At 56.3% G+C, this 114693-nt stretch carries 107 protein-coding genes, 1 other RNA gene and 3 pseudogenes (1 of these 111 only partly in view); 54 read left to right on the top strand and 57 right to left on the bottom strand.

Features of this window, described 5'->3' with window-relative positions; all coding sequences use genetic code 11:
* The 3 genes from H4J77_RS00555 to H4J77_RS00545 all read left to right on the top strand — a co-directional run.
* Positions 1-449 carry the 3' portion of a cytochrome c1 gene (locus H4J77_RS00555; RefSeq protein ID WP_123890410.1) on the top strand. 340 nt of this gene lie to the left of the window's left edge, so only the last 449 of its 789 coding nucleotides appear in the window; its start codon lies beyond the left edge, outside the window; it ends in the stop codon at positions 447-449.
* 162 nt (positions 450-611) lie between these two features.
* Positions 612-1241 carry a glutathione S-transferase N-terminal domain-containing protein gene (locus H4J77_RS00550; RefSeq protein ID WP_123890412.1) on the top strand — a complete coding sequence of 210 codons (630 nt, stop codon included), beginning with the start codon at positions 612-614 and terminating at the stop codon, positions 1239-1241.
* 38 nt (positions 1242-1279) lie between these two features.
* A complete protein-coding gene (locus tag H4J77_RS00545; protein ID WP_123890469.1) occupies positions 1280-1681 on the top strand; it encodes a ClpXP protease specificity-enhancing factor in 402 nt (133 codons plus the stop codon).
* Positions 1682-1780: 99 nt separating this feature from the next.
* Here H4J77_RS00545 and H4J77_RS00540 read toward each other — a convergent pair whose 3' ends face one another.
* The 4 genes from H4J77_RS00540 to H4J77_RS00525 are packed head-to-tail and all read right to left on the bottom strand — an operon-like array spanning position 1781 to position 5143.
* A complete protein-coding gene (locus H4J77_RS00540) occupies positions 1781-2347 on the bottom strand; it encodes a BON domain-containing protein (RefSeq protein ID WP_123890414.1) in 567 nt (188 codons plus the stop codon).
* Entirely contained in the window at positions 2344-2937 is a 594-nt protein-coding gene (locus H4J77_RS00535; RefSeq protein ID WP_123890416.1) for a phosphoheptose isomerase, read from the bottom strand. Before H4J77_RS00535 ends, H4J77_RS00540 begins: the two co-directional genes overlap by 4 nt.
* 11 nt (positions 2938-2948) lie before the next feature.
* Positions 2949-3323: a YraN family protein gene (locus H4J77_RS00530; protein WP_123890418.1), complete on the bottom strand. Its 375-nt coding sequence runs from the start codon at positions 3321-3323 to the stop codon at positions 2949-2951.
* Complete coding sequence (locus H4J77_RS00525; RefSeq protein WP_182246567.1) at positions 3323-5143, bottom strand: penicillin-binding protein activator; 1821 nt, start codon at positions 5141-5143, stop codon at positions 3323-3325. The genes H4J77_RS00530 and H4J77_RS00525 overlap by 1 nt, the downstream gene beginning before the upstream one ends.
* 156 nt (positions 5144-5299) lie before the next feature.
* Here H4J77_RS00525 and rsmI point away from each other — a divergent pair, with 156 nt between their 5' ends.
* The 18 genes from rsmI (at position 5300) to lpxC (ending at position 24613) form a co-directional block, all read left to right on the top strand.
* On the top strand, positions 5300-6154 hold the full coding sequence (gene rsmI / locus H4J77_RS00520; protein WP_220469191.1) for a 16S rRNA (cytidine(1402)-2'-O)-methyltransferase: 855 nt from the start codon (positions 5300-5302) through the stop codon (positions 6152-6154).
* Positions 6155-6217: 63 nt separating this feature from the next.
* An RNA gene (gene rnpB / locus H4J77_RS00515) (RNase P RNA component class A) lies at positions 6218-6576 on the top strand.
* A gap of 301 nt (positions 6577-6877) precedes the next feature.
* Positions 6878-7333: a division/cell wall cluster transcriptional repressor MraZ gene (gene mraZ / locus H4J77_RS00510; protein WP_123890423.1), complete on the top strand. Its 456-nt coding sequence runs from the start codon at positions 6878-6880 to the stop codon at positions 7331-7333.
* Positions 7330-8268, top strand: coding sequence for a 16S rRNA (cytosine(1402)-N(4))-methyltransferase RsmH (gene rsmH, locus H4J77_RS00505; RefSeq protein ID WP_123890425.1), 939 nt, complete (start codon positions 7330-7332; stop codon positions 8266-8268). The genes mraZ and rsmH overlap by 4 nt, the downstream gene beginning before the upstream one ends.
* Before the next feature lie 17 nt (positions 8269-8285).
* Complete coding sequence (gene ftsL / locus H4J77_RS00500; RefSeq protein ID WP_123890470.1) at positions 8286-8576, top strand: cell division protein FtsL; 291 nt, start codon at positions 8286-8288, stop codon at positions 8574-8576.
* A complete protein-coding gene (locus H4J77_RS00495; protein WP_182246562.1) occupies positions 8573-10318 on the top strand; it encodes a penicillin-binding protein 2 in 1746 nt (581 codons plus the stop codon). Before ftsL ends, H4J77_RS00495 begins: the two co-directional genes overlap by 4 nt.
* On the top strand, positions 10315-11766 hold the full coding sequence (locus H4J77_RS00490) for a UDP-N-acetylmuramoyl-L-alanyl-D-glutamate--2,6-diaminopimelate ligase (protein WP_182246560.1): 1452 nt from the start codon (positions 10315-10317) through the stop codon (positions 11764-11766). Before H4J77_RS00495 ends, H4J77_RS00490 begins: the two co-directional genes overlap by 4 nt.
* Positions 11759-13147 (top strand): UDP-N-acetylmuramoyl-tripeptide--D-alanyl-D-alanine ligase, encoded by a 1389-nt coding sequence (gene murF, locus H4J77_RS00485; RefSeq protein ID WP_182246558.1) that lies wholly within the window; start codon positions 11759-11761, stop codon positions 13145-13147. The genes H4J77_RS00490 and murF overlap by 8 nt, the downstream gene beginning before the upstream one ends.
* Position 13148: 1 nt before the next feature.
* Complete coding sequence (gene mraY, locus H4J77_RS00480) at positions 13149-14231, top strand: phospho-N-acetylmuramoyl-pentapeptide-transferase (protein WP_123890430.1); 1083 nt, start codon at positions 13149-13151, stop codon at positions 14229-14231.
* Between the two features lie 20 nt (positions 14232-14251).
* Complete coding sequence (gene murD / locus H4J77_RS00475; RefSeq protein ID WP_182246557.1) at positions 14252-15601, top strand: UDP-N-acetylmuramoyl-L-alanine--D-glutamate ligase; 1350 nt, start codon at positions 14252-14254, stop codon at positions 15599-15601.
* Positions 15598-16773 carry a putative lipid II flippase FtsW gene (gene ftsW / locus H4J77_RS00470; protein WP_123890432.1) on the top strand — a complete coding sequence of 392 codons (1176 nt, stop codon included), beginning with the start codon at positions 15598-15600 and terminating at the stop codon, positions 16771-16773. Before murD ends, ftsW begins: the two co-directional genes overlap by 4 nt.
* A complete protein-coding gene (gene murG, locus H4J77_RS00465; RefSeq protein WP_182246556.1) occupies positions 16766-17839 on the top strand; it encodes an undecaprenyldiphospho-muramoylpentapeptide beta-N-acetylglucosaminyltransferase in 1074 nt (357 codons plus the stop codon). Before ftsW ends, murG begins: the two co-directional genes overlap by 8 nt.
* A 34-nt stretch (positions 17840-17873) precedes the next feature.
* Positions 17874-19280, top strand: a complete 1407-nt coding sequence (gene murC, locus H4J77_RS00460) for a UDP-N-acetylmuramate--L-alanine ligase (protein ID WP_220469202.1) — start codon at positions 17874-17876, stop codon at positions 19278-19280.
* Positions 19280-20197, top strand: coding sequence for a D-alanine--D-alanine ligase (locus tag H4J77_RS00455; RefSeq protein ID WP_123890471.1), 918 nt, complete (start codon positions 19280-19282; stop codon positions 20195-20197). The genes murC and H4J77_RS00455 overlap by 1 nt, the downstream gene beginning before the upstream one ends.
* A 12-nt stretch (positions 20198-20209) precedes the next feature.
* Positions 20210-21073, top strand: a complete 864-nt coding sequence (locus tag H4J77_RS00450; protein ID WP_259364647.1) for a cell division protein FtsQ/DivIB — start codon at positions 20210-20212, stop codon at positions 21071-21073.
* A gap of 10 nt (positions 21074-21083) precedes the next feature.
* Positions 21084-22319 (top strand): cell division protein FtsA, encoded by a 1236-nt coding sequence (gene ftsA / locus H4J77_RS00445; RefSeq protein WP_182246554.1) that lies wholly within the window; start codon positions 21084-21086, stop codon positions 22317-22319.
* A gap of 92 nt (positions 22320-22411) precedes the next feature.
* Positions 22412-23590: a cell division protein FtsZ gene (ftsZ, locus tag H4J77_RS00440; protein ID WP_123890436.1), complete on the top strand. Its 1179-nt coding sequence runs from the start codon at positions 22412-22414 to the stop codon at positions 23588-23590.
* 111 nt (positions 23591-23701) lie between these two features.
* The gene (gene lpxC, locus H4J77_RS00435) at positions 23702-24613 is read left to right on the top strand and encodes a UDP-3-O-acyl-N-acetylglucosamine deacetylase (protein WP_123890437.1); all 912 of its coding nucleotides are present in this window, start codon (positions 23702-23704) and stop codon (positions 24611-24613) included.
* Positions 24614-24773: 160 nt separating this feature from the next.
* On the opposite strand, the gene H4J77_RS00430 is transcribed toward lpxC, so the two are convergent.
* Positions 24774-25226 carry a DUF721 domain-containing protein gene (locus H4J77_RS00430; protein WP_182246552.1) on the bottom strand — a complete coding sequence of 151 codons (453 nt, stop codon included), beginning with the start codon at positions 25224-25226 and terminating at the stop codon, positions 24774-24776.
* A gap of 77 nt (positions 25227-25303) precedes the next feature.
* Between H4J77_RS00430 and H4J77_RS00425 the strand changes: the two genes are divergently transcribed.
* From H4J77_RS00425 to argJ, 3 genes are all read left to right on the top strand, one after another.
* Positions 25304-26236 (top strand): M23 family metallopeptidase, encoded by a 933-nt coding sequence (locus tag H4J77_RS00425; RefSeq protein ID WP_182246550.1) that lies wholly within the window; start codon positions 25304-25306, stop codon positions 26234-26236.
* Positions 26237-26410: 174 nt separating this feature from the next.
* Positions 26411-29152, top strand: a complete 2742-nt coding sequence (gene secA / locus H4J77_RS00420) for a preprotein translocase subunit SecA (protein ID WP_123890440.1) — start codon at positions 26411-26413, stop codon at positions 29150-29152.
* Between the two features lie 210 nt (positions 29153-29362).
* On the top strand, positions 29363-30580 hold the full coding sequence (argJ, locus tag H4J77_RS00415) for a bifunctional glutamate N-acetyltransferase/amino-acid acetyltransferase ArgJ (RefSeq protein WP_182246548.1): 1218 nt from the start codon (positions 29363-29365) through the stop codon (positions 30578-30580).
* A gap of 61 nt (positions 30581-30641) precedes the next feature.
* Here argJ and H4J77_RS00410 read toward each other — a convergent pair whose 3' ends face one another.
* A complete protein-coding gene (locus H4J77_RS00410; RefSeq protein ID WP_182246546.1) occupies positions 30642-31160 on the bottom strand; it encodes a GspH/FimT family pseudopilin in 519 nt (172 codons plus the stop codon).
* Between the two features lie 147 nt (positions 31161-31307).
* On the opposite strand from H4J77_RS00410, the gene H4J77_RS00405 reads away from it, so the two are divergent.
* The 6 genes from H4J77_RS00405 to H4J77_RS00380 are packed head-to-tail and all read left to right on the top strand — an operon-like array spanning position 31308 to position 37241.
* Positions 31308-31772 (top strand): GspH/FimT family pseudopilin, encoded by a 465-nt coding sequence (locus H4J77_RS00405; RefSeq protein ID WP_182246848.1) that lies wholly within the window; start codon positions 31308-31310, stop codon positions 31770-31772.
* Positions 31773-31783: 11 nt separating this feature from the next.
* Positions 31784-32275: a type IV pilus modification protein PilV gene (gene pilV, locus H4J77_RS00400; protein WP_220469190.1), complete on the top strand. Its 492-nt coding sequence runs from the start codon at positions 31784-31786 to the stop codon at positions 32273-32275.
* A complete protein-coding gene (locus H4J77_RS00395; protein WP_182246846.1) occupies positions 32272-33066 on the top strand; it encodes a PilW family protein in 795 nt (264 codons plus the stop codon). The genes pilV and H4J77_RS00395 overlap by 4 nt, the downstream gene beginning before the upstream one ends.
* A gap of 1 nt (position 33067) precedes the next feature.
* A complete protein-coding gene (locus tag H4J77_RS00390) occupies positions 33068-33589 on the top strand; it encodes a PilX N-terminal domain-containing pilus assembly protein (RefSeq protein WP_182246542.1) in 522 nt (173 codons plus the stop codon).
* Positions 33590-33605: 16 nt separating this feature from the next.
* Positions 33606-36839 (top strand): PilC/PilY family type IV pilus protein, encoded by a 3234-nt coding sequence (locus H4J77_RS00385; protein ID WP_182246540.1) that lies wholly within the window; start codon positions 33606-33608, stop codon positions 36837-36839.
* Between the two features lie 6 nt (positions 36840-36845).
* The gene (locus H4J77_RS00380; RefSeq protein WP_220469189.1) at positions 36846-37241 is read left to right on the top strand and encodes a type IV pilin protein; all 396 of its coding nucleotides are present in this window, start codon (positions 36846-36848) and stop codon (positions 37239-37241) included.
* A gap of 26 nt (positions 37242-37267) precedes the next feature.
* Here H4J77_RS00380 and trmA read toward each other — a convergent pair whose 3' ends face one another.
* Positions 37268-38353 (bottom strand): tRNA (uridine(54)-C5)-methyltransferase TrmA, encoded by a 1086-nt coding sequence (gene trmA, locus H4J77_RS00375; protein WP_182246538.1) that lies wholly within the window; start codon positions 38351-38353, stop codon positions 37268-37270.
* Entirely contained in the window at positions 38353-39645 is a 1293-nt protein-coding gene (locus H4J77_RS00370; protein ID WP_182246536.1) for an NCS2 family permease, read from the bottom strand. The genes trmA and H4J77_RS00370 overlap by 1 nt, the downstream gene beginning before the upstream one ends.
* 119 nt (positions 39646-39764) lie before the next feature.
* On the opposite strand from H4J77_RS00370, the gene H4J77_RS00365 reads away from it, so the two are divergent.
* Positions 39765-40382 (top strand): FKBP-type peptidyl-prolyl cis-trans isomerase, encoded by a 618-nt coding sequence (locus H4J77_RS00365; protein ID WP_182246534.1) that lies wholly within the window; start codon positions 39765-39767, stop codon positions 40380-40382.
* 103 nt (positions 40383-40485) lie between these two features.
* On the opposite strand, the gene H4J77_RS00360 is transcribed toward H4J77_RS00365, so the two are convergent.
* Positions 40486-41454 (bottom strand): polyprenyl synthetase family protein, encoded by a 969-nt coding sequence (locus H4J77_RS00360; RefSeq protein WP_182246532.1) that lies wholly within the window; start codon positions 41452-41454, stop codon positions 40486-40488.
* Between the two features lie 257 nt (positions 41455-41711).
* On the opposite strand from H4J77_RS00360, the gene rplU reads away from it, so the two are divergent.
* The 4 genes from rplU to proB all read left to right on the top strand — a co-directional run bounded on the left by rplU (position 41712) and on the right by proB (position 44818).
* Entirely contained in the window at positions 41712-42023 is a 312-nt protein-coding gene (gene rplU / locus H4J77_RS00355) for a 50S ribosomal protein L21 (RefSeq protein ID WP_123890476.1), read from the top strand.
* Between the two features lie 23 nt (positions 42024-42046).
* On the top strand, positions 42047-42304 hold the full coding sequence (gene rpmA, locus H4J77_RS00350; RefSeq protein ID WP_123890450.1) for a 50S ribosomal protein L27: 258 nt from the start codon (positions 42047-42049) through the stop codon (positions 42302-42304).
* 98 nt (positions 42305-42402) lie between these two features.
* Positions 42403-43614 (top strand): Obg family GTPase CgtA, encoded by a 1212-nt coding sequence (gene cgtA / locus H4J77_RS00345; protein WP_182246530.1) that lies wholly within the window; start codon positions 42403-42405, stop codon positions 43612-43614.
* A gap of 85 nt (positions 43615-43699) precedes the next feature.
* Positions 43700-44818 (top strand): glutamate 5-kinase, encoded by a 1119-nt coding sequence (gene proB / locus H4J77_RS00340; protein WP_182246527.1) that lies wholly within the window; start codon positions 43700-43702, stop codon positions 44816-44818.
* A 143-nt stretch (positions 44819-44961) separates the two neighbouring features.
* On the opposite strand, the gene rpsT is transcribed toward proB, so the two are convergent.
* On the bottom strand, positions 44962-45234 hold the full coding sequence (rpsT, locus tag H4J77_RS00335) for a 30S ribosomal protein S20 (RefSeq protein WP_182246842.1): 273 nt from the start codon (positions 45232-45234) through the stop codon (positions 44962-44964).
* Positions 45235-45508: 274 nt separating this feature from the next.
* On the opposite strand from rpsT, the gene murJ reads away from it, so the two are divergent.
* From murJ to ispH, 6 genes are all read left to right on the top strand, one after another.
* A complete protein-coding gene (murJ, locus tag H4J77_RS00330) occupies positions 45509-47080 on the top strand; it encodes a murein biosynthesis integral membrane protein MurJ (RefSeq protein ID WP_182246525.1) in 1572 nt (523 codons plus the stop codon).
* Positions 47081-47176: 96 nt separating this feature from the next.
* Positions 47177-48103, top strand: coding sequence for a bifunctional riboflavin kinase/FAD synthetase (ribF, locus tag H4J77_RS00325; RefSeq protein ID WP_182246523.1), 927 nt, complete (start codon positions 47177-47179; stop codon positions 48101-48103).
* A gap of 22 nt (positions 48104-48125) precedes the next feature.
* On the top strand, positions 48126-50951 hold the full coding sequence (ileS, locus tag H4J77_RS00320) for an isoleucine--tRNA ligase (RefSeq protein WP_182246521.1): 2826 nt from the start codon (positions 48126-48128) through the stop codon (positions 50949-50951).
* Positions 50944-51441 carry a signal peptidase II gene (gene lspA / locus H4J77_RS00315; protein WP_182246519.1) on the top strand — a complete coding sequence of 166 codons (498 nt, stop codon included), beginning with the start codon at positions 50944-50946 and terminating at the stop codon, positions 51439-51441. Before ileS ends, lspA begins: the two co-directional genes overlap by 8 nt.
* 92 nt (positions 51442-51533) lie before the next feature.
* Complete coding sequence (gene fkpB / locus H4J77_RS00310; RefSeq protein ID WP_182246517.1) at positions 51534-51971, top strand: FKBP-type peptidyl-prolyl cis-trans isomerase; 438 nt, start codon at positions 51534-51536, stop codon at positions 51969-51971.
* Between the two features lie 93 nt (positions 51972-52064).
* Entirely contained in the window at positions 52065-53012 is a 948-nt protein-coding gene (gene ispH / locus H4J77_RS00305) for a 4-hydroxy-3-methylbut-2-enyl diphosphate reductase (protein ID WP_182246515.1), read from the top strand.
* Positions 53013-53020: 8 nt separating this feature from the next.
* On the opposite strand, the gene H4J77_RS00300 is transcribed toward ispH, so the two are convergent.
* The 6 genes from H4J77_RS00300 to pilB form a co-directional block, all read right to left on the bottom strand.
* Positions 53021-53968: a Nudix family hydrolase gene (locus tag H4J77_RS00300; RefSeq protein ID WP_182246513.1), complete on the bottom strand. Its 948-nt coding sequence runs from the start codon at positions 53966-53968 to the stop codon at positions 53021-53023.
* Between the two features lie 31 nt (positions 53969-53999).
* Positions 54000-54188, bottom strand: coding sequence for a DNA gyrase inhibitor YacG (gene yacG, locus H4J77_RS00295; RefSeq protein WP_123890460.1), 189 nt, complete (start codon positions 54186-54188; stop codon positions 54000-54002).
* Positions 54185-54796, bottom strand: coding sequence for a dephospho-CoA kinase (gene coaE, locus H4J77_RS00290; protein ID WP_182246511.1), 612 nt, complete (start codon positions 54794-54796; stop codon positions 54185-54187). Before coaE ends, yacG begins: the two co-directional genes overlap by 4 nt.
* 78 nt (positions 54797-54874) lie before the next feature.
* The gene (locus tag H4J77_RS00285) at positions 54875-55747 is read right to left on the bottom strand and encodes an A24 family peptidase (RefSeq protein WP_182246509.1); all 873 of its coding nucleotides are present in this window, start codon (positions 55745-55747) and stop codon (positions 54875-54877) included.
* A gap of 3 nt (positions 55748-55750) precedes the next feature.
* Complete coding sequence (locus tag H4J77_RS00280) at positions 55751-57013, bottom strand: type II secretion system F family protein (protein WP_182246506.1); 1263 nt, start codon at positions 57011-57013, stop codon at positions 55751-55753.
* Positions 57014-57016: 3 nt separating this feature from the next.
* Entirely contained in the window at positions 57017-58717 is a 1701-nt protein-coding gene (pilB, locus tag H4J77_RS00275; protein WP_182246504.1) for a type IV-A pilus assembly ATPase PilB, read from the bottom strand.
* 279 nt (positions 58718-58996) lie between these two features.
* Here pilB and H4J77_RS00270 point away from each other — a divergent pair, with 279 nt between their 5' ends.
* Positions 58997-59416 (top strand): pilin, encoded by a 420-nt coding sequence (locus H4J77_RS00270; RefSeq protein ID WP_182246502.1) that lies wholly within the window; start codon positions 58997-58999, stop codon positions 59414-59416.
* A gap of 206 nt (positions 59417-59622) precedes the next feature.
* Positions 59623-59877: pseudogene (locus tag H4J77_RS00265) on the top strand (transposase); the annotation flags it as partial.
* Positions 59878-60078: 201 nt separating this feature from the next.
* Here H4J77_RS00265 and H4J77_RS00260 read toward each other — a convergent pair.
* The 19 genes from H4J77_RS00260 to H4J77_RS00170 form a co-directional block, all read right to left on the bottom strand.
* Entirely contained in the window at positions 60079-63060 is a 2982-nt protein-coding gene (locus H4J77_RS00260) for a TrlF family AAA-like ATPase (RefSeq protein ID WP_182246500.1), read from the bottom strand.
* A gap of 178 nt (positions 63061-63238) precedes the next feature.
* Complete coding sequence (locus tag H4J77_RS00255; protein WP_182246498.1) at positions 63239-65110, bottom strand: hypothetical protein; 1872 nt, start codon at positions 65108-65110, stop codon at positions 63239-63241.
* Positions 65107-65598: an ABC-three component system middle component 2 gene (locus tag H4J77_RS00250; protein ID WP_220469188.1), complete on the bottom strand. Its 492-nt coding sequence runs from the start codon at positions 65596-65598 to the stop codon at positions 65107-65109. Before H4J77_RS00250 ends, H4J77_RS00255 begins: the two co-directional genes overlap by 4 nt.
* An 11-nt stretch (positions 65599-65609) precedes the next feature.
* Positions 65610-66611, bottom strand: a complete 1002-nt coding sequence (locus H4J77_RS00245) for an ABC-three component system protein (RefSeq protein WP_220469187.1) — start codon at positions 66609-66611, stop codon at positions 65610-65612.
* A 146-nt stretch (positions 66612-66757) separates the two neighbouring features.
* The gene (locus H4J77_RS00240; RefSeq protein WP_182246496.1) at positions 66758-67000 is read right to left on the bottom strand and encodes a DUF2274 domain-containing protein; all 243 of its coding nucleotides are present in this window, start codon (positions 66998-67000) and stop codon (positions 66758-66760) included.
* A complete protein-coding gene (locus H4J77_RS00235) occupies positions 66997-68283 on the bottom strand; it encodes a TrbI/VirB10 family protein (protein WP_182246494.1) in 1287 nt (428 codons plus the stop codon). Before H4J77_RS00235 ends, H4J77_RS00240 begins: the two co-directional genes overlap by 4 nt.
* A 2-nt stretch (positions 68284-68285) precedes the next feature.
* Positions 68286-69278 (bottom strand): P-type conjugative transfer protein TrbG, encoded by a 993-nt coding sequence (trbG, locus tag H4J77_RS00230; RefSeq protein WP_182246492.1) that lies wholly within the window; start codon positions 69276-69278, stop codon positions 68286-68288.
* Entirely contained in the window at positions 69275-69979 is a 705-nt protein-coding gene (gene trbF / locus H4J77_RS00225; protein ID WP_182246490.1) for a conjugal transfer protein TrbF, read from the bottom strand. The genes trbG and trbF overlap by 4 nt, the downstream gene beginning before the upstream one ends.
* A gap of 18 nt (positions 69980-69997) precedes the next feature.
* On the bottom strand, positions 69998-71365 hold the full coding sequence (gene trbL, locus H4J77_RS00220) for a P-type conjugative transfer protein TrbL (protein WP_182246488.1): 1368 nt from the start codon (positions 71363-71365) through the stop codon (positions 69998-70000).
* Positions 71366-71377: 12 nt separating this feature from the next.
* A complete protein-coding gene (gene trbJ / locus H4J77_RS00215; protein WP_182246486.1) occupies positions 71378-72121 on the bottom strand; it encodes a P-type conjugative transfer protein TrbJ in 744 nt (247 codons plus the stop codon).
* 11 nt (positions 72122-72132) lie between these two features.
* Positions 72133-74580, bottom strand: a complete 2448-nt coding sequence (gene trbE, locus H4J77_RS00210; RefSeq protein WP_182246484.1) for a conjugal transfer protein TrbE — start codon at positions 74578-74580, stop codon at positions 72133-72135.
* 12 nt (positions 74581-74592) lie between these two features.
* Positions 74593-74877: a VirB3 family type IV secretion system protein gene (locus H4J77_RS00205; protein WP_182246482.1), complete on the bottom strand. Its 285-nt coding sequence runs from the start codon at positions 74875-74877 to the stop codon at positions 74593-74595.
* Positions 74874-75221 (bottom strand): TrbC/VirB2 family protein, encoded by a 348-nt coding sequence (locus H4J77_RS00200; RefSeq protein ID WP_182246480.1) that lies wholly within the window; start codon positions 75219-75221, stop codon positions 74874-74876. The genes H4J77_RS00205 and H4J77_RS00200 overlap by 4 nt, the downstream gene beginning before the upstream one ends.
* Positions 75222-75223: 2 nt before the next feature.
* Positions 75224-76252 carry a P-type conjugative transfer ATPase TrbB gene (trbB, locus tag H4J77_RS00195; RefSeq protein ID WP_182246477.1) on the bottom strand — a complete coding sequence of 343 codons (1029 nt, stop codon included), beginning with the start codon at positions 76250-76252 and terminating at the stop codon, positions 75224-75226.
* Positions 76249-76713 carry a ribbon-helix-helix protein, CopG family gene (locus tag H4J77_RS00190; RefSeq protein WP_182246475.1) on the bottom strand — a complete coding sequence of 155 codons (465 nt, stop codon included), beginning with the start codon at positions 76711-76713 and terminating at the stop codon, positions 76249-76251. Before H4J77_RS00190 ends, trbB begins: the two co-directional genes overlap by 4 nt.
* A complete protein-coding gene (locus H4J77_RS00185; protein ID WP_182246473.1) occupies positions 76710-78716 on the bottom strand; it encodes a conjugal transfer protein TraG in 2007 nt (668 codons plus the stop codon). Before H4J77_RS00185 ends, H4J77_RS00190 begins: the two co-directional genes overlap by 4 nt.
* Before the next feature lie 235 nt (positions 78717-78951).
* On the bottom strand, positions 78952-79230 hold the full coding sequence (locus tag H4J77_RS00180) for an EexN family lipoprotein (RefSeq protein WP_182246471.1): 279 nt from the start codon (positions 79228-79230) through the stop codon (positions 78952-78954).
* Positions 79227-80171: a LysR family transcriptional regulator gene (locus tag H4J77_RS00175; protein ID WP_182246469.1), complete on the bottom strand. Its 945-nt coding sequence runs from the start codon at positions 80169-80171 to the stop codon at positions 79227-79229. The genes H4J77_RS00180 and H4J77_RS00175 overlap by 4 nt, the downstream gene beginning before the upstream one ends.
* A gap of 16 nt (positions 80172-80187) precedes the next feature.
* Complete coding sequence (locus H4J77_RS00170) at positions 80188-81642, bottom strand: MFS transporter (protein ID WP_182246467.1); 1455 nt, start codon at positions 81640-81642, stop codon at positions 80188-80190.
* Positions 81643-81740: 98 nt separating this feature from the next.
* Here H4J77_RS00170 and H4J77_RS00165 point away from each other — a divergent pair, with 98 nt between their 5' ends.
* Entirely contained in the window at positions 81741-82535 is a 795-nt protein-coding gene (locus tag H4J77_RS00165; protein WP_182246465.1) for a helix-turn-helix transcriptional regulator, read from the top strand.
* On the opposite strand, the pseudogene H4J77_RS00160 reads toward H4J77_RS00165, so the two are convergent.
* The 3 genes and pseudogenes from H4J77_RS00160 to H4J77_RS00150 all read right to left on the bottom strand — a co-directional run.
* Positions 82532-82723: pseudogene (locus H4J77_RS00160) on the bottom strand (DUF3363 domain-containing protein); the annotation flags it as partial. The gene H4J77_RS00165 and the pseudogene H4J77_RS00160 sit on opposite strands and share 4 nt — an antisense overlap.
* Positions 82724-82742: 19 nt before the next feature.
* Complete coding sequence (locus tag H4J77_RS00155; protein ID WP_182246463.1) at positions 82743-83684, bottom strand: LysR family transcriptional regulator; 942 nt, start codon at positions 83682-83684, stop codon at positions 82743-82745.
* 6 nt (positions 83685-83690) lie between these two features.
* Positions 83691-84896, bottom strand: a complete 1206-nt coding sequence (locus H4J77_RS00150; protein ID WP_182246461.1) for an MFS transporter — start codon at positions 84894-84896, stop codon at positions 83691-83693.
* 153 nt (positions 84897-85049) lie between these two features.
* Between H4J77_RS00150 and H4J77_RS00145 the strand changes: the two genes are divergently transcribed.
* Entirely contained in the window at positions 85050-85937 is an 888-nt protein-coding gene (locus H4J77_RS00145) for a LysR substrate-binding domain-containing protein (protein WP_182246459.1), read from the top strand.
* Between the two features lie 222 nt (positions 85938-86159).
* Here H4J77_RS00145 and H4J77_RS00140 read toward each other — a convergent pair whose 3' ends face one another.
* Complete coding sequence (locus tag H4J77_RS00140) at positions 86160-87101, bottom strand: LysR family transcriptional regulator (RefSeq protein WP_182246457.1); 942 nt, start codon at positions 87099-87101, stop codon at positions 86160-86162.
* Between the two features lie 55 nt (positions 87102-87156).
* Entirely contained in the window at positions 87157-87915 is a 759-nt protein-coding gene (locus H4J77_RS00135; protein WP_182246455.1) for an SDR family oxidoreductase, read from the bottom strand.
* Between the two features lie 148 nt (positions 87916-88063).
* On the opposite strand from H4J77_RS00135, the gene H4J77_RS00130 reads away from it, so the two are divergent.
* Positions 88064-88957, top strand: coding sequence for a LysR family transcriptional regulator (locus H4J77_RS00130; protein WP_182246453.1), 894 nt, complete (start codon positions 88064-88066; stop codon positions 88955-88957).
* A 19-nt stretch (positions 88958-88976) separates the two neighbouring features.
* On the opposite strand, the gene H4J77_RS00125 is transcribed toward H4J77_RS00130, so the two are convergent.
* The 9 genes from H4J77_RS00125 to H4J77_RS00085 form a co-directional block, all read right to left on the bottom strand.
* On the bottom strand, positions 88977-90950 hold the full coding sequence (locus tag H4J77_RS00125) for a relaxase/mobilization nuclease and DUF3363 domain-containing protein (RefSeq protein WP_182246451.1): 1974 nt from the start codon (positions 90948-90950) through the stop codon (positions 88977-88979).
* A 412-nt stretch (positions 90951-91362) separates the two neighbouring features.
* On the bottom strand, positions 91363-91950 hold the full coding sequence (locus H4J77_RS00120) for a S26 family signal peptidase (protein WP_182246449.1): 588 nt from the start codon (positions 91948-91950) through the stop codon (positions 91363-91365).
* Entirely contained in the window at positions 91947-92480 is a 534-nt protein-coding gene (locus H4J77_RS00115; protein ID WP_182246447.1) for a DUF2840 domain-containing protein, read from the bottom strand. Before H4J77_RS00115 ends, H4J77_RS00120 begins: the two co-directional genes overlap by 4 nt.
* Positions 92477-92728 (bottom strand): hypothetical protein, encoded by a 252-nt coding sequence (locus H4J77_RS00110; RefSeq protein ID WP_008294922.1) that lies wholly within the window; start codon positions 92726-92728, stop codon positions 92477-92479. Before H4J77_RS00110 ends, H4J77_RS00115 begins: the two co-directional genes overlap by 4 nt.
* Complete coding sequence (gene parA, locus H4J77_RS00105; protein ID WP_182246445.1) at positions 92725-93363, bottom strand: ParA family partition ATPase; 639 nt, start codon at positions 93361-93363, stop codon at positions 92725-92727. The genes H4J77_RS00110 and parA overlap by 4 nt, the downstream gene beginning before the upstream one ends.
* 286 nt (positions 93364-93649) lie before the next feature.
* Complete coding sequence (locus H4J77_RS00100; RefSeq protein WP_182246443.1) at positions 93650-94519, bottom strand: replication initiator protein A; 870 nt, start codon at positions 94517-94519, stop codon at positions 93650-93652.
* A 14-nt stretch (positions 94520-94533) separates the two neighbouring features.
* Positions 94534-94818, bottom strand: a complete 285-nt coding sequence (locus H4J77_RS00095) for an AlpA family transcriptional regulator (protein ID WP_182246441.1) — start codon at positions 94816-94818, stop codon at positions 94534-94536.
* A gap of 83 nt (positions 94819-94901) precedes the next feature.
* Positions 94902-95699 carry a DUF2285 domain-containing protein gene (locus H4J77_RS00090; protein ID WP_182246439.1) on the bottom strand — a complete coding sequence of 266 codons (798 nt, stop codon included), beginning with the start codon at positions 95697-95699 and terminating at the stop codon, positions 94902-94904.
* A 322-nt stretch (positions 95700-96021) separates the two neighbouring features.
* Entirely contained in the window at positions 96022-96369 is a 348-nt protein-coding gene (locus H4J77_RS00085; protein WP_182246437.1) for a DUF2958 domain-containing protein, read from the bottom strand.
* A gap of 284 nt (positions 96370-96653) precedes the next feature.
* Between H4J77_RS00085 and H4J77_RS00080 the strand changes: the two genes are divergently transcribed.
* From H4J77_RS00080 to H4J77_RS00055, 6 genes are all read left to right on the top strand, one after another.
* Positions 96654-96944 carry a helix-turn-helix domain-containing protein gene (locus H4J77_RS00080; RefSeq protein WP_182246435.1) on the top strand — a complete coding sequence of 97 codons (291 nt, stop codon included), beginning with the start codon at positions 96654-96656 and terminating at the stop codon, positions 96942-96944.
* A complete protein-coding gene (locus H4J77_RS00075) occupies positions 96941-97903 on the top strand; it encodes a patatin-like phospholipase family protein (RefSeq protein WP_182246433.1) in 963 nt (320 codons plus the stop codon). Before H4J77_RS00080 ends, H4J77_RS00075 begins: the two co-directional genes overlap by 4 nt.
* Positions 97904-97915: 12 nt before the next feature.
* On the top strand, positions 97916-98809 hold the full coding sequence (locus H4J77_RS00070) for a nucleotidyltransferase (RefSeq protein ID WP_182246431.1): 894 nt from the start codon (positions 97916-97918) through the stop codon (positions 98807-98809).
* Between the two features lie 64 nt (positions 98810-98873).
* Complete coding sequence (locus H4J77_RS00065) at positions 98874-100619, top strand: hypothetical protein (RefSeq protein WP_182246429.1); 1746 nt, start codon at positions 98874-98876, stop codon at positions 100617-100619.
* Positions 100620-100694: 75 nt separating this feature from the next.
* The gene (locus tag H4J77_RS00060; protein ID WP_182246427.1) at positions 100695-103979 is read left to right on the top strand and encodes an AAA domain-containing protein; all 3285 of its coding nucleotides are present in this window, start codon (positions 100695-100697) and stop codon (positions 103977-103979) included.
* Positions 103980-104129: 150 nt separating this feature from the next.
* Entirely contained in the window at positions 104130-104939 is an 810-nt protein-coding gene (locus tag H4J77_RS00055; RefSeq protein WP_182246425.1) for a hypothetical protein, read from the top strand.
* 42 nt (positions 104940-104981) lie between these two features.
* Here H4J77_RS00055 and radC read toward each other — a convergent pair whose 3' ends face one another.
* From radC to H4J77_RS00025, 6 genes are all read right to left on the bottom strand, one after another.
* Positions 104982-105491, bottom strand: coding sequence for a DNA repair protein RadC (gene radC, locus H4J77_RS00050; RefSeq protein ID WP_182246423.1), 510 nt, complete (start codon positions 105489-105491; stop codon positions 104982-104984).
* 443 nt (positions 105492-105934) lie between these two features.
* Positions 105935-107218: a hypothetical protein gene (locus tag H4J77_RS00045; protein WP_182246421.1), complete on the bottom strand. Its 1284-nt coding sequence runs from the start codon at positions 107216-107218 to the stop codon at positions 105935-105937.
* A 14-nt stretch (positions 107219-107232) separates the two neighbouring features.
* Positions 107233-108051 (bottom strand): TIGR02391 family protein, encoded by an 819-nt coding sequence (locus H4J77_RS00040; RefSeq protein WP_182246419.1) that lies wholly within the window; start codon positions 108049-108051, stop codon positions 107233-107235.
* Between the two features lie 25 nt (positions 108052-108076).
* A complete protein-coding gene (locus tag H4J77_RS00035) occupies positions 108077-108382 on the bottom strand; it encodes a DNA-binding transcriptional regulator (RefSeq protein ID WP_182246418.1) in 306 nt (101 codons plus the stop codon).
* Positions 108363-108746, bottom strand: a complete 384-nt coding sequence (locus H4J77_RS00030) for a type II toxin-antitoxin system RelE/ParE family toxin (protein ID WP_182246417.1) — start codon at positions 108744-108746, stop codon at positions 108363-108365. The genes H4J77_RS00035 and H4J77_RS00030 overlap by 20 nt, the downstream gene beginning before the upstream one ends.
* A gap of 118 nt (positions 108747-108864) precedes the next feature.
* Positions 108865-110064: a site-specific integrase gene (locus tag H4J77_RS00025; protein ID WP_182246416.1), complete on the bottom strand. Its 1200-nt coding sequence runs from the start codon at positions 110062-110064 to the stop codon at positions 108865-108867.
* A 177-nt stretch (positions 110065-110241) separates the two neighbouring features.
* On the opposite strand from H4J77_RS00025, the pseudogene H4J77_RS00020 reads away from it, so the two are divergent.
* Positions 110242-111153, top strand: a pseudogene (locus H4J77_RS00020) (IS3 family transposase); the annotation flags it as partial.
* 301 nt (positions 111154-111454) lie between these two features.
* On the opposite strand, the gene H4J77_RS00015 reads toward H4J77_RS00020, so the two are convergent.
* Both H4J77_RS00015 and H4J77_RS00010 read right to left on the bottom strand, forming a co-directional pair.
* Complete coding sequence (locus H4J77_RS00015; protein ID WP_182246415.1) at positions 111455-112252, bottom strand: class II glutamine amidotransferase; 798 nt, start codon at positions 112250-112252, stop codon at positions 111455-111457.
* Between the two features lie 86 nt (positions 112253-112338).
* Entirely contained in the window at positions 112339-113445 is a 1107-nt protein-coding gene (locus tag H4J77_RS00010) for a DUF2855 family protein (RefSeq protein ID WP_182246414.1), read from the bottom strand.
* Positions 113446-113925: 480 nt separating this feature from the next.
* On the opposite strand from H4J77_RS00010, the gene H4J77_RS00005 reads away from it, so the two are divergent.
* Positions 113926-114609 carry a wax ester/triacylglycerol synthase domain-containing protein gene (locus H4J77_RS00005; protein ID WP_182246412.1) on the top strand — a complete coding sequence of 228 codons (684 nt, stop codon included), beginning with the start codon at positions 113926-113928 and terminating at the stop codon, positions 114607-114609.
* Positions 114610-114693: the final 84 nt, after the last annotated feature.

Raw genomic sequence — 114693 nt, 5'->3', positions numbered from 1 at the left:
TGGTTGCCCGTGTGCGCGGTGTCGACTGGCTTTACACCTACCTACGGACTTTCTATGAGGATTCCGCGCGTCCACTGGGGGTCAACAACACGACATTCCCCAACGTGGGCATGCCTAATGTGATGGCTGAGCTTCAAGGCCGTCAGGTTGTCGGATGTAAGGCGATGCCGGTTAAGAATCATGATGGTAAGGTAATGCGTGATACCCTTACCGGTGACATCATGAAGGAAGAGCAGTGTGATGTGCTGACAGTGGTTCCGGATACCGGCACCCAGAGCGAAGAAGAGTTTGATACCACGGTGCGTAACCTGGTTACTTTCCTTGCTTACTCGGCAGATCCGGTCAAGTTGGAGCGTCAGCGCATTGGTGTTTACGTTCTGCTTTATCTGGCCTTCCTGTTCGTGTTTGCCTACCTGTTGAAGCGTGAGTACTGGCGCGACGTTCATTGATTGTCGGTATTTGCTAACTATCGGTGCGCGCCCTTTGGGGCGCGCACTTGTTTCTAGGGTATAATAGTCTTTCGTTTGCGTGGGCAGAGGCCTGCGTTTTCTTGAGTTTCATGCTGCATTCAGTGTGCTTGCCGCAGTCCGCTAAAGGATGAGGGTTGATTTATGGGCGTTACCGCCAACAAGCGTTCCTCTATGGCTTTTTTCTCCGATCCACGTGACCACTACTGCCACCGTGTACGAATCGTGCTGGCAGAGAAGGGCGTCACTGTCGATGTGGTGGATGTTGAGCCTGATAATCACCCCCAAGAGCTGGCTGAAACCAACCCTTACAACAGTGTTCCTACGTTGCTTGATCGTGATTTGGTGCTTTATGAGCCCAATATCATGATGGAGTACCTGGACGAGCGTTTCCCGCATCCGCCGCTACTGCCGGTTTACCCGGTTGCGCGTGCCAATAGCCGCTTGCTGATGTATCGCGTGCAGCGGGACTGGTGTCGCCTGGTCGACATTATCGTCGATGCCAAGAGTGCACCTGCCGCTGTAACCAAGGCTCGTAAAGAGTTGCGTGAAAGCCTGACAGGCGTTGCTCCTGTGTTCGCCGAGATGCCGTTCTTTATGAGCGAAGAGTTTGGTTTGGTTGATTGCTGTATTGCTCCAATTCTCTGGCGTTTGCCGGAGTTGGGTGTTGAATTGCCGAAGCAGGCAAAGCCGCTTCAGGATTACATGGACCGCGTTTTCAAGCGCGAAGGGTTTATTGCGAGCCTGTCCGCTGCAGAGAAGGAAATGCAGTAACTCATTCTATGCAACCAAAGGAGTAAGGCATGACGGATATGAATTCCAGTCGCCCCTACCTGATTCGAGCGCTGTATGAATGGATTCTGGATAATAATTGCACGCCGTATCTGTTAGTAAATGCTGGTTTTCCCGGCACTGCGGTACCCGAAGGTTTTGTTGAAGATGGGCAGATAGTGCTGAATTTGTCGCCCAGTGCAGTGCGCGAGTTACATATGGATAACGAGCGTATCTGTTTTGATGGTCGCTTTGGTGGTGTTGCGCAGCAGGTGTGGATTCCTGCTGATGCAGTCATGGCGATCTATGCTCGTGAGAATGGTCAGGGCATGGTGTTTGAAGTTGAGCCGGTAACGCCGCCTCCAGGCGACGATGCAGGCCTTGATAGCAAGCCGCCAAGTAAGCCTGAAGGCGGTCGTCCGTCGCTTAAGGTCGTTAAGTAGAGTTCATTGTTTGAGTTATATTTAACGTCTTGTGAGCAAGAAAAAAGCGCCACTCCGGTATGGAAGTGGCGCTTTTTTTTGCTCTGAAACTATCGGCAATCAGTCGATATATTCAAAGAGCTTCACAATGCGCTGTACGCCGCCTATTTGCTGAGCTTGGGCTACGGCAAGCGAGGCTTCGTTTTGTGTTACCAGGCCCATCAGGTACACCACTCCGGCTACTGTTACGACCTTTATGCGGCTTCCGGGGATATTGCCAGCGGTCAGCATGCGTGTTTTCAGGTTGGTGGTAATCAGAGCGTCCTGGTTAAGCGCAAGTAAAGAGAGCGGGGGGGAGGCAGTCAGCTCGTTGTGTACGACTTTGACTTTCTGCGTGTTCTTGGCTGCCTCTCCGGCGACTGCAATGAGCTCCTGCCGAGGTAGTTGGCCCGCTAGCAAGACAACCGCGTTGTAGCTGGTTACGGAGATCCGACCCTGGCTCTCGATATCCGGGTGGGCCTTGTTGACGTTAACCGACACCTTGGTTTCGATAAGCTGATCATCAATGCTGCTACCCAGTGTGCGGGTGCCGCGATTGTCTTTGATCGGTGTGTCACGCGCCGCGGTCAGCACGCTGGTGCAGCCAGTCAAAGTGATTAGCAGGGCTACGGTAGCTAGTCTTATCATTCCTCGCTCCCAAACAGTTGTCGATCGATAAGGTCGCATAGGCAATGAATGGCGAGTAGATGCACTTCCTGAATGCGGGCAGTAGAGCGGGCTGGTACACGGATTTCAACGTCTTCTGGGAGAAGTAGAGACGCCATTGCGCCGCCGTCTCGTCCGGTCAGGGCGACAACCAGCATTTCGCGATCATGTGCGGCCTGGATGGCTTGCATCACATTGGCCGAATTGCCGCTGGTAGAGATGGCCAGTAGTATGTCGCCAGGCTGCCCCAAGGCTCTGATTTGCTTGGAAAATACTTCTTCGTAGCTGTAATCGTTGGCTATCGAAGTGATAGTGGATGCATCCGTTGTCAGCGCGATTGCTGGCAGGCTCGGACGCTCACGTTCAAAGCGATTTAGCAGTTCTGAAGAAAAGTGTTGAGCATCTCCTGCTGAGCCGCCGTTGCCGCAGGTCAGTATCTTGCCTTCATTGAGCAGCGCGTTAACCATTGCCTGGCTACCCTGCTCAATACTCGGCCCGAGTACATCCATGGCGCGTGTCTTGGTTTCAATGCTGTCAGTAAAGAGCTGTTTAATTCTGTGTTGCATATCCATAGGGGAACTCGCTAGCAAGTGAAAGCCTCTCGGATCCAGTTGTAGGCAGCTGGATCCGCGGGATTGCCTTCGGCGGCAATAACATCGAAGCGGCAGGGACGGTTGACCAATTTCGGGTGGTTCAGCAGGAAGTGCTGGGCAGCTAGTATGACGCGTTGCTGCTTTGTCTGGTTAACACTCTCTGCTGCGCCGCCCCAGCGGTTTTGCCGCCGGTAACGTACTTCGACAAATACTACTGTATCCCCGTCGCGCATGACCAGATCAAGCTCGCCTTGCTTGCATCGGTAATTGCGCGCGAGACATTTTAGACCCGCACGCCGCATGATTTGTTCAGCCAGGGCTTCGGCTTGATTGCCTGTGCGTTGCTTGGCTGTGAAGCGCAACATTAGAAGTCACGTTCAACGACCGCCGGTTGGAGCAGTCCGTCCTGGATTTGACCCCAGGCAAGATCGCGTTGAATACGACCGTCTTGAGTTAGTGATAGCAGCCCGGTAGCACCATCGATGCGGGTTTCTGGATATTGACGCATCTGCGGTAGGCGGTTGAATACCCGCTGAGCGTCTATGCCCATGGCGTAAATTCGCCCTAGTGGGCCCGCTGCTTGTGGCCAGTTGGAGGTGACGCTCTGATACAACGGGTCGTCGTGCTCAAGTAGCCACGGGGTTTCGGCGACTAGCAGTCCGTCCAGGTCAGTGTTCTGGCTGCCGCTTGGGTCAACCGTATATGAATGCGATGTTGCGTATACCGGCAGGCTGGCAGCGTACTGAAACGCAAGTGTTGGTTTGATTTGCCTGGCTTGCAGTGGTGTGGCGGCCAGGAATAGCGCGTCTAGATCCTGGCGCGGAGTGGGCAGGGCTTTGACGTAGCGCAGCAGTCGTTGAATGCTACTGGCTCGACGTTCGCTTTGGCGGATTTTCAGCAGCTCGCCCATCTGGTTGGCGACTGTGGCTGGTTGGTCAACAATTTCCTGACCAATTATCTCGCCACCCATTGCTTCCCACTGTTGTTTGAAAGCGTTATTAGCGCGCTGACTCCAGTCGTCATTGGTGGACAGAGTGGCCATCCGGCGAAAGCCGTCATCCCATGCGCGCGTAGCCGCGGAGCGAGCCTCGTCTTCCGGCGCCAGGCCGAATTGAAACAAATCGAGCCCCTCGGTGCTTGGTTGTTCACTGTAATTCAGTGACAGAACGGGGAGTGGCAGATTGGGCTGACTGGCCAGGTAGGCAACCTTGTCTTTTTCCAGTGGCCCAATGACCCATTGAACGCCCTCTGACTTGGCCTGGTTCAGGGCCTGTAGTGGGTCGGCATACTGGGTACTGTCATACAGGGTCACTTCGGGTTGTTCGATGCCTTGGGTTTGAGCCTGGAATTGGGCGGCAAGAAAGCCATCTTTTAATGCCTGTGCGACGCCGGCGAGCGGCCCGCTGAAGGGCAGTAACAGGCCAATATGCGTTGGCCTGTTGGCTTTTAGCTCCTGAATTTGAGCGATCGCTTTTGGCAGGTTCTGATTGGCTGGATGGTTGGCATAGGCTTCGCGCCAAGCCTGCAGGGCCTGAATCTGCATGCCAAGGTTGTTGTTCTGCCGATTGATCAAGGCCAGTTGAACCCAGCCGGCAAACTCCCCGGTCGCATCTTTGGCTGCCGCCTGCAGCTGCGTAGTGCGAGCACCGTTCAGGCTATCCCATATGGCTTGCTGGTTCTCTGTCTGTGCTTCAGCGGCTAGCAGGCTGTTAATAAAGACCCGCTCGCGGGCCCCCTCTACTGGCCTGTCGTTGGCATCGTAGATGTCGGCGCGCAGTTGCTGGATCCGCAACTGCTCTTCCAGTGGGCGGCTATCAATCTGCTGCAGTGAAGGGTGCTGGATAGCACGCAGCGCGCCGTTTTTGTCGCCGAGCGCCAATGCGCTTTGCGCCTGTAATTCGCTGAAGCGGATCTGCTGGTCGGTAGGTAGCTTGCTCTGCGGGATCTGCTCTAGTATGCGTTTGGTGCGCTCGGGATCATTGGTTTGCATGGCCGTCTGCGCAGCGTAAAGACGCATGAGTTCTGCCTGCGGACCAACCTCATTCTTGGCATCTTTCAGCAGTTGGTCGACAGAGGCTCGCGGTGTTCTGGGCAGGTCGTCCAGATTGGTGGGCTGGGTGGTACAGCCGACCACTAGCCAGGAAAAGGCAGCGGCGAGCGCGGTCAGGCGAAGAGTGCGGGGCATGCAGAGGTGTCCTTGCGCGGAGGGACGCAGCTAGAGCGCTTCCCTTGAGATAATCAATGCGTGCATTGTAACCAAGGGACCAGCCAATCTCCAGGCAATCGCAGCGGTGGTTGTCGCTCCTGTACAATGCATCACAGTTTATTATTAGGGGTATTTATGACAACCGTTACAGGTACGCTCTTTGTGGTTGCGACGCCAATCGGCAATCTACAGGACATTTCGCCTAGAGCGCTTGAGGTGCTGCGCTCGGTTGCCTTGATCGCCGCCGAGGATACCCGTCACAGTGCACGGCTGATGCAGCACTTTGGTATAGGTACACCCATGACGGCCTGTCACGACCATAATGAACGTGACAAGGGCGAGCGATTAGTGGCTCGATTGCTGGCTGGTGACGACCTGGCGCTGATCTCGGACGCGGGTACGCCGCTTATTTCTGATCCCGGTTACCACTTGGTAAGGCAAGCGCGAGAAGCGGGCGTACGGGTTTCTCCCCTCCCTGGCGCCTGTGCGCTGATTGCGGCCCTTAGTGCGGCAGGGTTGCCCTCCGACCGCTTCGCGTTCGAGGGTTTTTTGCCAGCCAAGTCACACGGGCGCCGCCAGCGCTTGCAGGCGCTCGCCGATGAGTCGCGCACCTGGATGGTATATGAAGCACCCCATCGGCTGCTGGAGTGCCTGGATGATATGTGTGAAATCCTCGGTGCCGAGCGTCGTGTTGTATTGGCCCGAGAGCTGACGAAAACCTTTGAGACGTTGCGCTCGGCACCGATCGCTGAGCTGGCTGACTGGGTTCGCGGTGATAGCGATCAGCAGCGGGGTGAGTGCGTGTTGGTGGTGGAGGGGGCGTCGGTGGCTGAGTCTGAGGAGGTTTCAGGCGAAACCTTGCGTGTGCTGGATGCGCTGTTGCAAGAGTTGCCGGTTAAGCAGGCGGCACGGCTGGCGGCGCAAATTACCGGTGAGCGCAAGAATCAGCTATACCAACTGGCTCTTGATCGCGGTACCAAGAACGCGTGATCAGGCCTGCGTGAAGTCGTTTCTCCTTGCTCTGTGGGTCGAAGGCGGCTAACCTTGCCGCCAAGAGTTGGCTGGACAGTCGCTGTGTTGGCACCGCAAGGCGTCGGCAGGGAGGAAAGTCCGGGCTCCATAGGGCAGAGTGCCAGGTAACGCCTGGGAGGCGTGAGCCTACGGAAAGTGCAGCAGAGAGCAAACCGCCTAAGCGCGTAAGCGCCGGTAAGGGTGAAAAGGTGCGGTAAGAGCGCACCGCGCAGCTGGTAACAGTCTGTGGCGTGGTAAACCCCACTCGGAGCAAGACCAAATAGGAATCCATTGGTGTGGCCCGCACTGGATTCGGGTAGGTTGCTTGAGGTTGTCAGTGATGGCAATCCCAGAGGAATGACTGTTCTCGACAGAACCCGGCTTATAGGCCAACTCTTATTTTTCTTCTTGTTGTGACTCCCCTCTCTTTTAGATCAAAAAGATCTTACTCTTCATAAACCACTTTAAGTTGCGAGTGGATCTGCTTGCTTTGAATCTGCTTTACCCCCTATCCCTTATGTTGTTTGCAGGTGAATTCCTTCCTTTTTGCGCTAAACCCCTGCTCTACAAGGCTTTTTCCCGCAATTGCGTGCTTGACGGTGTATCCGCGCATTTCTATAGTGTGCAAAAGTGGCATGAAGTGGATAAAAGTGGGAATTATTGGCGTAGAGCGTCAATTCACCAAAGGGGAAGGTAAACAGCGTGTTTCGTGGATCCAACGCCATCAATCTGGACGCCAAAGGGCGACTCGCGATGCCTGCGCGCTATCGCGACCGCTTGGTGGAGTCCTGTGGCGGTCAGTTGGTGGCGACTATTGCACTGGAAGAACGTTGTCTTTGGATTTATCCCTTGCAGGAGTGGGAGGCGGTTGAGGCGCAGCTGCGCTCTGCGCCGAACATGAATCCTGCGGTAAAGCGGCTCCAGCGCCTGCTGATTGGTAATGCTAATGATCTGGAGCTGGATAATAACGGCCGCTTTGTTATTCCGCCGCTGTTGCGCGAGCACGCCGGGCTAGACAAGAAAGTCATGCTGGTCGGGCAAATCAATAAATTTGAGCTCTGGAGTGAAGAGGCCTGGACGGCCACCACCAGTGCCTACTTGGACGAATCGCAGGACACCGGTGAATTACCGGTGGAACTGCATTCCTTGAGCCTATGAACGCGCAATCCAATTACCAGCATGTCAGCGTTCTGCTGAATGAAGCGCTGGAAGGGCTCGCCATTAAACCGGACGGGCTTTATATCGACGGTACTTTCGGGCGCGGCGGGCACAGTCGCGCGCTGCTATCGGGGCTGGCGCCGGGAGGGCGCCTGATCGCCTTCGATAAAGATCCGGAAGCCATCCGGGCAGGGAATGAACTAGCGGCCATAGACGGCCGCTTTGTCGTTGTGCAGCGCTCATTTGCCGATATGGCGCAAGAGCTCAAGGACAAGGGTTTGCACGGTAAGGTCGATGGCGTACTGCTGGATCTTGGGGTGTCGTCGCCGCAGTTGGATGACCCCGAACGCGGCTTTAGCTTCTTGCATGACGGCCCGTTGGATATGCGTATGAATCCGGGTATGGGCCAAAGCGCAGCGGATTGGGTCAACAGTGCCAGCGAAAGCGACATTGCCACTGTATTGAAAGAATACGGTGAAGAGCGTTTCTCCAAACGCATGGCTCGCGCCGTTGTTACGCGCCGTGAGCAGCAGGCTTTTACCCGCACAGGTGATCTCGCTGCGGTATTAAAGGAAGCCAATCCCGCGTGGGAGAAAGGCAAGCATCCTGCTACGCGCGCTTTCCAGGGTATCCGGATTTTTATCAATCGTGAGCTGGACGATTTGGCTGACGGTTTGCGCGCGGCTCTGGAGTGCCTTGCTCCGGGTGGCCGCTTGGTGGTGATCAGCTTTCATTCGCTGGAAGATCGTCTGGTTAAGCAGTTCATGCGCCGCGAGGCCAAGGGCGCACCGCTGCCGCGCGACCTGCCTATCCGTGATATCGATATTCCGGTGTCGGTCAATCTGGTTGGTAAGGCGATCAAGCCTACTGCTGCAGAAATTGCGGCAAACCCTCGTTCTCGCAGCGCTGTACTGCGTATCGCGGAGAAGCGCTAATGACCGCGCCAGAGCAAATGATCAAATCACAACGGCATCTGCCGGCGGGCAGCGGCTGGCTGCTGCTGGTGGGTGTGCTGGTGGTGATCACTGCTTTGGCGGTTTCTTATAGCGCTCACTGGAGCCGTTTGCTTCTGAACGAGATGGCAGCGGAAATAGAAGTACGAGAAAAGGCGCAAGCCGAATGGGGACGCCTGGTGCTTGAGCAAAGCACCTGGACGGCCTATAGCCGCATTGAGCGTATCGCGACCGAGCAACTGGGCATGCATGTGCCAGAGCCGAGCGACGTCATTTTGGTGCAGCCATGAAGAAATTCGGCTTCAAGCCCAATGGCAGTCTGTATCCCTGGCGTTTTCGTCTGGTGATCGCGCTGCTTGGCTTGTGCTGTGTGGCTGTGTCCTGGCGCATTGTCGAGCTGCACGTGCTGGATGAGGGTTTCCTCAAAAGCCAGGGTGACAAGCGCAGCGTGCGCCATGTGCCTATTCCTGCGCACCGCGGACAGATTACCGATCGCAATGGCGAGCCTTTGGCTGTCAGCACACCCGTTTTGACTATCTGGGCAAACCCTTCGCAGTTGATCGACCAGGAAGCGCATTGGCCGGACCTGGCCCGTGCTCTGGGTACAGACCTCTCCACCTTTAACGATCGACTCAAAGCCAACGCAGATAAAGAATTCATCTATTTGCGTCGCCGCATGACACCGCTGGATGGTGAAGCCGTCATGGCGTTGCAGGTGCATGGTGTGTACAGCATCGAAGAGTATCGCCGTTTTTATCCTGCGGGCGAGGTTGCAGCACATTTGGTTGGCTTTACCAATTTGGATGAAAAAGGCCAGGAAGGCTTGGAATTGGCCTATGACCAGTGGCTGCAAGGTGTACCCGGGAAGCGGCAAGTGCTGCAGGATCGTCGTGGCCGACTGATTAAGGATGTGCAGGTTGTTAGTAATGCCCGCCCTGGTAATGATCTGAAGCTGTCAATTGATCTGCGTTTGCAGTATCTGGCGCACCGTCAATTGCGCGAAGCACTGCAGGAATTTGATGCCAAAGCCGGTTCTATCGTGATGCTGGATGTGCGTACCGGCGAAGTGTTGGCGATGGTCAATCATCCAACCTACAACCCCAACAATCGCGCCAACCTGCAGCCCGGCATGATGCGAAATCGCGCACTGATCGATGTGTTCGAGCCTGGCTCGACCATGAAGCCGATCTCCATGACTGCCGCTCTGGCTACCGGCCGCTGGAAACCGAGCGACAAGGTTAACGTGTATCCCGGAACCCTGCGTATTGGGCGCTATACCATTCGTGATGTATCGCGAGCCCCTGGCGGCGTGCTGGACCTGAGCGGTATTTTGTTGAAGTCCAGTAATGTCGGCATGAGCAAGGTGGCACTTGATATTGGTGGTCAGCCTATTTATGACGCCATGCATAGTGTAGGGCTTGGCGAATATACCGGTCTTGGTTTTCCTGGCGAGCGGGTAGGTAAGCTGCCTAGCTATCGCGAGTGGCGTACGGTCGAAACCGCCGCACTCTCTTATGGCTATGGCTTGTCGGTAACAGCTGTGCAGTTGGCACAGGCCTATTCGATACTGGCCAATGATGGGCGCAAGGTGCCCATGTCATTACTGCGAGTAGATGAACAGCCCGCGTCCGAGCAGGTTCTGCCGGAGGGCGCAGTCAAGACTGTGCAGGGCATGCTGCAAAACGTGATTGAAGGTGATGGCGGCGTCTATCGTGCGCGGGTGCCCGGTTACCACGTGTCTGGCAAAAGTGGTACATCGCGCAAGGCGAGCACATCAAACAAGGGTTATCAGGACGACGCCTACCGTTCTGTTTTCGCAGGCTTTGGCCCAAGTACCAATCCGCGTATCGCCATCGCTGTGGTTGTTGATGAGCCCAGCAATGGCGGCTACTACGGCGGTCTGGTTGCCGCTCCGGTGTTTAGCGGCTTGATGTCCAACGCACTGCGATTGATGAATGTTGCTCCGGATAATCTCAGCGATACGCAGCAGGTTGAGTTGCCGCCTTTGCCAGAGGAGGGCGCGCGCGGATGAAACTGGCTCAGTTATTTCCGGCTCAAGTGACGCCTGATCTCGAGATCAGCGGCATGACGATGGATAGTCGTCGCGTTCGCCCTGGCGATCTGTTTCTTGCCGTTCCGGGATTACAGCAGGATGGTCGTGCTTATATCGATCAGGCCGTTGCGTCAGGAGCCGTCGCAGTTGCTTACGAGCCTGCCGAGTACGAGATAGCTCCTCTTTCAGTCTGCGCGATTGCAGTTCCCGAGTTGCAGCAAAAGCTATCCGAACTGGCCGGGCTTTTTTATCAGCAACCCAGTAAGCAATTGCAGGTGATCGGTATAACCGGCACCAATGGCAAAACCAGTGTTAGCCAAATGCTTGCTCAAGCCCTCGATATGGCTGCCAAGCCTTGCGGTGTGATTGGCACTCTGGGTAGCGGCATGCTTGGGCAACTTTCCGAACACGGCATGACGACGCCCGACGCTTTGCTGATGCAGGCTCAGTTGGCACGTTTGCACGCGCAAGGCGCCAGCCACGTGGCTGTCGAAGTGTCTTCCCATGCGCTGGATCAAGGGCGTGTTGCCGCAGTGGATTTCGCCGTTGCGGTCTTTACCAATCTAAGCCGCGATCACCTCGATTATCACGGTGATATGCAGGCGTACGGCGCCGCCAAGGCGCTGTTGTTCAAGCGTCCTCTGCAGGCTGCCGTAATCAATATTGACGACCGGTTTGGGCGTGAGTTGGCAGCGCAATGCAGCTCGCCGGTAATCAGCTATAGCCTGGAAGACGCCAGCGCCATCTTTTACTGCAGCGATGTCCAGTACGGCACTGATGGCGTAAGCGCCACGTTGCATGCTCAGGGGCAGCGTTTTCAGTTACGCAGTGCGTTGCTGGGCCGGTTTAATTTGAGCAACCTGCTCGCCGTAATTTCAAGCTTATACGCCTTGCGTATTGCGCTGCCGCAGGTGCTCGAGTTGGCTGCTCAGCTGCAGCCACCGGCGGGCCGGATGCAGCGTTTGGGCGGCGGCGAGATGCCTCTGGTGGTGGTCGATTATGCGCACACCCCGGACGCGCTCGACAAAGCGTTGGCTGCGTTGCATGAACATGCCAGCGGTCGGGTTATTTGCGTATTTGGTTGCGGCGGTGATCGCGATAAAGGCAAGCGCCCGCTGATGGCCAAGGTGGCTGAAGCGCGCGCTGATGAAATCGTGGTGACCAGCGACAACCCGCGTAGTGAGTCGGCACAACAGATTATTAAGCAAATTTGCCAGGGTATGGAACGCAGTGGCTCTGCCACCGTCATACCCAACCGTGCTGAGGCGATCCTTGCAACGATCACCAAGGCAGGCGTCGGCGATGTCATTCTGCTCGCCGGCAAAGGGCATGAAACTTACCAGGAGATTGAAGGCGTGCGTCATCCCTTCAGCGATATAGAACATGCGCGTCAGGCGCTTCTGCAATGGGAGGCGCAACATGCTTGAAGCAATTCGCCTTTCGGAACTATTGAAGCCGCTTGCGGCGACCATGAACGGTGTGGATACCCACTTTGACAGCGTCAGTATTGATGCTCGTGCGGTGCAGCCCGGAGGTTTGTTTGTCGCGTTGCCGGGTAGCCGCGTGAACGGTCATGACTACGTGGCTCAGGCACGCGAGCAGGGCGCTGCTGCTGCGATGGTTGAATACCTGGTTGATGATGAACTGCCTCAGCTGCTGGTCCACGATTGCCAGCTGGCGCTGGGTCAGCTCGCCGCGCTGGTGCGTGATGGCTTTAAGGGCAAGATCATCGCGATTACCGGATCCAGCGGCAAAACCACCGTCAAGGAAATGCTGGCAGCCATCCTGCGCCATGCCGGCAGTGTATTGGCCACTGAGGGTAACCTGAACAATGAACTGGGCGTGCCTCTGACGCTCTTGCGTTTACAGAAAACGAATCAGTATGCGGTTGTCGAAATGGGTGCTGCTGCTGCTGGTGATATTGCTTACACCATGGGGTTGGCAAAGCCGCATATCAGCGTGCTGACCAACGCCGAGATGGCACATGTGGGGCGCTTCGGCAGCCCGGAAGGTATCGCCAAGGCGAAAGGTGAAATCGTCAGTGAGTTACCTGATGGTGGCCAGGCCATCCTCAACCTGGACAGCCCCTGGTTTGAGCAGTGGTATCAGTTGCTGGGTAGCAAGCGCACTTGCTGTGCTTTCAGTCTGAAAAATCCGACGGCCCAACTGCGCGCTGAACAGATTGAAATCGATAGCAAGGGATGCCCTTCATTCAAGCTGCAATCGCCTGCCGGTGAAGTGCAGGTTTCATTGCAGCTGCGCGGTCAGCATAACGTCGCCAACGCGCTTGCCGCAGCGGGCGCTGCATTGGCGGCGGGTGTTTCGCTGGAATGCGTGAGCAATGGACTCGCCGACCTGGCGCCGGTCGCCGGTCGCGGCAACTGCTGTGCTGGTGTGGCTGGAGCACAAGTCATTGATGACAGCTACAACGCCAATCCTGCCTCAGTGAAGGCCGCTATTGATCTGCTGGCTGGCTTGCAGGGCACCCGGATTCTGGTGCTGGGCGATATGGGCGAGCTGGGCGACTGGGCTGAGTCCAGCCATGCCGAGGTAGGCGAGTACGCATTAGAGAAAGGACTGGATGGGCTCTATGCGGTTGGCCGGCTTTCTGCGTTGGCGGTCGAGGCTTTTGGTGAGCGCGGCGAGCTATTCGCCAGCAAGGATGAATTAGTCGAGTCGCTCAAAGGGCGACTGGATATCAGTACTCAGGTACTGGTCAAGGGCTCGCGCAGTGCGGGTATGGATGAAGTTGTTGCCGGTCTGACGGCCTCGGCTGACACGCAAAACAACGACAACAGGGTCAGCTGATATGTTGCTTCTACTAGCCGAATATCTACAGCAGTTCTACTCCGGCTTCTCGGTATTTCAGTACCTGACGCTGCGCGGGATTCTGGGTGTGCTCACGGCGCTGGCATTAGCGCTGTGTCTTGGCCCCTGGATGATCCGCACCCTGAGCTTTCGCCAAATCGGTCAGTCAGTGCGCAACGACGGGCCGCAATCGCATTTGTCCAAGGCAGGTACGCCGACCATGGGCGGTGCGCTGATCCTGGTCGCAATCGGTATCAGCACGCTGTTGTGGGCCGACCTGAGCAACCTCTATGTATGGGTTGTGTTGGGTGTGACACTGAGCTTTGGCGCTATCGGTTGGGTGGATGACTACCGCAAGGTGGTTGAGAAGAGTTCGCGTGGCCTGCCTTCACGCTGGAAGTATTTTTGGCAGTCGATATTCGGGATGGTTGCTGCAATTGTGCTCTACATGCACGCGCAAACGCCGGTCGAAACCACGCTGATCGTGCCGTTCTTTAAACAGGTAGAGTTTCAGTTGGGCGCGTTTTTCGTTGTCCTGACTTACTTTGTGATTGTGGGCTCCAGCAACGCGGTCAACCTGACTGACGGTCTTGATGGTCTGGCGATTATGCCAACAGTCATGGTTGGTGGCGCGCTGGGTATTTTTGCCTATCTGTCGGGTAATGCGAAGTTCGCCGAGTACCTGCTGATCCCCTATGTGCCGGGCGCAGGTGAGCTGATCATTTTCTGTGGTGCCTTGCTGGGCGCCGGTCTTGGCTTTCTCTGGTTTAACACCTATCCAGCTCAAGTCTTTATGGGCGACGTCGGCGCATTGGCGCTGGGCGCCGCGCTTGGTGTGATTGCTGTCATCGTGCGGCAGGAAATTGTGCTCTTCATCATGGGGGGCATCTTTGTGGTGGAAACCCTGTCGGTGATTGTGCAGGTCGCGTCGTTCAAGTTGACCGGGCGCCGCGTATTCCGCATGGCGCCGATTCACCACCATTTTGAATTGAAGGGCTGGCCTGAACCGCGCGTGATTGTGCGGTTCTGGATCATCACCGTGGTACTGGTGTTGATCGGTCTCGCTACCTTGAAACTGCGTTAATAGAAGCTGAGGAATAACGGGTGTCACTGATTACTACGGACAAAAAACGGATCATCGTCGGGCTCGGCAGTAGCGGGCTCTCGGTCGCCCGTTATTTGGCGGGCCGAGGCCTGTCATTTGCCGTGGTTGATACCCGCCAAAACCCACCGGGTCTGGACAAGCTGAAGCGATTTGCGCCCATGGCTGACCTGTATTTGGGTGAGCTTGATGAGCAGCTCCTGTGTGGCGCCAGCGAGCTGATTGTCAGCCCTGGTATTGCGTTGAGTACGCCTGCATTGCTGGCCGCCGCTAAAGCCGGTGTGTCTATCGTCGGCGATATCGAACTGTTTGCTCGCGAGGCCAAGGCGCCGATTGTGGCCATTACTGGTTCAAACGCGAAAAGTACCGTCACTACACTGGTTGGCGAGATGGCGGCTGCCGCGGGAATTGTGGTGGCGGTCGGCGGCAATCTGGGTACACCTGCGCTAGATCTCTTGGATGAGAATGCGGCGCTGTATGTGCTCGAACTCTCCAGCTTCCAGTTGGAAACCACAGACCGCTTGAATGCGCGGGTCGCCACGGTATTGAACGTGAGCGAAGATCATATGGATCGTTACAGCGGCCTTGCTGCTTATCATCTGGCCAAGCACCGCATATTCCGTGGCGCAGAGCAGGTTGTGGTGAATCGCGATGACGCCTTGTCGCGTCCCCTGGTCGCAGATGAGTTGCCTACGTTCACTTTTGGTCTGTCACGTCCTGACTTCAAAGGGTTTGGGCTGGTACAGCAAGACGGTGAAAGCTGGCTGGCCTTTGAGTTTGAGCCTTTGATGCCAACTCGCGAGCTGAAAATGCGTGGCGCCCATAATCAATCCAACGCGCTGGCGGCGCTGGCGCTTGGGCATGCTGCCGGCGTCCCGATGCAGCCCATGCTGGAGATGTTGCGCCGGTTTGCCGGTTTGCCACATCGCTGTCAGTGGGTAGGTGAGCACGCAGGGGTTAGCTTCTTTGATGACTCCAAGGCGACCAATGTGGGCGCAGCGCTGGCTGCCATCAACGGCTTGGGCGCAGACATTGACGGCAAGTTGGTGCTGATTGCCGGTGGTGATGGTAAAGGCGCCGACTTTAAACCTTTGAGCCAGCCGGTCGAGCGCTATTGCCGCGCTGCGGTACTTTTGGGGCGTGACGCAGACAAGGTTGCGGCGGCGTTGCCAAACAGTCTGGATGCTACGCAGGTCGATAGCATTGAAGCGGCAGTGCAGCTTGCAGCGGATAAAGCACAGCCCGGTGACATCGTGTTGTTGTCGCCTGCTTGCGCCAGCCTGGATATGTTCAAGAACTTTGAAGAGCGTGGCCGCTTGTTTGCCGACGCTGTCGGGAGGCTAGCGCTATGAACTGGCTTGCCACTGCCCGCGACGCTAGCGCACCGCTGATTGGTGAGCGTCGGTTTGACATGGACCTGCCGTTGTTGGTGGGGTCTCTGTGTTTGCTCGCGTTGGGGCTGGTCATGGTTACGTCCGCCTCGATGGAAGTAGCGGCCGGTCGTCTCGGCGACCCGCTTTATTACATGAACCGCCAGATCGTCTATCTGGTGATCGGTTTGCTGGCGATGGCGGCTACCCTGGCGGTGCCGGTGCGCCTTTGGGAGCAGTTCCGGTTCCCGCTGTTGTTCCTCGGCTTTGCCTTGCTGTTGGCGGTATTGATTCCCGGCATCGGCCGTGAAGTTAACGGTAGCTGGCGCTGGATTGCTGTTGGCCCCATTAACGTGCAGCCCTCAGAGCTGGCCAAGTTGTTTGCTGTGGTCTTTTTGTCCGGTTACCTGGTGCATCGTCAGGCAGAAGTCAAAGAGCAATGGTTCGGCTTTATCAAGCCCTTCATGGTGCTTGGCCCTATGGCCTGGTTGCTGATCATTGAGCCGGACTTTGGTGCCACCGTGGTATTGATGGGGGCGGCCACCGGCATGCTTTTCCTGGGCGGTGTAGGGCTGTTCCGCTTTCTGTTGTTGTTTGGTTCGCTTGGCGGTTTGGCGGGTCTTCTGGTCGCGTTCGAGCCCTACCGCTTGCAGCGCCTGACCGGCTTTCTCAACCCTTGGGATGACCCCTACGGTACTGGCTATCAGCTGACCCAGGCGTTGATCGCCTTCGGGCGAGGCGAATGGCTGGGGGTTGGCTTGGGTAATAGCATTCAGAAGCAGTTTTATCTGCCCGAAGCGCATACCGACTTCGTGTTTTCCGTGCTGGCTGAAGAGCTGGGCATGATTGGTGCGCTGGCCGCCTTCGCACTGCTGATTTTCGTTGCGGTACGCGCGCTGTATATCGGCTTGTGGGCCGAGCGCGCCGGCAGGATGTTTTCCGCCTATCTGGCTTACGGTCTGGCAATCATGTGGTGTGGTCAGGTGCTGATTAATGTGGGCGTTAACATCGGCCTGTTGCCAACCAAGGGGCTGACGTTGCCGTTTCTAAGCTACGGCGGTAGCTCGTTGGTGGTGTGCTGCGTGTCTTTGGGCCTATTGCTGCGCATTGACTGGGAGCGTCGTCAGGCGCTACGGGAGGCCGCAAATGGCTAAAAGAGTTCTGGTAATGGCTGGAGGCACCGGTGGGCACGTATTCCCCGCGCTGGCCTGTGCTCGCTTGCTGCGTGATCAAGGTTACGACGTGCACTGGCTGGGAACGCGCCGAGGTATCGAGGTCGATCTCGTGCCGCAGGCTGGCTTCCCGATTCATTACATCGATATTCAGGGGCTGCGCGGCAAGGGCAAGCTGGATCTGCTCAAGGCACCGTTCCGTATTCTTCGTGCGTTGGGCCAGTCGCTCAAGCTGTTGTCTGAGTTGCGTCCGGTGTTTGTTCTGGGCGCCGGTGGTTACGTGACCGGTCCGGGTGGCTTGGCCGCGTGGATGCGTCGTATTCCGGTCGTCATCCATGAGCAGAACGCAGTAGTGGGCACTGCCAACAGGCTTTTGTCGCGCGTTGCCAAGCGCTGCTGCGAAGGTTTCGCGGGTAGCTTTCCGGACGACAAGCGCCGTCGCAGCACGGGTAACCCCGTGCGCGAAGAGATCTTCCAGGTGCCGGCGCTTGCTTTCGATGGTCGGCGTCCGCTGCGGCTGCTGGTCCTGGGCGGGAGCCTTGGTGCTATGCCGCTGAACAGGCTTTTGCCAGAAGCGCTCAGCCTGATCCCGCAGGAGCAGCGTCCGCAGGTTGTTCATCAGTGTGGCAAGCAACATCTATTGACTGCGCGTGAAGGCTATCAACACGCCGGAGTGCGAGCTGATGTCGAGGCCTTTATTGCCGACATGAGCGGCGCCTATGAATGGGCTGATCTAGTGGTCTGCCGCGCGGGAGCACTGACGGTATGTGAGTTGGCCGCTGCGGGTCGTCCCTCGTTTTTGATCCCGCTGCCACACGCTATTGATGATCACCAGAGCGCTAATGCGCGCTACCTGGCTGAGCGGGGCGGCGCAGAGCTACTGCCCCAGGCCACGCTAACCGGTGCTCTGCTGGCAGAGAAATTGACGACTTATATGAATCAACCGGAGTTACTGCAAGAGATGGCATTACGCGCCCGCGAACAAGCAACACCCAATGCCACCACAGATGTGGTGCGTGCCTGCCTGGAGGTTGCTCGTGAACAGTAAAAAACGTAACAAGGCAACGTTCACCCTGCCGGAAATGCGCCGCATTCGCCGCATTCACTTTGTGGGTATCGGCGGCGTAGGTATGTGCGGGATCGCTGAGGTGTTATTGAATCTTGGCTATGAAGTGTCTGGCTCAGACCTCAAGCGCTCCGCAGTTACCCAGCGGTTGGAAGAATTCGGGGCGCGGATTGATATTGGGCATCGTGCGGAGAATGTGCAGTCGGCTGATGTACTGGTCGTCTCTAGCGCCATTAATCCGCAGAACCCGGAAGTCGCCGCTGCGATGGATCAGCGTATACCTGTGGTGCCGCGCGCAGAGATGCTGGCCGAGCTGATGCGCTATCGCCATGGTATTGCGGTCGCTGGTACCCACGGTAAGACCACAACAACCAGTTTGATTGCGTCGGTACTCGCTGCCGACGGTTTGAGCCCGACGTTTGTTATCGGCGGTCGGCTGACCGCCGCCGGCACCAACGCCCAGTTGGGGGAAAGTCGCTATCTGGTGGCTGAAGCAGACGAAAGTGATGCGTCCTTCCTGCATCTGCAGCCGATGGTGGCGATCGTCACCAATATCGATGCAGACCACATGGCCACCTACGAAGGCGACTTCAATCGCTTGAAGCGCACCTTCGTTGAATTTCTGCACAACCTGCCATTCTATGGGTTGGCTGTGCTGTGTATCGACGATCCGGTGGTGCGCGAGATTCTGCCGCAGGTCAATCGTCAGGTCATCACCTATGGTGAGTCAGAAGACGCAGATGTCCGCGCGGTCGATATTCACCAGCAAGGCATGCAAACCCACTTTACGGTACTGCGTGAAGGACATGAGCCGCTCAATGTCTCGGTCAACATGCCTGGTGTGCACAACGTGCTGAACTCGTTGGCAACCATTGCGGTTGCGACGGATGAGGGCGTTTCCGACCAAGCCATATTGGCCGGCTTGACTGGCTTTCAGGGCGTGGGTCGCCGCTTTCAGGTGTATGGCGATTACAGCTGGGCTGATGGCCAGATCATGCTGGTTGACGACTACGGACATCACCCGCGTGAAGTGGCTGCGGTGATCAAGGCCGTGCGCGCCGGTTGGCCGGAGCGTCGTTTGGTCATGCTCTATCAGCCGCACCGCTATAGCCGTACCCGCGACCTCTATGAAGATTTTGTGCAGGTGTTGGGTGAGACCAACGCCCTTCTGCTGATGGAAGTCTACCCGGCCGGTGAAGAACCCGTGCCTGGCGCAGACAGTAAGCACCTGTGCCGCAGCATTCGCCAGCGTGGTCAGTTGGACCCTATTTATGTGGAGCGCGATGCTGATGTCATGCCGCTCCTGGAAGCCGTACTGCAGCCGGGCGATATTCTGTTGACCCAGGGCGCAGGGGATATTGGCGGTCTTGCTCAGCAGTTGGCTGAGGCATTGGCAGCAAAAGACGCTGGAGGTAAGGCGTGATGGTAGATGTAGCAGCCTTTGGCCGTGTGGCCGTCCTGTTTGGTGGCAGTTCAGCTGAGCGCGCCGTCTCGTTGAAGTCCGGCGCAGCAGTGCTTGAAGCGCTGCTGGGTGCGGGGGTGAATGCCTATGGCATTGACGCCGACGAGCGTCTGGCAGAGCAGTTGATTGCCGAGCGCCCGGATCGTGTGTTCATCGCGTTGCATGGGCGTGGTGGTGAGGACGGCAGCCTGCAGGGCTTGTTGGAATCATTGCGTATTCCTTATACCGGTAGCGGTGTTATGGCGTCAGCAGTGGGCATGGACAAGCTGATTACCAAGCAAATCTGGCAAAGCCTGGGTCTCTCGACGCCGGCCTACGCCATGCTGGGTGCGATGGACGAGTGCGCGGGTATCGTCGACCAGCTGGGTGTGCCGCTGATCATCAAGCCGGTGCATGAAGGCTCGTCTATCGGCATGGCCAAGGCCGATAGCCTGGCGGATCTTCAGGATGCGTGGAAAGGTGCGCAGGCTTACGACGATCAGGCGCTTGTTGAGCAGTGGGTGCAGGGCGCGGAATTTACCGTCGCCATTCTGGATGGCAAGGCGCTACCGGCCATCCGTTTGCGTACGCCACACAATTTTTACGATTACGACGCCAAGTACCTGGCCAACGATACCCAGTATCTGTGTCCGTGTGAGCTGCCGGCAGAAAAAGAAGCTGAGCTCGCAGACTTGTGTCTTCGTGCTTTCAATGCCGTTGGCTGTCGTGGTTGGGGGCGGGTAGACGTGATGCAGGATGAGGCAGGACGTTTCTATCTGCTGGAAGTTAACACTGTGCCGGGTATGACCGATCACAGCCTGGTGCCGATGGCGGCGAAAGCCACGGGTATGTCGTTTACCGATTTGGTGCTGGCGATTCTTGCCAGCGCCCGCTGCTGAGGTAGTCAAGCAATGTTGGGGCAGATGATCCGCGATTCACGCACCGCACCTGCTGCACGACGCAAAGCGTCGAGCCGCGGCGCTGTGCGCGTGACGCCGCCTGCTCCGCGTCCGAGTGTACGCAGTCGCCTGGGTAAGCCGTCGTTCGACGGACTGGGACGCCGGCTGCAGTCACTGCTGTGGCCACTGTTGCTGGTCGCGCTGGGGATGGGGCTTTACGAGCTGGGTAGTCGCTTGATGCCGCTGGCAGATAGACCGGTATCGCTGATTACTGTCGACGGTGAGTTGCTTTACATCGATCGCGAAGCGGTGCAGCAGGTCATCCAGCCTTATTTGCATGAAAGCTTTCTGGGTATTGATCTGAACGGTCTGCATACCGATTTGCTGGCAATGCCCTGGGTTGCAGATGCATCGGTTAAACGGGTTTGGCCGGACAAGCTGGTGATAGACCTGGACGAGCAGTTGCCGATCGCCCGTTGGGGTGATGAGGCGTTATTGAACAATGAGGGTAAGGCGTTTACGCCAGACGATATCAGTCGTTTTGCACAGCTGCCGCAGCTTGATGGTCCTGAGCGCGCCAAACGCCGTGTGATGCGCCATTACCAGCAGTTCAGCAGCCTGCTGCGCCCGCAGGGCATGGTGGTCAGCAAGCTGGAGCTGCGTGATCGCGGTAGCTGGTTTCTGACTACCGAAGACGGCATTGAAGTTTTGCTCGGGCGCGACAACCTGGTGGACAAGATGCAGCGCTTCATGACGATTGAGCAAAGGTTGCTGCAGGACCGGCGAGAAATGATCGCGCGAGTAGATTTGCGTTACAGCAATGGTATGGCCGTGGCTTGGCGAGAGCCAGTTGAACCGGCCGAATCGGGGGAGTGACAGGAAGACTATGGCAAGCAAGCAGGGTAGCAGGATGATTGTAGGGCTGGATATCGGCACCTCCAAGGTCGTGGCACTGGTCGGCGAGATCGGTGCGGACGGCGAGCTGGAGATCGTGGGTATCGGCTCGCACCCCTCACGCGGCCTGAAAAAAGGCGTGGTGGTCAATATTGAGTCCACCGTGCAGTCGATTCAGCGGGCGATCGAAGAGGCCGAGCTGATGGCGGGTTGTCAGATTCACTCGGTTTTTGCGGGTATTGCCGGTAACCACATTCGCAGCCTGAACTCGAATGGCATCGTCGCGATTCGTGATCGTGAGGTGGTGCAGGCAGATATCGAACGGGTTCTCGATGCGGGTCAGGCAGTGGCTATTCCGGCTGACCAGAAGGTGCTGCATATCCTGCCGCAGGAGTATGTGATCGATAACCAGGAAGGTGTACGGGAGCCGCTCGGCATGTCTGGTGTGCGTTTGGAGGCCAAGGTGCATCTGGTGACCTGTGCGCTCAACGCTGTGCAGAACATCGAGAAGTGCATCCGTCGCTGTGGCCTGGAAGTAGAAGATGTGATTCTGGAGCAGCTGGCTTCCAGCTACGCCGTGCTGACTGAGGACGAGAAAGAGCTGGGCGTCTGTCTGGTTGATATTGGCGGCGGCACAACGGATATCGCCATCTTCACCGAAGGCGCGATCCGGCACACAGCGGTTATCCCGATCGCGGGCGACCAGGTCACCAACGATATCGCGATGGCGTTGCGCACCCCGACTCAGTACGCCGAAGAGATCAAGATCCGTTATGCCTGCGCACTGGCCAAGCTGGCGGGTCCAGAAGAAACCATTAAGGTGCCCAGTGTCGGTGATCGGCCGCCGCGCGACCTGTCTCGTCAGGCTCTGGCTGAAGTGGTAGAGCCGCGCTATGACGAGTTGTTCACGCTGATTCAGGCCGAGCTACGTCGTTCCGGATTTGAAGACATGATTCCGGCCGGCATCGTGATGACCGGCGGTACCGCCAAGATGGAAGGCGCGATCGAGTTGGCGGAAGAGATCTTCCATATGCCGGTTCGCCTTGGCATGCCGCAAGAATTCAAGGGGCTTACCGATGTGGTACGTAACCCAGTATACGCCACCGGTGTAGGCCTGCTGCATTACGGCATCAAACACCATGGCGAGCAGAGCAATAGCCCGAGCGACAGCGGCAATAAAGTGCCAGTTGTCGAACGGGTGAAGAAGTGGTTTCAAGGCAACTTTTAAGCACTTGCAGTTTAAGTAGTAGACCCGCCAAAGCGGGCTAAACGCAGTAAACGAAACGAAAACGAAACGAGTCTGTACTCAAGGAGAAGGTCATGTTTGAACTGATCGATAACGTTCCTCAGAACGCAGTAATCAAAGTTGTTGGTGTCGGTGGTGGCGGTGGTAATGCGCTGCAGCACATGGTCGTCAATAACGTCGAGGGTGTGGATTTCATCTGCGCCAATACCGATGCTCAAGCATTGAAAAATGTCAGCGCGCGCACAGTGCTCCAGCTGGGTTCGGCAGTGACCAAGGGCCTTGGCGCTGGCGCCAACCCGCTGATTGGTCGTGAAGCTGCGATCGAAGATCGCGAGCGCATTGCTGAAGTGCTGCAGGGCGCCGATATGGTGTTCATTACTGCTGGCATGGGTGGCGGTACCGGTACCGGTGCAGCGCCTGTCGTTGCAGAAGTGGCACGCGAAATGGGCATCCTCACAGTGGCTGTGGTAACCAAGCCGTTCCCGTTCGAGGGCCGTAAGCGCCTGCAGATCGCAGAAGAAGGTATTCGTGAGCTGAGTCAGCACGTTGACTCACTGATCACTATTCCTAACGAAAAGTTGCTCACCGTACTGGGTAAAGACGCCAGCCTACTGGCTGCATTCAGTAAGGCAAACGATGTATTGCTGGGCGCAGTACAAGGTATTGCTGACCTGATCATGCGTCCGGGTATGATCAACGTTGACTTCGCCGATGTGAAGACGGTTATGAGCGAAATGGGCATGGCGATGATGGGTACTGGTCACGCCAGTGGGCCAAATCGTGCTCGTGAAGCTGCTGAAGCCGCTATCCGCAGCCCGCTGCTGGAAGACGTTAATCTGATGGGCGCACGCGGTATCCTGGTTAACATCACTGCCGGTCCGGATCTGTCCTTGGGTGAGTTTTCCGAGGTGGGTAGCACCGTAGAAGAGTTCGCTTCTGAAAGCGCGACTGTTGTAGTTGGTACCGTTATTGATCCAGAGATGCGTGATGAGCTGCGTGTTACTGTGGTTGCTACTGGTCTGGGTGCCAAGGTGGAAAAGCCGGTCAAGGTAGTGGATAACACTGCTGCGCAGGCTCAAGCACCGTCTGCTCGCCAGGGTGAAGGCTCTGCACCAAACTACCGCGACCTGGATCGTCCTACGGTGATGCGTAATCAGCATCCTCAGGGCAGTGCAGCCGCGCGTTTGAGCCAGCCAGCTGAAGATCTGGATTATCTCGATATTCCAGCCTTCCTGCGGCGCCAGGCCGATTGATCTGATCAATCGGCGGCATAGGGCTTATTGGTATTCAACAAAGGCGTACTTTGCTATCATGCACGCCAATTTGTTGAAAATTATTCGCAACTAGAGCGGACCCAGTCAAGCATGATCAGACAACGCACACTGAAGAACATCATCCGGGCCACTGGTGTTGGTCTGCATTCGGGTGAGAAGGTATATCTCACGCTGAAACCTGCACCTGTGGATACGGGCATCGTGTTCTGCCGTACCGATCTCGACCCCGTGGTCGAGATCCCGGCGCGTGCCGAGTTCGTGGGTGAGACTACTATGTCCACGACCCTGATCAAGGACGGCGCCAAGGTTGATACAGTAGAGCATTTGCTGTCTGCCATGGCCGGTCTGGGTATTGATAACGCCTATGTCGAGCTGAGTGCTCCTGAAGTGCCGATTATGGACGGTAGTGCCGGTCCTTTTGTATTCCTTATCCAGTCCGCTGGTATTGAGGAGCAGGACGCCGCCAAGCAGTTTATTCGTATAAAACGCGAAGTAACTGTGGAAGAGGATGGCAAGACCGCAACCTTCGTGCCTTTCGAGGGGTTCAAGGTTTCATTTGGTATCGACTTTGACCATCCGGTTTTCCGTGGTCGCAGTCAGACCGCATGCGTGGACTTTTCCAGTACTTCTTTTGTAAAGGAAGTGAGTCGCGCCCGGACCTTCGGGTTTATGCGTGATATCGAGTATCTGCGCTCCCAGAATCTGGCGTTGGGCGGTAGTGTGGATAATGCAATCGTTGTTGATGAGTATCGAGTACTCAACGAGGACGGTCTGCGTTATGAAGATGAGTTTGTTAAGCACAAGATTCTGGATGCTATTGGCGATCTTTATCTGCTGGGCAAAAGCTTGGTGGGTGAGTTCAAGGGCTACAAATCAGGTCATGCGCTGAATAACAAGTTGCTTCGCACGCTGCTTGCAACCAAGGACGCCTGGGAAGTGGTGACCTTTGAAGATGCGGGTACGGCGCCTATTTCGTTTATGCGCCCGGCTGCTGCAGTCTAAGCGTCACTTAAAGCAGTCATCTGACAGCTTTCTCGTTTCGTTCTATATTTAACGGCCACCTCTGGTGGCCGTTTTCTTTTCTCTCGAATGTCTGCTTGGCGGCTCTTTTGCTCATTAAGGGGCAATCCTGATAGTGGCACTTTGTGCCATCGAGCTGTCTTCAGTTGCCGTTGTGATGGCTTGCCAGCTTCTGCAGTGCGGCACGTAAATTGGGGTCGGTTACCTGCTCTGCGGTCTCCTGCAGGTGTTCGGCAGCAACACTGGATCGACGCATTGTGCGAACTGGTGGTGCTTTTTTGATCAGTGGCGGTTGTACCTTGCAGTGTATTTTCGTTAAAGTTGCGAACTCATTGTAGGCTTGTAATGCGCGAACAAGACGCTTTTGCTGGTATCTGAGGCGTGTAGCCCAATGGCTACTGCTGACCACGAAGCGCAAAACGCCGTCTGCAAATGACGCCACTTTGCAGTGTTCCCTTGCTGCAGGCTCCAGTTGAGTCTCTACCAAAGATTGCAGGCGCTCGATAGATTTCGCCTGAGCGTAGAGTTTTTTCAGGGTGGTGTTGGTGCGCAGCAGATCAGTGGGTCGGCGTGCATCCAGCGGATAGAAAGCCATGCAGGTCTGAACCAGGTTGGAGTGATGTGGTGGTTATCCTATCAGAACCGCCATCATGATTGTTTGGGGTCTTTTATTTGAACATTATTATCCTCACTGGGCGCCATGGTGCGTCGCGAACGGTTACGTTAAGTGCCCCCTGGGTTGCTGCCGGTATCGCCGTGCTTACTGCTTTGCCCATTGCCGCCGCGCTTTTGACGTGGCAGCTGCTTGGTGGTAGCGGAGCTATTGATGAAGTGGCTGAAACAGACGCGCCGCAATGGCAGCAGGTACTCCAGGATTACGACATAGAGGATGTCGGGGAGGATGACGGGCAACAGGCACAAATGGAGCGTATGAGCCAACAGTTGGCGCGCCTGCAAATGCGCCTTACGCGGCTGGATGCACTGGGTGAGCGCCTGACCGAGTTAGCCGACTTTTCAGACGGCGAGTTTAACTTTGGCGATGATGTCGATCCGGGTATGGGTGGGCCTGAGCTGCAGTCCGACGATTTGAGCTATCACTCGCCTGATTTGCAAAACGTTATTGAGCAACTGGCCGAGCGGATTGATGATCGCACGCAGCAGCTACAGTTGCTGGAAGAACTGATGGTGAGTCGGCAGTCTGATGTTGACTCGGCACTTGATTTCAAGCCTGTACGCATTGGGCGTTTGTCGTCTGGATTTGGGCGTCGCACCGACCCGATTACCGGGCGTATTTCCACGCACAGCGGGTTGGACTTTGCCGCCCCTCGTGGCACCCCTATCTATGCTGTCGGTAGCGGCGTGGTCGTATTTTCCGGGCGCAGCGGCGCCTACGGTAATATGGTTGAGATCAATCATGGTGGTGGCTACAAGACCCGTTACGCCCATGCCTCCGAGCTAAAGGTCAGCAAGGGTGATCTGGTGCAGAAGGGGCAGGAGATTGCGGCGGTGGGTACCACAGGTCGCTCTACCGGCTCTCATTTGCACCTTGAAGTCTATCGTAACGGCATGGCAGTCAATCCTGCACGCTATGTCGCATTGAAATAATCCCTGTTGATCCCCATATCTAACGCAAGGGCGCTGCAACAGCGGTGCCCGGGCGTCCTTGCGTGCGCCCGGTTTATTGTCGGGCAATAATCAGAGTAGAATGCCTTTTTCTGTGCGACCTTCCGCGGCAACTGCCGGGTTCGCCGATCACCAATATGGATATCGAAGTCGACTATGTTTGCGCCTTTAATGAGAAAGCTGTTGGGAAGCAAGAACGATCGTGAGCTGAAGCGGATGGGTAAGGTCGTCAGTGCAATCAACGCACTGGAGGAAGAGCTTAACGCTCTCAGCGACGAGCAGCTCAAAGCGAAAACACCGGACCTGAAGCAGCGCGCGCTGGACGGTGAGCCACTTGAATCAATTTTGCCCGAAGCTTTTGCCCTGGTACGTGAAGCCAGTAAGCGCGTTATGGGTATGCGGCATTTCGATGTGCAGATGATTGGTGGTATGGCATTGTTTGAAGGCAAGATTGCCGAGATGAAGACCGGTGAGGGTAAAACCCTGGTCGCCACTCTGCCTGTCTATCTCAATGCGCTATCCGGTAAGGGCGTGCATGTGGTGACGGTGAACGATTACCTGGCCACCCGTGATGCCAATATGATGCGCCCGCTTTATGAATTCCTGGGGATGTCGGTTGGCGTCGTAGTGCCATTCCAAGACCCGGAAGAAAAGCGCAATGCGTATCGGTGCGATATTACCTACGGCACCAATAACGAGTTGGGCTTTGACTATCTTCGCGACAATATGGCGTTCCGCATGGAAGATAAATTCCAGCGGGAGCCAAATTTTGCGGTGGTGGATGAGGTTGACTCCATCCTGATTGACGAAGCGCGGACGCCGTTGATTATCTCCGGCCCGGCTGAAGATAGCTCACGCCTTTATACCTCCATTAATACGCTTATCCCTTTGCTCAAGCGTGGCTACCCCGCAGAAGAGGCCGAGGAAGAAGTCGATGGTCATTACAGCATTGATGAGAAAACCCGCCAGGTAGAGTTGAACGAGGCTGGTCACCAATACGTTGAAGAGTTGCTGGTCAAGGAAGGTCTGCTGGCAGAGGGTGATAGCCTTTACGCCGCACAGAACCTGAATCTGCTGCATCACGTGCACTCGGCCTTGCGCGCGCATACGTTGTTTCATCGCAATGTAGAGTACATCGTACAAAACAATCAGGTATTACTGGTCGACGAACATACTGGTCGTACCATGCCGGGCCGTCGCTTGTCAGAAGGCCTGCATCAGGCCATTGAGGCGAAGGAAGGGTTGAAGATTCAGGCTGAGAGCCAGACCCTCGCCTCCACGACTTTCCAGAACTACTTCCGTTTGTACCCGACGCTGTCAGGTATGACGGGCACGGCGGATACCGAGGCTTTTGAGTTTCGCCAGATCTATGGTCTGGACGTACTGGTTATCCCTACCAACAAACCCATGGTTCGCAAGGATCACAATGATCTGGTGTACCTCAGCATTGATGAAAAGTTTGCCGCTATCGTCGCAGACATCAAGCAGTGCATGGAAAGTGGGCGCCCAGCTCTGGTCGGTACAGCATCAATCGAGTCCTCAGAGGTGGTTGCCCAGTTACTGACTCGGGAGAAGATCCCGCACAAGGTTCTGAACGCCAAGTACCACGAGAAAGAAGCCGAGATTATCGCCCAGGCCGGTCGGCCAGGCGCGGTAACTATCGCAACCAACATGGCGGGTCGCGGCACCGATATTATTCTTGGCGGCAGCTGGGAAGCTGAGGTGGCAAGTCTGGAGAACCCGAGCGAGCAGCAGATAGCTCAGGTCAAGGATGAGTGGCAGCAGCGTCACCAGCAGGTGCTTGAGTCCGGTGGTTTGCACATTATTGCGTGCGAGCGTCACGAGTCGCGTCGTATCGATAATCAGCTGCGTGGTCGCGCTGGTCGTCAGGGCGACCCGGGTTCCAGTCGTTTTTACCTGTCGCTGGAAGACAGCCTGATGCGCATTTTTGCATCAGACCGGGTTAAGAACTTCATGAAGGCATTGGGTATGGAGAAAGGCGAGGCCATCGAGCATCGCATGGTGACCAATGCCATTGAAAAAGCGCAGCGCAAGGTTGAAGGTCGCAATTTCGATATTCGTAAGCAGCTGCTGGAATACGATGATGTGGCCAATGAGCAGCGTAAGGTCATTTACGGTCAGCGCAACACCATTCTTGCCAGTGAAACGGTATCGGAAACCATTCAGGCTATTCGTGAAGACGTGGTAGCCGATGTGGTCAGTCAGCATATGCCCAGCGGCAGCTTGCCCGAGCAATGGGACATCGCTGGACTGGAACAGCAGCTTGCTACTGAGCTGGGCCTGCACCTGCCGGTTCAGCAGTGGCTGGATGAGAATGAAATGCTGGCCGAAGAAGGTGTCAGTCAGCGCGTGTTGGAAGAGTTGGTGCTTGCTTACGAAGAGAAGGAGCTGCTGGCTGGCGCAGACGCTATGCGTTCTTTCGAGAAGCAGATGTTACTGCGTGTATTGGATGATCTGTGGAAAGAGCATTTGGCAACCATGGACCACCTGCGTCAGGGTATTCATCTGCGCGGTTATGCGCAGAAAAATCCCAAGCAGGAATACAAGCGCGAAGCATTCAATCTCTTCGAAGAGATGCTGGGTAACCTTAAGCGCGACACTGTGCGGGTTCTGAGTCACGTGCAGATCAAGCGTGAAGATCCCGCAGAGGAAGAAGCGCGGCTGCGACAGCAGGCCGAAGAGATGCAGAAGCGCATGCAATTCAAGCATGAAGAAGTTGCCGCTGTCGCCGATGCAGACAGTGCGGCTGATCAGTCTGCAGAGCCAGCTGCCGCGGGCACGCCTGTCACACGGCAAGGTCCCAAGGTGGGTCGCAATGAACCATGCCATTGTGGTTCTGGCAAAAAGTATAAGCATTGCCACGGGCAGATAAGCTGAGCCTTTGGCTCAGCAGCTCCAAGCGCTAAGCTCCAAGCTACGTCAAACAGTCTGACAGAGCACTTGACAGCTTTCGCCAAAACTTAAAACTATTTGCAGCTTGCAGCTTGCAGCTTGCAGCTTGCAGCTTGCAGCTTGCAGCTTGCAGCTTGCAGGGGGCGGCCATCCGCCTTGCAGCTCCCCTTTCTTTCTTTCTTTGGAGTTTCCGCTATGCCTGTCGGTCTTGGCCCATTGCCTGTTATGCACCCAGTCCCCGGCTTCCGTCTTGGTATTGCATCGGCAGGCATCAAGCGAGTTGGCCGCAAGGATGTCGTCATAATGGAGGCCGCCGAAGGCGCAAGCATTGCAGGCGTGTTCACCACTAACGCATTTTGCGCTGCCCCGGTTACGCTGACGCGCAAGCACCTGAGCCACTCTCCCCGCTATTTGCTGGTTAACACCGGCAACGCTAACGCGGGCAGTGGCAAGCCAGGCATGCAGGCCGCTATAAGCACCTGTGAGGCCCTAGCCAAACTGAGTGGTGTTGCCCTGGAGCAAGTGCTGCCGTTCAGCACGGGCGTTATCGGAGAAGTGCTGCCGGCTGCCAAAATTATCGATGTCATGCCGGCGGCTTTGTCTGACCTGTCTGAAAGTAATTGGGCTGTGGCGGCCGAAGGCATCATGACCACCGATACTCAGCCGAAGGGTAGTAGTCGTCAGATCACCTTGGCCGGTCAACTGGTGACTATTACCGGTATCTCAAAGGGAGCGGGCATGATCCGCCCCAATATGGCTACCATGCTGGGTTATGTCGCTACTGATGCCAAAGTGGCGCAGCCTGTGCTGCAGCAGATGGTAAAAAAGGCGGCAGATCTGTCGTTCAACCGTATCACCATTGACGGTGACACCAGCACCAATGACTCTTGCATGCTGATTGCTACCGGGCAGGCGAATATGCCTGAGATAAACACGGTTGAGAGTGCCGAATATCAGCAATTGAGCGAGGCGATCAATGCAGTGATGCTGGAGCTGGCTCAGGCAATAGTGCGTGACGGTGAGGGCGCTACCAAGTTCGTGACTATTCAGGTGAACGGTGGCGGTAACCGCGATGAGTGTCTGGATGTCGGTTATGCCGTGGCGCATTCGCCGTTGATCAAGACGGCTCTGTTTGCATCTGACCCAAATTGGGGTCGTATTTTGGCCGCTGTAGGCTATGCCGGGGTGCCGAGTCTGGATGTCGAGAAGATTGACGTCTATCTGGATGATGTCTGTATCACGCGCCAGGGCGGCCGTGCTGAAGACTACCGCGAAGAGCAGGGCGCCCGTGTGATGGCGCAGGCCGAAATTACTATCCGCATCGAGCTTGGTCGCGGTGAGTTCAGTGAGACCTTATGGACTACTGACTTGTCGCATGAGTACGTGCGAATCAATGCCGAATACAGAACCTGATGTATTTTGGCCTGGCGGCAGCTTGTCGCCAGGCTTTTGCTTGACCGCTGTGCTGTTAGTCTCAGGGTAAGCAGTAGCTTGCCGGGATTTCACTGGCATCCATCCTCAGGCGGCCAACGCGGTTAATAATGAGCCTTCTGCCATCGCCGCCTTGCTGTGCCGGACACAGGTAAAGGGTGCCAGCAAGGAAGCCTCCATGCAGCAGCTCAGACTCTCCCATCGCGTTGTAGCGTAAATACTTCGCTAACGCGCCACTGCCATGTATGTGGCTGACCCGAGCGGCAAAATCTTCTGCCAGCAACTCGTCTTCAGCATCGAATGCAGCATTACGATTGTGATCAATGAAAATGCGCCAGCCCTCGTTCCAATCTCCGTTCAGCGGTGCCATGGTCACTGCCTGGTTGCGTCGCAAAGCCTCTTCGCGGGTTTGTTGAATGCTGCGTGCCAGTTGTTCCTTGCCGACGTCCAGACGATGGCTATCTACCAGCTTGCCAAATGAAGGTAGCCCAATACTCAGGATTAAGGTGATTACTGCCAGTGCAGTAAGCATTTCAACTAGAGTAAAACCGTCACTTTTCATCGCTCTCTCCTTGAGCATAAGTCGCTTTACAGGGCCGGCAAGTTAAAACGCGCCTGTCATCCCCTCTATCTGACCGACTATCGGTGCAAGCAAGACCTTGCCGAATACAGTGCCTATATTGTACGAACTACTAGGAGGGTTGTTTTAATGCGAAGTGTGAAGGGGTTCACCATACTAGAGCTGATGATTACGCTGGTTGTTGCTGCCATAGTGTTAAGTCTCGCCGTGCCTTCCTTTCAGCGAACTATTGCGAATAATGCAGTTAGATCGACCACGAGCGATTTGGTTTCCGCCTTAAATGCTGCTAGGGCCGAATCCATGAGCTCCCGTTCATTGGTTACGGTTTTACCAGTGGGAGGAGACTGGGGTAACGGCTGGACTATCGTTCATCAGTCTTCTGTAAATAGTGATGACGCCTATCAGCTTGCCGATAAGGTGAGTATTCGTAGTGATATCGCCTCAGTGATATATAGGCCCGAGGGAGGGCTGACCGCCGCAGGAAGTAACATCACTATCTGCCACGAGGATGCAACTGTAGACGGACGGCGGATCACACTTTCTTTTCTTGGGCGCGCGACTGTTGAGCAAATCGCAGGAGGGTGTGGAGCATGAGAATAGTGTCGATGCGAAGTTCGCAAATTGGCATAGGCATGATAGAAGTGCTTATTGCAGTGCTTGTCCTGGCGGTTGGCGCTCTGGGGTTTGCCGGGGTACAGCTGGTGGCCATGCAGAAATCTGAGGATGCCAACTACCGGAGTGCAGCGATGTTGATCGCGCAGGATGCGGTAGAGCGAATTCAAGCGAACTCAGCCAAGATCGATGATTACAGGAGAAGCGGGGCTATTGCGACCCCCGCTAGTGCTCCCAGTCAGACGTGCGGGGCTGGCTGTGACGTGAGTGGGCTCGATCTCAGTCAGTTGGCATGGTCGGCGAGTCAAACGCTGCCAAATGGCCAAATCAAAATTGATGACTGTGACTTCAATGGCCTGACATGTGTCGTGCTGAACTGGGGAGAGCGTGATGGTGCGGCAAATAGTATTGACGCGTGTACCAGCATAGATGGCGTGAATTTGGCTGAAGATTCTAACTGCTTGGTAATGGAGTTTGTTCGATGAGGCAGTCACAGCAAGGCCTTACCCTGGTAGAGCTTATGATCGCGTTGCTGCTTGGTCTACTGCTGAGTCTTGCGGCCATACAGCTTTTGATCACTAATCAGCGGACTTTTTCGCTGCAGGATGCCGTGACAGGTGTGAATGAAGATGGGCAAACGGTGCTTCGATATATCGCAGCAGATATTCGGAATGCAGGTCGTGGCAGTCAGATTGAAGGTTTTGTCCAGCCTGTGGTGCAGGCTCTTTCTGTTGACGACGCCGAAGGTAATTCGGTCGCGTTTCAATCAACAGATGGAGGCGCTGGCGGTAATGATGTCTTGGTAGTGAGCTATCTGGCCCAGAGAGCTTGTCAGGGGGCTGACTTAACCGCAGGTGGTACTAATCCAGAAGGGGAAATCGTCGTTAATCGCTATTATGTAGTGGACGAGAGCTTATGGTGTTCAAGCTTGCGCAAGTCGGGAGCAGGAGGTTACGCCGCATTGGCACCCAATGCTGTAGAGCTGATTTCCGGGGTTGAGAGTTTCCAAGTGCTATATGGTGTTGATGGTAGTCTAGACAGTGAAATAGGCGCGACGAAGTTTGTATCTGCTGCTGGCTTGGTTGCTGATGATTCCGTTGTGTCTATTCGAGTAGGCTTGCTGCTGCGTAGTAGTGACACAACATTGCCTGTGCCAGCGGGTGGCCAGACGCTTTCAGTGCTTGATCAGCAGGTTGTTACGCCGGAAGATCGTGCAATTCGCCGTGTATTCTCTACAACAGCTCAAGTCCGTAATGTTAATTGGGATGGTATTTGATATGACTTCGCTACTTAATGACGGTTTGGCGCAGCGAGGCTCTGCATTGATCGTTTCGTTATTTATTCTTCTTATGGTTTCGGTGCTAGGCATATCCGCGATGCGCACAAGTATCTACTCTTCTAAGGTCGCGACGGGCGTGCAGGCGGATACTATGAGTTTTGATGCTGCAGAGTCTGCTGTGGCGACGAGTTTGGCTCGCTTGCGTGGCCTGAATGACGCAGAGCTTTCATGGTCAATTCTTGATGGCAAGTCTATACAAACCTGTTTGCAGTCAGATGGGACGTTGAAGAACAGTGAGTGTGATGCGTCGGATCATATGGATTCGCGAGATCTACTGCAGGCGGGAAGTTATATTGTGCACTTGAAGAATAACTGTCGCATGGTTTCTGGGAGTGATGTGGAAATATACCGGGACTATGTAATTGATGTGTTAGGTGAGAGCAGTATGCAGTCTTATCAGATTGAGAACAATCATTTGCAAGAGGCCCTGAAGCTGGGGCTCGACTGCATTCAGCTTTGAGGTTGGGGAGGAAAAAATGAAACTTTATACTCGTTATGCTCCTGTCGTTTTTCTTGGTGCGGTGGCGATGTTTTCCTCTGGTCAATTATGGGCTGAGGATGTTGAGGTATATTACTCTGAAGTGCTGTCAGACGATTCGGTGAACAAAAATATTGCGAACGTCATGATTATGCTTGATAACTCAGGCTCCATGCGTAATTGCGAAACAGGCTCGGGAGCTAATTGGTGTACGGGGAGCGATTGGCGTGAGCGCAGAATCAACCTCCTCAATGATGCGATGGAGACGATACTTGATGACGCCGATGAGAATGTAAAAATAGGGCTGGGGCGCTTCAATAACTCGAGCAACGGTGGATATGTCATGGTGCCGGTAATGCCGGTAACTGAAAAGACTCGTCCCTATTTTGATGATGCGCTTAATTCGATTAACCCTAGCAGAAACGTTCAATATCCTTCTGGCGGTATGCCGAGCACTGGTACTCCAACATCCCTTGGCTACGAGGAGATGGCCGATTATATGCTTGGGCGTAGCAGTAGTAATACGTACTCTTCTTCAGAGAATAGGTTTTGTCTAAAAGATGAGTATGAAGAGCAATGTACTACTGAACATGAATACTCGGATGGGCAGCCCGTAAGCTATTGTGACGTAAATGAAGCGTCTTGCTCAATAACATATGGTGGTTGGCGAGTATTGCCCGCTAACGAAAGTTGTACTGTTGGTGAGGTTTGCCGTATTAGCTGGGGGGCGTGGATAAGTTATAACTGGTGGCAGCCTAGGCCCTCTTGTCCCGCGAGCGCAGCGACTTGTGAATACGATGATAGCCGTTGGTGGGATCTTAAGTATAGAACGGGGCTTTATCAAGAACGCGAAGTTTCTTATACGGAAAGTTTAGTCGCTAACGAGGTGACTTACTGCGAGATGGTCCCTACTGGTAGCTGCGCAGAGTATGCTCAAATAACCTCAGGTTCTAGCTACGACTCTCCCGTTGTGCAGGCTAATCAGTGTGAATCGAATCACATCATCATGTTCACGGATGGAGCGCCTTCAGGCGACAGCCCTGGCAGTGTGGAGCTGGTTTCTTGTACGTCTGGGTCGTACAACTGTCAGGTCCGTATCGCGCGTAATCTGAATCGAGAAAACAACGCGATTGGTCGTGAAATCAAAACCCACAATATCGGCTTGTATATGGAAAGTAATACTCTCGAAAATATGCAAAGCGTGTCCGCGGCCGGTGGTGGTAGCACCTATAACTCTGATAATGCTGAGAGTCTGCTCCTGGCGTTCCAGTCGACCCTCGACTTAATCGCGGACGAAGCGAACACAATGGTTTCGCCGGGCGTGGCAGTGAGCCAAAGCCAGCGGTTTCAGCATTTGGATGAGATGTATTTTTCGTTGTTTAAGCCGCTGCAAAGCAGCTTTTGGCACGGTAACCTCAAGCGTTACCGAGTTGAGGTCGAGGATGGCGAGGCCTCCTTTTATGACGTGTCCGGCAATAATGCGATGAGTGGTAGTGAGTTTTCTTCTTCATCCCGCAGCTGGTGGAGCCGCTCAACGGACGGCGCTGATATCATGCTGGGTGGCGCTCGTGATCGATTGCAGTCGTCGGCACGCAGGCTTTTTTACTCCTCATCTCCTGGCGGGAGTCTGCGCCGGTTTGATCTAGACGACTTCACGAATGCGCAGCTTTTTTTGCCGTCCGAGGCGACGGACGCAGTTCGTGGCAATGTTGAGCGGGAGTTGCTGACTATGTGGGGGGATCCGTTACATAGCCGCCCATTAATGGTTAACTATGGTGGTACGATTGTTGGCCAAAACTTCGATGAAGATAATATTGTTTTCGTCTCGACTAACGCTGGCATGCTGCATGCGATTGACACCAGCAATGGTGATGAGAAGTTCGCTTTTATGCCGTATGAACTTATTTCGAAGGCATCCAGTTACACGGTTAACCGCTTGCCATTGGCCGGCGGGAATAAGCGTCAGACATATGGCCTGGATGGAAGTTGGGCTGTTTTGCGCGAGCCAGGTGACTCAATCGAAGATGCTCCCTCTAAGGTTATGATTTATGGAGGTATGCGGCGCGGCGGCAATAGTTACTACGCTTTGAATGTCACTAACGTGAGTAGCCCTCAGTTAGCATGGCAGGTTACAGGTGGTTCGGGTGATTTTGTCGACTTGGGACAGACTTGGTCTACTCCGAAGGTTGCGCGTTTCCCGAGCGGCGATGGCGGGAGTATCCCGGTGGTGATTTTTGGCGGTGGTTACAGCCCGGCAGATCACGATGATCATAAGGAGCTTCGTGCTCAAGACGAGAAGGGCAACGCGATCTATGTGGTGAATGCTGACACCGGCGAGCTGGTTTGGTCGGCGGGCAGCCGGAGTGGGAATGTGGTAACTGCGGTCTCGCGTATGACTCACTCAATTCCGGGTAGCATCGCTGTGGTTGATACTGACTCCGATGGTGTGGTTGATCATCTGTATTTCGCTGATTTGGGTGGGCAGTTGTTCCGGGCAGATATTGATGGTTCAGAGGCTAGGTCCCACAGTGTCACACTGCTAGCTCGTTTAGGTGGCTCTGGTGAGAATCACCGTCGTTTTTACGAGCAGCCAACGGTGTCCTACGTACGCGATGGCGCCAATTCGAGCTATTTTGTGTCGCTAGCATCAGGGTATCGTAGTCATCCACTGGACGATGAAACACAAGATGCGTTGTTTGTGTTAAGCGATCGAGAACCTTTCGGTGGTCCTGTAAAGCCGGTGGCGACACTGGTCGACTTTACCAATGTGTCTACTGGGGGGCAGCCTGATACCACCAAGCGTGGGTGGTATATGCAGCTGAACAAGGCTGAAGGGGAAAAATCGCTGTCCTCACCTGCTGTCTTTAATTATGAGGTACTGTTTACAACGTATTCGCCAAGTGTTTCTTCGGATGATGAGCGCGATCCTTGCTCCGTCAGCTATGGACAGTCTTATCTGCACAGGGTTGACTTGCTAACGGGGCGGGGTGAGCGTTACGCACTCTTGCAACCTGGCCTGCCTCCAGGCGTTACCGTGCTGTTCGGTGAAAACGGTGACACTGCAATTGTCGTCGGCACGGAGACTGTTTCCTCCAGTGGTCCTGGCAACCCTCCCAATCCTCCGAATCCTCCTGGTGGTGATGTGCGTGACCTGCGCCATGGTCGCTGGATGCAGTTGACGCCCGATGCTGCAGGGGCTATCAAACTGCCTGAAAGCGGACAAGGAGATTAAGTCGTGATGAGTAAAGCGATCAAGATCTCGCGTGATGCCGGTTTTACCTTGCTTGAGGTGATGATTGTGGTGGCGATTGTGGCGATCCTAGCCGCAATCGCTTATCCCTCTTACCAAGAGTATATCCGCAATACGAGAGAGGCCGAGGCAAAGGGTCAGATTATGGAGTATGCCAGCGAGTTGGAGGCCTTTAGATCCAAGAACTTTTCGTATCCTGCTGATGAGGCGGCGGCAAGGGGGTTCGCGCCGGACGGTCTATACGGTAGTGATTTCTACACGCCTGCCTATAATCGTAATAGCCCTCACGCTTTCACGATTACGGTTACCCCTAAAGGTATTATGAGTGGTGAGCAGACCTTGGTATTTGAAACTGTAAATGGGGGCCCGCAGTGGGCTGATTAGGGGCTGCTGGGCCTGAGTTTGCTTTGCTACACAGACTCCAGCAGCACCCCCGACTCCATATGATGGCTGTAAGGAAACTGATCGAATAGCGCGCAACGCGTTATTCGATGGGTCTCGTTCAGCGTTTCCAGATTGTGCGCCAGAGTCTGCGGGTTGCAGGAGATGTAAAGAATACGGTTATAGCCCTGGACGAGCGCTAGGGTGGCGGGGTCGAGTCCTGCCCTTGGCGGGTCGACAAAGACAGTCCCAAAGTTGAAATCATCCAGGTTAATTCCCTGCAGGCGGCGAAACTCTCGCACGCCGGTGAGCGCCTGAGTAACCTCTTCGCTTGCCAGTCGCACCAGGGTCACGTTGGTGACTTCGTTCATGGCCAGGTTTTCTACTGCTGATTTGACCGAGCTTTTTGCCAGTTCTGTTGCCATCACGCGGCGAAAGCGGGTGGATAGCGGTAAAGTAAAATTACCGTTGCCACAGTACAGCTCCAGCAAGTCATCTTGATTGCTGCCGACTGCATCCACCGCCCAGCTCAGCATATGCTGGTTGACACCCCCGTTGGGTTGCGTAAAGCCACCTTCTATCTGTTGGTAGCGCCAGGTGCGCCCGGCTACGTCGAGTGCTTCCGTAACGTAATCGTTTTCGAGGATGCGCTTGCGTCCGCGACTGCGACCTATTAACTGTATGTTCAGTTGGCTTGCCAGCTGCCTGGCGGGCTCACCCCAGTCTTCGTCCAGGGGGCGGTGATAGCACAGAGTGACTAGCGCCTCGCCAGACAGTGTGGTTAGGAACTCCACTTGAAAGAGCTTTCGACCCAGTATCGGGTTCGCCTTGCAAGCATCCAGCAGCGGTGTCATCAGTTCGTTGATGCGCTTGCTGGCGATCGGAAGTTGATCGATAAGCACTACCTTGTGCTTATTGCCCTGTTCAAACATCGCGTAATGCGGTTGTCCGTTCTCGTACCAGAGGCGGAACTCGGCGCGTAGCCTGAAGTGCTCAGGCGCTGAGGTGAAGACCTCGGGTTCAGGTGCGTCGAACTCTGCCAGCAGATGACACAGGCGTTCGCGCTTTTCTGCCAGTTGATTGGCGTAGTTTTCCGGATTGAATGCGAGACTCATTAGTTGAACAGCGCCAGTTTGATGATGAAGAGCCCAGCCAAGATATAAAGGCTGAGGTTGAGGTCGCGCCAGCGACCAGACAATAGTTTGATTGCGGTCCAGACAATAAAGCCGGCGGCGATACCGTTGGCGATAGAGAAGGTCAGCGGCATCATGATCGCCGTGATCACGACCGGGGCCGCTTCAGTCAAATCATCCCAGTCGACCTGAACCAGGCCACCGGTCATCAGCACGGCAACAAAGAGCAGGGCTGGCGCGGTTGCGAAGGCGGGTACGGCGCCGGCGAGCGGCGAGAAAAACAGACTGAGCAAGAAAAGTAGCGCAACCACGCACGCGGTCAGGCCTGTGCGACCGCCTGCAGCCGTGCCTGCGGCTGATTCAATGTAGCTGGTGGTGGTTGACGTGCCGAGTGCGGCCCCAGCCATAGTGGCAGTGCTGTCCGCCATCAGAGCGCGACCCAAGCGCGGCATTTTCCCGTCTTTATCAACCAGGTTGGCTCGCTGGGCGACGCCGATCAGTGTCCCTGAGGTGTCAAATAGGTCAACGAAGAGGAAAGCGAAAATAATACTGAGCATGCCAACTTCTAGTGCACCTTTGATATCCAGCTGCATGAAGGTCGGCGTCAGGCTGGGTGGCGCTGAGACGACGCCGTCTGCCTGGCTCAAGCCGGTCAGTAGGCTGATCGCGGTTACCAGCAATATGCCGATCATCACCGCGCCGGTGACCTTGCGGTACGCCAACGCCACAATCACTGCAAAACCGCCTGCCGCGAGCAATGCGTCGGGCTGTGTCAGGTCGCCCATGGCGACCAGCGTCTCAGGGTGGTCTATTACTATGCCCGCGTTCTTGAGCGCGATCAGGGCCAGGAACAGTCCAATGCCCGCGGCGATGGCCGAGCGTAGCGCCATAGGGATGCTGTTAATGATCCATTCGCGGATGCGGAAGATGCTGAGCAGGAAGAACATCAGGCCGGACAAGAAGACCGCGCCGAGAGCGACTTCCCAGCTGTAACCCATTGAGCCAACGACGGTGTAGGAGAAGAACGCGTTGAGGCCCATGCCTGGTGCCAGAGCGATTGGGTAGTTGGCCCATAAGCCCATGACCAGCGAGCCAATAGCCGCTGCCAGACAGGTGGCAACGAAGGCGGCGCCTGGGTCGATGCCGGCATCAGCCATCATCGCCGGATTGACGAAAATGATATAGGCCATGGTCAGGAAGGTGGTCAGGCCGGCCAAAAGCTCGGTGCGCACGTTAGTACCGTGTTCACTAAGTTTGAATAGTTTTTCTAGCATGATGGGTGCTTCCGAGGTTTAGGCAGAAAGCCGGGCATTGTAGCGGATTCGCTGCTGTGGGTGAATTTTTGCTGTTCTTGTGTCAGGCTTATCGCCCTTTTTATGACTGGAGGCTCGCCATGAGCAACACTTTTGAGAACGACGAACAGCGCGTTAGCTACGGCATTGGCCGCCAGATGGGCGAGCAACTGCTGAGCAGTAATATCCCGGACCTTACTCTGGACCTCGTTGCCGCCGGGCTACGTGACGCTTATACCCAGCAGCCTAGTCAAGTGGCTGAAGCTGATCTGCAGGCGGCGTTTCAGCAGCTGCAGGAAAAAATGCGTGCTGCGGCACAAGAGTCTGCCAAGCTGGCTGCGCAGGCAGGTGTTGAGTTTTTGGCCGAAAATGCCAAGCGTGACGGCGTCACCACCCTGGCTTCAGGTCTGCAGTATGAAGTTGTTACCGCAGGTGAGGGTGCGACTCCAGAGGCGGGCTCTACCGTGCAGACTCATTATGAAGGCACGCTAATTTCCGGTGAAGTCTTTGATAGTTCATACAAGCGTGGCCAGCCAGCTGAGTTTCCAGTGGGCGGTGTGATTGCGGGTTGGACTGAGGCGTTGCAGCTGATGCAGGAAGGCGCTAAGTGGCGTTTGTTTATCCCGGCTGAGCTGGCCTATGGCGAGCGCGGCGCAGGTAATAGCATTCCGCCGCATAGCGCGCTGATCTTCGAGATTGAGCTGCTTAAGGTTCTGTAAGTAAGCGCCTGTCCTGGTCGGCGGTGGTAAGTTCAGCTCCCGACCAGGTCAGATATGTGAGCCTCTGTCGTTACGTAATGACGTAGTTGCGAGGTTCACAGGTTTAGAACGTGCGATCTACCGAAAAACGAGCCAGCTGTTCCAGTGAATCCCGATAAGGCGAAGCTGGAAGGGCTTGTAGCAGGTCGATTGCCTCCTCTATCTGCGCTTGTGCCAGGCGGGCGGTATATTCCAGTGCGCCTGATGCGGTGACTGCATCGCGTATCAACTCGATCTGTTCGCCGCTGCCTTTTTGAATGGCATTGCGCACCAGTTTTGCCTGTTCTGGGGTGCCGTGGCTGATGGTGTAGATAAGGGGCAGAGTGGGCTTGCCTTCAGCCAAATCGTCTCCCACGTTTTTACCCATTTCAGCGGCGTCACCGCTGTAGTCGAGCAGGTCATCCATTAGCTGGAACGCTATACCCAGCGCATTGCCATATTTACGCAAGGCTTCAGTCTGCTCCGTGGTTGCACCGGCCAGCACGCCAGAGGTATGGCAGGCCGCCTCAAATAGCATGGCCGTCTTGCTGCGAATGACTTCCATATAGGTGGCTTCGTCGGTGCTCGCGTCCCGTACCTTGGATAGTTGCAGTACTTCGCCTTCCGCTATGACGTTTGTCGCGTTGGCGAGGATCTGCATAATCTGTATGTCGCCCAGTGCAACCATCATTTCGAAAGCGCGCGAATAAAGGAAGTCGCCAACCAATACGCTAGGAGCGTTGCCCCACAGCGCATTGGCTGTTGAGCGTCCGCGTCGCAAATCTGATGTGTCTACTACGTCATCGTGCAGTAGCGTAGCGGTGTGCAGGAACTCGATGATCGCGGCCAGACTGTGTTGGCGTGCATCATCCATCCCGCAGGAGCGTGCACCCAGCAGAACGACCAGTGGACGCAGGCGTTTGCCGCCAGCGCTTATAATGTAGTGGCCGATCTTTTCTACTAGCGGGACCCGGGAATGCAGCTGATTTAGAATGAGCGTATTCACCGCATCAAAGTCATCGGATACCGGTGCATAGAATGGCAGGGTGGTCATTGGTTGCAGACTTCCTGAAAAGGTTCGGCGGCATGCTAGGTTGCAGGCCTTTTGCTGTCAAGAAAAGCGCAGTCTATCAGGCTTGGTCAGTGCTTGCGTAAAGCGGTGCGCTTGAGTACAATCCTCGCCCCTAAGATACAGCATCCCTGTTTTAACAATGGCAAGGTCGGGTCCGATAGGCGGAGCCACTTGCAGCCATGCCAGCCACTAACGATTCTAATCAAGCGCTGGGTGAGCAGGATTACGGAGAAAGCAACATGTACGCAGTCATTGTTACCGGCGGCAAGCAATACAAGGTCGCTGAAGGCGAGTTCCTGAAAGTAGAGAAGCTGGACGTTGAAACCGGTGCCAGCATCGAGTTTGACAAGGTTCTGCTGGTTGCAGATGGCGATGACGTCAAGATCGGCGCTCCTGTTGTGGAGGGCGCTAAAGTGACTGCCGAGATCAGTGCTCACGGTCGTGGTGATAAGATCCGTATCATCAAGTTCCGTCGTCGCAAGCACCACATGAAGCGTCAGGGCCACCGTCAGTGGTACACCGAAATCAAGATTACTGGCATCTCTGCCTAAGCTGATTCAGGAGATATAGACTCATGGCACACAAAAAAGCAGGCGGTTCCACGCGCAACGGTCGCGATTCAGAATCGAAACGCCTTGGTGTAAAAATGTACGGTGGTCAAACCATCATTCCGGGTAACATCATCGTTCGTCAGCGTGGCACTGAGTTCCACCCTGGCAAGAACGTTGGCATGGGCAAGGATCACACCTTGTTCGCCAAAGCTGAAGGCGTGGTGAAATTCGAAGTTAAGGGCAAGTTCGGTCGTCGTTACGTTAATGTCGTAACTGCCTGATAGCTCTTTGCTGCTGAAAAGCCCTGTCTTGCGACGGGGCTTTTTTGTTTGTAGCGTACTCTTTCCATTAGCCCGTCCCGATAGGGAAGGGGAGATAGATGAAATTCGTTGATGAAGTGTCCATCACGGTCAAGGCTGGTGATGGTGGTAATGGTTGCATGAGTTTCCGTCGTGAGAAATTCATTCCCAAGGGTGGTCCGGATGGTGGTGATGGTGGCGATGGGGGTTCCATATTCCTGGAGGCCGACGTTAACCTCAACACCCTGGTTGATTACCGTTATACCCGTCGCTTCAATGCGCAGCGTGGCGAGAATGGTCGGGGTAGTGACTGCACTGGCGCCAAAGGTGAAGACATGGTGTTGCTGGTGCCTGTGGGCACCACTGTCATTGATGCTGGCACTCAAGAGATTATTGGCGACCTGACCGAGCCAGGTCAGCGCCTGTTGGTGGCGCAGGGTGGTTTCCATGGCTTGGGTAACACCCGGTTCAAGTCCAGTGTGAATCGTGCGCCGCGACAAACCTCTAACGGTTCCTTGGGTGAGTTGCGTGATCTGAAGATGGAAATGAAGGTGCTGGCCGACGTAGGTCTGTTGGGGTTGCCCAACGCGGGCAAGAGCACCTTTATTCGTTCAGTGTCTGCGGCCAAGCCTAAGGTTGCCGATTATCCCTTCACGACCATGGTGCCAAACCTGGGTGTAGTGGATGTCGGTCAACTGCGCAGTTTTGTGATCGCTGATATTCCCGGTGTTATCGAGGGGGCTGCCGACGGTGCTGGTCTCGGCACGCGTTTCCTTAAACACTTGTCGCGTACTCGCCTGCTGTTGCACCTAGTGGATATGGCGCCGCTGGATCAGGCTGATCCGGTTGAGTCGGTCGAGACCATTGTTCACGAGTTGGGCAAATTCAGTCCTGCGCTGACTATGCGTGAGCGCTGGTTGGTATTGAACAAGTGTGATCAGTTGCTCGAAGATGAGCAGCAGGCTGTGCTGGATGATGTGGTAGAGCGGCTGGAGTGGGAGGGTCCGGTATTTGTTATTTCGGCTTCTGAGCGCCAGGGCACTGCTGAGCTGGCCAAGGCAGTAATGAACTGGCTGGATGAGCGCGAAAATCGCCTTGAGGATGATGAGGAGTACGCCGCCGAACAGGCCGTGCTTGATCAGCAGATTGAAGATGAGGCGCGCGCGCACATTCAGGTGTTGGACGATCGTCGCGCTCTGCGCAAGCAGGGTATCGCCCTTGAGGGTGAGGACGATGATGAAGATGACGACGAAGATGATGAAGATGGTCCGGAGATTTTCTACGTCCATTGATTCGCTTTAGTGCAACCGTGTTAGCTCCGACTGGTTGCAGTCGGGGTTCTGGTTTAAATATGGGCAATCTGTTGATGGGATCAGCATGCGTGAAAAGGTAACCGGAGCCCGTCGTTGGGTGGTCAAGATTGGTAGTGCCTTATTAACCGGTGATGGTCGAGGTCTCGACCGTGCTGCCATGTCCGTATGGGTCGAGCAATTAGCGGTCTTACGCGCCAGCGGCGCTGAGTTGGTTCTGGTTTCGTCCGGTGCGGTTGCGGCAGGTATGAGTCGCCTGGGTTGGACTGAGCGGCCCAAGACGACGCACGATATGCAGGCGGCTGCCGCCATTGGCCAGATGGGTCTGGTGCAGGCCTGGGAGTCCAGTTTCCAGCAGCACGGCTTGTCTACTGCGCAGGTATTGCTGACTCACGATGATCTGTCTGATCGCAAGCGCTATCTGAATGCCCGCAGCACGCTGCGGGCTCTGTTGGATCTGAATGTCATTCCCGTGATCAATGAAAACGACACTGTGGTGACTGATGAGATTCGGTTTGGTGATAACGACACTCTGGGTGCGCTGGTAACTAATCTGGTAGAGGCTGATCTGTTGGTGATTCTTACCGATAGAGATGGTCTGTACACCGCCGATCCGCGCAATAATCCGCAGGCGCAGCTGGTCTCTGAGGCGATGGCGGATGATTCGTCGCTGGACGTGATGGCTGGCGGCAGTGCGGGCGCGCTTGGGCGTGGCGGGATGCAGACCAAGTTGCGCGCTGCGCGGCTCGCTGCGCGTTCAGGCGCAGCTACCGTTATCGTCGGCGGGCGTATTGAGCGCGTCGTCTCGCGACTGCATCAAGGCGAGGAGCTGGGCACCTTGCTCTTGCCTGAGCGAGGTATGCTCGCGGCCCGTAAGCAATGGCTGGCTGGGCACTTGCAGACGCGCGGGCGGTTGCTGCTGGATGATGGCGCCGTAAAGGCGCTTGCCACGGGGCGGCATAGTCTGTTGCCGGTGGGTGTTACCGCTGTGGAGGGTGGTTTCAGGCGAGGTGAAATGGTTGTGTGCATAGCGCCTGATGGCCGAGAGGTCGCGCGTGGGTTGGTTAACTACGCTGCTCAGGATGCTGCGCGTATTGCTGGTAAGCCAACAGAATCTATTGCGCGCATCTTGGGTTATATCGACGATCCGGAGTTGGTACACAAGGACAACCTGGTGCTGATCTGACCAGGTAAAGCCTTTGCTGTTTGGGCAGGCCTGCTTAATCAGTGGCGGGCTGAAGTTGCGATAGATTAGACGTGCTAAGTGGTTATACGAGGCAATAAAAAAACCGGCTCAAGGCCGGTTTTTTTTGCAACAAGAATCGCAGATCAGGCGGCTTCAGCCATTGCCTTGATGTGTGCGTTCAAGCGGCTCTTATGGCGAGCTGCCTTGTTCTTGTCGATGATGCCCTTGTCAGCCATGCGGTCGATGACCGGAACAGCTGCAATATAGGCAGTCTTAGCCTGCTCGAGATCTTTGGCGTCGATAGCCTTGATCACGTTCTTGATGTAGGTACGGACCATGGAGCGCAGGCTTGCATTGTGATTGCGGCGCTTCTCGGCCTGCTTGGCGCGTTTCTTGGCTTGAGGTGAGTTGGCCACCGTCGTGCTCCTCAGAAAATCTGGATGAATTAGGTACAAATAAGGCCGCGTACTATGCAGCCGAGACAAGTTAATGTCAAGAGGGCTGAGGAAAACCGACAGGCGGTTTTGCTGTATGCCAGCAAAGAGTTGCCTGTCGTTCGGCGCGGTGCGCAGAGTATACAGAGAAAGCGCTGGGTGTACCTCTATTACTTGTTTGCTGATTACGTTGGCGGCACCTGACAATTCGGGCGGCGGGGCGCTATGATGTCGGCTTTTCCTGGCGCGCACATTCATGACCCAATCTCCATCCTGTGACAAGCAGCCTCCAAAGGCCCCAAGCCTCCTGCGTTCAGGGATGGTTGTCAGTGTAATGACGCTGCTGTCACGTATTCTGGGTATGGTGCGTGATGTGGTGGTGGCGGCTTACTTTGGCTCGCAATCCGAGGCTGATGCCTTCTTTATTGCGTTCAAAATCCCAAACTTTTTGCGCCGGCTGTTTGCCGAGGGTGCTTTTGCTCAAGCCTTTGTACCTGTGTTGTCCGAGTACCGCGCCAAGCGCGCATTGGCAGACGTAAAACAGCTGGTTGATCGGGTAACCGGAACGCTCGGGTTGACGCTTGCTGCGATTACAGCGGTGGGTGTGGCAGGCGCGCCAGTGTTGATTATGCTGTTCGCGCCAGGTTTTCACGACGACCAAGGTAAGCTTGAGCTGGCTACCGACATGTTGCGTATTACCTTCCCCTATCTGTTTTTGATCTCTTTGACCGCACTCTGTGGTGCGATCCTCAATAGTTACGGCCGCTTTGCGGTGCCGGCTTTTACTCCGGTATTGCTTAACGTGTGCATGATCGGCGCCACCGTATGCCTTACCCCTTATTTCGATCAGCCAATCATGGCGCTTGCCTGGGGAGTGTTTATCGCCGGGGTAGCGCAGCTGCTGTTTCAGTTGCCGTTTCTGGCGCAGATCAAACTTTTGCCAACGCCGCGTCCCAATAGCAAAGATCCGGGTGTTAAGCGCATTATGACGTTGATGATCCCCGCGTTGTTTGGGGTGTCGGTTAGTCAGATCAATCTATTGCTGGACACTGTGCTTGCCTCTTTCCTGCAAACCGGCAGTATTTCCTGGCTGTATTACGCAGATCGTCTGTCTGAGCTACCGCTTGGCGCTTTTGGTATCGCCATAGGTACCGTAATCTTGCCAGCGCTCTCGCGCCAGCACTCGGCCGAAGATCCGCGCGCTTTTGCGCGCACCCTGGACTGGGCAGTGCGTATGGTGCTTTTGGTCGGTGTGCCAGCCGCTATTGCGCTGCTGTTGCTCGCTGAGCCAATGATTGCGTCGCTGTTTCATTACGGCGCTATGGCCAACGAGGATGTGGTGCAAGCCGCTGCTGCGCTGCGGGCCTATTCCGTTGGGGTAATGACCTTTATGCTGATCAAGGTGCTGGCCCCCGGCTATTTTGCCCGCCAGGACACCAAGACGCCGGTCAAGATTGCGATTATCTGCATGATTACCAACATGGGCCTGAACCTGATCTTTATCTGGCCATTGGCGCATGTGGGGCTAGCGTTGGCGACATCGCTTTCTGCACTCTTGAATGCCGGGCTGCTCTGGTGGGGCTTACGCAAGGCAGGCGTGTTTCAGGCACAACCCGGTTGGCTGGCTTTTGCGGCTCGTTTATTGGCTGCCTGCGTAGCAATGGCGTTGGTATTGTTGTGGCTGGTGCCGCCAACGCAGGATTGGCTGGTGTGGGGGTGGCAGCAAAAAGCCGGGGAAATGGCGCTGCTGGTCGCTGCGGGTATGGGTGTTTACCTGCTGGTGCTGCTGGTTGGTGGCCTGCGCTTGCGCGATCTGCGTAACGATTGATGCACTGCAAAGCGTCGCAGCGACAGCGTGCATGACGTTGGTGGCTGCAAACCTGTATACTCCAGCGTTTCGACTGATCCACCATTAACGAGCATTATGGAACTGGTCCGCGGTCTACATAATCTGCGGCCCCGGCACCGGGGCTGTGTTGCAACAATTGGCAACTTCGACGGCGTGCATGCCGGCCACCAGGCGATTCTCTCCCGGTTGCGTGCGCACTCTGCACGTCTCGGGCTGCCCGGTTGTGTGGTGATATTTGAGCCGCAGCCACGAGAGTATTTTGCCCCCGATGCCGCTCCGCCCAGACTGACGCGCCTACGCGAGAAGCTCTCGCTATTGCAGGCGCAGGGCGTCGATCGCGTGTTGTGTCTGGCCTTTAATCGTCGCTTGCGTGAACTCAGTGCCGAGCAATTTGTTCAGCAGGTGTTGATCGATGGGCTCGGGGTGAAACATCTTGAGGTGGGCGATGATTTCCGCTTTGGTTGTGATCGCTCCGGTGATTTCGCTTTCCTGCAAAATAGCGGTGAGCGCCATGGTTTCACTGTCGAGGCAGCCAATACCGTCGCGGAAAGCGGCGAGCGTGTAAGTAGTACGCGCTTGCGTCAGGTGCTGGGCGAAGGGGATTTTGCTTTGGCTGAGCGCCTGCTTGGTCGGCCGTTCAGTATTGCCGGACGAGTGCTTTATGGTCAGCAACTGGGGCGTACGATTGGCGCGCCTACCGCGAATGTCCAGCTGAAGCGCGTCAATCCGCCGTTGCACGGTGTTTACCGCGTTAGCGTCGAGCTGGACGGTGTTCAGCTCAAGGGCGTTGCCAACATTGGCAAGCGTCCGACGGTGAAGGGCGACGGCAAGGCGCACCTGGAAGTACATCTTTTTGATTTTGCTGGCGACCTTTATGGCCGCCGGCTGGATGTCGTATTTCACGAAAAATTGCGAGACGAGCAACGTTTCGACTCGCTGGATGAATTGCAGGCGGCAATCAAGGCTGATTTTGCCGCGGCCAGGGCCCAATGGGGCCTGTGAACTTAAAAGAGCCTGAACCGAGATGACTGATTACAAAGCGACACTGAACCTGCCCGCCACGGACTTTCCGATGAAGGCCGGGTTGCCCAATCGTGAGCCAGAAACCCTCAAGCGTCTTGACGGTTTGTACCAGCGTATCCGTGAGGTCAGCCAGGGTCGTCCGCAGTTCATCCTGCACGATGGCCCTCCCTATGCTAACGGTGTGATCCATATTGGTCATGCGCTGAACAAGATCATCAAAGATATGATCGTGCGCTCCAAGACCTTATCTGGCTTCGACGCGCCCTACGTTCCGGGTTGGGATTGCCACGGCCTGCCAATTGAGCACAAGGTGGAGACGACCCACGGCAAGCATTTGCCGGCAGACAAGGTGCGTCAGTTGAGTCGCGCCTACGCGACCGAGCAGGTCGCTTTGCAGAAAGCCGACTTTATCCGTCTTGGCGTGCTAGGCGACTGGGATAACCCTTACCTCACCATGAACTTTGCCAACGAAGCCGGTGAGATCCGTGCGCTGGGCAAGATGGTCGAGCAGGGTGTCGTTTTCAAAGGGCTCAAGCCGGTTAACTGGTGCTTTGATTGTGGTTCGGCGCTGGCCGAGGCCGAAGTGGAGTATCAGGACAAAAAGTCTGATGCCATTGATGTTGCCTTCCCGGTAGAGGATGCCGATAAGCTGGCCGCCGCGTTTGGCCTAGCCGCGCTGCCCAAACCTGCGGCTGTCGTGATCTGGACTACCACGCCCTGGACCATTCCTGCTAACCAGGCGTTGAACGTACATCCCGAATTCAACTACGCGCTGGTTGATACCGGCGAGCGCTTGCTGCTGTTGGCTGAAGATCTGGTAGCTGACAGCTTGGCCCGCTATGGCTTGCAGGGCGAGGTGCTGGCGACTGCACCGGGTACAGCGCTGGAGATGATCAATTTCCGCCACCCATTTTATGATCGCCTCTCTCCAGTATATCTGGCTGAATACGTTGAGCTGGATGCGGGTACTGGCGTGGTGCATTCCGCACCGGCTTACGGTGAGGATGACTTCCGCACCTGTAAACAGTACGGCATGACCAATGACGACATTTTCAGCCCAGTACAGAGCAACGGTGTTTACGTTGCTGACCTGCCATTCTTTGGCGGCCAGTTTATCTGGAAGGCCAATCCGGCCATCGTCGCCAAGCTTGAAGAAGTCGGTGCTCTGCTCAAGCACGAGAGCATCAACCACAGCTATATGCATTGCTGGCGCCACAAAACGCCCCTGATCTATCGCGCCACTGCGCAATGGTTTGTTGGTATGGATCTGCCGGTCGCTGGCGGTGAGTCTTTGCGTGAACAAGCGGTCAAAGCCATTGAAGAGACCGATTTTGTCCCCGCATGGGGCAAGCAGCGCCTGCACAATATGATCGCCGGTCGCCCTGACTGGTGTATCTCGCGGCAACGTAACTGGGGTGTGCCGATTCCCTTCTTTCTGCATAAAGAGAGCGGAGAGCTGCACCCGCGCACCCTTGAGCTGATCGAACAGGTAGCTCAGCGTGTTGAACAGGGCGGCATAGACGCCTGGTTCGATATGGATGCGAGTGAATTGTTGGGAGATGAGGCTGCACAGTACGACAAGATCAGCGATACCCTGGACGTGTGGTTCGACTCCGGTACCACCCATTGGCACGTGATGCGTGGCTCCAATCCGATGGGGCATCAGCAGGGGCCCTTGGCCGACCTCTACCTGGAAGGCTCTGATCAGCATCGTGGCTGGTTCCACTCCTCGTTGCTGACCGGCTGTGCGATTGATGGGCACGCGCCCTATCGCGGTTTGCTGACCCATGGTTTCACGGTCGACGAGAATGGCCGCAAGATGTCCAAGTCGCTGGGTAATACCATCGCACCACAGAAAGTGAACGACACCTTGGGCGCCGATATTCTGCGTCTGTGGGTGTCGTCTACCGATTATTCCGGTGAAATGGCGGTATCTGACCAGATCTTGCAGCGCAGTGCCGATGCCTACCGCCGCATCCGCAATACCGCCCGCTTTCTGCTTTCGAATCTGAATGGCTTTGATCCGAAAGTGGATGCGCTGCCTGCAGAGCAGATGCTGGATCTGGACCGCTGGGCTGTCGATCGTGCGCGCCTGTTGCAGGCGGAAATCGTTGAAGCCTACGACACCTACAAGTTCTGGAACGTTTACCAGAAAGTACACAATTTCTGCGTGCAGGAGTTGGGCGGTTTCTATCTGGATATCATCAAGGATCGTCAGTACACCACGCAGGCCAATAGTATTGCCCGTCGCTCTTGCCAGACTGCGCTGTACCACATCGCTGAGGCGCTGGTGCGCTGGATTGCGCCAGTGCTGTCCTTCACCTCGGAAGAGTTGTGGCAACATTTGCCCGGTGAGCATAATGACTCGGTCATGTTGAACACCTGGTACGACGGCTTGGCAGAGTTGCCGGCTGACCAGAACCTGGGTCGCGAGTTTTGGGCTACCGTCATGGGTGTTAAAGAGGCGGTAAACAAAGAGTTGGAAAATCTGCGTAGCGCCAAGGCGATTCGCGGCAACCTTGAGGCCGAGGTGACGCTGTACGTAGAGTCTGACTTGAGTGAGCAGTTGGCGAAGTTGGGTGATGAGCTGCGCTTTGTACTCATTACCTCTCAGGCCACGCTGGCGCCACTGGCAGACGCGACCAATGACGCGGTAGCGACTGAGCTACCAGGGCTCAAGCTACGCATCCTCAAGTCGGTCGAAGCCAAGTGTGCTCGTTGCTGGCACTTCCGCTCAGACGTGGGGGTTAACCCGGCGCATCCGGAGATCTGTGGTCGCTGTGTAGACAATATCGAAGGGGCTGGTGAGGTGCGTCAGCATGCCTGAAGCCAACAAAGGTAGCCTGGGGTGGCTCTGGCTATCGCTGGTGGTAATCGCGCTGGACCAACTGACCAAATGGATTGCTGTCAGTAATCTGGGCATGTATCAACAGGTACCGGTGATCCCGGACCTGTTCAGCTTCACCCTGGCCTACAACACGGGTGCCGCCTTCAGCTTTCTGGCTGATGCCGCAGGCTGGCAGCGTTGGTTGTTTGCCGCGATTGCGGTGGTGGTCAGTGTTGTGCTCTGCGTCTGGTTGTCTCGGCTGGATCGCAGTAAGCGGCTGGAGGCCGTTGCGCTGGCACTGATCCTGGGTGGTGCGCTGGGCAATTTATATGATCGGGTAGTATTGGGACACGTGATCGACTTTATTCTGGTGCACTGGCAACAGGATTGGTTCTTCCCGGCGTTCAATATTGCCGACAGCGCTATCTCGGTCGGCGCAGCCTGCCTGATACTGGATATGTTTGTGGGTAAGAAGTCGTCTGAAAGCTAGAAGCTAGAAGCTAGAAGCAGCTGGCGTGGCTTCCATAGAGTCACCCCAAATACGCCCGTACGTCACGTTAAAATTAACATTGAGGTACCCACATGACTGATCTGCGCATCAACCACGACACACTGGTTACCTTGCACTTTACGCTGAAATTGCCTAATGGCGATGTGGTCGATAGCACGCTAGATAAGCAGCCAGCCACCTTCAAGGTAGGCGATGGCAGCTTGTTGCCGGGTTTTGAGCAGGCCATTTTTGGCTTGAAGGCGGGCGACAAGCGCGGTTTTGAAATCGAGCCTGAGCGCGGTTTCGGTCCTGGTAATCCGCAGAACCTGCAAACTATCCCGCGTGATCAATTCGACGAAATGGAGCTGGAAGAAGGCCTCTTGGTTATCTTTCGGGATGCGGCTGGCGGTGAGCTACCCGGTGTAGTGAAAACCATCCACGATAAGGTGGTTGAGGTTGACTTTAACCACCCACTGGCGGGTAAGGTGATTACCTTCGATGTGGAAATCATCAATGTACAGGCGGCCTGAGCAGGCCGCTTTCTGTTGTTAGTCGCCCAACCGCATTCGACGTTGCGATGACGAATAATCCAGCGACATTCGCCTTTTCCTCCCGAGGTACCTATGCAGATCAAATTGGCTAACCCCCGCGGCTTTTGCGCCGGCGTTGATCGCGCCATCGAGATCGTCAATCGCGCTCTTGAAGTATTTGGCCCGCCCATTTATGTGCGTCATGAAGTGGTGCATAACAAATTTGTGGTTGAAGACCTGCGTAGTCGTGGCGCGATTTTTGTCGAAGAAATTGATCAGGTGCCAGACGATGTCATTGTTATCTTCAGCGCACACGGTGTTTCTCAGGCTGTGCGCCAGGAAGCCGCCGACCGCGGTCTTAAGGTGTTTGACGCGACTTGCCCGCTGGTGACCAAGGTTCACATGGAAGTATCGCGTTACAGTCGCGACGGCCGCGAGTGCGTGCTGATTGGCCATGCCGGTCATCCTGAGGTTGAGGGCACCATGGGCCAGTATGACGAGGCTAGGGGTGGCAAAATCTATCTGGTTGAGGACGAAGCAGACGTCGCCAAGTTGCAAATACAAGATCCGGAGCGCTTGGCCTTTGTAACGCAAACCACCTTGTCCATGGATGATACGGCGCGGGTGATTGATGCGCTGCGTAGTCGCTTCCCGGCTATCGATGGGCCGCGCAAGGATGATATCTGCTACGCCACCCAGAATCGTCAGGATGCGGTGAAGCAGCTAGCCCGCGAATGTGATCTTGTACTGGTGGTGGGTAGCCCGAATAGCTCCAACTCCAACCGTCTGCGTGAGTTGTCTGAGCGTATGGGTACGCCAGCTTATTTGATTGATGGGGCTGATGAGATTCAGCCGCAGTGGTTGGCTACGGCAAACAATATCGGCGTGACGGCGGGTGCGTCCGCGCCTGACGTGCTGGTGCGCCAGGTTATTCAGCATCTGCATGCGCAAGGTGCCACCGGCGCTGAAGAATTGGCCGGGCAGGAAGAGAATATCGTCTTCAGCATGCCGAAAGAGCTGAGGGTAGTTGAGGTTGAATAACGTTGGTTTTAGCGCGTGTCTGGCCAGAACGCGCTGATGCCGGCTACACCCTGCGCGCCGCAGTTGCGCGCTTGGTCTAGATGTTCAAGCGTCATACCCCCGAGCAGGTAGACTGGCAGAGTTGCCGCTTGCATCAGTTGCTCTGCAGCCGCCCAGCCCAATGGCTCGCTGCCTGGATGACTTTGGGTCGCAGCAATAGGCGATAGCGTTACAAAGTCGATGCCCAGCTCCATCGCCATCTGCAATTCTTCCGCATTGTGGCAAGAGGCGGCCATTAGTTTGTTGCCTGGCTTCGCTTGTTGTTGTCCGCGCTGCTGCCAGAGGCTGCGTAGCTGGGCACTGGTGAGATGCCAGCCAGCGTTGGACCAAGTCGGCGCGTTGTCGCCTTTGAGCAGCCATTGAAAGTGGTCACCAAAGCGCTCCAGCACCTTGACCGCCAGATCACGATACGCGGCGCAGTCCAGCTGGGTCTGACGCAGTTGCACGAGGCGAATGCCATTAGCCTTGGCCTGCTCCAGTCCAGCCAACAGCGATTGTTCGTCGGTGTCCGGTGTGATCAGGTACTGATCAGGCAGCTGCGCTGCGATCACGATGGGCTTGTTAGCGGCCGGAAAGTCGAAGTCAGACAGTGTCTGTGGCGGCACCCAGCGCACCGGCTGGCCCTCGGCTCCGTGTGCCTCACCCGAAAAAGCAGTGACCTTCCATACATCCAGCCGAATGGACTTGTCGGAATAGTCATGGCGGATGTTTATCAGTGGGTGAGCTTCAATAACCTGGATGCCCAGCTCCTCCTGCAGCTCCCTACTCAGCCCTGCAAGGCGCTCTTCGCCCGACTCCAGCTTGCCACCCGGAAACTCCCACAACCCGCCCTGGTGGCTGCTGTCAGGGCGCTTGGCGATAAGTATATTGCCGGCCGGGTCTACGATAACTCCGGCCATCACGTGAATGCGGCGCATCAATGTGCTGAGGGCGTTGGGCGGTATGGGATCATTGGCGGGACAGGTCTTCGGAAAACACGTCCTGTTCCTGCTCGTTGCCGGGGATGACATGTTCTTCAGAAGCCCAGGCACCCAGGTCAATCAAGCGGCAGCGCTGTGAACAGAAGGGGCGGTCAGGAAAGCTGGCGTCCCAGGTGACGGGTGCCTTGCAGGTTGGACATTCAACATTCAGGGTCATGGGTTTTTCTCCTGCAGCATCGCCAGATACTGCTGATGCAATGTGTTGACCTGCTCGTGCAGGTGGGCCAGATCACGATCATTGGTAATGATGTCGTGGGCCTGGCTGAGCCTGGCTTCGCGCTGCGACTGTACTTGCATGATAGCTTTCACCTGATCTTCGGAAACCTGGTCGCGCGTAGCCGTCCTGGCGAGCTGCAGCGCCTCAGGCACGTCTACCACTATGACCCGGCTGGTCAGGTGGTGCTGCCCTGACTCAATCAATAGCGGCGAAACCAGGAGCACATAGGGCGAGGTCGCGCTGTTGAGGTCGCGCAGGGTCTCTTCGCGAATCAGCGGATGCAGTAAGGACTCGAGCCAGATGCGCTCATTAGCGTCGCTGAAAATACGCTGGCGTAATGCCGCCCGGTCGAGGTTGCCGTCCGGCAGCAATATGTCATCACCAAAACGATCAACAATGTGCGCCAGGGCCGGTTTACCTGGCTCTACCACCACCCGTGACTTGAGATCGGCATCTACCACATGAATGCCGTGCTCTGTCGCAAAATGGTTGGCTGCGGCTGACTTGCCGCTACCGATACCGCCAGTCAATCCTATGATCATACTCATAACGGGCAACAGCTATTTCCGGGCGTGTGGATTCAAGATGATAATGCGAAGTGCAGTCTGCAGCGGCGTTACGCTGGCTCAGAAGCCAGCGAACTGCATATAGCTGCTGGTGATTGTCTCACCCCAGATGAGTGCAATCCAGCCTGCTATAGCCAGGTAAGGCCCGAAGGGCAGTGGGGTTGCATTGTCCTGTCCGCGCGTCTTCAGGATGATGATGCCAAGAATAGCGCCGACCAGCGATGACATAAGGATAGTCAGTGGCAGAATTTGCCAGCCACCCCATGCACCGAGCATAGCCAGCAGCTTGAAATCGCCATAGCCCATGCCTTCTTTACCGGTCACCAGCTTGAATACCCAATAAACCGACCACAAGCTGAGGTAACCGACCACGGCACCCCAGAGCGCTTCGTTCAGAGAGGTGTAGGTGCCAAAACTATTGGCAATCAGGCCTAGCCATAACAGCGGCAGGACGAGTACGTCGGGTAGTAGCTGGGTATCCGCGTCAATCATGCTAAGGCTGATCAGGCCCCAGGTCAGCACCAGCATGCCCGCTGCCGGCCAACCAAAGCCAAACTGCCATGCCACCAGCATTGATAGCCCAGCGGTAAGCAGTTCAATCAGCGGGTAACGAGCGCTAATCGGCTCCTTGCATTGCCCGCAACGGCCCCTGAGCAGCAAGTAACTGATCACCGGCAGGTTTTGCCAGGGCTTGATCTCGGTCTTGCAGTGAGGGCAGTGGGAGTGCGGCAAAATCAGGTTGTAGGTCGTCTGCTCCGCCTGTGGCGATTCCAGCTCCAGCATCTCTCGGCTTTGCTGTAGCCACTGTGCTTCCATCATTCTGGGCAGACGGTGGATTACGACGTTGAGGAAGCTGCCGATGATCAGGCCTAGCAGGCCCGCGAGCAAAATAAAGGCCAGCGCGTGGCTGGCCAGGTAGCCAATAATTTGCATGCGTTATACGACGTTGCCGAGCTGGAAGATGGGTAGGTACATGGCGATGATGAGGCCGCCGACCAAAACGCCGAGCACGCACATGATCATCGGTTCAAGCAGGGTGGTAAGGTTGTCGACTTTGTTATCAACCTCTGCTTCGTAGTAGTCGGCTACCTTCTCTAGCATCCCGTCGAGGTTGCCGGACTCTTCGCCGATGCCTGCCATTTGTACAGCTAATGACGGAAAAACATTTGTGGCGCGCATAGAGAAATTGAGCTGTGAACCCGCGGAGACATCTTCTTTGATCTTCATGACGGCGTTGTAGAAAACTACGTTGCCTGCGGCGCCAGCGACTGAGTCAAGTGCTTCAACCAAGGGTACGCCGGCGGCAAAAGTAGTGGAAAGTGTTCGTGCATACCTTGCCACGGCCGCTTGATAAATTATATCGCCGACTATAGGAGCCTTTAGCAAAGCACGATCTTCAGCATCCCTTAGTTTTTTTGATTTCGTATGTGCTTTACCATAGATGTAACCGCCTACGATGATCGCAATGAGAGCGACAAACCACCAAGCTTGAAGCCATTCTGAAAGACCAATTACAAAAAGAGTGAAGCCTGGGAGCTCTGCGCCAAAGCTGGAAAAAACGTCCTGAAAACTCGGTACTACTTTAAGCAGCATGATCGCAGTGACAATGACCGCAACCAATACTACTGAAACAGGATACGTCATCGCTTTTTTGATTTTAGCTTTAAGAGCTTCTGTTTTCTCTTTGTAGGTCGCAATGCGATCCAAAAGCGACTCTAATCGACCTGACTGTTCGCCGGATTCGACTAGGTTGCAGAATAAATCGTCAAAATATTTAGGATGTTGGCGTAGCGAGTCTGCCAAGGTATTACCTGCAGCCACATCAACTTTCACCTCGTTGACCAGCTGGGCCATATTGGGGTTTTCGGCTCCCTCGGCAATGATTTCAAAAGCCTGGATGATGGGGACACCAGACTCCATCATAGTTGCCAGTTGACGAGTAAAGAAGGCGATATCAAGTGGCTTGATCTTTTTTGCGCGTCTGCCAAAAAGCGTCGATTTTTTGTTGATTTTGGTTACAAGAATACCCTGCTTTCTTAGCTGGTTCTTGATTAGCGCCGCATTTGAGCCTTGAATTTCGCCGGTGATCTTGGTGCCTTTCCGGTCTTTACCCTCCCATTTGAATGGGTAGAGCTTTTCTTCCTTGGCCTTTTTCTTGGCGGCTGCAGGATTCTTTTTTAGTGCTGCTTGTTGCGCCATGACTTAATCCTTGGTCACTCGGTTAACTTCCGCCAGGCTGGTAACGCCCTCTTCTGCTTTCATCAGGGCGGACTGGCGCAAGCTTCTAAAACCCTCACTCTGGGCTACCTCAGAAATCTGAATAGAATTACCGTCTTCCATGATAATACGCTGCATGGCTGGGGTTATTTTGACGACTTCATAGATACCTACACGCCCTTTATAACCATCTTTACAGTTTTCGCAACCCACGGGTCCAAAAATTGTAATGCCTGCATCAATTTTTTCTGCTGGGAAGCCTTCTTCAAGCAGAGTGTCGCGTGGCACCTCCATTGGCTTCTTGCAGCTCTTGCATAGTCGACGAGCCAATCGCTGCGCGATAATCAGGTTGACTGAAGTCGCAATGTTGAAGGATGGGACGCCCATATTACGTAAGCGCGTCAATGTTTCTGCAGCGCTGTTGGTGTGTAGAGTAGACATCACCATATGGCCTGTTTGGGCTGCCTTGATGGCAATCTCGGCCGTTTCCAAGTCGCGGATCTCACCTACCATGATGATATCTGGGTCTTGCCGGAGAAAAGCGCGTAGGGCTTTAGCAAAATCCAGCCCCTGTTTGGGGTTTACGTTAACCTGGTTAATGCCCTCAAGGTTAATCTCTACCGGGTCTTCAGCGGTAGATATGTTGCGTTCTACGGTGTTTAGAATGTTTAAACCGGTGTAGAGCGAGACGGTTTTACCTGAACCGGTGGGGCCGGTTACCAAAATCATGCCTTGAGGTCTTTCCAGTGCCGCCATGTACATCTTCTTCTGGTCCGCCTCGTAGCCAAGCGCATCAATGCCCATCTTGGCGCTTTCCGAGTCAAGAATACGCAATACAACCTTCTCACCCCAAAGGGTGGGCAGAGTGTTTACGCGAAAGTCTATAGCTTTGTTTTTTGATATTTTCAGTTTGATACGGCCATCTTGTGGTTTTCGTCTTTCTGCTAAGTCCATAGATGACATGACTTTCAATCGTGCTGCTATACGAACGCCCAGCTGTTGGGGGGGCTTGGAAACTTCGTGCAAAATACCGTCGGTGCGGAAGCGAACCCGGTATGTCTTTTCATACGGCTCAAAGTGCAAGTCGGATGACCCCATGCGTACTGCGTCCAGTAGCATTTTATTGACGAAGCGAACGATTGGTGCGTCGTCGGAGTCATTGGACATGTCCTTTTTGTCGTCATCAGTGACGGACTGAATGTCCAGATCATCCAGGTCGGCATCAGACATGTCGCCCAGGCCACCTGTGGGGCTGTCTAGAAATTTTTCTATTGCTAAATGTAGTTTGTCATCTTCGACAATGACTGCGTCCGTCATTAGGCCTGTGTTGAACTGGATGTCGCTGAGAGCCTGCTGGTTCGTCGGGTCTGAAGTGGCCAGATAAAGGCGAGAGCCACGCTTGAATAATGGTAAAACGCTGTGTTGGCGTATCAGTTTCTCGCTAACAAGATCCTGAGGCTGTGCTTCCTTGTCTATCGCTAAGAGATCAAAGTAGGGATAGCCAAATTCTTCCGCACACACCATGGCCAAGTCACGCGCACTAGCGAGCTTCTTTTGTACCAAATAGGTAATAAAAGGGATTTTATCTTGGCTAGCTTGTTGGGTGGCTTTCGCCGCGACTGCTGCATCAAGCAGCTCGTCTTGCACGATGCGTCTGGCTAGGCCAGATAGGGAAGGGTTTTCCATGGGGAGTCCGTATCTCTGATACAAGGCGCGAATTTTAACTTCACTATAGTATAGGTCTTGGTTGGCTTGCACGGAAAGTCAGATAGTGACTGGGCTTTTTAGTGCTGGGTAAGAGTGACGAATATGGTCACAAAACGACGTCTGGGGGCGCTCTTAGCACGTTAGGCGCGCAATGGATCCAAGGTGGGACCGGGTTTGCTGTTGATTTTCTTGGTTGGCCTAATAATTGCTTTTTGTTGGCAAGCCGCAGGGCTATCTCAAATATGAATGGAGAACTAAATGAAAGCTCAAAAAGGTTTTACTCTTATCGAACTGATGATCGTGATCGCGATCATCGGCATTTTGGCTGCTATTGCACTACCAGCTTACCAAGATTACACGGCGCGTGCCCAAGCAACTGAAGGTCTGAAAGCGACCGCTGGTCTGCAGGCAGATATTGCGGTTGACTCTGCGACAGCTGGTGCGGCTGCTGCCAGTGCTACGACTATCGCGTCTGCGCTGCTGCTCGAAGGTAAGTATTTTGGTGCGGGTGATGTGGCTGTAACAGGTGCTGGTGGCATTACTGTAACCTTTGACGACGGTGCGATCGCTGGCGACACCCTGGTCCTGACTCCAACTGTTACAGCTACTGGCCAGATTTCTCGCTGGACGTGTACTGGTACGCTTGATGCTAGCCACATTCCTTCTGGTTGCCGCTAAGTAATAATAGGGTTCAAGCTAACATTTTTGCTTGACCTCAATTATTAGCTTCTTGCGCTAACACCAATCCCCGGCCCGCCGGGGATTGGTGTTTCTGCTTTCGGAATGACAATTCGCCAGCAGAAGTAACCTGGCGGGTGCTATTGAATCGCCCCTAGTTTCGTAGACACCTTCTGGCCTCATAATACGGCCCATTAGGAGGTGCCATGAGCAACCCGCGTTATCCCGAAGAATTCAAAATCGAAGCAGTCAAACAGGTTACCGAGCGAGGTCTGCCGGTGGCCGAAGTAGCTGCTCGCTTGGGCATGTCGACCCACAGCCTGTATGCCTGGATTAGACGCTACAGCAAGCCCCAAGAGCAGCGCGCACAAGAGGACGATCAGCAAGCTGAACTGCGTCGTCTGCGTGCCGAACTCAAGCGGGTAACCGAAGAGCGAGACATCCTAAAAAAAGACCGGCGTCAAGCTTTTCAGCCAAGCGGGCCTGAAGTGTAAAGACTATACAGGGAAAGAACTTAGGTTAAGTTTCGGCTGCTTGCGAGCCGTACGAATTTGTCGCCTGGGAGCCACATAGGTGTATCGCGGCAGTAAGCTCAGGCGGGCCACAGCGGCGTGGTTGCAAGCAGCAGAAACACTCCACACCCATCATTTGGACAAGGCAGATCATCTATCCAACCTCACACGCAGCCGCCTCGCACGCTCTTGGAACGCAGCCTCACCGCCCTCCAAGATTTCGCATACCTCTTTCCTGATTTCGGCGTTCTCGAGGCCGCCTGACAGGTAGGTAATGGGCGGCAGCGCTCCATGGGGTTGTGGGCCTGCCTCTGCGATGATGATCTGGTCGGCGTCGGTATTGATAACGAGATTCGCGTTGTGAGTGACCATAATCACCTGTCGGTGTGATTTGGCTTCAATAAATAGCCGAACCAATTCGTCAAAGACTGATTTCGGGTCCAAGTTCTCTTCTGGCTGGTCAATGAGAAGCGGTCGGTCATCTTTGTCGTCCAAACCGAGATAAAGAAGCAGAAGGACTATTCCGCGTGTGCCAGGGGATAGCTTTCGGATATCGACACCATCATAGCCGATACCGTATCGGATCTCGATATGGTCCGTGCTAAACAGCCACTGAGCGAAGCGTTTCGACCATATGCGGAATTCCGCCTGATCCGCCCTCGCCACGGGGGAATGATCCAGCAAATCATTCTGATAGAGCCGTCGGAACTCCGCCATCGCTGCTATCACGGCGCCAGAATCCCCAGCTTCCCAAGCAGTTTTCAGCACCTCATCAGCCTTTTGCCGAAGCGTCCCTTTCCCACGGAAGGCGCCGGCTTTTCTCAAATCAATAAGACCTTCCTCGGCCGCCTCTGCCCATTGCTCCACGTCTGCAATGCGCGTGACCGAGAACGATAGTTTCTTCAGTGTTCCCGAAGATGCGGCAAGCCGCGTCATCAACGGCTCGTAAAGTCTCTCCAGAACTGATTGCTCAGCGACGAGCGCATCGAAGGCCCTGCCATACGCCGCCTCACGATCTGTCTGTAGTTGGAGAGCGCGATCCTTGGCTCCTTTGGCGTCCTTTAACTTTTCCGTCAACGATTGTTGCGCCGCGGTCTCGGCCGCGATGTTTTTGGAGAGGGCGGCATAGCGGCGCTGAGCATCTTTGTCGGCATTGACCAGCTTCTCCAGCCGCGCCATCTCTGCTTCCAGCACCGCCTGTGTGAGTGCGCTTAGATCAGCATCTTCGGGGACATAGGCGGTATTCGGGTCCCCCGGTGGTGGTGCGGTTCCCTTGAGTTTGGTGATCTCACCATCGACCCATTTCACATAGCCTGAAAGATCGTTATCGACTGGCCCCGTATAGTCGATAAGAAACGCAGCCCATTGATCCGCTGACATTCCGCTATGTTCATGGCGCGCCTGAGCTTGCCGAAGCGCTTCGGGTGCCTGGTTGCGACGCATATCTTTCACTTCATCCTGCATGGCGAGAAACGTCTGTCGCTGCCCCGTAAACTGACGAAGTTTCACTCGGACTTTGCTGGCAGCGTCAGCCAACTCCGTATGTCTCTGAGCTCTCTTTTCACCGCCTTTCGATACCAGCTTAGCGCGATCGGCCGTATAGGCGTCGACCAGCTTCTTTTTCTTCGCCACCTCTGCTTCGTAGCTGGCGACTAGCTTTTCTTTCTCCAGTTCTGTACTTATGCGATCAGAAATCTGGGCGACTGCTTCAGCCTCCCTGGCGCGAGCGAGGCGATGCCGTGATGCACGCTGCTCCAATAACTCGGTAAAATTCAACGCGCCGTCCCTGCTTTCCTCGGGATGCGCTTCGAAAATCACACGCTCAATTTCCCGAAGCAAACCGTCTGTTAGCCCGTTTGAGGAGCATAGCTCTTCGACAAACTGCTGAGACAAATACCGCACCCGCTGATAGCTGAACGGTCCATTGGCGTCCGAACCATCAAGCGAACGAATCTCGGGATCTCCAGCCGCCCATTTCACCTTGACCTTTGCATCTCCAACAATTGGGCGGGCCCTAACGAGAAAGGACGGGTTTGCCCACTCGTCTGCATTCCAAATCTCGTCCGGAATCGAGTCACAACCAGCCGCTATCATGTCAGCCAGCGCGGTCTTGCCGGATCCACGAGCTCCGATAATAGCAACCAGCCCTGGATTGAGCGGTATAACTGGCGTATTCATCCAAGGCGCATCGAAGATTTCGATCTCTGAAATCACCTGAGAGGGCGTTGCAGAGGCAGGGGGCTCACTCCCAACATGCGCTCGGTCGGCAGGATCGATGCATGCTTGACGCAACGAGTCGAATTCGAGCCCGCCCTTGATCCAGGAGAAGCGATCTCCAAACGGAGAGGCAACACTCTCAAGGTTATGAGCGTCGCTTCCATGAAGGCAGGGCTTGAGGCCTCCATAGACCTTGCGAACTTCATGGGCAGACATTGAAGGCTTGAGGCCTAGCCAAAATTCTCGCTGCGCTTCGCTGCTAGCGAATATAACATGGGCAAACCCTTCGATCTCTCGTCGGATAGTCTGGTCGGCCGCCTCTCGGACACCCGATGTTCCATCGCTCGCTCCACCTGCCACACCAATCAATATGTTCTTTTTCGCCCAACTGCTTTCCGTGTACACTTCACGCAGCTGTTGGAAGTTGACTTTGAACTGGCTGGCTCCATAGGCAAGCGCAGCACCATCGTCAGTGATCTTCGGGTCTGCCTTCTTGCCTAGCCTGATCAGATCGGCGCGCGTACAATCAAATCGATCTTGCATCACATTAAACTGCAAGCGCGACAGTATCCGTTGCAACTCCTCAATGTGCTGCGGATCTTCGGGACTCACAAAAAGGTGTAGATTGACGAAGCCTCCCTTCGCAGTCGCAACATCGAGCCGCAACTCCACATTGGGAAAAATAAGTGTAGCGTTAGGAAGCCTGCCGGCATCTCGGTATTCCAAGATTTTATGATAGGTATCAGTTATGTAATAGTCGGTAACTGCGATCGCTTCAATGACCGGGGTCGCCCGCTCAAGTGCTGTGAGGTAGTGGTCCCAAGCATTTGGTCCACTGAACTGGTTGTTCATTACGGTGCCAGGCGCATGGATATGGGGCTCCCACCTGCGCCACTCCGATCCTCGATTCAGCATGCGTTCCCCTTAATTTTGTTCATTTTCGTGTGACTATCTCCATGCAATCTCGCGCATCCATAATCATTGACCCTTACATTCCACACACATCAGGCTACCAACACACATATCTCGATAATCACACGCCGGATTCTGATTCCATCCAAAACTTTATGACCAATTTCCAGTTGCAACCCCATTAGGTACGTGTTTTTGCCAATAAACCAAATCGGCCATTCCCTTCTAGTCCACTGAAAGTCTCAATACGAGCGATATCTCGGATAGCAGTCGGCGGATCAGAGTTTTCGATCACGATGAATTGCACCTTGTCCTTCAGGCTAGCGATGTGTTTGTAGAAATGCTCAGCAAGACTTGTCTTCTTGAGAACCTTTTCATCATCCGACAACTCACCATAGCGCGACTTCATCGGCTCGCGATAAGTGAGCAATGGAGTGTCAAGAACGAGAAAACCAGGGTATGGAAGATCGTTTTCGATACAGAAAACAACAATGGCCACATTAAAAGCAGCATGGAGAATTGCTCTGACACCTTTGCCATTGGCGGCACGGAGTTTTCCGGCAACAGTAATATCCATAGCTTCCGTGTCAAACTGAACCTTGTCTGCATCGGGAAATCGCCATTCAGTTAGTACAGACTTCACGGTCTCCCCAAACCGGAATAATGTAGTCGAATCTGGGCCTACTGACGGTGCATCGCCTTTACTGCGTCGGGTTGGCTCTGCGTCAATTTCAGCTCTCCGGGTTGATAGATTGGAGCGGCGCTTATAAAGGTCGAGAACATGTAGTATCTCGGATCGCTTCGACACATATACTTCGTAACTTTGTCGCAAAGAAGTTTCATATGGGCGCGCCTTCTCAATCTCGCCATCGAGTCTATCAATCTCATTTTTCTCTAAATCAACGGTCCTGTTCAGGCCTACAGCTTCAGCCTCAAGAGAAGCTATAGTGTGGGTTAGTTCACGTTGTTCGCGCTCGATTTTTCGGCCCTCAGCGGCAGCAGCTTTATGCGCCATCGCAATTTCTTCCGCTGCATGATTATGTTTTTGGGCATCAGATGGAGCACCACAGACCGGACAATCCATGTCGGTCATCGCCACGAGTACGAATCCTCCCTCCTCAATTGACTGCAAGCGCTGAAGGTCCGAGCTGTAGACAGCCTGTAATTTGGAAAAACGTTCAATCGTTAGATCAAGCTCTCTCGCCCTTTCTAACAACTCACGACGGTGCTCTATGGTTTTCCGTCTTTCACCTACAAGGGAGTCAAGCTGCGCTTGGGCAGCCTTTAATCGAGAAGCAAGGTCACTCGCACTTTGCTCCAGTAGCCCAAGCTGCTCTTCGGTTTCCCTTTCATCTGGTGGGTTCTCGCCGAGCTCCGCATCGATCTGAGCAATCAGTTCATCTACTAGTTCAATCTTCGCAGCCTTGGCCACTTTGCGCTCTGATGGCTTGGTAACTGTCACGGCAGCGGCGTCGTCAACACCGGTAAGCAAAAATTTGAATAGGTTCTGCTCGAAGGTGCGCTGAGAAGGCGCCCCCGAGGTAAATACAGGACTCTTCTCGGCAATAATATCCTGCTCAGACACTACAACGTAGGGTGATAATAAGTAAATGGACAGCGTGTCCTTCTTGCAGTTGCCGTCTCGAACGACCGTTTTTCCCGCTACCCCTATCGCATTGAGCAATAAGTGCGAAACGGTATCAGTGCGCTTTGAATCGTGCTTCTGGCGCAACACTAAACCATCTTTGACGCCGGCTTTCTTGAGCAGCCCCTCATAGAGCGTGAACTCGCCGCCCTGTGTGGCACGGCAAAGCGTAACATCACGATTATCAGGTAGTGTCAGGCCTAACCAAACCGATTCATAAGCACTAATTTCTTCAATTTCGGGTAGGCTCTTGGAAACGCCGAGCATGAAAAGAATGGCCTTCGAAGCGAAGGATTTACCAGTATTCGAGGCGCCAAAGACAATATTGAGCCCCTCATCAAACCGAAGTTCGGCAGGCTCAATGCCGGGACCAGTGAAGACAAGATAACGCAGCCGGATACCATTCATACTGATCGCCCCGAAGATGTGTTATCCGTCGTGAACTCCGTAGTCCAGCGCCCAATCCGGCCTTCAATGAGTTGCCGAATTTCAACACTCGCCTGTTGAGAAAAGCGATCCGCCATCCATCTAGCTCGGTCCTTGAGCGCAAGAGAATAAGGCGCCTGCAGAAGCTCCACGTAACTTGGGGCTTCCTCACCGGCACAAAATTCTATTCCACCTTCTGTTTCAAAAACTTCAACAAGGTGCATTTGCTGCATCATACGCAAGCTTCTCTCTACCAGCTGGCGCCGAACTAGGAGTTCACCAGTACGATTAGGAAGATCGGGATGGAGACTTTCTGGTACATCCTGACCATCAATATCGCCTGTATGTACGATCAGATGGTCAAACCACGTCATTTCCATTAAATCGCAACGACGCGGGTAAAAAGCCTCAAGCACTATCAAGGCCCGAATACCGGTTTCAAGGGTGCTATTGAACGGATGTTTGTCCAATATTCTGTCCTCTAACGATGCCACGGCAAACGCCCGTCATTTGCGAACTGGTGGCAGGTCCCTTGTTTGACCTGAGGTCCGGCGTGCTTTCCCAGTACGCCGGATGGTTGCAGAATAGCTGCTTGCTGCATCACTTGACGCAGCTTCGCCAGCCCATTTTCATACTCACCACCATGGACCTCTACCACACCGTGATAGATTTCATCCTTAAAATTGGGTAAGTAATCCTCGGGGGTAGAATCTCGATAAAATCGGTCAAATGCCACTGAATCGAAGAAACGAGTGCGTTGATCGCGAAGATGCGTGCTGAACTCCGCGCTGGCAAGGGCTGCTGTTGCATCCGGGAAAGTCCCTGGACCTTTTTCTTCATATAGCTTAAGGAGTTGGCCGATATACGAAGATTCGCTGGCATCTATCTCTTCTGGGACAGTACCTCGTGGCGAAGGACCAGGGTCCTCGTCGAACCACTTAACCAAAGCTGGTTTGCAGGCAGGCTCTTCTACAAGCCGCGCCGCGTCGAGCCAATAGATTTGGGTGAAATCAAATGCTCTAATCGCGGCCTCGATCTCAGGGCTGAGCTGGACAACCTGCTTTTCGACAAGTTTTCCTGCAATATCAGTATTCCAACGTTCGAGAAAGGCCTTTTTAAAGCGCCCAGGATGAGCAATAAACTGCTGCACAGCCCTAGCAACACCGCGCGGTGCGACGAAGATAAAAGAGCGCGGCAACGAGTACTCGCCGGCCGCCGAGTGCATAAATATCTTTCCAAGTTCAACAAAAGCCGAGCTTTCGGATAGTGACTTACTGAGCTGTTTACACTGAAAGTTGTCCCACGGACCTTCCATGCGCTTATCTGTTACATAACCCGTGACATCACGCCCCATGTCACCTGTCCCGCGCCAAAGTTCATGGCTGTGGTAGTCTTTGCAACGTTGGGCCAGCCAATCATTAACGAAGTCCTCCAAGCGATCTGCCGGAAGCGCACGGATCAGGATAGCGTGGTTAATGCGCAAGTACTGCCCCTTAGTTAGTCCATAATTCTGCTACCACATCTCAAATGAGCAAGTGGTAATGATACTTATTATTACCGTCTTAACTGGCCGCTATACCCACCCAAGGGGACCTGTTCACTCTTGACCATCACGGCCCATTTTAGATGTTATTCTGACAAATTGTTACCTTTCGGAGATGACGCCTTCCTGAACCCCCTATCCCGCGCCATAAATGCCTCCAGCATATACGGGATCAACGTCACGGCGTCGACTGCCTCTCCGTAGGTCTGGGCGTGCAGCGCGGCGTAGCGGTCAAGGTCAGCCTTCAGGCTTGCTGGGCAAACGAAAGTCAACTTGGTGGTCTGATTGCTGGGTAGCGGCCCCAGACGTAGTTTTCGAGTCGTTGTCATTCTGACACTCCCTGGTTGAAGAGCAATGGCTGGTAAGGGCGGAGCACCAAGTCGCGGTTGACGATGATGCGTACAGGCAGGCCAGGTCTACTGGTCAGTGTCGGCTGAATGTTGAGGTTGCGCCGGGTCATTTCCTGGCCCACCTGATTGATACTGTCTTGCGCACTGTCTCGGCCGGCGATGATGACACGGTCGCCATCCTGCCGGTTCTCAGGCGCGGCCAGCTCAGCGCCAACACCCAGCAGCGTTGTCAGCACGGCGCCGGCAAAGATCCGGTCCCAATGCCAATCGACGCCATCCTCTAAGCCGGCATAGCCAGCCGGGTCGGTACCGACCAGGTTGTCCAGCGTCAGCGAGGTTGTGTCGGGCAGGATGATGCGGTTCCAGATGACTTGAACCCGGCTCTGCCCATAGCTAACTTGGCTGTTGTAACGGCCCAAGATACGCGAGCCCTGCGGGATTAGCAGGTGTAGTCCGGTAGCCGTGTCGTAGATCGGCTCTGTGACTGTTGCAATCACATCGCCCGGTAGATCGGATTGGATGCCAGTCACCAGCGCTCCCGCAATTACCGTTCCAGCCATGACCTGATAAGGCGAGGCTGGTAATTGCAGATTCCCGGAATTACGGGTTTCAGTGGAACCGGATTGCAGGAATCCTTCTTTTTGGTCCTGACGATTCTGCACGGTAGTTGGATCGGTCAATTGTGCCGTCGTCGATGCTGGCCCGGCGATCAACGGATCAAAAGCCGCCAAGGTGTTTCTGTCTGGCCCAGCAGACGGCGACGGTGCTGCGGCAGTCGCGTTGGCTTGGTTTCGGTTGCCCCTCTGAAAGAATAGGGCCGAAGCCGCTGCGGCCTCTGCTTCCTCTCGTAGAGCATCGACAGGATCATGACCGCGTACCGAATAGCTGGCCATCGCTGGCTGTTGCGCGTTCACAATGGCCGGCCCCAGATCTCCCGGCAAAGGCGGTCCCAGTTCCGGTACGTCGGGGGGCAATGCCGGTGGCAATTTGGAATAGTCGGTGGGAAGTTGCTCCAGTTCTTCGGAGCGTGACACACGCTCGACATTGTACAGCTCCGTCTGCTCGCTACCCCTGCGCTGTGGCGGCTGCAATGACCAGAGTGTGGCCCCGAGCACAGCGACCGCCAAACCACCAGTAAGGATCGCCAATGTACGCCGGTTCAGGCGCGTAACCGGACGCGGCTGGGCACGTAAGGTCACTGTTTCCGGTGGCACCTTATCCGCCTGCGGCGCGGCCTGGTTGATAGTCTCGTCCTGGCTCATGCTCAGTTCCTCCGTGCCACGCCGTCAGTGCGTTCGATGCGCACCACCTCGCCTTTGTCTCCGCCCAAGCGCAGTTCGGCCGCGCCGAACAACCGATCGACGATGTAATACGGTGGGCGGAAGCGGTAGTTCACCAGTTTCCCATCCCCCTCGGCGCCGATCACGAATAGAGGCGGCAGTTCGCCTTGGGCAATGCCTGCCGGGAATTGGATATAGACCTTCCGGCCATCATCAAAAGCACGTACCGGCTTCCACGGCGGCTGACTGCCGCTAATCGCGTAACGAAAGCGTAGATGGTCCAGCGACAAGCCAGTATCCACGGGCGCGGCCACCTCAGCGGCCTGATTCCGACGCTGCAAGGCAAGCATTTGATCACGCGGGTAGTCCCAAGACACCGATGCCATCCACGCTTCTTTCGTCGAAGTCAGCTCCAACAGGTACGTCCGGCGATTGGTGGTGATGACCAAATTGGTTTTCAGATCCGAACGGATCGGTTTGACCAGCACGTTGACACGTAACTCGTTTCCGCTACCGCTAGACGTGTCACCCACGACCCAGCGCACGGTATCCCCAGCTGCCACCGTCACCAGTTCCTCACCCGGCTGGAGCGCAATCACCGTCACCCGTCCGACCGCCGCATAGACCTGGTACAGCGCGCCATCGGTGAAGGGCCAGACCTGGATGGCATTGACGTAGCCCTCGCGGGTTGGCGCCATTCGCGCTTCCTCATTGGCCGTGGACACACGCAGGGTTTCATCGGCAGCCTCTGACGTCGTCTCAGCCTCGTCGGTCTCCGGCAACGGCTTCAACTGCGCCGGCATCGGTAGTACCTCCGGCACCATCACGACCTCCACGGCCTTCGGTGCCTCGGGCAGTGGCTGAGCCTGTATGGCTTCATCGAGTGATATAGTCGGTGGTGGCTTGCCCTGCGTAGCGCAGCCCGACAGGACAAGCAGGGTCAATGGTAAGGCGTAAAAGGGGGAAGACGTTTTCATGGCCGAGCTCCTTCGGACGTGTCCAGTTCGCGGCTCCACGACAGACCATTGACGTAGATGCCCAGGGGATTTTTGCGCAGACGATTTTCGGTACGTGGAGGTTGCAGCACGATGGACACTACCGCTGTCCAGCGCTCCAACCCCGCGTCAGCACCATTGACGTAGCGGCGTTCCGTCCACCGCACGTTGAACGACGAATCACTGGCACGCACGACACTGGTGATCTGCACCGTCACTGACTCGCGACCGATACGGGCGAACGGATCATTGCTGCGGGCGTAGTCGTTGAGCACGGCAGCGCCCTTATCGGTGGTGTGGTCGTAGGCGTCGAGCCAGTTTTGCCGCACCACGATGGGATCGGTGGACAACGAGCGAACCAGCATGATGAAGCGTGCGATGTGGTGCGCCGTCTGCGCATCGTTAGGCCGGTAAGGCGTAGCGGCTTCACCCACGGCTCGCACTTGTCCGGCCTGATCCACCTCCACCACATAAGGCGTGACGATGGACTGCGCTGAACGCCACAACAGGCCACCGGCCATCAACAACGCAAGCACCAGGCAGCCGAAGGCCATTAATCGCCAGTTCTTCGCTTGCACGCGGGCGGAACCGATGCGCTCATCCCACACCTGGGCGGCGGATTGGTAAGGGGTGGCTGGTTGCGGCGATTCCGCATAGCGCACCCTGGGTCGTTTGAATCGCATGGGTGGTCTCCTTAAAGGTCAGGTATCGGAATCATTCAGGCTTGGACCGGAACCCGCACCGCCACCGTCGCCACTGCGCAATGTATGGGCGGTCGTCGTAGCGGCTTGGGTGATCTGCTGGCGGCGGTGCAAACGCCTAGCCCAGGCGGGTTGTTGTTGAGGTGGCGATGTCGCGCTCTGGCCCGCTCCAGCGGTGCCAGAGCCCACGCCATCATTGGTGGCCGAGCCGTTCCAGCCCGTGCGGAAGGGAGCGGCCATGCGTTGTCCAACAGAGGAAGCACGAGCCGCCGTGCCTCGCCCGGCCGCTTGAGCACCGGACTTGGCGACATGCCCAAGGCCTGCCGCCGCTCCCTTGAGGCCACCACCAGCTGCGGTCGAACCGGCCTGAAACGCCGACTGGGCACTGCCGACGGTCGAGGCAGCAGCACGCGCCCCCGTGCCGGCGAGCTTTGCGGCAGCCGGGGCCATGCGTGCCCCAGCCATCACCGCTCCACCCACCCCCGTTGCAGTGGCGCCAACGGCCACGGCGGTACCGGCAGCGCCAATAGCCGCGCCGGCCATTGCACCGGCACCCAATTGCGGTCCGCCGGAAATCAGCCCGGTGGCGATGCCCGGCCCGAAGATGCCCAACGCCAGCAAGGCGAGCGAAGCCAGCATGATGACCAATGCGTGATCGATCGACGGCTCGTCAGGATGTACTTGGAACTCGGCGAAAAGCCCCGTGCCGATACCGACGATCACGGCCAGTACCAGCACCTTGACGCCGGAAGACACCACGTTGCCCAGCACCTTTTCGGCAAGGAAGCTAGTCTTGTTCCACAAGGCGAACGGCACCAGCACGAAGCCCGCCAAGGTGGTCAGCTTGAACTCAATGAGTGTGATGAAGAGCTGCACCGCCAGTATGAAAAAGCAGACGATGACCACCAACCAAGCGAGGAACATCACCGCGATAGGAGTGAGGTTCACAAACACTTCCGGGAAACCCGACATCTCGCTGATCTGTTCCAGAATCGGGGTGCCGGCGTCAATACCGGTCTTGGCCAGCTGGCCCGGCTGCAAGAAGTGCTCCATGCTCACGGTCGAGCCACTGGCCGTCAGGCCTAAGCCGGCAAAGGAGCGGAAGACGATACTGGCCAGCCAATTGAAGTTGCCGATGATGTAGGCGAAGGCCCCGACGTAAAGCACCTTGCGCAGCAGTTTGGCGATCACGTCCTCGCCCTGGCCTGTGGCATGGCTCATCGCCCAGTAAAGACCGGCGATGGTCATGTCGATAGCGATCAGTGTGGCGGTCAGAAACGCCACCTCACCCTGCAACAGCCCGAACCCCGAGTCGATGTAGGTGGCGAAGGTGTTGAGGAAACGATCGATGACCGTCACGTCGTTCATAGCCCAGCCTCATCAGTTGCCGTAGAAATCCACACGCTGTGGCGTGTAGGGCGTGCCGTTGCCCAGGAAGCGGCGTGTCACCTCGCGACCACGTTCAGTCGCGGCGGCTTGGCGTGCCAGTTCCAGAGCTGCCGCCCTTTCCTGGGTAATTTGAAGTTGCTGGGCCTGAATCGACTGCTTGGCCTGCAAGGCCAGAAGCTGGTTCGTCGCCTGCATGGCTTTCAAGGCGCCTTCTGCCGACTGGCTCTGACTCACCAGGTCGGCCAGTACGTGTTCGTCCTGTGTCAGGTTCTGCGATACCTGGGCTTGCATCCGCATAGCGGTGTGCAACCCGTCGAGTGTGTACTTCCAGCGTTCCTGCGCATCCTGGTACATCTGGTCGCCGCTGACGGTAGTGGCGTACGCTTCCGGATACAGCCGTGCGAACTCGCGGTCGAGGTTATGCACGTCATAGGCCAGACCCTGCGCCTCAGCGATCAGGCGCTCGGTGGTGGCCAGCGTTGAGCGCAGCCGATTGATTGTATTGAAATCCAGACCTGCAAGATTGCGTGCCTGGTTCCTCAGCATTTGCGCCTCGTTCTGAAGCTGGTTGATCTGGTTATTGATCTGCTCCAGTGTGCGGATCGCGGTCAGCGTGTTCTGCACGAAGTTAGAAGGGTCGAATACAGTGAATGCGGACGCGGACTGCACGGTCATCAGCGACACCGACAGAACGGCTGCCAGCGACAAGGACAACAAGCGGGGTTTAGTCTTCATAAAGGAGTCTCCTAGGGTTCGATATTGGGATTGAAAGCGGTCGCGGGCGGAAGGTCAGTAAACGAAGGCAACAGGTCGGCGCCCCAATCGAGACCACGATGGCGCAGCCAAGCGCCGGCGAAACCTGGTGCACCTGTATTCCCCAGTACGCGGTCGATGTCACGCTGATCCTGCGGCGCAGAGGCGCCCGCAAACGCCAGCGCAATTGGCCCCAGGTCGAGATCAAACAGACGATTTCCCAAGCGCGACTGGTAGTAGTAGTCTCGCTTTGGTTCGGCGGTAGCAACGATCTCAATTTGCCGATTGTTAAGGCCAAAGCCCTCATAGATGGTGCGAATCTGCGGCTCGGTGGCCTGTGGGTTCGGCAGGAAAATGCGGCTGGCGCAGCTTTCGATGATGGCCGGGGCGATACTGGAGTCTTTGATATCGGCCAGTGACTGCGTGGCAAAGATGACACTGACATTCTTCTTGCGCAGCGTCTTAAGCCATTGGCGGATACGCGCCGCGAACACTGGGTCATCGAGGAACAGCCAGGATTCATCGAGAATCAGCAGCGAAGGAGCGCCGTCAAAGCGTTCGTCAAAGCGCGCGAACAGATAGCCCAGCACGGCCAGTACCGCCGCCTTGCTGTGCATCAGCTCCTCCATCTCGAAGCCCTGCACGTCGGCGCTACCTAGCCGGTCATGATCGGCATCCAAAAGCTTGCCGTGGGCACCGCCGAGCACATAGGGCGCGACCGCCTGGCGCAGCGCGTTGGATTGCAGCAAGACGGAAAGCCCGGTCATGGTGCGTTGCTCCGGTGGCGCCCCGGCGAGACTGCTCAGTGCTGACCAGATGGCAGCCTTCTCCTCGGGGCCAACGGAGACGCCTTCGTGCAGCAGGCGGCCCTCCACCCATTCCGCCGCCCAGGTGCGGTAACCCTCAGCATCGATTCGAGCCAACGGCTGAAAGGCAATGCTGCCATCGGCACCCAGATCGTAGTGCTCGCCTCCCAGGCCCAAGATGGTGGCGCGCATGGAGCGCCCCATATCGAAAGAGAAAATTCGTGCACCGGCGTAACGGCGGAACTGCATCGCCAGCATGGCCAGCAACACAGACTTACCCATACCGGTCGGCCCCACGACCAGGGTATGCCCCACATCACCAATGTGTGTCACTAGCCGAAACGGCGTGGCACCATCGGTGCGGGTGACAATCAGCGGCGGGCCGTCCAGATGTTGGTTCCTCTCCGGTCCAGCCCATACCGCCGACACAGGCATCAAGTGCGCCAAGTTCAGTGTGGAAACAATGGGCTGACGCACATTCGCATAGGCATTACCAGGGATAGAGGACAGCCAGGCATCGACAGCATTAAGTGTTTCAGGAATGGTGACGAACCCGCGCCCCTGGATGACGCGCTCCACCATGCGCTGTTTCTCATCAGCTACACCAGCATCGGTGTCCATCACGGTGACAGTGGCTGTTAGGTAGCCGAAAGCAACTTGATCGCTGCCCAGCTCCTGCAAGGCCGCATCAGCATCCGCCGCCTTGTTGTTGGCGTCGGTATCCACCAGCGGTGACTCTTGCTGAAAGATGGTTTCGCGCAACAGCGCCAACACGTTCTTGCGTTTAGCGAACCACTGACGCCGCAGGCGGCCGAGCTCCTTTTCCGCCTCAGCTTTGTCGAGGCACAGAAAGCGCGTACTCCACCGATAGGCGAAGCCAAGCCGGTTCAGATCATCCAGAATCCCCGGCCAGGTTGAGGTCGGGAAACCGCGCACCGAGACCACGCGCAGGTGGTGATCGCCTAGCGTGGGCGCGAGGCCGCCAACTAGCGGGCAGTCCGCGAGTAGCGCATCAAGATGAAACGGTACCTCGGGCACGCCTATCTCGTAATTACGCGTCGAGACAGTCGCGTGCAAGTAGGTCAGCATTTGACTGTCATCCAGCCAGGCGATTTCGGGCATCACGCCATCGAGCAGATCAAACACGCGACCGGTTTCCGCCACGAAGGCTTCCAGTCGGCCATGCCAATCTACACCCTCTCCGGGTGCGTTCTCGTACAGCATTTTGGCCGCGCGGGCGTGGGATTCCTCCTGCGGTAAGAAGGTCAACGTCAGGTGATAGCTGCTCTCGAAGTGTTGGCTCGACTCTTCAAAAGCAGCGCGACGCTCCTCATCCACCAGCCAGGACAGTGCCTCGGGAAAATCTGAGTGTGGATAGCTCGCCGCAAGCTCACGTTCGGCTTCGATGAACAGCGCCCAGCCTGACCCCAATCGGCGCAGTGCGTTGTTGAGCCGCGCCGTAGTGGCGATCATCTCCCCCTGCGTGGCACTGTCCAAGTCCGGTCCACGAAAGCGCGCCGTTCTCTGGAACGAACCATCCTTGTTGAGCACGACCCCCGGCGCGACCAGTCCTGCCCAAGGTAACCAGTCGGCCAACAGTGCGGGGCGCTGGCGGTATTCGGTGAGGTTCAGCATCGCGACATCTCCCTACACGTCCAGCAACGGCTTGTGCTTGATATGCCGGGCAAAGACCTGCATGAACTGCGCGTCGACCCGCGCTCCCCAAACCGCCAGTGAATGACCAACGATCCATAGCACCACGCCAGGAATCCATAATTGCAGGCCCAATCCGACAGCGGCAGCCAGGGTGCCGTTGGCAATAGCGACCGTGCGCGGCGCACCGCCCAGAAAAATCGGCTCGGTCAGCGAGCGATGCAGCGGAATCTCGAAGCCGGGCGCGAACGCCAAGCCCCCCTCATTGGCGGCGCTCATACCACGGCCCCGCCGGAAAAGCTGAAGAAGGACAAGAAGAACGAGGACGCAGCGAAGGCAATAGAAAGCCCAAATACGATCTGGACCAGCTTGCGGAAGCCGCCTGACGTGTCGCCGAAGGCCAGCGCCAGGCCCGTAGCGATAATGATGATTACCGCGACAATGCGTGCCACCGGCCCCTGGATGGATTCGAGGATCGCTTGTAGCGGGCCTTCCCAGGGCATGCTGGAACCGGCAGCTTGCGCTGTGCTAACCAGCAAGAGCATCAGCACGGTCAGCAGCAACCCTCGCCAGACGGAGCGGAAAAGCGGATATAAATGAAAACGGGCAAGGTTGTGTGTCATGGTTATTCTCCAATGGGACAGGGGGACGGGGTTGAATCAGATGGCAGTGGCAATTCGGGCAAGGCTGTGTCCAGTGCGTCCACCAGGCGGTAGCCAGCAGGGTCGAGGCCCATCACCCGGGCAATGTCCGTGATGCGGCGCTTGCGGCCACGCCCGGCGATATGAATAACGACATTGACTGCCTCGGCAATCAGCGGGCGCGGTGGATTCACCGCGACTTCGAGAATCAATTGCTCCAGTCGCAAAAGAGCTCCCAGGGCGGAACCGGCATGAATGGTGGCAATACCACCGGGGTGACCCGTGCCCCAGACCTTGATGAGATCCAGCGCCTCACCACCACGTACCTCACCGACAATCACGCGATCAGGACGCAGTCTCATGGTGGCGCGCACCAGTTCGCCCATGGTTACGACGCCGGCAAGGGTGCGCAGCGGTACGTGGTCATGGGCAGCGCATTGCAGCTCGATGGTGTCTTCGAGCACCAGCACCCGGTCGCCGGTGGTAGCAATTTCCGCGAGCAAGGCGTTGGCCAATGTGGTTTTGCCGGTGCTGGTACCGCCGGCGATAAGGATGTTCTGCCGTTCGCGCACCGCACCGCACAGGAAGTCGGCCTGCTGCGCCGTCATCATCCCGGCGGAGACATAGCGTTCCAGCGGAATCACACCCACAGCGCGCTTGCGCAGGGCGAAGGCCGGTCCCGGCGCAGCCGGCGGCAAGATGCCCTCAAAGCGCTCGCCCGTCTCCGGTAACTCGGCAGTTAGCAATGGTTGTCCACGATGCACTTCTGCGCCAACGTGTGCAGCTACCAGCCGGATGATGCGTTCGCCATCGGTTTCAGACAGCTCCACTCCCAGCGGGGCACGGCCGGAGGACAAACGATCCACCCACAGCGTGCGGTCGGGATTGAGCATGACTTCAATCACGTCCGGATCTTCCAGCGCCGCAGCGATCACCGGCCCCATGGCTGTGCGCAGCATCTGGATACGCCGATCCAGCGCAACTGCAGCGGAAGTCTGTGGAACGGAGCTCATGAGGTATGCTCCCGCGCCTCGGCCGTTGCTGCCGTCTCGTCCATGCGCATCGGGTCAGGATGAAGCTCCTCCACCACGTCACGCACCAAGCTGCGGCCACGCAGTAGGTGGCGGCCGAGTTGTTCGACGAACTGCTCGAAACGCGCCTTGCCCTGGGCGCGGGCCGCATCCTGGTGCGCTTCTGGCACCGGCGTGCTGACTGTCAGGAAGTAGCGCACGAACAGCGCCAGCGTCTCGATCTCGATGTTCTGGTCGCGTTCCAACTTCTCGAACTGGCGTGACAGGCGATCCAGCCGCTTGGCGATGGCAGCTTCGCGCTGGTCGGCCGCATCCGGTGACAGCCAGGACGCCAAGGCGGCCGCGACAATGCTGGATTTCGAGACGCCTTTCTTGGCGGCCAATTCGTCCAGTCGCTTGGCGTGCTCGGGCTGGATAAAGAGATTCAATCGGTATCGACTCATAGCTCAATTCCATCATCAGGGTTGAGGGACGTCAGACGCGCGACGCGCTGCATGGCAGGGTCGAGCTGGCCGGGAAGTACCGCCACCGGCTCGTCGTCATCGAGCAATGCCAGATCGCTGGCCGCGTGTTCCGGCTCAGGGCTGTAAGCGACTGTCTCGGATAGTTCGGGTTGGCGGCGTGGGCCACCGTCATCGGTCGTGGCGGTATTCTTCATTTCCTCGACAGGCGTCTCCGCCGGTGGCGCCGACACGGCTGGCATCACCAACCCGCTCCAGTCGTCGGGTCGAGACGGGGGCGCATCCATGTAATGCTCCGCCGCGATTACAGGCGTCGGCAGCACGCGCTGCTTGAAATTGGCATCAAGGTAGTAACGCAGTTTCTTAGCTTTGATCGGCGCCACGCTGGAAACCATCACCACGGCTTCATCGGATGGAAGCTGCATCACCTCGCCAGGCGTCAGCAGCGGCCGTGCCGTTTCCTGACGCGACACCATCAGGTGCCCGAGCCAAGGCGCGAGCCGGTGGCCCGCGTAGTTGCGCTGCGCGCGCAGTTCGGTGGCGGTGCCCAACGTCTCGGAAATGCGCTTGGCGGTACGCTCGTCGTTGGTGGCAAACGTCACTCGCACATGGCAGTTGTCCAGAATCGAATGGTTCTGCCCGTAGGCTTTGTCGATCTGGTTCAGGCTTTGTGCGATGAGGAAGCTGCGGATGCCGTAGCCGGCCATAAAAGCCAGCGCAGTCTCGAAGAAATCGAGCCGGCCAAGCGCCGGGAACTCATCGAGCATCAGCAACAGCTTGTGGCGGCGCTCGATTCCATCGGAACCATCAAGCGATTCCGTGAGCCGTCGCCCGATCTGGTTTAGGATCAGCCGGATAAGAGGTTTAGTCCGACTGATGTCCGATGGCGGTACCACCAGGTACAGCGAAACAGGGTGCTCGGCCGCAATAAGATCAGCGATGCGCCAGTCACAGCGTGACGTGACTTCCGTCACCGTGGGGTCACGGTACAACCCCAGGAAGGACATAGCGGTGGAGAGCACACCCGAACGCTCATTGTCTGCCTTGTTGAGAACTTCCCGCGCGGCAGAAGCCACCACTGGATGCGGCGTATCGCCCATGTGCTTCGTCGTCATCATTCGGTGCAGGGCCAGCTCGAACGGGCACGCCGGATCGGACAGGAAATTGGCGACACCGCGCAGCGTTTTGTCTTCGCCTGCATAAAGCACATGCAGGATGGCACCCACCAGCAGCGCATGACTGGTTTTTTCCCAGTGATTGCGACGCTCTAGCGCGCCTTCGGGATCAACCAGAATGTCGGCGATGTTTTGCACGTCGCGCACTTCATGCGCGCCACGCCGTACTTCCAGCAACGGGTTGTAGCCGGCCGAGTTCGCATCGGTGGGATTGAACAGTAGGCAGTGTGAGAAGCGCGAACGCCAGCCGGCAGTGAGCTGCCAGTTCTCACCTTTGATGTCGTGGATAACCACAGAGGCGGGCCAAGACAGTAGCGTTGGGACGACAAGACCAACACCCTTGCCGGAGCGCGTCGGTGCGAAGGCCAGTACATGTTCCGGACCTTCATGGCGCAGGTATTGGTCGTTGTGCAGCCCGAGAAAAACACCCACCGGATCGGACAGTTTGGCCTTATGGATGTCGGAGGCGCTGGCCCAGCGTGCTGACCCATAGGTGGTGACCCGCTTGGATTGCCGAGAACGCCATACCGACATGGTGATGGCAACGACGACGGCCATCAGGCCACTGCCACCGGCAATCGCTCCACCGGTGTCAAAAACTTCCGGCGCGTAAGCGCCAAAGAAGAACCACCATTCGAACAATTTCCAAGGGGGATAAACCGGTGTGCCGAAGAGATCAAACCAAGGCAAACCGAGGCGTAGCTGATAGCCCAGAGCGGCGGCAGTCCATTGTGTGGCTCCCCACACACCGGCGATCACGATGCCGAAAACGGCAGCGATCTGCCCAAACAGAACGCCCTGAGCTTGCATTGGCTGGCCTCCAGTATTCCCGCGTTAATTCTTCGGTCAATCACGACACGAGAATGTGCCGCATAACGCGAGGATCAGTGCCAGACCAGTGCCGGTCAAAGACCGTTATCGAAAGCTATGTGATGCAAAAAGCATCGTTTCATGCAGAAGGATGGGCCGTAGAAACAAGGCAAGCGTGGGCGTGCTGCGGCGTGTCAGCAAAGAAAAGCGGAATTTCTATATGAGTGGCGGACAATCAGAATGCCGGCGAGTCTTCCGGCGGCGTATAGGGGGTATCACCATCACCGTAGAATCGCTTGCGCGTGGCCTCAGCCACCCGGTTACACAATACGTCGCCCAGCGTTGGCCGGTCGGTCTTGCACTGCTGACGCAGTTCCTTCATTCGGTCAGGGTCGGCAGCCAACTCGTCCACGCTGGGTACGTTAGCGGCGGCAGTTGCTTCCTGATTAGGTGGCTTCGATGGGTTGCAGGCAGTCAGCATTGCTATCAGCAATACAGGGACAACTCGTTTCATGGCTCAACCTCCTCTTCGGGATCAGGTTCAATTGGGCGAACAGGTCTTGTGGCGTCTGGGGACTCGATGGCATGCACCCGCTCGACGAAACGGGACAGAACCTCAGACGCCTCCGCTTCCCGGTGCAGCAAATAGGTTGTCAGCATCGGCGAACGCCCCGACAGTGGCCGGGCGACCACGCCCGACTCACGGCTGGCACTGATGTGTGCCGCGCCCGCCAGCCCCAAAGCAAACCCGGCCGACACCAGCACCATCATCAAGTCACACGAAGCCACTCGCTCCGCAATCATGGGTTCTTGCTCGACCCGTCGCAGGACACGATCAATCTGGCGCGCCTGGCCTTCACAGACCTGCGGGTCGCACAGCACCAAGGGGTGACGCAGCACTTCTTCCAGTGGAATGCACTTGTGGGTCAATAAGGGATGCCGGGCCGGTACTGCCACCATGAGCGGATCGCGCCACACCGCCTCAACCGTGATGTCATCACCCACCTCATCGGACTGCGCGAATCCCACGTCGTATAGGTCGTCATGCAGCCCCTTGATCTGCTGTGACAGCGGCACCTCGAACAGGCGGATCTCGATCTCGGGTTCTTCCTGCCGACACAGTGCCAGCAAGGACGGCAGGCGCGACGGCGTGATGCCATCGGACAATGCGATACGCAACTGGCCGTGAAAACCGTTGGCGGCCGCCTTCACACTGTCGCGCGCCTGCTCCAGCGCAGTGAAGACACGAGGCACATGTTCCAGAAACAGTTTGCCTGCACGAGTCAGCCGCGTGCTGCGGCTAGTGCGCACAAACAACTGCTCACCCAGGTCCTCTTCCAACTCCTTAATAGTGCGCGACAGTGGCGACTGCTCGATATGTAGCTTTTCCGCTGCTCGGGCGAAGTGGAGTTCTTCGGCGACAGCCAGGAAGCAACGCAGGTGTCGAAACTCCATTGCTTGCCGCCCCTTATCAGTTCGTCGACCTCTGTGCCCTTGCCAGAATAAGCAACAAAAGACAAACCAGCAGCGCAGCTCCCAAGTTATAGAGCATTCCCGCGACAAAGGCCGAGGCGTATTGGCCCGCTTGCACTGCTGCACCATCTCCTGCAGCCAACGCTGTACTGAACAGAATGCCGACCACGGCTACACCCAGCGCCGCACCAATCTGCTGAACGGTAGAAATCACACCCGATGCCATACCGGCCTGGTTCTCTTTGACAAAGCCCAGCACCAAATTCAGTAGCGGCGTCATGATCAAGCCTTGACCGGCTCCGACCACGATTAGCATGGGAATCAGCCGTACCGGCGCCAGCTCCGCGCCAGCCTTCTGGACCTGCGTAATCAGCAGTCCGATGGAAACTGCATAGACCAACGCGCCTGCGACGATAGCGCGCGTTCCCCATCGTGCCACCAGCCGGGGTGCGGTTAGTGATGCCAGGACGAAGCCCACGCTGCATGGCGCGAAGATGCTGCCCGCGACGAAGGGGTCAAGCCCAAACCCGGTCTGCACCAGCAAGGCAAAGGATAAAAAGAATGAGCTGGATGTGGAATAGACCAGCAGCACCAACAATGCGCCCAGCGCAAAGCGGCGTTGCCTCATCAATTGCATATCCACTAACGGAAGACGGCCAGCTATCCGCTGCCGCTCCTGATACCAGTAGAACGTTGCCATCAGCGCTGCAGCGCCGCCTAGACTCCACAGACTCCAGGCAGGCCAACCTTGCCCAGGCCCCTCAATCAGCGGCACCAGCAAGAGCGTCAGTCCACTACTGACCAGTATCACTCCAATCCAATCCAATGCTGGGCGCTGCTCGGCTCTGGACTCGGGAATGCAGCACGCCGCTCTGATCGCGAACAGCCCGATAGGTACGTTGATGAGGAAGATCGTACGCCAGCTCAGTCCGAATAAGTCGGCATGCACCAGCCACCCACCCAGTACCTGGCCGGCGATGGCGGCCAGGCCCAGCGTCATACCCAGCAAGCCAAAGGCGCGCCGACTATCGTCACCGTTGAAATTGACGCGAATGGAAGCATAGACCTGCGGGAACAGCAATGCAGCGGCTAGGCCCTGAAAGACGCGTGCAACGATCAAAAAATCTGCGCTGGGGGCCAACCCACACATCGCCGATGCCAACGTGAATCCCGCCATGCCAACGATGAATAATCGACGGCGCCCAAACAAATCCCCCAATCGCCCCCCCGTAATAAGCAGCACACCGAAAGCCAGTTCATAACCCGCGACGATAAAGCCGATCTGCGCAAAGCTCGCGCCCAAGCCTACTTGCATGCTGGGGATGGCCACATTGACCACGAACAGGTCAAAGATGGTGACGAAGCCAGCCAGTAACAGGATGGACAGACCCAGCCACGGGGCGCTTTTTGTAGGGATGGTACTCGTTGTGAGAAGGGATGAATCATCGCTCATATTGCATCTCCAAAGTCATAAAGTGATCATTCTCAAATCTTTTTTAAACGAGTACAATTTAACTATTTATACTATTACTAAAAGCAACGAGGTAAGCGATGCGCACCCTGAAACGAACGCGCGACGAACTCACGACTTTTTTGCGCGCACGTCGTGAGCGGCTATCGCCCACTGATGTAGGCCTCCCCAGTGGAGGACGTCGGCGTACGCCGGGGCTTCGCAGAGAGGAGGTAGCAGCACTCGCCGGTGTCGGGTTGACTTGGTACACATGGCTGGAGCAAGGCCGTGACATAGGCGTGTCAGCCACGTTCCTGGACAATTTGGCAAGGGTGCTGAAGCTAGATGCAGCAGAGCGCCGCCACCTGTTTCTGCTGGCCCACGAACGCCCGCCGGCCGAGCCAGGCAAGACGTGGTGCGTGCTGCCATCACTGGTGCGGCGCTTGATGCACGACTTGCCACACCCCGCCTTCGTGCTCAACCTGCGCTGGGACGTGCTGGGCTTCAATGCTCCAGCAGACGCGCTGTTCGGCTTTGGCAAGCACGCACCCGAGCGTCGCAACTTGCTCTGGCTGCTGTTTACCGATTCCGTCCTGCACGAGCGCGTAGACGCCTGGGAAGAACAAGCCCCGCTGATGCTGTCGAGCTTTCGCCGCGATTTCGCCCGCGCCACGCAGGAAGCCGATATTCATGAACTGGTGGACGAGTTGGAACGGGTGTCGCCGGAATTCAAGGCGTGGTGGCGAACGCACGATGTTCATGCGCCCTGCAACGGCGTGCGCGATCTTAGGCTGGATGGTGAGGTGGTTGAATTTGAACACACTTCATTGACCATCGACGCAGAACGCCATCTACGCTTGGTGGTTTATGCGAAATGTGAGAAAACAGTATCCTAGGCGATGGTTGGTCCTCGCTGCCGCCCAATCTTCCACGATACGCCGCCGGCGCGCACCGTCGCGACGATCTGTTGCCCCAGTCGCTGCTCGTTCACCGGCTTCCAGGGCTCGAGACTGAATCCCATGCCATCATCAAGCATCGCATAGCGTCCGTTAGTGAGCATGCCGATGCCCCAGTAAATGCCGGTAGCGATGGGACGATCTACTTCATAGTTCGACTTCCTCCTGATCAACTTCGGGCGGCGGTACTAGCCTGACGCCCTCGGGCGGTTCGATAGCCTGTGCCCGCTCAATGAACCGGGCCAGTACTCCCGACGTCTCCGCTTCCCGATGCAGTAAATAAGTCGTCAGCATCGGCGAACGGCCCGCCAATGGCCGAGCGACCACACCAGGTTCGCGGCTGGAAGCGATGTGCGGCGCGCCCGCCAGGCCGAGAGCAAAGCCTGCCGATACCAGCGCCATCATCAGGTCCCAGGAGGCCACACGCTCGGCGATCAAGGGTTCTTGCTCCGCACGCCGCAACACCCGCTCGACCTGGCGTGCATGGCCCTCGCATACCTTGGGATCGCATAGCACCAGTGGGTAGCGCAGCACTTCATCGAGAGGAATGCACTTGTGGGTCAATAAGGGATGCCGGGGCGGTACTGCCACCATGAGCGGATCGCGCCACACCGCCTCAACCGTGATGTCATCACCCACCTCATCGGACTGCGCGAATCCCACGTCGTATAGGTCGTCATGCAGCCCCTTGATCTGCTGCGACAGCGGCACTTCAAACAGTCGTATTTCGACTTCCGGTTCTTCCTGTCGGCACAGTGCCAACAACGTCGGCAGACGCGATGGTGTGATGCCGTCGGATAGCGCGATACGCAATTGGCCATGAAAGCCGTTTGCAGCAGCTTTAACGCTGTCTCGGGCTTGCTGCAAAGCGGTGAAAACGCGTGGCACATGCCCCAAGAACAATTTACCGGCCCGCGTCAGTCGCGTGCTGCGGCTGGTACGGACGAACAGCTGTTCGCCCAGATCTTCCTCCAGCTCCTTGATAGTGCGCGACAGAGGTGATTGCTCAATGTGCAGTTTCTCCGCCGCACGAGCGAAGTGGAGTTCTTCAGCTACGGCCAGGAAGCAGCGCAAATGTCGAAGCTCCATCCTGTCTTACTCTTGCACAGCAGAAAAACCGTGATGCCTAGCCGCCCACACGACGATCAGCGTTGCCGCCAGCAGCACCATTAGGGCAGGCGAGAATGCGGCCACGCCGAGGCGGTCCAGCAAAATGCCGCCGATAATGCCACCACCTGCGATCGCCATGTTCCAGGCTGTGACCAGCATCGACTGCGCAACGTCGGCCGCATCTCCTGCTGTTTTGACGATGGCGGTCTGAAACAGTGTCGCTGCACCGCCGAAGGCCAAGCCCCATGCGGCAACCGCCGTATACACCACGCCAGGCGTATCGCCCGCCACCCCGAGTGCCAGCGCGGCCAGGCCGAACACGAACGTACTGGTAAGCGTCAGCACACGCAGGTGGCGGTCGATCAGCACGCCGATGATCCAGATGCCCAGCAATGATGCGATGCCGAACACTAGTAGCACCAGATCCGTTCGTTCTGCCATGCCGGCCGTCGTCAGGAACGGCGCGATGTAGGTATAGAGAATGTTGTGAGCCAGTACGAAGGCCAGCACCACAAAAAGTACTGAGCGCATTCCCGGTAAGGAGAACACATGCCTCAGCGTAAACCGCTTTCCGGCCGCTTGCCCAGCGAAGTCTGGCACCTTGACTCGGACCCAGATCATGAGCACCAGCGCCAGTAGGCTCATGATGCCAAAGCACATCCGCCAGCCCACCAGATTGCCAAGAAATGTACCCGCAGGAACGCCGAGCGACAGCGCCAACGGTGTTCCCACCATAGCAATCGCGATGGCCCGGCCTTTTTGGTGTTCGGGCACCATGCGCGCGGCATAGCCTGCCAGCAGTGCCCAAAGTAGTCCGGCCGACACACCCCCCAAGAAGCGAGCGACCATGGTTAGGGCATAGCTGCTGGAAAATGTCGTGACAGTGTTGGCGATGACAAAGCCGGCAAGAGCTGCCAGCAACAGCGGTCGGCGTCGAAAACCCTGCGTGGCGGCCGTTAAAGGAATCGCGGCCATCAGTGAGCCGATGGCATAGAGGGTGACAAACTGCCCGGCCAGCGCCTCGGAGATTCCCAGGCCAGCGCTGATTTGCGGCAGCAAACCCGCCGGTAAGGCTTCAGTGAGGATGGTGACGAAACCTGCTAGCGCTAGTGCCAGCAGCGATGCGATAGGAAGGCGTGCTACACGTTGATCCGTGTCACTGCCAAGCGCCGTTGTTGTCGAACTTGTCATAGTTTTGCCCTTTCGAGTACCAATCACGCCCACAAATGGCACGGAATCGGCACGAATTGAATTTAGTTAGCCATGTTAAAGAGGTTTCCAATACAGGACAATAATGCTAATGTTCTAAACATAACGGACAAATATTCGTAAATAGGTTCAACGATGGAATCGCTCAACGGCATCGCGTTCTTCGTGCAAGCGGCGGAAACCCGCAGCTTCTCCCAGGCTGGGCGTATCCTCGGCGTGTCCTCGTCGGCGGTGGGCAAGAGCGTGTCCCGGTTGGAGGAGCGATTGGGGGTGCGCCTGCTTCATCGCAGCACGCGTAGTATTACCCTGACCAACGAAGGCGCACTGTTTCTGGAGCGCTGTCGACGCATCCTGTGTGAAATTGAAGCGGCTGAGCTGGAACTGTCCGAAACCCAGCAAGCGCCACGGGGTCGTCTGCGTATCAGCCTGCCCCTGGTCGGCATGCTGGTCATGCCCGCGCTGACCGCCTTTATGCGACGTTATCCCGACATCGAACTGGACGTGGATTTCTCGGATCGCTTAGTGAACGTGATCGAGGAGGGCTTCGATGTGGTGATGCGCACCGGAGAACCCACCGACTCGCGTTTGATGGCCCGTCAGGTCGGCAGCTATCGGCTACAACTGGTCGCCTCCCCCGGCTACCTGGCAGACCACGGAACGCCCAAGGTTCCTGAAGATCTCGCCGATCACGCCTGCGTGCAGCACAAGTTTCCCTCCACGGGAAAGCTCGAGCCGTGGCCCTTGAAGCGCGCCGAGGGAGCGCCGGAATGTGAGGTGCCGGCCAGCATGACGTGCAACACATCTGCCGCCTTGATGGACGTGGCCTTGGCGGGTCTTGGTATCGCATGCTTGCCAGACTTTATGGTGCGACAGGCCATTGGGCGGGGAGAGTTGGTTTCGGTACTGGAGGCGCATGTCGAACACCAGGGCTCATTCCGGCTACTGTGGCCGTCGAGCAAACATCTGGCGCCGAAGCTGCGTGTCTTTATCGACTTCATGGTCGATACACTGTTCAAACAATGACGGGTAGAGGGCAAGGTACACCCATGCGTTGAAGACGTTGGCGCCTAATACACGCAGCCAAGACCACTACCTGGGAACTGGAAACCGCCGAGTTACAGATCAGCTAACCGATAGGGAGACCACGTTGCTGCCCGGCCACCCGCTCCCACGATACCGAGCTGAACCCAATACCATCATTGAGCAACGCGCTTCCTTCCGCCACTGGTAATGGGACGACCTCTTTCATAGTTCGGCTTCCTCCTGATCAGATTCGGCCGGTGGCACTAGCCTGACGCCCTCGGGCGATTCAATAGCCTGTACCCGCTCAATGAACCGGGCGAGTACTCCCGACGTCTCCGCTTCCCGATGCAGTAAATAAGTCGTCAGGATCGGCGAACAGCCCGCCAGTGGCCGAGCGACCACACCAGATTCGCGGCTGGAAGCGATGTGCGGCGCGCCCGCCAGGCCCAGAGCAAAGCCGGCCGACACCAGCGCCATCATCAGGTCGCAGGAGGCCACGCGCTCGGCGATCAAGGGTTCTTGCTCCGCACGCCGCAACACCCGCTCGACCTGGCGTGCATGGCCTTCGCAGGCATTGGGATCGCATAGCACCAGTGGATAGCGCAGCACTTCATCGAGAGGGATGCGTTTATGTATCAGCAATGGATGCCGGGCCGGCACTGCCACCATGAGCGGATCACGCCACACCGCCTTAACCGTGATGCCGTCACCCACTTCATCGGATTGGGCGAATCCCACGTCATACAGGTCGTCCTGCAACCCTTTGAGTTGCTGCGACAGAGGCACCTCAAACAAGCGCAGCTCGACTTCGGGTTCCTCCTGCCGAGACTGTGCCAGCAAGGTCGGCAGACGCGACGGTGTAATGCCGTCGGATAGTGCGATACGCAATTGGCCATGAAAGCCATTAGCGGCAGCCTTCACGCTGTCGCGCGCCTGTTCCAAGGCAGTGAAGATGCGCGGCACATGCTCCCAGAACAATTTACCGGCCCGTGTCAATCGGGTGCTGCGGCTGGTACGGACGAACAGCTGTTCGCCCAGGTCTTCCTCCAGTTCCTTGATGGTGCGAGACAGTGGCGATTGCTCAATGTGCAATCGCTCTGCTGCACGGGCGAAGTGCAGTTCTTCGGCTACGGCTAGGAAGCAGCGAAGATGACGCAGTTCCATCACGCCATCTCATCATAGAGAGACGTACTCCGAGATAGCCACATCATAGGGCGCCCTAATGTGCGAAGAAATGCATTCCGCCATCGACAGGAATGACTGCGCCAGTGATGTAACGAGCCAATGGCGAAGCAAGAAATGCCACCAGATGGCCGATGTCTTCCGGCTCACCGAAATATCCGATGGGAATGTTGCGGAAGATGAATTCCTGTCTGCTCTTATCAGTTGGATGCAGTCTGTTCAACACTTGGTTGCTGTTGATCCGACCTGGTGCAATCGTGTTGATCGTGATTCCCTCGTCGGCTACGTCGCAAGACAGTCCTTTGGCCCAAAGGTGCAAGGCGGCTTTCGCTGCCGTCGCGGCATTTAGCGATCGAGGCTCCATTGAGCCGCTGAGGTTGATGACGCGGCCCCAGTGGCGAGCACGCATTTCTGGAAGGATGGCTTGCGTCAGACGCCGCGCGGCAGAGAAGTTGAGAGCAAACGCCTCGTCCCAATGGTCATCGGAAGCGGATGGTTCTGTCGGACGTGAGGCGCCTGCGCAGTTGACCAAGATGTCAATATGACCGAGAGCCGTCGCGGATTCAGCGGCAATGCGCGCGACATCGGTAGGTTCTGTAATATCACCGCTCACGACGATCGGAGCTTGTCCAATGGACGCAGCGATTTGGGAAGCAGTCTGTTCCAACTCATTGTCCCGACGTGCAGTAATTGCTACGCGCGCTCCCTCGCTGGCCAGAATACGTGCAACACCGACGCCTATGCCGCTGCTCGCGCCGGTGATTAGTGCTGTACGCCCCTTTAGATGTAATTCCACGTTGTCCTCCTATGAGAGTGAGAGTCCGTCCAGGGAAGGAGGCTAGAAGCCATGCGGCCTCCCGCCAGGACTGCTCCAAGCATTTTATTCAATACCATAATTTGATAAACTGCATATAACTTTATAGATATTAAACCTAGAGTTTTTAATGGGCTTGTTGGACAGCATGAAGGTGTATGTGCTGACGGTGGAGAAAGGCAGCCTGAGTGCGGCCGCTGCCACGTTGGACATCTCCGCGACTATGGCAGGCAAGCATCTGCGCTCATTGGAATCGCGATTGGGAATGCAATTGCTGAACCGAACGACTCGACGGCAGCATCTGACGGCATTCGGCGAGGACTACTACACCCGATGCAAAGAGATTCTGCGCTTGGTAGCCGAGACCGATGCGCAGGCGCAGCATCAGCAGTTGGCGCCTGCCGGCAAGCTGCGAGTCACAGCCCCTGTCGCTTTCGGGACGCATGCATTGATTCCTGCCTTGTCGGTCTATATGGCTCTCTATCCCGAGGTCAGACTCGATGTGATCCTTTCGGACCGTGTGATGGACTTGGTCGAGGAAGGATTCGAGGTTGCCATTCGCATTGGCACGCTGCCGAAGAACGCGCCTCTGGTCGCAAAGCCACTTACGCCATACAGGCTGATGATGTGCGCTTCACCAGACTACTTGGCCCACCGGGGTATACCGGAAACAGTAGAAGACTTGAGACATCACGATTGCCTGTCGTTTAGCCCACCGGCATTGTCCTATTGGTTGGGTAGCAGCAAAGAAGAGCCTCGCCGATCAGTATCTGGACGAATTCAAGTGAACAACGGTCAAGCACTTCGCATCGCCGCACTGCATGGTATGGGCATCGTTCTGCAATCCACCATCTTGCTGGAGGCTGATGTTAAAGCTGGGCGTTTAGTTCAACTCTTCCCAGAGCAAGGTCTGCCAAGTCGTCCCATGAACATCGTCTATCTACCCGATCGGTATCATTCTGCCAAGCTACGCAGCTTTGTAAAGTTTCTCACGGAACACTTCCCACCCGTAGCCAGAAGTTAATTCCTCGTCATCGCGCAAGTCAGCTTATGGAGTGGTTGCGCTGCCTTCCAATCTCCCACGACACCCCACCACCGCGCACTGTCGCAGCAACCTGCTGCCCCAATCGCTGCTCGATGACCGGTTTCCAAGGCACCAGACTGAACCCCATGCCGTCATCGAGCATGGCATAGCGCCCGCTGGCGAGCATGACGCTGCGCCGGTAAATGCCGGTCACGCGCTGTCCGTCGGCCACTGGGCGATGCTCCAGCCCCGTTTCGGCGGCAATGTCCTTGGCAGCTCGCGCCAGTTCACGATTGCGCAGCGTTCCCAGCAGGTTGCGCGCCAGAATTACGCGCTGGCCGCGTCGATGGGCCAGCCCCTGTTCTTCGAGGAAGTCGGCTCGTTCCTGCAACGCTTCCTTCACCTCTCCACCAAAACCTATGTCACTGAATCCTCGACCACCGCCGATTAGTTGCTGATCAAGCCAAGTAGCGCCGATCACGCGCGCCTGACGTTCGATGGGCAGGTGCGATTTCAGCTCCACCGCCACACCGCCCAGACACTGAGTATCATACTGACGCCCACGCTCAGGCAGGTCGCCCGGCACCTTCCATAGCCCCTCGGCCACGCGTTCTACAATGCCCACACGACGTAGCGCTTCCAGTCGACGAACATGGGCCGCGACAACTTCTTGCGGGTCGCGCCCAACCTTGGCTCGGCCTTGTTCGATGACCAGGTGATGGTCTGTGCGGTACAGGCCATCGCTTGCCAGTTCCGCGATGTTGCGATCGGCCGCACGTAGCTCAGCAGAACCGCGCACTTCCACCAAGGCGCCGGTGGGATAGTTCGTCAACTCGTCACGGGCGTTGAGTGAAACGTAATGGGCCTTGCCATCCACGCCATCAATCACCAAATACCCCCGGTCGTGCAGTTCATCGGCGAGCCCCTTACCAGCCACACGCCCGGTGACACTGCGCCCGCTTTCACCCGGTTCAAAGACGGCCAGTTCTCGTGACAGTCCGCTTATGGACCGTTGCAGGGTGCGGATGATATCGCCACGTTCACCCAGGGCACGCAATGTCTTCTCAGCATCGGCGTGAATGTCCCAGTTACCGGGCTGCACCTCGTCTGCCAAGCCCAGACGCTGCAGGTGTTGTAAGCGGCCAATGAGCAGTTGTCTCTGGCGTTGCATCGTCGGGTCGATAAAGCGTTCGATCTGCACCCGGCGGTCATCGCCAGCCTCTCGTTGAAGCTTGCGATCCAGGCTCGTCCACCGCTCCTGTTCCACCTCGCGCCGCAAGGTCTGTTGGATCTCCAGTTCCGTACGCCGCCCCAGCCATTCCGTCGCCAGTTCCGCGGCGCGATGGCGGATACCATGGGCGATGTAGTCGCTGGCGATGATGAGGTCTTTGCCAGTGTCGTCACGCCCACGCACAACCAGATGCGTGTGTGGGTTGTCGGTGTTCCAGTGATTCACTGCCACCCAATCCAGCTGCGTGCCCAGATCAGCTTCCATCCGGCTCATCAGGTGACGTGTGTAAGTGCGTAGATCGCCTAGCTCGGCTCCATCCTCGGGCGAGAGGATGAAACGGAAATGGTGCCGGTCGCCCTGACAGCGTTCCTTGAAAGCATCGAGATCGGCCTCGTCAATCTGCGGCCCATAGGCTCGGCCTGGCTCACCATTACGCCCCGCGCCGTCGCGCTCGATATAGCGCAGGTGCTTCCCCATCGACTGCGGGCTGGCCCGGCGCTGATTGACCAACAGGGTTTTGATAGTGACACGGCGCGAGAACGGCGTCAGTGAGGAGCCCGTAAAGCGTGCGGCGGTATGGCCACGCCCCAAACATGAGCCGGGCCGCTGGCCAGCGCTAACCGCCGATGTCTGACGGCGTGCCGAGGATTTGCCACCACTGGCTTTGCCTGTCTGCTTGAGCACTTTGGAAACAAAGCCCTGTCCCCGGTGCTTTGGCGCATTGGGGCGGATACGAAAATCATCATCGTGGTGGTCACTCATGGCTGAGTCTCTAGAAAGCTGTGGCGTGTTCCGTCGCGTAAAGCACACGGATAAATCAACATCAGTGCGGGTTTCGCGCTCCACGCGGCACCGTGGCAACGCCGCGATGTGCCGCGCCACCCACACGTGCAGACTGACTTTGCGGACGGCCAGGTGCCGCCCCCTTTTGTCTTGCCTTCCGCCTTTGCCCTTCGCTGTCGCTCCGGGCAGCGGCGGCCCGGGGGCGCGGTGCTGCTGGCAGCCAGCGCGCCGGCGAACACAGCCACGACCACAGGCCGGGCATGTTCGAGGCAAGACGCCTGCACGTTGGAAGGCTGCGCGGATGCGCTCGCACTGCACGCGCGATAGCACGGCGACGCGCCATCAAGGAAGAGCTTCGATGTCACGCTGAACCACAGTAAATCGGCGGCCATCATGGACGTTTCTCCAGCCAGGCAGGGCTCGCAACACCGATCACGGCAGACACGCTGACCGGACCAAAATAGCGACTGTCAAACGACGCTGGGTTGGTCACGCTCAACAGGAACAGTTCGCCAGGTTGAAGCTGCCGGCAGTGCGGCCAGGCTTGTAGCTCCCGGCCAAGCCGGTCGGTGTGCAACAAAGTCGCCACCAGTACACCGTCGATGCGTATCTGATCGGCCGAAATGCATACATGTTGCGGTGCGACTGCACCCACACGTTTCAGCAATGGAATGTGGTCTGGCAGGTAACCACGCCGCGCGGCGAGCTCAGCCGTTTCTGGCGGTAATGTGGTCAGGACGATGCTGCCGACTTCCAGCCGATGTGACAGCGAATCGGACGAGTGTTGCAGCGGATCGAGGCGATACCAACCCACGGCCACGCTGTCCGACGGGTTGTAGGTCAGGCGCGGCAACGGCTGCACGAAGGACGCCCAGGCCAATGCAGCTAAGCCGCAGACGGAAAGAACTATCAGCAAGATGCGCACGCTCAAGGGCGAGCGAGAACGCAATGCGGGGCCAGTATTAGACACGACGGTCATTGCAGCGCCCTCCCGGCCAGCCAGGCGGCATGTCGCTCGGAGGTGTACTCGGGCAACGGAGAACGCGCAGCAAGCCGATTGGCGAGCGTACGCCAGTACGCGGGTGGCACCGTTGCCGGTGCAATACCTTGTGCCTCGATAGCGTCGATGCGTTCCAGCATAGTGCGCACCCTGTGGTCGCCTTGCGTGTGCAGCAGAAGACGCGCGCCGGGCTTCACACCAGGGATACGCTGCATGGCATCTCGCGGCAGACCAGACTGCATCACCATGAGTTGCCAACGCACAGTGCCGTAGTCATTAGCCTGCCAGCGGATGCGGCAGAATATGGCGTTTGGCAGGAACACCGCCACGCGCCGCCAGCGATCGAATCGAATGATGCGTACGGGTTCACCGAAGCGCAGGTAAAGCTTGAAGCGGGATTCGAGATAGGCCAGCGAGACGCGCGTCAGCGGTGCGCTGTCGGCCTGGCCGGGGAACGAGACAAGCGGTGGTCGCGATGCAACTGGTGCCGTCGAAGGTTGTGTGTTCATGATGGGTTCTCCGGGAACTCGCGTTCCAGCAAGGCGCGCAGTAACTCGGCTACGGTCACTCCCTGCGTGAAGGCCGAGACCTTGATGCGCGCCCGCATGGCGGGCGTGATATCGAGGGTCAATCGGGCGGTGTAGAGATCGCCCTTGTTGAGTGCGTCGGCGTCGCCTTGGCGAATCCATGCCTCCGCCTGTGGATTGGCGGGAGGACGCGCACCGATGCCGACGCGTTTGCTGTGCGCCTTGCTCATAACGGCCACCGCAGCAGTTCATCCACCAGCGCCGTGATTTCACGTGCGGCGATGCTGTCTGACGCCGTTTCGCGTGCCAATCGGCCAGCGGCCACGCTGTCGGCGAAAACGATACGCTGGCGCACTTCAGCGCGCAGTACGGGCAACGGCTGTTCGGCCAGTGCCTGTCGTGCTTCACGCCCGATCACCGTGGTGCTGACGCGCCGATTGATGACGAAGGCCGCAGTGAGCTGCGGGCGGAACATTTGTGCCTCGCGAATCAGCGCCATCATCTCGGCAGAAGCCCATAGGTCGTAGGGGCTCGGTTGCACCGGGATCAGCACCCGCTCGGCCGCCAGCAGTGCGGAGCGCGCCAAGGCGGCAATCCTGGGCGGGCCATCGATAATGACGTGATCGGCCCTTCTGGCGAGTTCTGGCGCTTCTTGATGCAAGGTCTCACGGGCGAGACCCACGGCACTGAATAGCCTGGGCAAACCTTGCTGGCTTCGGCGCTGTGTCCAGTCCAGTGATGATCCTTGCGGATCGGCATCCAGCAGGATGACGTTCTGACCGCGCAGCGCTAGTTCGCCGGCGATGTGGGTAGCGAGCGTAGTCTTGCCTACGCCGCCTTTCTGATTGAGCAAAGCAACGATCATGGCGCGGCCCTCCGTACAGGAAAGTAATACCTTGAACAGCCTGAAAAACGCTTTTGTTGTTGCTGGTTGACGTTTATCCACCGATTCAATAGCGGTTTATTATTATTGGTTAGATAAGTTTTTAAGTTAGATATAAAGTTAAGGGCCGAAAAAGTATTTATAAACCAGTTTGTTAGACTAAATTCTCGCGGCTGATAGCACGATACCGGTGCGCCTGATAGCACGAGTCTTAGCGCGCCCGATAGCACGAGCCCGTTCACAGCTTGTTCTGCTGCCATCCCCAGACTTATCCCCGTGCCGTTTGCGGCACGGGCCGGAAGGCGAGAATCTCCGGTTCGCCGGGCCAGCGTTCGATGGACAGCTCGTAACCAGGCAGTGACTGCTTCGCTACCAGGGCGCGCAGGTCGCGGGCAAAATCGCGCGGCTGCGCCAAGCTGCCGGACTTGCGATACAGGTAAGGGACATCGAACTGCCAACCGTTTGCCTGCCGACCGCCATGCTTGCGAACCAGCCGGTACAGCCAGCGCTCTATACCGCCGGTGAGCCGAAAGTATGTCGGGTCGATGGTCAACACCAGTGCGGCATCGAGTACGCCCGCATAGAACCAGTCCGGCAAGATCAGCTCGATGCCTAGCGGCTTGCCGTTGGCATCGGCCAGTTCTTTCCACTCGTTGATCCAGGAAAACCGGTGCAGGCGCCGCCCGGTGGTCTCTCGGATGGAGGTGGCCACCGTGGTCGATTGCAGCCGGTCGAATGCGGCTTTGAGGCGCTGGTAGTCGCGCAGCGACGTACCGCGCCCGATAAAGCGCAGGATCTCGTAGGGCGTGGCCTGCATTCGACGTGACGGCTGGATGCCCGCATCGCGGGCTTCGACAATCTGGCTGGCGGCCCAGATCAAGATATCGGCATCCCAGATAGTGGCGATGCCGTGTTCCTGCGTGCCCTCGACACGAATGGTGATCTTGCCGCTGCGAAAGTCGATCGGCGCCGTGCGCCGCGACTTTGCCAGCGAGAAGAACGGATAGGCCATCAGGTCCTGGGCGTCGCGCGGTGCCATATCCTCGCCCGGCAGTGCGCGGAACAAATCGAGCTGTTCTCGCTGTTGCACTGGCCGCTGCCAGGGCGGCGGCGATGAGCTGAGTTTGACGCTGGGCACCGGCGAGCCGTCGATCAGCGGCCATCACGGTAGTCACCCGCGTGGCGTTCGGCGTATTCGGGGTCGGAGGTGGCCTCGTAGCTGCGCGCATCGGCCCACGCATCAAGATCAGCCACAGCGTACATGACACGGCGGCCGAATTTACGGAACTTCGGCCCGCCGCCGATCACGCGCTGCTTTTCCAGCGTACGCGGCGACAGACGTAGATATGCGGCGGCTTCGTCGTTGGTTAGGTAGCGTTGTGGCTGCGCGGGCGCAGCGGCAGTAACGGCGGCAGGTCGTAAAGGAGCGGGTCGCATGGGATGTACCTCCATCGGTTGAAAACGTCCGGCCACACAGCGCGGCCGGATGGAGGCAGTCTCAAGAAACACGGGGCTCTTGTTCAGGGACGTTTTGCGGTAACTGCAGCGCGTCCCTGCTCAACCGGAGGAAGTTGTACCAAGCGGCGATAGCCGCCGCGCATCAGCGCATTACCCCTGCGGACCAACCGACGCACGCGGGCGCGCAAGGCGCTGTCGGCATGCCAGTCATAGGCGATGGCATCAGCCCCGAGCAGCCCTTCGGCTACTTCACGCAATGACGCGCCCGCCAAGGTCGCGTCGAGTGCCTGCAAGGTGTGTAGCTCCAACAAAGGCGCCAGGGATGGTCGAGGCCATGTCAGCGCCACAGGAGGGATGCCGGTGACGGTTGCCAGCTTACCCAGCGAGGCCGACAACCCCTGGCAGCGTGCGCGGGACGTGCTGGATGCTCGGATGGCATAGGCGTAAGCCATGCCATCGGCCAGGTCGGGCGCCAAAGCAAAGCGCAGACAGACACCCGGCCAGCGGGCCACCAGTATCAATCGCCGCCCATCGTGGACCAGGTGCTTGTGGCCCGGAAGGCGCCAAAGCGTGAAGACTTCCGCATCGAGTGGTGGGTCGACATCTGGATAGAGTTGGAGCACTGCATCGTGATCGGGAAACCAGGTTGGATGCGCGTCCCGGGCATCCAACGCAGGATTTTCTAGCAGGCGCAGCCCCCAGTGATGCGCTGCATCTGACCGGCGACGACGGCGTAGCCAGTCCCGGCGGTAATCAGGATGGCGACGCAGGTATTCCCATGCCCGCGCTGGACCATCCAGGTGCAGGACGTAGAGATAGGCCGCTGTCGGATACCAGGACGCGGCGTTGTGACCAGCCATGGTGCAACCTCCCTCGGCTTGAGGTACGTCGCCACTGCGGATACGCGTGCTATGGAGCGATCATCAGAATGTCATGGGTCCAACGATAAACTGTTAGCGTCAAGACCGATTGGCTCCGAGCTATTGCAAGTTTCGTCCGAATGCGACGGCGGCCTGCCCCAAAATGGCGTGCCGCATCGGCCAGCCTGCCAAAAGCCACGCCGGGGATCATGACCGTTTCGATCCTGAACGCCCTATTTGGATGCAATATCGCCCATCCAGACCGTAAGGGTCTGGAGTCAGACCCAAAACGTCATAATACGCTACCGTTCGCCCTTACAGCTCAGTCGATGATCGAGCCGCTTTCCTCGGCGAGCAGCAGGTATTCCGACAGCCGTCGCACCGGCTGAAAGTAGCGATCGCGCATCACGAGCTGCCGGTGCGGTCCGACGATGGATCTCAGATCGGACAACTTCACTGTTCCCAGCTCAGGCATGCCGATCCCAAGGTCGATCAGGCCGTGGGCGGTGTCCCCGTCGGCAGGATCGAGCGAGGCCAGCAGCCAGGTAGCGTGCGCATCCGGGGTGAATAGACATACCACTGGCATCGGGTCCAGGGATTCACCGTTGGTGCGAGCGTAGCCGTTGGTGATCAATTGCGCACGCTCCGCGTCGGTGATGAGCAGAGTCATGGTCGCACGCCTTCCCCAAAAGAACAGAACCACCAAACCGCTTCACCATTTGTACGTGAAAACTCAAAAGCGCAACCCCGCGAATCAGCCGAAGCGTAGAAGCGTGAAGGCGCATTGGCGTAAGTCTGGAAAGGCACAAATACGACTCCTCGGATTTGGCGAGATCCGCAAAAGCGGATTTCCGTAAAAACACGAAATGGGGATAAACTCAAAATGAACACTATAGATTGTAGCCCTATAGTGCGCAACGAGTTGTCATCTTGGGTTTTGAGAGGAAACCATAGGTGGCAGCAGAATACTCATTGGCGAGGGCGTTGAAAGCAGTCCGGAAAGCGCGTGGCTTGAGCCAAGAAGCGTTTTCCGATGTGTCGAGCCGTACCTACATGAGTACCTTGGAGCGCGACCTGAAAAGCCCGACCCTCAGCAAGCTGGCCGAACTGTGCGAGGTGATGGAGGTGCATCCACTTACGTTACTAACGCTGGCTTATACGGAGAACGACCAGCACAAAACTAGCCAGTTGCTGGATAGAGTCCAGCGTGAATTGGATGCGATCGTGGAGGGTACAAAGGAATGAGCGTCTCCAACTCCTCACCATCGCTGGCCACCGAGTACGCTTGCGACAATGTATGCCGTGTCCTTGCTCTTGATGGCGGTGGCGCAAAGGGCTTTTATACACTGGGCGTTCTCAAGGAAATTGAGGCCATGCTTGGATGCCCACTATACAAGCGGTTCGACCTTGTATTCGGCACGAGCACTGGGGCGATCATTGCTGCACTCATCGCTCTAGGATATGAAGTAGACCAGATACACGCTCTCTACACCGCGCATGTGCCGCGAGTTATGTCCAGCCGATCAGCTTCGGAAAGAACAGCAGCACTTCAAGATTTGGCGAAGGAAGTGTTTACAGACAAGACTTTTGAAGATGTCAAGACGGGTATCGGTATCGTCGCTACCCGTTGGGTGACCGAGCGTCCCATGATCTTCAAGGGTAGCGTTGCGCAGGCACATGGCCGCAAGGGAACCTTCAGTCCTGGATTCGGAGTCAGCATTGCTGACGCAGTGCAAGCGTCTTGCTCGGCCTATCCATTTTTCAATAGGAAGACGGTCGTCACTGCAGCCGGCGACAAGATCGAATTGATCGATGGAGGCTATTGCGCAAACAATCCCACCCTTTTTGCAGTAGCAGACGCGACTGTCGCCTTAGAAATGGAACGCAAAGATATTCGGGTCGTGAACGTCGGCGTCGGTACTTACCCTGAACCAAAGCCGGGATTACTGATGCGGATAGCCAAAAAATGGCTTGCCGTCCAGTTGCTTCAGAAGACGCTTGAGATTAACACTCAATCAATGGATCAGTTGCGCAACATTCTATTCAATGACGTTCCAACAATTCGTATCAGCGATACCTTTGAGCGCCCAGAAATGGCGACAGACTTGCTTGAGCACGACCTTGATAAATTGAATCTCCTTCGACAGTGCGGCAGTGAATCGTTCGCAGCGCATGAGGCACAGCTAAAGGAGTTTTTGATATGAGGGAGGCAGAGCATGGGAATACCTGAGTCACAGCTCGAAGTCTGGTCCCACCAAGGATCTATCAAGCAGTCAGCTGCAACCTACCATTGCATCAAAGATGCACTGGAGACTGCGAGTGCTGCGTACCACGGCAAGAACTATCAGGTCTTCCTGCAAGGCTCCTATGGAAACGATACAAACATCTACTCCGAAAGCGATGTGGATGTGGTCATACGACTCGATGATGTTTACTACACCGATCTGACATCGCTTTCGCCTGAAGATAAAGCGATATATGACCAGGCAAGTATTCCGGCCACTTACGCATATGACCAGTACAAGAAGGATGTAATTAAGGCGCTTACTGACCGTTTTGGCTCTGACGTCAAGGTCGGAGACAAGGCCATTGCCGTAGCGGCGAATGGTAGCAGACGGAAAGCCGATGTCATCGCAGCGATGCAGTTCCGGCATTATTGGAATTTCAAGAGCAGCCAAAATGCGCAGTACACCGAGGGTATCTGTTTCTTCAATGGAGCAGGAGAACGCATTGCCAACTATCCGAAGCAGCACTCGCAAAACCTGACCGCCAAGCATCAGGACAGCAACCAATGGCTCAAACCTATGGTTCGCGTCCTGAAGAATATTAGAAGCAAGCTCGTTGATAACGGCACATTGCAACCTGGAATCGCCCCGTCCTACTTCTTGGAAGGCTTGCTCTATAACGTGCCGAACGACAAATTCAGCTCTAGTTATGCGGACGCCTTCGTCAACGCAATAAATTGGATTCAGAATGAAGCGGACAAGACTAAATTAGTGTGTGCCAATGAGCAGTACTACCTGCTCCGCAGTAGAGCGCCCAATTGTTGGGAAAGCGCTGACGCGGAGGCATTTATCAACGCCAGTATTGATCTCTGGAATACTTGGTGAGGTACGCCAAAAAACAATCATTCGCCGCTAAGACAACGCGGCCTACAAGCAAGCGGAGTTAGGAATGGGCGGTCGCGTCATCAACCTTTTTATGTGGGGATACCAAGAGCACTACAGAATACGTATTCAAATACTGGCTCGCGATGTCCTCAAGGTGCTGGGAGCACCTTCAGAGGCAGAGGTGCTTCTTGTTGGAGCGCTAAGACCCAATAGCGAGAACCGGAATCCGGTCTGCGTCGAGCCAGAAGCGGGAAAATGGCCCCTGTCACTATTTGAGGGCTTGCTCGATTCAGTCGAATCGACTTACCGCAACCACGATATGCAGAACCTGTTTTTTGGCGACGAGGCAAGTATGCGGGACAAGCCCGAATGGATGCGCCGAGATTCGGTACGTATATCTGTTGGGCAGGCTCTCCAGGTCTTCGACGCCGAGCACGATGTGGCTTCTTTCTGTGGCGAAGTCAGACGCATTGACGATTACTACATTACCCCGGTCATACAGATTCCAAACGCAACTTTTGTGCAGTTCCCACCGCTACCTTCCAAACCTGTCGATAAGGGACAGCAAGGAAGTGGGCTTCGCAGTTTGATACATGCAGCGATGCATGCCGTTCTTCATGAGGCTACTGAAGAGTTGCAGAACCCTCAGCCTGGACGATTTATCCAAAACAGCATGAGAGATGCAGAAGAAATCGTACGTATTGCTGCAAAGAATTTCCTGCATACTCCAGGACTCTCAATCGATAAACGGTACATTCATGCCGATCTTTTCAATGTATTGAACCTTATCTCATCTCTTATGTATGAGGGGGCGAAAGGTGTTGGTCAGCTTATTCTCGTCGATCCGGAGAACGAGGCGATCGAGTTCCTTGCAAAGTTTGCTCAGCCGGTTCCTTTTCGTGAGCCACGATGGGCGCGGAAGGTCTTGCAGATGGCGACAACAGGTGTTGGCATCATTGCAGACAGTCAGCGCATCTACGGACTTGGGAAGCTGAGGGATTCGCACGATTTCAGTGCGCAGGATGCGTTCACAGTTGCTTTTCTCGATCACTATCACTGGGAGTTGCGTTGCGGCAATCAAGTCCTGCTGCGCAGTCACTATGCTGTGCCTAAGCTTCCGCAGGAACCTTTCGACAAGGTTGCCTTCCTCTCAAACTATGCTCGCCTGTTTCCTCAAGCTTCACGGGAAAATGGATTGCACCTATGGAGCCTATTGCTGGCCCAGACTAGACAAGATTACGGCAGCATGATTGTCGTCGCTGCCGACGCAGCCAGCGAAGCACGACGGCTTAGCAAGCAGGGTACCTGTATAGATCCAACCTTGCTTTCTGAATCGTTGATGCAGAGTGTCAGTGGAATCGACGGTACCATACTGCTCGATCCCGCTGGCCTTTGCCATGCTATCGGGATCATTCTCGACGGCGAGGCGACCGATCAATGCACGCCTTCAAGGGGCTCTCGATACAATTCCGGCGTTCGCTACGTAAAAGCGAGCGGTCCCAGAAGGCTTGCCATTGTCGTATCTGATGATCGCACTGTCGACATTATTCCTCGGCTTCGACCGCTGGTTAGCCGTGCGAAGATAGAACAGCATATAGCTCGGTTAGAAGCGGCTACACTCGACAACTATCACGATTCTCGAAACTGGCTGGACGAACATCGGTTTTACATCAATAACGAGCAATGCTCTCGGATCAACAAGACAATCGAAAGATTGGATGCTCTTCCGAAGGAAGTGGGCTTGATCTACATCGGAACGGAAAAGTTTGAATCTCATCCCGAGATGGATGAAAGCTATCTTACTGACTAGCCGATTACTGCCGCGCGATGGAGGCGTAAGCTCCACCGCAATGGGCCTCACCACCTGTAGGAATAGGAAAGAGTTTTGAAAGTAGAGGAAAGCATTGTCCGGTATTGGCATGCCGTTGAATTGCTGCAACCGCAGTCTGCCCCTAAGTTGAAGAAACGCAGCAGTTCCTACAGTGCGTTCATTCACAACACGCCCATAGGGAGTCCTATCCCTCCTTGGTCAACGACAAGTATTGTTGCAAAGCAACAATTGCCCAAGCGGCGCGTCTGGAGCCACACACTCTTTGCCCATATCTATGACAGTCGGCGTATCACTGAACACCTCAAGGAAGTCTATGGCGCTGATCAGGCCTATCGTGAGCCACAGTATCGAGAGTCGGCCCTGTTCGCTGCGAAATTCACTATGACGGGTCAGTTCGTCGATGACAGTTTCGTGCTCTCCAGCGAAGCATGGTTTCTGGGGCGGGTGTTGACGGGAAAGGATTGGACCAGGGGGTTTGAGGAGGACCAAACAGCCATTGGCGATCATGTGAAAGTGCTGTTCGAGGGTCAGGTATCCAGCGGAGCGCTGCGTGAACTGACACACTGGATTCTCCAATACATCGGCGTAGCGGGTTTCTTTGGTGACATGGACGGCCACGTATTTCGCTTTCGCTCCCAGCCTGTCAATCCCAACAAGCCAGAGTCGGAAGACGATCCACTCAATAGCTTTCTGCTCGATGATCTCGACAACGTCGCCGACAGCATTATCAAGGGAGGAAAAAGCAATCCGTTAGATCAATACTTATATCGGCACGATGCACGGCTACGGTTGCAAATAGACCATGATCGCGAATCGCTACCACTAATCGATCGATTGATGCCAGACGCCTATCCCACGAGCTGCTGGCCCTCGGAACAGCATCTGGGGCTGGTGCATTCCCAGCAGTTGGCTGTCAATACGATCCTCGCCACACTTGGCAACGGACAAGGAGTGTTGGGTATCAATGGCCCTCCAGGCACAGGCAAGACGACGCTGTTGCGAGATTTGATTGCCGCCATTGTTACCAGCCGTGCCGATGTACTCGCCAAGCTATCCCGAGCCTCCGATGGGTTTATCCGAAACGGACGCGAAGCAGCCAATGATGGCGGTAAGGAACAGTCGTGCTTCAAACTCGATCCAGCTCTGTATGGCTTCGAGATCGTTGTGGCTTCGTCCAATAACGGCGCGGTGGAAAACGTCACGCTCGAATTACCCCAGCGCGACAAGATCGACGAGAGCTGGCTGCCCGAGGCGGAGTATTTCGCCGAGCTGGGCGAACTGGTGAGTGGAAAACCTGCGTGGGGATTGATTTCCGGTGCGCTGGGTAGCAAAACGCGGCGAAACAAGTTCGTGGAGCGCTACTTCTATGGTCAGCGCCCGTTCGGCAGCGACGACAAGGCGGACCCTGACGCCGAAGATGAGGCCGAACTAGATGATGAATTTGGCGACACGGTGAACGCCTTGTTTTCTACGCCTTCCTCGGCAGAGGAAAAGTTTGGTGCAAGCGAGGAGAACGACGAGGCACCGGCGGACAAGCAAGAAGGACCGAAAGGCTTTCTCGGATGGCTCAGTGCATGCGCTGAGGTCAACAAGACTCGCTCCCCGGAACAACGCCAAGCCTTGTGGCGGCAAGCCATCGCCGATTATGAGGCTGCCAAGACAGAGGTGCGCAAAACGTGTGCTGCTGCCAATCGCATCCGCGAGCTGATCCAAGCCCTCTGCAAGACAAGAAAGCAGGTCGCGGAGCAATCTGAAGCGCTACGTACTCTTGAAAGTAAGCTGGCTGATGCGGTCAATCAACTCTCTCGCCTGGATGCCGAAGAGAACCGTCCTGCCAGCATGGCGCTGAAACAGTGCTTGTATGAACTTGACGAGCATCAAGCGCGAAAGCCGAGATTTTGGGCAAAAGTTTTCAGTTTTTGGGGCGCACAGCGAGACTGGGATGCTAAGCGGAAACGGCTCGAAAGCCACCACGACTTGGCCAAATCCGAGTTTAGCCGGATAGCACGCCTCACCAAGCAAGTGGATGTTTCGCGGGAGAGCCTGGAAAAGCAGACGGCCGATACGCGACGTGCGCTTCAACGTTTGCGCAGTCAATGCCAAGCACACAAGCAAGATGCCATCGACGTGGCAAGGGAAGGCCAAGCCGATCACCTGCTCGCATGGCTGCAAGACGGCGCTATTGGTCGCGGCGATGCTATCGAGTTGGCCGAGCCTTGGCGTCTTGAAGGCTGGCGCCAAGCGCGTGCCCGCGTCTTCATTCAGGCACTCAAGCTTCATCGGGTGTTCTTTGAGTTGGAAGCTTCCCGTATGCGCTCCAACCTGTTTCTCATCAACGGAATGTTGACTGGCACCCGCTACCAAGGCTTCTCGCATGATGCTATTCGCTCGGCCTGGGCGTCGCTGTTCATGGTCGTGCCTGTATTGAGTAGCACCTTCGCGTCGTTTGCGCGCTCATTCGGCTCGTTGGGAGCCGGCGATATTGGCTGGCTGCTGGTAGACGAGGCTGGCCAGGCATCACCCCAAGCAGCGGTCGGCGCGTTATGGCGGTCCCGGCGTGCATTGCTGGTGGGCGATCCGCTGCAACTCAAGCCAATCGTCACCGTCTCCGATGCCGTGCTTGAACATATGCGCACACGCTACCAAGTCGATACACACTGGCTCCCCAATCGACAATCCGCACAGACACTGGCTGATGAAGCTACCCGCTGGGGGCGCATGGCTGGACCGGCCGATGGCAAGACTTGGGTAGGATTACCGCTGGTCGTACACCGACGCTGCGACAAACCCATGTATGCGCTCGCTAACCGCATCGCCTATGACGGTGCGATGGTGTATGGAACCCTTGCACCTCGCCCCGACAAGGAAACTCTCGCCAGCTTCTTGACCGGATGGATTCAAGCCAGCGGAACGTCACAAGACAACTGGGTACCAGCCGAAGGCAAAGCCCTTCAGGACTTGCTTGCGCTGTTGCATAGGGATGGCGTGAAGGCTGAAGACATTGTGGTCATCACTCCGTTCAAAGCCGTTCAAGAGAATCTTAGAGGCATGCTCTCTGACAAGATGGTATCCGGCACAATCCATACCATGCAGGGCAAGGAAGCGCCTATCGTTATTTTGGTGCTGGGCGGTAATACGGCTGGTTCGGGAGCCCGCAACTGGGCGGTTTCGGAGCCGAATCTTTTGAATGTGGCGACAACTCGCGCCAAACGACGCTTCTATGTGATTGGCGACAGAAACGACTGGAAGAATCGAGCGTTGTTTTGTGATGTCATGGATCTGTTACCACTGCAGACCACTTCGGAGCGCGAGCAGGAACAGACACCAATTTCCCCGTAGTCGCCCACTCGAACCGATGAGGGCGATCATAGTGTAGTTGGTGAGTGGTATGGAGGTACCTCAACGTCTATTAAATAGTGTTTGCTGAGATACCGACGAATTCGCTTTGACTCAATATGCTGTGGAGCACTACAACATTGAGGATCGACCATGAGTTCAACAGGAACAATGAATCCACAGCAGATCTGCGAAGACTTTCTCCGAAAGGAAATTCGTTACAACAGTGAACACCATATCCTGCCAAGCGAAAGCGCCGTCGCGGATCGGCTGCTAGATCGCGGGATTGAGATGAAGCACGTCTATCAAGAACTGCATGAAAAGCTTCACCTGCACCCACCAGCACTCTCGCTTCTCCTTGGTTTGGTTCTGAGTGCAGCCGCTTTCTGGAGCCCGGAGAAAATACAGAGAGCGCGAACTGCGCGAGACGATCTCACCAAAACCAATCACCAAATTGCAAAGAAGGCGGCCGAACTAACAATGCTGCTGGAGCGACGTTCTGACCTGCATAATACATCTGGCTTTAGTAGTGATACTCACTATCACGTCTGCGACGTGCTTGAGGCGGCCTCCCAGCACAATTATCTATTCACGTCTTATGTACAAGATCACCTGGATGCTTTGAGAGGACAATTTGACCTCAAGTACTGGCCTTCACTGAGCGAATTTTTGCAGGTATTAGCATTAGATGCGAAGACCGCCAACACGACTGCAACGGATCCCTTGACCGCTGCCGCAACTGCGGCAGTCCGTGCATCCAAGGCAGATTTCTTCAAAGCGCTGTTCGCCGCTATTGAGGAGAACTGCGCCGATAATTACGGCCGCTTACCAAACGGCTTCAAGCTTTCCGACCGGACACTGGCCTCACTAGGCAACTGCGCATTGGATCTTGACCCCGACGACTTGGTCGATGATGCATATATCAAACGATTCCGGCAGCGTGAACGCAGTGGAGCCAAGTAGCAAAGTCCGGCGAAGCAAAAAAGGGGGCCGAAGCCCCCTGGGTCAGATCAGGCCACGTTCGGCAAAGGACATAGTATCGCTACCGGCGACAATGACATGATCCAGCGAGCGTACATCCACCAGCGCCAGAGCCTCCTTGAGCCGATTGGTGATGGCTTCATCGGCACGGCTCGGCTCGGAATTTCCGCTGGGGTGATTATGCGAGAATATCACCGCCGCCGCATTGAGCCTCAGGGCCTCCTTGACCACCTCGCGTGGATACACCGAAGCACTGTCGATGGTGCCCCTGAACATCTCGGTGTATTCGATCAAGCGATGCTGCGAGTCTAGGAACAGTACTGCGAAGACTTCGTGCTCGAAACCAGCCAGCTTGGCACACAGGTACTCTTTGACAAGTCTTGGTGAGGTGAAGGACATACCACGCTGTATTTTCTGGTCGATGACCTGACGCGCGGCGTCAAGAATCTGATCTACCGACGCCGGCAGGTAGCGCCCTTGTGCGTCACGGACCAGCAGAGAGGAATCGAACGAGGAAAAGGACAGTTGTGTCATGATCGTGCTCCGGTTGCTCGGGCGGAATTGCCCGGAACCGGCGTCAGCACGGCGCAGCGCAAGCTGTCACAGGGTCATGAACGGCCATGGCCGCAAGCGTGCGAGCACGCGCAGCCCTTGACGGCGAGAACGCCGTGGTACGGTGAAGGGAACAGCAAGACCGCCCATACCCTACCCACTACATACACTCGCCCTTGGCAAGCGGAGCGCGCAGGCCCTTATGGGCCGGAGGCGTCAGGGATCAAAGCCAGATGGCCGCGATTCGGAACGAAGCGCGGGGCGTAGCCCGCGAGCCCGACGGCGGCACGCCGGGATGCAAATCTTGGGTGTGGATAAATTTCAAATAGTGTTCTGTATGCCACACTCGCATGGTGCCAAGCACCATGCAACGTCAGTCACGTAGGAAGCCTGGCTTGGCTACGCCGGAGTACTCATAAGGGGTTTCACACCTCGTGGCGGGCTGCTGTGCGATTATGTCTGAGATCTGAAACTACGGCGATCAACCTATTGACCGGCTCGGCCAATCGTTTCGGTAATACACGATGCTCGGAAAATCTTTTTTCATTGGCAATCCAGCGCTTCGCAACCCATATATCGTCTTCGGGGTGATTGTTGTCCACTCCGTTGCAATACTTGTAGCCAACAAGTGCATCGGTATGCGATAGCAGGATACGGGCCATGGTCATGTGAAAACGGTGCGCCTGAAGATCTGCTGGCCCCTTGGGGCGAGGAAGCGTCAGGCGAAGACATTTCTGATCATTGAAGTCCCTCCAGTCAGGCCCAACAACCTGCCCGGCACGCTCCAGCATCTTACGGGCCTGGTCGTTTTTACCATTGACTATCGCCACAGCAACAGTTCCCTTCGAATACTCCAGCTTTTCAGCCAGTAGATTCATCCAGTTCACCAGTTTGTTCAGCGTTTTATCGTCGGCAAACACCAGAAACTGATGGCGCTGCTCGTCGTCGAGAAACGCCGGCAATTGCGCATAGAGTGGGTATAGCAAGTCATGGAGATAGATGCAGGTCTGCCGGCGCCCTTGCTCATGGCTGCGGGTGGTCGCAGTCAATACCCGCTGCGCCCATTCCGGCGTAAGTTCGGGCAGGGTCATTTCGGTGATATCGATGGAGATGAGTGGGAAGCCGAGTGACTTTCCGATCAACGCCTTGCGACCGTCAAAGGCATGGCCAAGTTCGATTTCAACACCGCCAAGCACCATCGGCTCAGCCTGGACCGGCGGCCCAAGCACAGCCACGTCGAGCCGGAACTTGCTGCCAAAAGGCGTCTCTAGGGGATGTTCATTTGCCACTCGGTCGGCGCCAAGCAGCAAGTTCCCCTCCAGCGGATAATCCGATGAGTCCACATCCTTGAATGACCAGGGCATTGCAAGCCCAGCACGCAAGCGCCTTGAGAGTTCCTCCGCGACAAGTTCTTTCGCCCGCCGGTGTTCGGGGCTTTCTTGCACAACACGCCACCGGCTGGCTTCTTCATCATCGAAGTGCGCTTTAGGGTTAAAGGTGTGTTGGGCAGGGAGTACCCGAAAATGGGATCGCCGACGCAATTTTCCATTTTCAAAAGAGGGGCTGACCCACGTCACCATCTGTCGCGATCCGTCGGGAGAGACTAATGGCCAAAGCTTGCGCGCATGTTCACGGCTGCGTACACCACGTGCCAGTATTGTGGTTTGGAAAACTCCTTTCCGGGAGAAAACTACAATCGCCTCGTCCATTTTCTCTTCCCCGGTTACGCCGATACGGCAGCTAGTCTCGTGGCGCTATCCAGCTTACGATGAACCAGCGATACCAGCGTCAGGATGTCCAAGGCGTCCTGTTCGGACATAGGCCAATTCGTTTTCGCGGCATGGGCAAGCGGATTGCGTACCGCCCCAAACAGACCGATCAGCAGGTTTACAAAGCCTCTCTGCTCGCTTTTTTCAGACTCCGTACTCAGTGTCTTCAAGACAAGTACAGGTTGCTGACCGCCAAATGCCTTATTCACAAGGTCAGCACCATCGCCACTCAGACCCGAGAGCTGGCGAATCCGCTCGGCAACGCCCTTGGTCGCTTCAAATACCGCGTGAAAATAGTTCTCGTCCATGAGTTCTGCGCGACAGTAGTTCAGGACTTCTACATGCACAGCGCGACTTTCCAGTGCCGCCTTGAGTCGCCCGGCTCGTGCACGGGCTTCGTCCAGCGTATTGGCCTTATCGGCATATCCGACTTTGCCATCTTCACGCACATAGAAACCCGAGAAAGCCAAAACAACATTGAGTTCATCGCGGCGCCAGGCAAATGTCCCAGGATTGCTTGCGTAGCTCACGGGATTCATCGCGCGATTGATGAACATGATGAGATGGTTACCAACCTGATGCTGGTTCTGAGCGCCAGCCAACGCATTGAACAGCCGTTTCCATTTGGTCATGTCCGGGGATGAGTCGGCTACCTGGATCTCTTGTAACAACCGCCCGATCTGCGTGCCAGTCAGACCTTGTGCGGTGTCGGCAAGAACGCGGCAGGCAGCTTCCAGGTGCTGGGAGCTGAACGGGGCAATTTGTGACGCCACTATCTGTATCTCCGTCTTACACTCATCAGATAATGGCCTGCAAGCCCTTGTCAGCGATGACGTTGAGCAGCTTGAGCGCCGGGCCGGCTGGGTGCGTTTCACCCTGTTCCCACTTGCGTACCGTCGAGGCGGTGGTGTGCAGATGATGGGCGAACACTGGCTGACTGAAGTGCAGCGCTTCACGCAGACGCTTGATGTCGTCGGCGCTGAACTCGCGCACCGGCGGCGGGCAGATCGCGTCGAATTCACGCATCGTCACTTTGCTGATCGCGCCGGCGTCGTGCAATGCGGCCAGATCACCGCGCAGGGATTCAATGATTTTGCTCGTCACAACACACCTCCAGTAGAACACCAGCCTGCAATGCCTTCACCAACTCCTTGGCCGATAGCTCTAGAAATACCTTGCCGGCATATTGCAGCGCTTTTTTCTCGTCCCGCGTGATGTTCGCCTTGTCGCTTTTCGGGAACCCATGCAGGAATACATAACGGTGGCCAACACGGGCTGATAACAAGGTGCGGTAGCCACCGCTCTTACCCGCACCAGGGCGGGCGACCCGCTTCTTGTAAAGGTGGCCACCCAAATCGGCATCAATCAGCCCACTCTCCATTTCCTGGACTGCCTTGCACAAGGCTGTATCGGACAGTTTCTCGGCAGTTTGCCACCGCGCAAAGTCCTTTCGCTTCAAGACGTTCATACTCGTCCACCATCAAAACTATACCCGTAACGGGCATGATTGTCTAGCCCTTGCAAGTGGCAAGTAGCCACCCATCCCCAGAGGTCGGCAAGCCCGAACGCCGGGATACTCAGCCTGTTCATACGGAAGCCGCCTTGGCGTGTGTAGCCCCTGTAATCGTCTTGCGCCGGTTTGCCACCAGTTCGGCTGCCTCACGCACCGGATCATCCTCGGTGTGGATATAGCGCATGAACATGGTCACCGTCTTATGCGCGGTCAGCACCATGCCGACCTTGACCGGGATACCCGAGTTAGCGATGTCGGTAGCCGAGCGGTGGCGGATGCCGTGGGTGCCAACGTGAGGTACGCCAGCCGCTTTGAGCGTCCGGGTCCAACCGCCGTAGTACTCCCCATAGGTCAAGTGGGTAAGCGGGTTGCGCGGCGACGGCAGGACATAACGTGCACCGGGCTGCCGAGGCGCAGTGGAAAGCAGCCGATAGGCTTCCTCGCTCATGGGTTTGGACATACCACCGGTCTTGCTGTCGGGCCAGACCACCCGGCGGTTCTCCAGGTCAATCCATTCCCATTCGAGTAGCACGATTTCGGAGCGCCGGGCAGCAAACTCGAATTGCAGACGGATCGCCAACGGGACGACATCGGGCACCAAGCCCTCGGCCTCGATTTGGTCAAGGTGCTTGAATAGCTTGGCCATTTCTTCGTCTGTAATGAGGCGAGTGGTCTTTCCCCCGGTATACAGCGGAACGTGTCGGCACGGGTTCGAGCCATCAGGTCGATAGCCCCAAATCTCAGCCAGGTTGAACATCTTACGTAGGACAGATAGCGCCTTGTTTGCCTCACCCGGCTTGTAATCCAGTTTTTTCATCATCGCGGCCACGTCAGCGCGTTTCACATCCTGGACCTTCATCCGCCCCAGGATCGGGATAATGTTGCGGTCGATGTTGCCCTGGTAGCCTTTCTGCGTACTGGGTTTGTTGCGGTGCTTGGAGTAGTCCTCCATGAACTTTACGCACAGCTCCTTGACTGTCGGCGCCTTGCGCGCTTCGGCCTTGGCGGCCCCCGGATCGCCGCCTCGGCGAACCTCGGCCAGCCAGTTTTGCGCCAATGAACGGGCCTGTTCGACAGTCAACTCTCCGTACAGGCCCAGTGCTGGCTTACGCCGCTCACCGGCATTCGTCCGGTACTGGAGCATGAAGACCTTGCGGCCGGCCGGCGTGATCTTGCACAGGAAGCCGGGGACGAGAGTGTCGCGCAACTCGACGGGCTGCGCCTGGGGCTTTGCCGCATCAATTGCGGACTTGGTGAGTTTGATCTTGGCCATAGCTGACTCCTTGGAAAGACCCGTTTCCAGGAGCCTGTTAGGAGCCAAGCGGATGGAAGCCGGGTCAAGTTTCGGAAAGCACCGGCATATGATGAATTAGCCTAAGTTATTGATAAACCTGCTGTAGCGAGCTTAGGCGTAGTCCAGCGAAGTACGGTGCTGGAGTCATGGTGAAATAAAAAAGGCCGCCGCGTACTTTGCCAAGGAGTCCGGCTGAAGTACGCCTTTATCAGCCAACTATCCGCTGACTACTCGGTTCGACGCCTGTGCCTGACGTTGAAAGTACATCCTAGCGGTTACTACGCTTGGCTGGCTGAATCGAAGTCGGCACGAGCCAAGGACGATCAACGCCTGCTTGGACTGATCAAGCACGCGTGGCTAGAGAGCGGCGGAGTGTATGGCTACCGCAAAATCCACGACGACCTGCGTGAGCTTGGAGAAGCATGCGGCAAGCATCGTGTTGCTCGACTGATGCGCCTGGAAGGATTGCGCTCGCAGACAGGGTACCGACGTCGGCCGGGGCGCTATGGTGGCAAGCCTCCAGCGGCCTCACCGAATCATCTGGAGCGCCGATTCAATGTCACTGAACCCAACAAGGTCTGGGTCACGGACATCACCTACATCCGCACCTATGAAGGCTGGTTGTATTTGGCGGTGGTGCTTGATTTGTTCTCGCGGCAGGTAATCGGCTGGTCAATGAAGCCGCAGATGACCAGTGACCTGGCTATTGATGCCTTACTGATGGCCGTGTGGCGCCGCAAGCCAAAGCAGGAGGTGATGATTCACTCCGACCAAGGTAGCCAATTCAGCAGCGGTGACTGGCAGAGCTTCCTGAAAGCCAATAACTTGCTTGGTAGCATGAGTCGGCGTGGTAACTGCCATGACAACGCGGTAGCGGAAAGCTTTTTCCAGCTGCTGAAACGGGAGCGAATCAGGCGAAAAATCTACAGTACCAGGCAGGATGCCCGTGCTGATGTGTTCGACTACATCGAGATGTTTTACAACTCAAAGCGCCGGCATGGTTTCAACAATCAGCTGTCGCCGGTAGAGTTCGAGAAGCAACATTTACTGAGCCAGGAAAGTGTCTAGGAAAGCCGGGGCGATTCATATCGCCCCTCCCAGTCTCTAAGAGACAGAACTGAGCGAGTGCTGCCGCAGTGAAGACCTTTATCCGCAGTAGTGGTCAGATATTGTAGTCTTGGCGAAGTTTCACGAAAACTGCAATCAGGTTTACTCCGAGCAGCCGGAACGTTGATCAAGAGCTACAATGCCTTATCAGCTTGCTGAAGAGGTAATGTTCAATACCGTGAGGCCCGAAGTTACGTAGAAAACAGCGGTCTAACTGAGCGGTTTACGCGAAAAGTAAGTTGGCGAATACCACTGGTTGGTATTAGATCGATCTTAGACCCTGTGTTATAAACTCCCCTCGAATCACCATCTCCCCCTCCCGCCACAACCGCCACTCCCCCGGCTCATAAGTGGTCCACCGCTCATTACTCGTCAGCGGCTCAGTCGCAATAACAGTCACCACGTCTGCTGAGGTAGTGTGCTCGGTGAAATCGATACTCACTTCCACATCACTTAGATGCGCAGCGCCGAAGGGCGCGCGGCGGGTTATCCAGTGGAGTTTGCTGGTGCAGAGGGTGTATAGCCAGTCGCCGTTGCTGAGCATGATGTTGCATACCCCTTTGTCGAGCAGGGGCTGGTAGGACTGGCTTAGCTGTTCTATCAGCTCGGTCGTTGATGGTGGTTCGCTGAAGTGCGCGGTGAGGGTGTTGAGCAGGTGGCAGAAGAGGGCTTCGCTGTCGGTATCGCCCACGGCGCTGAACTGTCCGGTCTTTGGGGTAAAGTCGGTCAATTGGCCGTTGTGGGCGAAGGTCCAGTATTGCCCCCAGAGTTCGCGGGTAAACGGATGGGTATTGGCCAGGCTGACACCGCCGACGTTGGCTTGGCGAATATGGCAGATGACGTTTTCCGACTTTATCGGATAGGACTCGACCAGTTTGGCGATGGCGGAGTCGTGGCAGGGGTTCGGGTCGTGAAAACAGCGCACACCTTTACCTTCGTAAAAGGCGACGCCCCAGCCGTCGCGGTGCGGTCCACTGCCGCCGCCGCGACGCATCAGCCCGGCAAAGCTGAAGCAGATATCAGTTGGTACGTTTGCGCTCATACCCAGCAGTTCACACATCGCTTGCCCCGGCTGTTACAGATTGAGTGCAGAATTAACTCAGTTTGCTGCTGCGCTGTAAAGCCGGGTTGAGCGCGTTGGCGTTATCACATGCGCATGATGACGCCCTGCTGCGGGCTGACCTTGCCATCCAGGGTGTTCAGGTAGCCTTGTTTGATCGCTTGCTCGCCTGCCAGCTCGCTGATGTCCATCCAGGCGCTCACTGAGCCAACCAAGGGCTGCCATAAGCTCGCGAAGCGGGTCATCAATGCGGCCGCACCCAGTTCCTTGGCTCTGGCTTCCCAGTAGCCTGGCGCAAAAAATACCTGTGGCGCGGGTCCTGGCAAATCCTTTTCTGCGCCGCGCTGATCCCAGTGTGCTGCGCCGACCAATGAGCTAAAGCGCAGGTTATCGGCAAAGTGCTTATGCACCTGCGCCAGAACTGTGCCGTTGCCGGCAAAGTCGACCGATACACTGGGCTGGCTGGCATCCAGATCGCCGATCTGATCATAGCTCACTACTTTGTCGTAGTAGCCCAGGTTACGGACAAATTCCAGGTTGCTGTTTGACGTCAGCGCGGTAATGGTCAGGGGCTTGCCGCGTTTAGCCCGTTGATGCTGGAGCATGAAGGCCAGCCCGAGCGCGGTTTTGCTGGACGCGCTGGTGAGGATGATCTGGTCTGCAGCAAAAAAGTCATTTTCAGCCAGGTAATCATCGAGCAGAAAAGAGGTAATCAGCAGCGGGCGCAGCAACATCTGCAGCGCCTCTGTTTCCTTGCGATACGCTGGATCGCGAGCAGTGAACTGATACTGGTTGTAGGCCAGCGCCAGATGAGCCCGGTGGCTACTTTTGTCGGTAAAGGCGTTGTCGGTCAGGTCACCGGGCTGCACCTTCAGCTGTGGCGCCATCGGTAGATAGCCGTAAACCCGGGTGCCTTTAGTGATGCTCGGGTGCTTGCTGGCAGTCACGTCAGCAAAGCCCCATACCGGAATCTGCCCCCAAGGCTCCTCTACCGGGAAGAAGTCCCAGTATTGGAAGCGTTTGCCCAGCGCCGCGTAGGTAATGTTGTTGGCCGTAAAGGCAGCGCGATCGACCGCTAGCAGGGCCTCACCCTCGTTTAGATCCGCTTCTTTCAATAGCGGCTGATGCAGCTGTTGGCAATCATGCAGATCGTTCTGGTTTACGACAAAGCAATCGCCTGCAGAGTTAAACATGCTGAGCTCTCCTTGAGAGGTGTCCGGGTTCTGAATGTGTGGCACGTGGGTAAGCCTAGCTTGCCGGGTAATAGCTGCGTGGTCTGCATCAAATCATCGGAGAAATGAGGTGGGATAAGGAGAGGCGAGATCACGCTGGATCAGCGATTTCCTGCTCTTTTTTGGTGCTTGCTGCCAGTTGCGCTAGATCATAAATAAAAAATGTATCTTTTTTTTATTATTTTAAAAGGCTCTGGAAAGAGGTTTTGAGGCGCTTTTTTTGCGGGCTACGGGGCGCGCTGTAAGCGCTGTGACCTATTGGTCACAAAATTGCATTATTATATTTAGCCTCAAATAGCATCGTTTCTGTTTATGGCTGTTTTTTGGTGCGTTTTACATTTCTGGCTTAACTGCTTGACTTGAATCAATGCCTGCCGTGCGAATTACGGCGACGCTTGACGATGAATCGAATACACCTTATCCGGTACGAGGATTGCGAAAATGAAACAGCTCACCCCTATGGACTCTCACTTCTTTTACTTTGAGGCGCCCAATCAACCCATGATGATTGGCAGTCTCTGGCTGTGTGATCAGAGCAGCGCGCCAGGTGGGCTGGTTCGACATAAGGAAATCCTGCAGTACATTTCTGACCGACTGAATACCACCTCGTTCTTCCGTCGCCGGCTGGAACAGGCACCTTTCCAGCTGGATGATCCTTACTGGCTGGATGATGAGAATTTCGATCTGGAGTATCACGTTCGCCACGTGGGCCTACCGCAACCGGGAGACTGGCGTCAGCTGTGTATCTTTACTGCGCGTACTATGTCCCGCAGCGTCGATATGGAGCGCGCACCCTGGGAGATCTACATCATTGAGGGCGTCAACAATGTAGAAGGTATTCCGCCCAACAGTTTCGCCGTGCTGATTCGCTTTCATCATGCCTATGTTGACGGCAAGGCCAGCCTGGAGCTGACGACCGCCATGATGGAGGAAACAGCCGAGCATGAGTACGGTCGCCGCGACCGCGTTGAGGTAGCCGAGCGCTTGCCAACCAAACTGGAAATGTGGGCGCGCACCACCCCGCGGATGATGGGGCAGACATTGCGTAGCATGAAAGCCGGGTTAACCGTCGGGCGCAAGGGGCTAGCCCGGATTTCTCATGAGGGGATAAAAGAAAGCGGCTGAAAGTGCTATAGTTTCAGGACCTTACACCGTTCACCAAGCACCAACAGCCGCTATCCAAAATGGTACCTGAAAAACTGACCTTCT

Source organism: Pseudomonas sp. 5Ae-yellow (assembly GCF_014077575.1).
GTDB classification, from domain to species: domain Bacteria; phylum Pseudomonadota; class Gammaproteobacteria; order Pseudomonadales; family Pseudomonadaceae; genus Halopseudomonas; species Halopseudomonas neustonica.
This window is presented reverse-complemented; position numbering and strand designations above follow the sequence as displayed.

Coding starts and splice junctions, on each gene's coding strand:
- H4J77_RS00550 (WP_123890412.1), top strand. CDS start 612: ATGGGCGTTACCGCCAACAAGCGTTCCTCTATGGCTTTTTTCTCCGAT.
- H4J77_RS00545 (WP_123890469.1), top strand. CDS start 1,280: ATGAATTCCAGTCGCCCCTACCTGATTCGAGCGCTGTATGAATGGATT.
- H4J77_RS00540 (WP_123890414.1), bottom strand. CDS start 2,347: ATGATAAGACTAGCTACCGTAGCCCTGCTAATCACTTTGACTGGCTGC.
- H4J77_RS00535 (WP_123890416.1), bottom strand. CDS start 2,937: ATGGATATGCAACACAGAATTAAACAGCTCTTTACTGACAGCATTGAA.
- H4J77_RS00530 (WP_123890418.1), bottom strand. CDS start 3,323: ATGTTGCGCTTCACAGCCAAGCAACGCACAGGCAATCAAGCCGAAGCC.
- H4J77_RS00525 (WP_182246567.1), bottom strand. CDS start 5,143: ATGCCCCGCACTCTTCGCCTGACCGCGCTCGCCGCTGCCTTTTCCTGG.
- rsmI (WP_220469191.1), top strand. CDS start 5,300: ATGACAACCGTTACAGGTACGCTCTTTGTGGTTGCGACGCCAATCGGC.
- rsmH (WP_123890425.1), top strand. CDS start 7,330: ATGAACGCGCAATCCAATTACCAGCATGTCAGCGTTCTGCTGAATGAA.
- ftsL (WP_123890470.1), top strand. CDS start 8,286: ATGATCAAATCACAACGGCATCTGCCGGCGGGCAGCGGCTGGCTGCTG.
- H4J77_RS00495 (WP_182246562.1), top strand. CDS start 8,573: ATGAAGAAATTCGGCTTCAAGCCCAATGGCAGTCTGTATCCCTGGCGT.
- H4J77_RS00490 (WP_182246560.1), top strand. CDS start 10,315: ATGAAACTGGCTCAGTTATTTCCGGCTCAAGTGACGCCTGATCTCGAG.
- murF (WP_182246558.1), top strand. CDS start 11,759: ATGCTTGAAGCAATTCGCCTTTCGGAACTATTGAAGCCGCTTGCGGCG.
- mraY (WP_123890430.1), top strand. CDS start 13,149: ATGTTGCTTCTACTAGCCGAATATCTACAGCAGTTCTACTCCGGCTTC.
- ftsW (WP_123890432.1), top strand. CDS start 15,598: ATGAACTGGCTTGCCACTGCCCGCGACGCTAGCGCACCGCTGATTGGT.
- murG (WP_182246556.1), top strand. CDS start 16,766: ATGGCTAAAAGAGTTCTGGTAATGGCTGGAGGCACCGGTGGGCACGTA.
- murC (WP_220469202.1), top strand. CDS start 17,874: ATGCGCCGCATTCGCCGCATTCACTTTGTGGGTATCGGCGGCGTAGGT.
- H4J77_RS00455 (WP_123890471.1), top strand. CDS start 19,280: ATGGTAGATGTAGCAGCCTTTGGCCGTGTGGCCGTCCTGTTTGGTGGC.
- H4J77_RS00450 (WP_259364647.1), top strand. CDS start 20,210: ATGTTGGGGCAGATGATCCGCGATTCACGCACCGCACCTGCTGCACGA.
- ftsA (WP_182246554.1), top strand. CDS start 21,084: ATGGCAAGCAAGCAGGGTAGCAGGATGATTGTAGGGCTGGATATCGGC.
- ftsZ (WP_123890436.1), top strand. CDS start 22,412: ATGTTTGAACTGATCGATAACGTTCCTCAGAACGCAGTAATCAAAGTT.
- lpxC (WP_123890437.1), top strand. CDS start 23,702: ATGATCAGACAACGCACACTGAAGAACATCATCCGGGCCACTGGTGTT.
- H4J77_RS00430 (WP_182246552.1), bottom strand. CDS start 25,226: ATGGCTTTCTATCCGCTGGATGCACGCCGACCCACTGATCTGCTGCGC.
- secA (WP_123890440.1), top strand. CDS start 26,411: ATGTTTGCGCCTTTAATGAGAAAGCTGTTGGGAAGCAAGAACGATCGT.
- argJ (WP_182246548.1), top strand. CDS start 29,363: ATGCCTGTCGGTCTTGGCCCATTGCCTGTTATGCACCCAGTCCCCGGC.
- H4J77_RS00410 (WP_182246546.1), bottom strand. CDS start 31,160: ATGAAAAGTGACGGTTTTACTCTAGTTGAAATGCTTACTGCACTGGCA.
- H4J77_RS00405 (WP_182246848.1), top strand. CDS start 31,308: ATGCGAAGTGTGAAGGGGTTCACCATACTAGAGCTGATGATTACGCTG.
- pilV (WP_220469190.1), top strand. CDS start 31,784: ATGCGAAGTTCGCAAATTGGCATAGGCATGATAGAAGTGCTTATTGCA.
- H4J77_RS00395 (WP_182246846.1), top strand. CDS start 32,272: ATGAGGCAGTCACAGCAAGGCCTTACCCTGGTAGAGCTTATGATCGCG.
- H4J77_RS00390 (WP_182246542.1), top strand. CDS start 33,068: ATGACTTCGCTACTTAATGACGGTTTGGCGCAGCGAGGCTCTGCATTG.
- H4J77_RS00385 (WP_182246540.1), top strand. CDS start 33,606: ATGAAACTTTATACTCGTTATGCTCCTGTCGTTTTTCTTGGTGCGGTG.
- H4J77_RS00380 (WP_220469189.1), top strand. CDS start 36,846: ATGAGTAAAGCGATCAAGATCTCGCGTGATGCCGGTTTTACCTTGCTT.
- trmA (WP_182246538.1), bottom strand. CDS start 38,353: ATGAGTCTCGCATTCAATCCGGAAAACTACGCCAATCAACTGGCAGAA.
- H4J77_RS00370 (WP_182246536.1), bottom strand. CDS start 39,645: ATGCTAGAAAAACTATTCAAACTTAGTGAACACGGTACTAACGTGCGC.
- H4J77_RS00365 (WP_182246534.1), top strand. CDS start 39,765: ATGAGCAACACTTTTGAGAACGACGAACAGCGCGTTAGCTACGGCATT.
- H4J77_RS00360 (WP_182246532.1), bottom strand. CDS start 41,454: ATGACCACCCTGCCATTCTATGCACCGGTATCCGATGACTTTGATGCG.
- rplU (WP_123890476.1), top strand. CDS start 41,712: ATGTACGCAGTCATTGTTACCGGCGGCAAGCAATACAAGGTCGCTGAA.
- rpmA (WP_123890450.1), top strand. CDS start 42,047: ATGGCACACAAAAAAGCAGGCGGTTCCACGCGCAACGGTCGCGATTCA.
- cgtA (WP_182246530.1), top strand. CDS start 42,403: ATGAAATTCGTTGATGAAGTGTCCATCACGGTCAAGGCTGGTGATGGT.
- proB (WP_182246527.1), top strand. CDS start 43,700: ATGCGTGAAAAGGTAACCGGAGCCCGTCGTTGGGTGGTCAAGATTGGT.
- murJ (WP_182246525.1), top strand. CDS start 45,509: ATGACCCAATCTCCATCCTGTGACAAGCAGCCTCCAAAGGCCCCAAGC.
- ribF (WP_182246523.1), top strand. CDS start 47,177: ATGGAACTGGTCCGCGGTCTACATAATCTGCGGCCCCGGCACCGGGGC.
- ileS (WP_182246521.1), top strand. CDS start 48,126: ATGACTGATTACAAAGCGACACTGAACCTGCCCGCCACGGACTTTCCG.
- lspA (WP_182246519.1), top strand. CDS start 50,944: ATGCCTGAAGCCAACAAAGGTAGCCTGGGGTGGCTCTGGCTATCGCTG.
- fkpB (WP_182246517.1), top strand. CDS start 51,534: ATGACTGATCTGCGCATCAACCACGACACACTGGTTACCTTGCACTTT.
- ispH (WP_182246515.1), top strand. CDS start 52,065: ATGCAGATCAAATTGGCTAACCCCCGCGGCTTTTGCGCCGGCGTTGAT.
- H4J77_RS00300 (WP_182246513.1), bottom strand. CDS start 53,968: ATGCGCCGCATTCACGTGATGGCCGGAGTTATCGTAGACCCGGCCGGC.
- yacG (WP_123890460.1), bottom strand. CDS start 54,188: ATGACCCTGAATGTTGAATGTCCAACCTGCAAGGCACCCGTCACCTGG.
- coaE (WP_182246511.1), bottom strand. CDS start 54,796: ATGAGTATGATCATAGGATTGACTGGCGGTATCGGTAGCGGCAAGTCA.
- H4J77_RS00285 (WP_182246509.1), bottom strand. CDS start 55,747: ATGCAAATTATTGGCTACCTGGCCAGCCACGCGCTGGCCTTTATTTTG.
- H4J77_RS00280 (WP_182246506.1), bottom strand. CDS start 57,013: ATGGCGCAACAAGCAGCACTAAAAAAGAATCCTGCAGCCGCCAAGAAA.
- pilB (WP_182246504.1), bottom strand. CDS start 58,717: ATGGAAAACCCTTCCCTATCTGGCCTAGCCAGACGCATCGTGCAAGAC.
- H4J77_RS00270 (WP_182246502.1), top strand. CDS start 58,997: ATGAAAGCTCAAAAAGGTTTTACTCTTATCGAACTGATGATCGTGATC.
- H4J77_RS00260 (WP_182246500.1), bottom strand. CDS start 63,060: ATGCTGAATCGAGGATCGGAGTGGCGCAGGTGGGAGCCCCATATCCAT.
- H4J77_RS00255 (WP_182246498.1), bottom strand. CDS start 65,110: ATGAATGGTATCCGGCTGCGTTATCTTGTCTTCACTGGTCCCGGCATT.
- H4J77_RS00240 (WP_182246496.1), bottom strand. CDS start 67,000: ATGACAACGACTCGAAAACTACGTCTGGGGCCGCTACCCAGCAATCAG.
- H4J77_RS00235 (WP_182246494.1), bottom strand. CDS start 68,283: ATGAGCCAGGACGAGACTATCAACCAGGCCGCGCCGCAGGCGGATAAG.
- trbG (WP_182246492.1), bottom strand. CDS start 69,278: ATGAAAACGTCTTCCCCCTTTTACGCCTTACCATTGACCCTGCTTGTC.
- trbF (WP_182246490.1), bottom strand. CDS start 69,979: ATGCGATTCAAACGACCCAGGGTGCGCTATGCGGAATCGCCGCAACCA.
- trbL (WP_182246488.1), bottom strand. CDS start 71,365: ATGAACGACGTGACGGTCATCGATCGTTTCCTCAACACCTTCGCCACC.
- trbJ (WP_182246486.1), bottom strand. CDS start 72,121: ATGAAGACTAAACCCCGCTTGTTGTCCTTGTCGCTGGCAGCCGTTCTG.
- trbE (WP_182246484.1), bottom strand. CDS start 74,580: ATGCTGAACCTCACCGAATACCGCCAGCGCCCCGCACTGTTGGCCGAC.
- H4J77_RS00205 (WP_182246482.1), bottom strand. CDS start 74,877: ATGAGCGCCGCCAATGAGGGGGGCTTGGCGTTCGCGCCCGGCTTCGAG.
- H4J77_RS00200 (WP_182246480.1), bottom strand. CDS start 75,221: ATGACACACAACCTTGCCCGTTTTCATTTATATCCGCTTTTCCGCTCC.
- trbB (WP_182246477.1), bottom strand. CDS start 76,252: ATGAGCTCCGTTCCACAGACTTCCGCTGCAGTTGCGCTGGATCGGCGT.
- H4J77_RS00190 (WP_182246475.1), bottom strand. CDS start 76,713: ATGAGTCGATACCGATTGAATCTCTTTATCCAGCCCGAGCACGCCAAG.
- H4J77_RS00185 (WP_182246473.1), bottom strand. CDS start 78,716: ATGCAAGCTCAGGGCGTTCTGTTTGGGCAGATCGCTGCCGTTTTCGGC.
- H4J77_RS00180 (WP_182246471.1), bottom strand. CDS start 79,230: ATGAAACGAGTTGTCCCTGTATTGCTGATAGCAATGCTGACTGCCTGC.
- H4J77_RS00175 (WP_182246469.1), bottom strand. CDS start 80,171: ATGGAGTTTCGACACCTGCGTTGCTTCCTGGCTGTCGCCGAAGAACTC.
- H4J77_RS00170 (WP_182246467.1), bottom strand. CDS start 81,642: ATGAGCGATGATTCATCCCTTCTCACAACGAGTACCATCCCTACAAAA.
- H4J77_RS00165 (WP_182246465.1), top strand. CDS start 81,741: ATGCGCACCCTGAAACGAACGCGCGACGAACTCACGACTTTTTTGCGC.
- H4J77_RS00155 (WP_182246463.1), bottom strand. CDS start 83,684: ATGGAGCTTCGACATTTGCGCTGCTTCCTGGCCGTAGCTGAAGAACTC.
- H4J77_RS00150 (WP_182246461.1), bottom strand. CDS start 84,896: ATGACAAGTTCGACAACAACGGCGCTTGGCAGTGACACGGATCAACGT.
- H4J77_RS00145 (WP_182246459.1), top strand. CDS start 85,050: ATGGAATCGCTCAACGGCATCGCGTTCTTCGTGCAAGCGGCGGAAACC.
- H4J77_RS00140 (WP_182246457.1), bottom strand. CDS start 87,101: ATGGAACTGCGTCATCTTCGCTGCTTCCTAGCCGTAGCCGAAGAACTG.
- H4J77_RS00130 (WP_182246453.1), top strand. CDS start 88,064: ATGGGCTTGTTGGACAGCATGAAGGTGTATGTGCTGACGGTGGAGAAA.
- H4J77_RS00125 (WP_182246451.1), bottom strand. CDS start 90,950: ATGAGTGACCACCACGATGATGATTTTCGTATCCGCCCCAATGCGCCA.
- H4J77_RS00120 (WP_182246449.1), bottom strand. CDS start 91,950: ATGACCGTCGTGTCTAATACTGGCCCCGCATTGCGTTCTCGCTCGCCC.
- H4J77_RS00115 (WP_182246447.1), bottom strand. CDS start 92,480: ATGAACACACAACCTTCGACGGCACCAGTTGCATCGCGACCACCGCTT.
- H4J77_RS00110 (WP_008294922.1), bottom strand. CDS start 92,728: ATGAGCAAGGCGCACAGCAAACGCGTCGGCATCGGTGCGCGTCCTCCC.
- parA (WP_182246445.1), bottom strand. CDS start 93,363: ATGATCGTTGCTTTGCTCAATCAGAAAGGCGGCGTAGGCAAGACTACG.
- H4J77_RS00095 (WP_182246441.1), bottom strand. CDS start 94,818: ATGCGACCCGCTCCTTTACGACCTGCCGCCGTTACTGCCGCTGCGCCC.
- H4J77_RS00090 (WP_182246439.1), bottom strand. CDS start 95,699: ATGGCTGGTCACAACGCCGCGTCCTGGTATCCGACAGCGGCCTATCTC.
- H4J77_RS00085 (WP_182246437.1), bottom strand. CDS start 96,369: ATGACTCTGCTCATCACCGACGCGGAGCGTGCGCAATTGATCACCAAC.
- H4J77_RS00075 (WP_182246433.1), top strand. CDS start 96,941: ATGAGCGTCTCCAACTCCTCACCATCGCTGGCCACCGAGTACGCTTGC.
- H4J77_RS00070 (WP_182246431.1), top strand. CDS start 97,916: ATGGGAATACCTGAGTCACAGCTCGAAGTCTGGTCCCACCAAGGATCT.
- H4J77_RS00065 (WP_182246429.1), top strand. CDS start 98,874: ATGGGCGGTCGCGTCATCAACCTTTTTATGTGGGGATACCAAGAGCAC.
- H4J77_RS00055 (WP_182246425.1), top strand. CDS start 104,130: ATGAGTTCAACAGGAACAATGAATCCACAGCAGATCTGCGAAGACTTT.
- radC (WP_182246423.1), bottom strand. CDS start 105,491: ATGACACAACTGTCCTTTTCCTCGTTCGATTCCTCTCTGCTGGTCCGT.
- H4J77_RS00045 (WP_182246421.1), bottom strand. CDS start 107,218: ATGGACGAGGCGATTGTAGTTTTCTCCCGGAAAGGAGTTTTCCAAACC.
- H4J77_RS00030 (WP_182246417.1), bottom strand. CDS start 108,746: ATGAACGTCTTGAAGCGAAAGGACTTTGCGCGGTGGCAAACTGCCGAG.
- H4J77_RS00025 (WP_182246416.1), bottom strand. CDS start 110,064: ATGGCCAAGATCAAACTCACCAAGTCCGCAATTGATGCGGCAAAGCCC.
- H4J77_RS00015 (WP_182246415.1), bottom strand. CDS start 112,252: ATGTGTGAACTGCTGGGTATGAGCGCAAACGTACCAACTGATATCTGC.
- H4J77_RS00010 (WP_182246414.1), bottom strand. CDS start 113,445: ATGTTTAACTCTGCAGGCGATTGCTTTGTCGTAAACCAGAACGATCTG.
- H4J77_RS00005 (WP_182246412.1), top strand. CDS start 113,926: ATGAAACAGCTCACCCCTATGGACTCTCACTTCTTTTACTTTGAGGCG.